Source organism: Streptomyces sp. NPDC046887 (genome assembly GCF_040644755.1).
GTDB lineage: Bacteria > Actinomycetota > Actinomycetes > Streptomycetales > Streptomycetaceae > Streptomyces > Streptomyces lichenis.
Genome location: NZ_JBEYXH010000001.1, coordinates 1 through 112464, shown reverse-complemented (window position 1 = coordinate 112464; position 112464 = coordinate 1). Strand labels below are relative to the sequence as shown.

101 protein-coding genes, 1 tRNA gene, 3 pseudogenes and 1 riboswitch (1 of these 106 only partly in view) are annotated in these 112464 nt (G+C 73.1%); of the genes and pseudogenes, 51 read left to right on the top strand and 54 right to left on the bottom strand.

Going from position 1 to position 112464, the window contains the following annotated elements; translation table 11 throughout:
- Positions 1–1850, top strand: partial view of a UvrD-helicase domain-containing protein gene (locus ABZ945_RS00525; RefSeq protein ID WP_361262844.1) — the 3' portion only. 121 nt of this gene lie to the left of the window's left edge; only the last 1850 of its 1971 coding nucleotides appear in the window; its start codon lies beyond the left edge, outside the window; its stop codon occupies positions 1848–1850.
- Between the two features lie 2 nt (positions 1851–1852).
- Here the strand turns inward: ABZ945_RS00525 and ABZ945_RS00520 are convergent, their stop codons facing one another.
- The gene (locus ABZ945_RS00520; protein ID WP_361261589.1) at positions 1853–4174 is read right to left on the bottom strand and encodes a heavy metal translocating P-type ATPase; all 2322 of its coding nucleotides are present in this window, start codon (positions 4172–4174) and stop codon (positions 1853–1855) included.
- Positions 4175–4566: 392 nt separating this feature from the next.
- Here ABZ945_RS00520 and ABZ945_RS00515 point away from each other — a divergent pair, with 392 nt between their 5' ends.
- From ABZ945_RS00515 to ABZ945_RS00505, 3 genes are all read left to right on the top strand, one after another.
- A complete protein-coding gene (locus ABZ945_RS00515; protein ID WP_361261586.1) occupies positions 4567–5271 on the top strand; it encodes a copper homeostasis protein CutC in 705 nt (234 codons plus the stop codon).
- A gap of 162 nt (positions 5272–5433) precedes the next feature.
- Positions 5434–6105 carry a hypothetical protein gene (locus ABZ945_RS00510; protein ID WP_361261583.1) on the top strand — a complete coding sequence of 224 codons (672 nt, stop codon included), beginning with the start codon at positions 5434–5436 and terminating at the stop codon, positions 6103–6105.
- 55 nt (positions 6106–6160) lie between these two features.
- Positions 6161–6739 carry an isochorismatase family protein gene (locus ABZ945_RS00505; protein WP_361261581.1) on the top strand — a complete coding sequence of 193 codons (579 nt, stop codon included), beginning with the start codon at positions 6161–6163 and terminating at the stop codon, positions 6737–6739.
- Between the two features lie 20 nt (positions 6740–6759).
- On the opposite strand, the gene ABZ945_RS00500 is transcribed toward ABZ945_RS00505, so the two are convergent.
- Positions 6760–7194, bottom strand: a complete 435-nt coding sequence (locus tag ABZ945_RS00500; protein WP_361261578.1) for an ATP-binding protein — start codon at positions 7192–7194, stop codon at positions 6760–6762.
- Positions 7195–7405: 211 nt separating this feature from the next.
- Between ABZ945_RS00500 and ABZ945_RS00495 the strand changes: the two are divergent.
- Positions 7406–7528 (top strand): annotated as a pseudogene (locus ABZ945_RS00495) (LysR family transcriptional regulator); the annotation flags it as partial.
- A 7-nt stretch (positions 7529–7535) separates the two neighbouring features.
- Here ABZ945_RS00495 and ABZ945_RS00490 read toward each other — a convergent pair.
- Both ABZ945_RS00490 and ABZ945_RS00485 read right to left on the bottom strand, forming a co-directional pair.
- A complete protein-coding gene (locus ABZ945_RS00490) occupies positions 7536–7814 on the bottom strand; it encodes a DUF4031 domain-containing protein (protein WP_361261575.1) in 279 nt (92 codons plus the stop codon).
- Positions 7815–7851: 37 nt separating this feature from the next.
- Positions 7852–8226 (bottom strand): hypothetical protein, encoded by a 375-nt coding sequence (locus tag ABZ945_RS00485; protein WP_248637474.1) that lies wholly within the window; start codon positions 8224–8226, stop codon positions 7852–7854.
- A gap of 68 nt (positions 8227–8294) precedes the next feature.
- On the opposite strand from ABZ945_RS00485, the gene ABZ945_RS00480 reads away from it, so the two are divergent.
- The 3 genes from ABZ945_RS00480 (at position 8295) to ABZ945_RS00470 (ending at position 11788) form a co-directional block, all read left to right on the top strand.
- Entirely contained in the window at positions 8295–9260 is a 966-nt protein-coding gene (locus ABZ945_RS00480; protein ID WP_361261572.1) for a MurR/RpiR family transcriptional regulator, read from the top strand.
- A 69-nt stretch (positions 9261–9329) separates the two neighbouring features.
- On the top strand, positions 9330–10232 hold the full coding sequence (murQ, locus tag ABZ945_RS00475) for an N-acetylmuramic acid 6-phosphate etherase (protein ID WP_361261569.1): 903 nt from the start codon (positions 9330–9332) through the stop codon (positions 10230–10232).
- A gap of 89 nt (positions 10233–10321) precedes the next feature.
- Entirely contained in the window at positions 10322–11788 is a 1467-nt protein-coding gene (locus ABZ945_RS00470; protein ID WP_361261566.1) for a PTS transporter subunit EIIC, read from the top strand.
- On the opposite strand, the gene ABZ945_RS00465 is transcribed toward ABZ945_RS00470, so the two are convergent.
- The 7 genes from ABZ945_RS00465 to ABZ945_RS00435 all read right to left on the bottom strand — a co-directional run bounded on the left by ABZ945_RS00465 (position 11757) and on the right by ABZ945_RS00435 (position 20828).
- A complete protein-coding gene (locus ABZ945_RS00465) occupies positions 11757–12443 on the bottom strand; it encodes an ABC transporter ATP-binding protein (RefSeq protein ID WP_361261564.1) in 687 nt (228 codons plus the stop codon). The genes ABZ945_RS00470 and ABZ945_RS00465 overlap by 32 nt on opposite strands.
- Before the next feature lie 40 nt (positions 12444–12483).
- A complete protein-coding gene (locus tag ABZ945_RS00460; RefSeq protein ID WP_361261561.1) occupies positions 12484–13947 on the bottom strand; it encodes an ABC transporter permease in 1464 nt (487 codons plus the stop codon).
- A 158-nt stretch (positions 13948–14105) separates the two neighbouring features.
- Complete coding sequence (locus ABZ945_RS00455) at positions 14106–15863, bottom strand: IclR family transcriptional regulator C-terminal domain-containing protein (RefSeq protein ID WP_361261558.1); 1758 nt, start codon at positions 15861–15863, stop codon at positions 14106–14108.
- A 5-nt stretch (positions 15864–15868) separates the two neighbouring features.
- Entirely contained in the window at positions 15869–16522 is a 654-nt protein-coding gene (locus ABZ945_RS00450; RefSeq protein WP_361261556.1) for a sigma-70 family RNA polymerase sigma factor, read from the bottom strand.
- A complete protein-coding gene (locus tag ABZ945_RS00445; protein WP_361261553.1) occupies positions 16516–16746 on the bottom strand; it encodes a hypothetical protein in 231 nt (76 codons plus the stop codon). The genes ABZ945_RS00450 and ABZ945_RS00445 overlap by 7 nt, the downstream gene beginning before the upstream one ends.
- A gap of 329 nt (positions 16747–17075) precedes the next feature.
- Complete coding sequence (locus tag ABZ945_RS00440) at positions 17076–17606, bottom strand: hypothetical protein (protein WP_361261550.1); 531 nt, start codon at positions 17604–17606, stop codon at positions 17076–17078.
- Between the two features lie 180 nt (positions 17607–17786).
- A complete protein-coding gene (locus ABZ945_RS00435) occupies positions 17787–20828 on the bottom strand; it encodes a LuxR C-terminal-related transcriptional regulator (RefSeq protein WP_361261547.1) in 3042 nt (1013 codons plus the stop codon).
- 685 nt (positions 20829–21513) lie between these two features.
- Between ABZ945_RS00435 and ABZ945_RS00430 the strand changes: the two genes are divergently transcribed.
- Complete coding sequence (locus ABZ945_RS00430) at positions 21514–23118, top strand: S8 family peptidase (RefSeq protein WP_361261544.1); 1605 nt, start codon at positions 21514–21516, stop codon at positions 23116–23118.
- A gap of 67 nt (positions 23119–23185) precedes the next feature.
- Here the strand turns inward: ABZ945_RS00430 and ABZ945_RS00425 are convergent, their stop codons facing one another.
- The 4 genes from ABZ945_RS00425 to ABZ945_RS00410 all read right to left on the bottom strand — a co-directional run bounded on the left by ABZ945_RS00425 (position 23186) and on the right by ABZ945_RS00410 (position 24929).
- Positions 23186–23602: a PIN domain-containing protein gene (locus ABZ945_RS00425; RefSeq protein ID WP_361261541.1), complete on the bottom strand. Its 417-nt coding sequence runs from the start codon at positions 23600–23602 to the stop codon at positions 23186–23188.
- Positions 23599–23823: a type II toxin-antitoxin system VapB family antitoxin gene (locus ABZ945_RS00420; protein ID WP_361262841.1), complete on the bottom strand. Its 225-nt coding sequence runs from the start codon at positions 23821–23823 to the stop codon at positions 23599–23601. The genes ABZ945_RS00425 and ABZ945_RS00420 overlap by 4 nt, the downstream gene beginning before the upstream one ends.
- Before the next feature lie 286 nt (positions 23824–24109).
- Positions 24110–24328 carry a hypothetical protein gene (locus ABZ945_RS00415; RefSeq protein ID WP_361262838.1) on the bottom strand — a complete coding sequence of 73 codons (219 nt, stop codon included), beginning with the start codon at positions 24326–24328 and terminating at the stop codon, positions 24110–24112.
- A gap of 139 nt (positions 24329–24467) precedes the next feature.
- Entirely contained in the window at positions 24468–24929 is a 462-nt protein-coding gene (locus tag ABZ945_RS00410) for an ATP-binding protein (RefSeq protein ID WP_361261538.1), read from the bottom strand.
- A gap of 249 nt (positions 24930–25178) precedes the next feature.
- Here ABZ945_RS00410 and ABZ945_RS00405 point away from each other — a divergent pair, with 249 nt between their 5' ends.
- The 7 genes from ABZ945_RS00405 (at position 25179) to ABZ945_RS00375 (ending at position 29261) form a co-directional block, all read left to right on the top strand.
- Positions 25179–26036, top strand: coding sequence for a Scr1 family TA system antitoxin-like transcriptional regulator (locus ABZ945_RS00405; RefSeq protein WP_361261535.1), 858 nt, complete (start codon positions 25179–25181; stop codon positions 26034–26036).
- Positions 26037–26040: 4 nt separating this feature from the next.
- Complete coding sequence (locus tag ABZ945_RS00400; RefSeq protein ID WP_361261532.1) at positions 26041–26238, top strand: DUF397 domain-containing protein; 198 nt, start codon at positions 26041–26043, stop codon at positions 26236–26238.
- 423 nt (positions 26239–26661) lie between these two features.
- Positions 26662–27150 (top strand): DUF6879 family protein, encoded by a 489-nt coding sequence (locus ABZ945_RS00395; protein WP_361261529.1) that lies wholly within the window; start codon positions 26662–26664, stop codon positions 27148–27150.
- A gap of 55 nt (positions 27151–27205) precedes the next feature.
- Positions 27206–28051, top strand: a complete 846-nt coding sequence (locus ABZ945_RS00390) for a helix-turn-helix transcriptional regulator (RefSeq protein WP_361261526.1) — start codon at positions 27206–27208, stop codon at positions 28049–28051.
- Between the two features lie 94 nt (positions 28052–28145).
- Positions 28146–28346 carry a hypothetical protein gene (locus tag ABZ945_RS00385; protein ID WP_361261523.1) on the top strand — a complete coding sequence of 67 codons (201 nt, stop codon included), beginning with the start codon at positions 28146–28148 and terminating at the stop codon, positions 28344–28346.
- A gap of 117 nt (positions 28347–28463) precedes the next feature.
- Positions 28464–28697, top strand: coding sequence for a DUF397 domain-containing protein (locus ABZ945_RS00380; protein ID WP_361261520.1), 234 nt, complete (start codon positions 28464–28466; stop codon positions 28695–28697).
- An 84-nt stretch (positions 28698–28781) separates the two neighbouring features.
- Positions 28782–29261: a hypothetical protein gene (locus tag ABZ945_RS00375; protein WP_361261517.1), complete on the top strand. Its 480-nt coding sequence runs from the start codon at positions 28782–28784 to the stop codon at positions 29259–29261.
- A 37-nt stretch (positions 29262–29298) separates the two neighbouring features.
- On the opposite strand, the gene ABZ945_RS00370 is transcribed toward ABZ945_RS00375, so the two are convergent.
- Positions 29299–29679: a hypothetical protein gene (locus tag ABZ945_RS00370; protein WP_361261515.1), complete on the bottom strand. Its 381-nt coding sequence runs from the start codon at positions 29677–29679 to the stop codon at positions 29299–29301.
- A 70-nt stretch (positions 29680–29749) separates the two neighbouring features.
- On the opposite strand from ABZ945_RS00370, the gene ABZ945_RS00365 reads away from it, so the two are divergent.
- Positions 29750–29968 carry a DUF397 domain-containing protein gene (locus tag ABZ945_RS00365; protein ID WP_361261512.1) on the top strand — a complete coding sequence of 73 codons (219 nt, stop codon included), beginning with the start codon at positions 29750–29752 and terminating at the stop codon, positions 29966–29968.
- Between the two features lie 4 nt (positions 29969–29972).
- On the opposite strand, the gene ABZ945_RS00360 is transcribed toward ABZ945_RS00365, so the two are convergent.
- Positions 29973–31151: a methyltransferase domain-containing protein gene (locus ABZ945_RS00360; protein ID WP_361261509.1), complete on the bottom strand. Its 1179-nt coding sequence runs from the start codon at positions 31149–31151 to the stop codon at positions 29973–29975.
- A gap of 656 nt (positions 31152–31807) precedes the next feature.
- On the opposite strand from ABZ945_RS00360, the gene ABZ945_RS00355 reads away from it, so the two are divergent.
- Positions 31808–32668 carry a hypothetical protein gene (locus tag ABZ945_RS00355; protein WP_361261506.1) on the top strand — a complete coding sequence of 287 codons (861 nt, stop codon included), beginning with the start codon at positions 31808–31810 and terminating at the stop codon, positions 32666–32668.
- Positions 32669–32715: 47 nt separating this feature from the next.
- Positions 32716–33294 carry a Uma2 family endonuclease gene (locus tag ABZ945_RS00350; RefSeq protein ID WP_361262835.1) on the top strand — a complete coding sequence of 193 codons (579 nt, stop codon included), beginning with the start codon at positions 32716–32718 and terminating at the stop codon, positions 33292–33294.
- Positions 33295–33324: 30 nt separating this feature from the next.
- On the opposite strand, the gene ABZ945_RS00345 is transcribed toward ABZ945_RS00350, so the two are convergent.
- The 6 genes from ABZ945_RS00345 to thrC all read right to left on the bottom strand — a co-directional run bounded on the left by ABZ945_RS00345 (position 33325) and on the right by thrC (position 39939).
- On the bottom strand, positions 33325–34641 hold the full coding sequence (locus ABZ945_RS00345) for a hypothetical protein (RefSeq protein WP_361261503.1): 1317 nt from the start codon (positions 34639–34641) through the stop codon (positions 33325–33327).
- A gap of 5 nt (positions 34642–34646) precedes the next feature.
- Positions 34647–35315, bottom strand: coding sequence for a hypothetical protein (locus ABZ945_RS00340; RefSeq protein ID WP_361261501.1), 669 nt, complete (start codon positions 35313–35315; stop codon positions 34647–34649).
- Positions 35316–35621: 306 nt separating this feature from the next.
- The gene (gene groL, locus ABZ945_RS00335; RefSeq protein WP_248636415.1) at positions 35622–37244 is read right to left on the bottom strand and encodes a chaperonin GroEL; all 1623 of its coding nucleotides are present in this window, start codon (positions 37242–37244) and stop codon (positions 35622–35624) included.
- 365 nt (positions 37245–37609) lie between these two features.
- Positions 37610–37816 (bottom strand): cold-shock protein, encoded by a 207-nt coding sequence (locus tag ABZ945_RS00330; protein WP_008743607.1) that lies wholly within the window; start codon positions 37814–37816, stop codon positions 37610–37612.
- 476 nt (positions 37817–38292) lie between these two features.
- Positions 38293–38568 carry a ubiquitin-like small modifier protein 1 gene (locus tag ABZ945_RS00325; protein ID WP_248636414.1) on the bottom strand — a complete coding sequence of 92 codons (276 nt, stop codon included), beginning with the start codon at positions 38566–38568 and terminating at the stop codon, positions 38293–38295.
- A 54-nt stretch (positions 38569–38622) separates the two neighbouring features.
- Positions 38623–39939, bottom strand: coding sequence for a threonine synthase (thrC, locus tag ABZ945_RS00320; protein ID WP_361261495.1), 1317 nt, complete (start codon positions 39937–39939; stop codon positions 38623–38625).
- 18 nt (positions 39940–39957) lie between these two features.
- A riboswitch (SAM riboswitch) is annotated at positions 39958–40102 on the bottom strand.
- Between the two features lie 146 nt (positions 40103–40248).
- Between thrC and ABZ945_RS00315 the strand changes: the two genes are divergently transcribed.
- Positions 40249–41193 (top strand): glucosyl-3-phosphoglycerate synthase, encoded by a 945-nt coding sequence (locus ABZ945_RS00315; RefSeq protein ID WP_361261492.1) that lies wholly within the window; start codon positions 40249–40251, stop codon positions 41191–41193.
- 166 nt (positions 41194–41359) lie between these two features.
- Positions 41360–42796, top strand: a complete 1437-nt coding sequence (locus tag ABZ945_RS00310; RefSeq protein ID WP_361261489.1) for a trehalose-6-phosphate synthase — start codon at positions 41360–41362, stop codon at positions 42794–42796.
- 82 nt (positions 42797–42878) lie between these two features.
- Here ABZ945_RS00310 and otsB read toward each other — a convergent pair whose 3' ends face one another.
- From otsB to ABZ945_RS00295, 3 genes are all read right to left on the bottom strand, one after another.
- Positions 42879–43745 (bottom strand): trehalose-phosphatase, encoded by an 867-nt coding sequence (gene otsB, locus ABZ945_RS00305; RefSeq protein WP_361261485.1) that lies wholly within the window; start codon positions 43743–43745, stop codon positions 42879–42881.
- Positions 43746–44060: 315 nt separating this feature from the next.
- Positions 44061–44321: a DUF3263 domain-containing protein gene (locus ABZ945_RS00300; protein WP_361261482.1), complete on the bottom strand. Its 261-nt coding sequence runs from the start codon at positions 44319–44321 to the stop codon at positions 44061–44063.
- A gap of 55 nt (positions 44322–44376) precedes the next feature.
- Entirely contained in the window at positions 44377–45645 is a 1269-nt protein-coding gene (locus ABZ945_RS00295) for an extracellular solute-binding protein (RefSeq protein ID WP_361261479.1), read from the bottom strand.
- A gap of 258 nt (positions 45646–45903) precedes the next feature.
- Here ABZ945_RS00295 and ABZ945_RS00290 point away from each other — a divergent pair, with 258 nt between their 5' ends.
- From ABZ945_RS00290 to ABZ945_RS00280, 3 genes are all read left to right on the top strand, one after another.
- A complete protein-coding gene (locus ABZ945_RS00290) occupies positions 45904–46863 on the top strand; it encodes an ROK family protein (protein ID WP_361261476.1) in 960 nt (319 codons plus the stop codon).
- Positions 46863–48050 (top strand): N-acetylglucosamine-6-phosphate deacetylase, encoded by a 1188-nt coding sequence (gene nagA, locus ABZ945_RS00285; RefSeq protein ID WP_361261474.1) that lies wholly within the window; start codon positions 46863–46865, stop codon positions 48048–48050. The genes ABZ945_RS00290 and nagA overlap by 1 nt, the downstream gene beginning before the upstream one ends.
- Before the next feature lie 189 nt (positions 48051–48239).
- Positions 48240–49166: a 1-phosphofructokinase family hexose kinase gene (locus tag ABZ945_RS00280; RefSeq protein WP_361261471.1), complete on the top strand. Its 927-nt coding sequence runs from the start codon at positions 48240–48242 to the stop codon at positions 49164–49166.
- A 25-nt stretch (positions 49167–49191) separates the two neighbouring features.
- Here the strand turns inward: ABZ945_RS00280 and ABZ945_RS00275 are convergent, their stop codons facing one another.
- The 7 genes and pseudogenes from ABZ945_RS00275 to ABZ945_RS00245 form a co-directional block, all read right to left on the bottom strand.
- Positions 49192–50289 carry a carbohydrate-binding protein gene (locus ABZ945_RS00275; RefSeq protein ID WP_361261468.1) on the bottom strand — a complete coding sequence of 366 codons (1098 nt, stop codon included), beginning with the start codon at positions 50287–50289 and terminating at the stop codon, positions 49192–49194.
- 97 nt (positions 50290–50386) lie between these two features.
- Entirely contained in the window at positions 50387–52159 is a 1773-nt protein-coding gene (cdgB, locus tag ABZ945_RS00270) for a diguanylate cyclase CdgB (protein WP_361261465.1), read from the bottom strand.
- Between the two features lie 297 nt (positions 52160–52456).
- Positions 52457–53950 carry a nitrate/nitrite transporter gene (locus tag ABZ945_RS00265; protein ID WP_361261463.1) on the bottom strand — a complete coding sequence of 498 codons (1494 nt, stop codon included), beginning with the start codon at positions 53948–53950 and terminating at the stop codon, positions 52457–52459.
- A gap of 207 nt (positions 53951–54157) precedes the next feature.
- A pseudogene (locus ABZ945_RS00260) lies at positions 54158–54505 on the bottom strand (nitrite reductase (NAD(P)H) small subunit); the annotation flags it as partial.
- A complete protein-coding gene (nirB, locus tag ABZ945_RS00255) occupies positions 54502–57108 on the bottom strand; it encodes a nitrite reductase large subunit NirB (protein ID WP_361261460.1) in 2607 nt (868 codons plus the stop codon). The gene nirB and the pseudogene ABZ945_RS00260, both read right to left, overlap by 4 nt.
- On the bottom strand, positions 57105–58433 hold the full coding sequence (locus tag ABZ945_RS00250; RefSeq protein WP_361261457.1) for an FAD-dependent oxidoreductase: 1329 nt from the start codon (positions 58431–58433) through the stop codon (positions 57105–57107). Before ABZ945_RS00250 ends, nirB begins: the two co-directional genes overlap by 4 nt.
- On the bottom strand, positions 58430–60790 hold the full coding sequence (locus ABZ945_RS00245; RefSeq protein WP_361261454.1) for a molybdopterin oxidoreductase family protein: 2361 nt from the start codon (positions 60788–60790) through the stop codon (positions 58430–58432). The genes ABZ945_RS00250 and ABZ945_RS00245 overlap by 4 nt, the downstream gene beginning before the upstream one ends.
- Before the next feature lie 192 nt (positions 60791–60982).
- On the opposite strand from ABZ945_RS00245, the gene ABZ945_RS00240 reads away from it, so the two are divergent.
- Genes ABZ945_RS00240 through ABZ945_RS00230 form a run of 3 tightly spaced genes read left to right on the top strand, consistent with a single transcriptional unit; the run spans position 60983 to position 63749 of the window.
- Positions 60983–62116: a uroporphyrinogen-III synthase gene (locus ABZ945_RS00240; protein ID WP_361261451.1), complete on the top strand. Its 1134-nt coding sequence runs from the start codon at positions 60983–60985 to the stop codon at positions 62114–62116.
- A gap of 2 nt (positions 62117–62118) precedes the next feature.
- Positions 62119–62856, top strand: a complete 738-nt coding sequence (locus ABZ945_RS00235) for a sirohydrochlorin chelatase (protein ID WP_361261449.1) — start codon at positions 62119–62121, stop codon at positions 62854–62856.
- 44 nt (positions 62857–62900) lie between these two features.
- A complete protein-coding gene (locus tag ABZ945_RS00230) occupies positions 62901–63749 on the top strand; it encodes a hypothetical protein (RefSeq protein WP_361261446.1) in 849 nt (282 codons plus the stop codon).
- A 70-nt stretch (positions 63750–63819) separates the two neighbouring features.
- On the opposite strand, the gene ABZ945_RS00225 is transcribed toward ABZ945_RS00230, so the two are convergent.
- On the bottom strand, positions 63820–64374 hold the full coding sequence (locus tag ABZ945_RS00225; RefSeq protein WP_361261442.1) for a GNAT family N-acetyltransferase: 555 nt from the start codon (positions 64372–64374) through the stop codon (positions 63820–63822).
- A gap of 292 nt (positions 64375–64666) precedes the next feature.
- Between ABZ945_RS00225 and ABZ945_RS00220 the strand changes: the two genes are divergently transcribed.
- The gene (locus ABZ945_RS00220; protein ID WP_361261439.1) at positions 64667–65245 is read left to right on the top strand and encodes a flavin reductase family protein; all 579 of its coding nucleotides are present in this window, start codon (positions 64667–64669) and stop codon (positions 65243–65245) included.
- A gap of 34 nt (positions 65246–65279) precedes the next feature.
- On the opposite strand, the gene arfB is transcribed toward ABZ945_RS00220, so the two are convergent.
- Positions 65280–65717: an alternative ribosome rescue aminoacyl-tRNA hydrolase ArfB gene (arfB, locus tag ABZ945_RS00215; protein WP_248636400.1), complete on the bottom strand. Its 438-nt coding sequence runs from the start codon at positions 65715–65717 to the stop codon at positions 65280–65282.
- 157 nt (positions 65718–65874) lie between these two features.
- On the opposite strand from arfB, the gene ABZ945_RS00210 reads away from it, so the two are divergent.
- Positions 65875–66450 (top strand): TerD family protein, encoded by a 576-nt coding sequence (locus ABZ945_RS00210; protein ID WP_248636399.1) that lies wholly within the window; start codon positions 65875–65877, stop codon positions 66448–66450.
- A 46-nt stretch (positions 66451–66496) separates the two neighbouring features.
- Here the strand turns inward: ABZ945_RS00210 and ABZ945_RS00205 are convergent, their stop codons facing one another.
- Together ABZ945_RS00205 and ABZ945_RS00200 are read right to left on the bottom strand one after the other, a co-directional pair.
- Entirely contained in the window at positions 66497–67960 is a 1464-nt protein-coding gene (locus ABZ945_RS00205; protein ID WP_361261435.1) for a M1 family metallopeptidase, read from the bottom strand.
- A gap of 84 nt (positions 67961–68044) precedes the next feature.
- The gene (locus ABZ945_RS00200) at positions 68045–68635 is read right to left on the bottom strand and encodes a heme-binding protein (protein ID WP_361261432.1); all 591 of its coding nucleotides are present in this window, start codon (positions 68633–68635) and stop codon (positions 68045–68047) included.
- Between the two features lie 236 nt (positions 68636–68871).
- Between ABZ945_RS00200 and ABZ945_RS00195 the strand changes: the two genes are divergently transcribed.
- Positions 68872–70011 carry a histidine kinase gene (locus tag ABZ945_RS00195; RefSeq protein WP_361262830.1) on the top strand — a complete coding sequence of 380 codons (1140 nt, stop codon included), beginning with the start codon at positions 68872–68874 and terminating at the stop codon, positions 70009–70011.
- Positions 70008–70637, top strand: coding sequence for a response regulator transcription factor (locus ABZ945_RS00190; protein WP_361261429.1), 630 nt, complete (start codon positions 70008–70010; stop codon positions 70635–70637). Before ABZ945_RS00195 ends, ABZ945_RS00190 begins: the two co-directional genes overlap by 4 nt.
- An 18-nt stretch (positions 70638–70655) precedes the next feature.
- On the opposite strand, the gene ABZ945_RS00185 is transcribed toward ABZ945_RS00190, so the two are convergent.
- Positions 70656–71366, bottom strand: coding sequence for a Uma2 family endonuclease (locus tag ABZ945_RS00185; protein ID WP_361261426.1), 711 nt, complete (start codon positions 71364–71366; stop codon positions 70656–70658).
- A gap of 119 nt (positions 71367–71485) precedes the next feature.
- On the opposite strand from ABZ945_RS00185, the gene ABZ945_RS00180 reads away from it, so the two are divergent.
- A complete protein-coding gene (locus tag ABZ945_RS00180; RefSeq protein WP_361262827.1) occupies positions 71486–71986 on the top strand; it encodes a hypothetical protein in 501 nt (166 codons plus the stop codon).
- A gap of 35 nt (positions 71987–72021) precedes the next feature.
- Here ABZ945_RS00180 and ABZ945_RS00175 read toward each other — a convergent pair whose 3' ends face one another.
- The 3 genes from ABZ945_RS00175 to ABZ945_RS00165 all read right to left on the bottom strand — a co-directional run bounded on the left by ABZ945_RS00175 (position 72022) and on the right by ABZ945_RS00165 (position 73072).
- On the bottom strand, positions 72022–72390 hold the full coding sequence (locus ABZ945_RS00175) for a hypothetical protein (RefSeq protein WP_361262824.1): 369 nt from the start codon (positions 72388–72390) through the stop codon (positions 72022–72024).
- Between the two features lie 8 nt (positions 72391–72398).
- Positions 72399–72656, bottom strand: a complete 258-nt coding sequence (locus ABZ945_RS00170; protein WP_361261423.1) for a hypothetical protein — start codon at positions 72654–72656, stop codon at positions 72399–72401.
- A 68-nt stretch (positions 72657–72724) separates the two neighbouring features.
- Entirely contained in the window at positions 72725–73072 is a 348-nt protein-coding gene (locus ABZ945_RS00165) for a VOC family protein (protein ID WP_361261420.1), read from the bottom strand.
- A gap of 206 nt (positions 73073–73278) precedes the next feature.
- Here ABZ945_RS00165 and ABZ945_RS00160 point away from each other — a divergent pair, with 206 nt between their 5' ends.
- From ABZ945_RS00160 to ABZ945_RS00150, 3 genes are all read left to right on the top strand, one after another.
- Positions 73279–74475, top strand: a complete 1197-nt coding sequence (locus ABZ945_RS00160) for an NAD(P)-binding protein (RefSeq protein WP_361261417.1) — start codon at positions 73279–73281, stop codon at positions 74473–74475.
- Between the two features lie 98 nt (positions 74476–74573).
- The gene (locus ABZ945_RS00155) at positions 74574–75572 is read left to right on the top strand and encodes a zinc-binding dehydrogenase (protein WP_361261414.1); all 999 of its coding nucleotides are present in this window, start codon (positions 74574–74576) and stop codon (positions 75570–75572) included.
- 252 nt (positions 75573–75824) lie between these two features.
- Positions 75825–76793 (top strand): hypothetical protein, encoded by a 969-nt coding sequence (locus ABZ945_RS00150; RefSeq protein WP_361261411.1) that lies wholly within the window; start codon positions 75825–75827, stop codon positions 76791–76793.
- 148 nt (positions 76794–76941) lie between these two features.
- Here the strand turns inward: ABZ945_RS00150 and ABZ945_RS00145 are convergent, their stop codons facing one another.
- The gene (locus tag ABZ945_RS00145; protein WP_361261408.1) at positions 76942–77421 is read right to left on the bottom strand and encodes a GNAT family N-acetyltransferase; all 480 of its coding nucleotides are present in this window, start codon (positions 77419–77421) and stop codon (positions 76942–76944) included.
- A 246-nt stretch (positions 77422–77667) separates the two neighbouring features.
- Positions 77668–78255, bottom strand: a complete 588-nt coding sequence (locus ABZ945_RS00140; RefSeq protein WP_361261405.1) for an aminoglycoside phosphotransferase family protein — start codon at positions 78253–78255, stop codon at positions 77668–77670.
- Positions 78256–78353: 98 nt separating this feature from the next.
- Here ABZ945_RS00140 and ABZ945_RS00135 point away from each other — a divergent pair, with 98 nt between their 5' ends.
- A complete protein-coding gene (locus tag ABZ945_RS00135) occupies positions 78354–79742 on the top strand; it encodes an FAD-dependent oxidoreductase (RefSeq protein WP_361261402.1) in 1389 nt (462 codons plus the stop codon).
- A gap of 40 nt (positions 79743–79782) precedes the next feature.
- Here the strand turns inward: ABZ945_RS00135 and ABZ945_RS00130 are convergent, their stop codons facing one another.
- Positions 79783–81897, bottom strand: a complete 2115-nt coding sequence (locus ABZ945_RS00130) for a restriction endonuclease (protein WP_361261399.1) — start codon at positions 81895–81897, stop codon at positions 79783–79785.
- A gap of 179 nt (positions 81898–82076) precedes the next feature.
- Between ABZ945_RS00130 and ABZ945_RS00125 the strand changes: the two genes are divergently transcribed.
- Positions 82077–83465 carry a tetratricopeptide repeat protein gene (locus ABZ945_RS00125; RefSeq protein ID WP_361261395.1) on the top strand — a complete coding sequence of 463 codons (1389 nt, stop codon included), beginning with the start codon at positions 82077–82079 and terminating at the stop codon, positions 83463–83465.
- Positions 83466–83658: 193 nt separating this feature from the next.
- On the opposite strand, the gene ABZ945_RS00120 is transcribed toward ABZ945_RS00125, so the two are convergent.
- The 3 genes from ABZ945_RS00120 to ABZ945_RS00110 all read right to left on the bottom strand — a co-directional run bounded on the left by ABZ945_RS00120 (position 83659) and on the right by ABZ945_RS00110 (position 87350).
- A complete protein-coding gene (locus ABZ945_RS00120; protein ID WP_361261392.1) occupies positions 83659–84993 on the bottom strand; it encodes a M64 family metallopeptidase in 1335 nt (444 codons plus the stop codon).
- A 193-nt stretch (positions 84994–85186) separates the two neighbouring features.
- The gene (locus ABZ945_RS00115) at positions 85187–86062 is read right to left on the bottom strand and encodes an MBL fold metallo-hydrolase (RefSeq protein WP_361261389.1); all 876 of its coding nucleotides are present in this window, start codon (positions 86060–86062) and stop codon (positions 85187–85189) included.
- Between the two features lie 79 nt (positions 86063–86141).
- Positions 86142–87350, bottom strand: a complete 1209-nt coding sequence (locus ABZ945_RS00110) for an MFS transporter (protein WP_361261386.1) — start codon at positions 87348–87350, stop codon at positions 86142–86144.
- A gap of 100 nt (positions 87351–87450) precedes the next feature.
- On the opposite strand from ABZ945_RS00110, the gene ABZ945_RS00105 reads away from it, so the two are divergent.
- The 3 genes from ABZ945_RS00105 to ABZ945_RS00095 are packed head-to-tail and all read left to right on the top strand — an operon-like array spanning position 87451 to position 89630.
- Positions 87451–87687 carry a hypothetical protein gene (locus ABZ945_RS00105; protein WP_361261383.1) on the top strand — a complete coding sequence of 79 codons (237 nt, stop codon included), beginning with the start codon at positions 87451–87453 and terminating at the stop codon, positions 87685–87687.
- Positions 87674–89032, top strand: coding sequence for an amidase (locus ABZ945_RS00100; protein ID WP_361261380.1), 1359 nt, complete (start codon positions 87674–87676; stop codon positions 89030–89032). Before ABZ945_RS00105 ends, ABZ945_RS00100 begins: the two co-directional genes overlap by 14 nt.
- A gap of 28 nt (positions 89033–89060) precedes the next feature.
- Positions 89061–89630 carry a TetR/AcrR family transcriptional regulator gene (locus ABZ945_RS00095; RefSeq protein ID WP_361261377.1) on the top strand — a complete coding sequence of 190 codons (570 nt, stop codon included), beginning with the start codon at positions 89061–89063 and terminating at the stop codon, positions 89628–89630.
- Here the strand turns inward: ABZ945_RS00095 and ABZ945_RS00090 are convergent.
- A complete protein-coding gene (locus ABZ945_RS00090) occupies positions 89627–90328 on the bottom strand; it encodes a 3'-5' exonuclease (RefSeq protein WP_361261374.1) in 702 nt (233 codons plus the stop codon). The two genes, ABZ945_RS00095 and ABZ945_RS00090, sit on opposite strands and share 4 nt — an antisense overlap.
- Before the next feature lie 592 nt (positions 90329–90920).
- Entirely contained in the window at positions 90921–91286 is a 366-nt protein-coding gene (locus ABZ945_RS00085) for a hypothetical protein (RefSeq protein ID WP_361261371.1), read from the bottom strand.
- A 187-nt stretch (positions 91287–91473) separates the two neighbouring features.
- Here ABZ945_RS00085 and ABZ945_RS00080 point away from each other — a divergent pair, with 187 nt between their 5' ends.
- Positions 91474–92007 carry an NUDIX hydrolase gene (locus tag ABZ945_RS00080; protein ID WP_361261368.1) on the top strand — a complete coding sequence of 178 codons (534 nt, stop codon included), beginning with the start codon at positions 91474–91476 and terminating at the stop codon, positions 92005–92007.
- On the opposite strand, the pseudogene ABZ945_RS00075 reads toward ABZ945_RS00080, so the two are convergent.
- Positions 91985–93164 (bottom strand): annotated as a pseudogene (locus tag ABZ945_RS00075) (hypothetical protein); the annotation flags it as partial. The gene ABZ945_RS00080 and the pseudogene ABZ945_RS00075 overlap by 23 nt on opposite strands.
- A gap of 84 nt (positions 93165–93248) precedes the next feature.
- Here ABZ945_RS00075 and ABZ945_RS00070 point away from each other — a divergent pair.
- Both ABZ945_RS00070 and ABZ945_RS00065 read left to right on the top strand, forming a co-directional pair.
- Positions 93249–93452, top strand: a complete 204-nt coding sequence (locus ABZ945_RS00070) for a hypothetical protein (protein ID WP_361261365.1) — start codon at positions 93249–93251, stop codon at positions 93450–93452.
- Positions 93449–93766, top strand: coding sequence for a hypothetical protein (locus ABZ945_RS00065; RefSeq protein WP_361261362.1), 318 nt, complete (start codon positions 93449–93451; stop codon positions 93764–93766). The genes ABZ945_RS00070 and ABZ945_RS00065 overlap by 4 nt, the downstream gene beginning before the upstream one ends.
- A gap of 507 nt (positions 93767–94273) precedes the next feature.
- Here ABZ945_RS00065 and ABZ945_RS00060 read toward each other — a convergent pair.
- The 3 genes from ABZ945_RS00060 to ABZ945_RS00050 all read right to left on the bottom strand — a co-directional run bounded on the left by ABZ945_RS00060 (position 94274) and on the right by ABZ945_RS00050 (position 100431).
- Complete coding sequence (locus tag ABZ945_RS00060) at positions 94274–96472, bottom strand: RICIN domain-containing protein (RefSeq protein ID WP_361261359.1); 2199 nt, start codon at positions 96470–96472, stop codon at positions 94274–94276.
- Between the two features lie 282 nt (positions 96473–96754).
- Positions 96755–99052: an RICIN domain-containing protein gene (locus ABZ945_RS00055; protein WP_361261356.1), complete on the bottom strand. Its 2298-nt coding sequence runs from the start codon at positions 99050–99052 to the stop codon at positions 96755–96757.
- A gap of 806 nt (positions 99053–99858) precedes the next feature.
- Complete coding sequence (locus tag ABZ945_RS00050) at positions 99859–100431, bottom strand: helix-turn-helix domain-containing protein (protein ID WP_361262821.1); 573 nt, start codon at positions 100429–100431, stop codon at positions 99859–99861.
- A gap of 332 nt (positions 100432–100763) precedes the next feature.
- Between ABZ945_RS00050 and ABZ945_RS00045 the strand changes: the two genes are divergently transcribed.
- From ABZ945_RS00045 to ABZ945_RS00025, 5 genes are all read left to right on the top strand, one after another.
- Complete coding sequence (locus ABZ945_RS00045) at positions 100764–103298, top strand: glycoside hydrolase family 3 C-terminal domain-containing protein (RefSeq protein ID WP_361261352.1); 2535 nt, start codon at positions 100764–100766, stop codon at positions 103296–103298.
- Between the two features lie 93 nt (positions 103299–103391).
- Positions 103392–104675 carry an extracellular solute-binding protein gene (locus tag ABZ945_RS00040; RefSeq protein WP_361261349.1) on the top strand — a complete coding sequence of 428 codons (1284 nt, stop codon included), beginning with the start codon at positions 103392–103394 and terminating at the stop codon, positions 104673–104675.
- A 30-nt stretch (positions 104676–104705) separates the two neighbouring features.
- Positions 104706–105683 (top strand): sugar ABC transporter permease, encoded by a 978-nt coding sequence (locus ABZ945_RS00035; protein ID WP_361261346.1) that lies wholly within the window; start codon positions 104706–104708, stop codon positions 105681–105683.
- A gap of 2 nt (positions 105684–105685) precedes the next feature.
- On the top strand, positions 105686–106564 hold the full coding sequence (locus ABZ945_RS00030) for a carbohydrate ABC transporter permease (RefSeq protein ID WP_361261343.1): 879 nt from the start codon (positions 105686–105688) through the stop codon (positions 106562–106564).
- 175 nt (positions 106565–106739) lie between these two features.
- The gene (locus ABZ945_RS00025; RefSeq protein ID WP_361261340.1) at positions 106740–108911 is read left to right on the top strand and encodes an RICIN domain-containing protein; all 2172 of its coding nucleotides are present in this window, start codon (positions 106740–106742) and stop codon (positions 108909–108911) included.
- A gap of 283 nt (positions 108912–109194) precedes the next feature.
- On the opposite strand, the gene ABZ945_RS00020 is transcribed toward ABZ945_RS00025, so the two are convergent.
- Positions 109195–109268, bottom strand: a tRNA-Thr gene (locus ABZ945_RS00020).
- 222 nt (positions 109269–109490) lie between these two features.
- Between ABZ945_RS00020 and ugpC the strand changes: the two genes are divergently transcribed.
- From ugpC to ABZ945_RS00005, 3 genes are all read left to right on the top strand, one after another.
- Positions 109491–110636 (top strand): sn-glycerol-3-phosphate ABC transporter ATP-binding protein UgpC, encoded by a 1146-nt coding sequence (ugpC, locus tag ABZ945_RS00015; RefSeq protein ID WP_361261337.1) that lies wholly within the window; start codon positions 109491–109493, stop codon positions 110634–110636.
- Between the two features lie 277 nt (positions 110637–110913).
- The gene (locus ABZ945_RS00010) at positions 110914–111330 is read left to right on the top strand and encodes a hypothetical protein (RefSeq protein ID WP_361261334.1); all 417 of its coding nucleotides are present in this window, start codon (positions 110914–110916) and stop codon (positions 111328–111330) included.
- Between the two features lie 225 nt (positions 111331–111555).
- Entirely contained in the window at positions 111556–112320 is a 765-nt protein-coding gene (locus ABZ945_RS00005; protein ID WP_361261331.1) for a nucleotidyltransferase family protein, read from the top strand.
- Positions 112321–112464: the final 144 nt, after the last annotated feature.

Genomic DNA, 112464 nt, shown 5'->3' with positions numbered 1-112464 from the left:
CCCTGTTCTTCGGGCGGCTGGACTACGGGGCGGGGGTGCAGGAGGGGCAGCGGTTCCATATCGGGCGCCGGCATGTGCACGACGGGGACGGCGATCCGATGGTGGTCGACTGGCGGGCTCCGGTCTCGCAGCCGTTCTACCGGGCGTCCCGGAAGGATCCGCAGGGGGTCGAGCTGCGGCGGCGGTTCGGGTACACGGGCGGGGAGCTCACGGCGTACGAGGATGAGCGGTTGGGGGAGGGAGGGGAAGAGGTAGGGGACGGGGTTTCGCGGCTGATTCAGGCGGAGATCGAGCGGCCGCGTGTCGGGCCGATGCGGGACATCGTGGCCACCATCCAGCCGGAGCAGGACGAGATCGTGCGCTCGGGGCTCGGCGGGACGGTGTGTGTGCAAGGGGGGCCGGGGACCGGGAAGACGGCGGTGGGGCTGCACCGGGTGGCGTATCTGCTGTACGCGCACCGGGAGCGGCTGGCCCGTACCGGGACCCTGGTGGTGGGGCCGAACCGCTCGTTCCTGCACTACATCGAGCAGGTGCTGCCCGCGCTGGGCGAGCTGGAGGTGGGGCAGGCGACGGTGGAGGAGCTGGTCGCGGGGTCGGGGAAGGTGGAGGTGCGGGGGGCCGACGGGGCGGCGGCCGCGGTGGTCAAGGGCGACGCGCGGATGGCGGAGGTGCTGCGGCGGGCGCTGCGGTCGCATGTGGCGATGCCGGTGGAGCCGCTGATGGTGGTGCGCGGTTCGCGGCGCTGGCGCGTACCGGCGTACGAGGTGGAGGAGATCGTCCGCGAGCTGCTGGACCGGGACATCCGGTACGGGGCGGCGCGGGAGGCCCTGCCGCAGCGGGTGGCGCACGCGGTGCTGGTGCGGATGGAGCAGGCCGGGGAGGCGCCGGACGACCGGGTGCAGGACCAGGTGGCGCGGAACGCGGCGGTGAAGGCCCTGGTGAAGGCGGTCTGGCCGGTGGTGGAGCCGGCGCGGCTGGTGTGGCGGCTGCTGTCGGACGCGGAGTTCCTGGCCGAGCACGCGGAGGGACTGCTGGACGCCGAGGAGCAGAAGGCGGTGCTGTGGGAGAAGCCGCCCCGGTCGGCGCGTGCGGCGAAGTGGTCGGCGGCGGACGCGGTGCTGGTGGACGAGGTGGCGGACCTGGTGGAGCGTACGCACTCGCTGGGCCATGTGGTGCTGGACGAGGCGCAGGACCTCTCCCCGATGCAGTACCGGGCGGTGGGGCGGCGCTGTTCGACGGGGTCGGCGACGGTGCTGGGGGACCTGGCGCAGGGGACGACGCCGTGGGCGACCGGGAGCTGGCCGGAGGCGCTGGCGCATCTGGGCAAGCCGGAGGCGGTGGTGGAGGAGCTGACGGCCGGCTTCCGCGTACCGCGTGAGGTGATCGCGTACGCCTCCCGGCTGCTGCCGCATATGTCGCCGGGGCTGGCGGCGGTGCGGTCGGTGCGTGCGGCGCCGGGGTCGTTGAGTGTGCGGGTGACCGACGGCGAAGGGCGGGACGCGGGGGTGGTGGCGGCATGCCGGGAGTCGCTGGGGCGGGAGGGGTCGATCGGGCTGATCGCGGCGGACGCCCGTGTCCCGGCGCTGGCCGCCGCGCTGGAGGCGGCGGGGCTGGCGTGTCTCGCGCCGGGTGAGCAGACCACCCCGGACGTACGGCTGACGCTGGTGCCGGCCTCGCTGGCGAAGGGCCTGGAGTACGACCATGTGGTGCTGGACGAGCCGGCGGCCGTGGTGGACGGCGAACCGGACGAGCGCACGGGCCTGCGCCGGCTGTATGTGGCGCTGACCCGTGCGGTGTCCGGTCTGGTGGTGGTGCACTCGGCTCCGTTGCCGCCGCAGCTGGCAGCGTAGGACTACTGGCTCGTCGGCTGGAAGGTGCGCAGGCGGAGGCTGTTGCCGACGACGAAGACCGAGGAGAAGGCCATGGCCGCTCCGGCGATCATGGGGTTGAGCAGCCCGGTGGCGGCCAGCGGCAGGGCGGCGACGTTGTAGGCGAAGGCCCAGAAGAGGTTGGCCTTGATGGTTGCCAGGGTGCGGCGGGCGAGCCGGATGGCGTCGGGAGCGGCCCGCAGGTCGCCGCGGACCAGGGTGAGGTCGCCGGCCTCGATGGCCGCGTCGGTGCCGGTGCCCATGGCCAGGCCCAGGTCGGCCTGGGCGAGCGCGGCGGCGTCGTTGACCCCGTCGCCGACCATCGCCACCGAGCGGCCCTCGGCCTGGAGACGCTTGACGACGTCCACCTTGTCCTCGGGCATCACCTCGGCGATGACCTCCTCGATGCCGACCTCGGCGGCCACCGACCGGGCCACCGTCTCGTTGTCGCCGGTGAGGAGGATGGGGGTGAGGCCGAGGGCCTTGAGGCGGACGATCGCCTCGGCGCTGGTCTCCTTGACGGCGTCGGCGACTTCCAGCACGGCCCGGGCCCGGCCGTCCACGGCGACGGTGATCGCGGTCCGGCCGGCGGCCTCGGCGGCCTCCTTGGCTTTGGCGAGGGTGTCGGGAAGGGTGATGGACCACTCGGCCAGCAGCTTCTCCCGGCCCACGAGGACGGCGCGGCCCTCGACGACACCCTGGACGCCGAGTCCGGGGACGTTGGCGAAGTCCTCGGGGGCGGGCAGCTCGCCGGTCCGCTCGGCGGCGGCGCGGGCGACGGCCCGGGCCACGGGGTGCTCGGAGGCGTGCTCCAGCGCCCCGGCCAGCCGGAGCACCTCGTCCTCGTCCCCTTCCTCGGTGGTCTCGGTGGTGTGGACGGACTGGAGGGTCATGGTGCCGGTGGTGACGGTGCCGGTCTTGTCGAGGACGACGGTGTCCACGCTCCGGGTCGTCTCCAGGACCTCGGGGCCCTTGATGAGGATGCCGAGCTGGGCGCCGCGGCCGGTGCCGACGAGGAGGGCGGTGGGGGTGGCCAGGCCCAGGGCGCAGGGGCAGGCGATGATCAGCACCGCGACCGCGGCGGTGAAGGCGGCGGTGGCCCCGGCCCCGCTGCCGAGCCAGAAGCCCAGGGTGGCGACGGCCAGGGCGATGACGACGGGGACGAAGACGGCGGAGATCCGGTCGGCCAGGCGCTGGGCGGCGGCCTTGCCGCTCTGGGCGTCCTCCACCAGCTTGGCCATCCTGGCCAGTTGGGTGTCGGCGCCGACCCGGGTGGCTTCCACGACGAGCCGGCCGCCCGCGTTGACGGTGGCGCCGGTGACGCTGTCCCCGGGCCCCACCTCCACCGGGACGGACTCGCCGGTGAGCATGGAGGCGTCGACGGCGGAGGTGCCCTCCAGCACGGTGCCGTCGGTGGCGATCTTCTCCCCGGGGCGGACGGTGAACCGGTCCCCCACCGCCAGCCGCGCGGCCGGGACGGTGGTCTCCCGGCCGTCCTCGCCGAGCAGGGTGACCTGCTGGGCGCCGAGGTGGAGCAGGGCGCGCAGGGCGGCGCCGGCCTTCCGCTTGGAGCGGGCCTCGAAGTAGCGGCCGGCCAGGATGAACGCGGTCACCCCGGCGGCGGTCTCCAGATAGATGTTCCCGGCCCCGTCGCCGCGGGCGATGGTGAGGGAGAACGGGTGGGTCATACCGGGCATGCCGGCGGTGCCGAGGAAGAGCGCCCACACCGACCAGAGGAAGGCCGCCGAGACGCCGATGGAGATCAGGGTGTCCATGGTGGCCGCGCCGTGCCGGGCGTTGACGGCGGCGGCCTGGTGGAAGGGCCAGGCCGCGTAGGTGACCACCGGGGCGGCCAGCGTCAGCGAGAGCCACTGCCAGTTGGTGAACTGCCAGGCCGGGACCATGGCGAGGACGATGACGGGGACGGAGAGCAGTACGGCGGTCAGCAGGCGCTCGCGCAGGACGCGCAGCTCGCCCTCGGCCTCCGCGTCCTCCGCGTCCGCGTGCGGTACGGGGTCGGGGCCGAGGTCGTCCTCGGTGCCGGTCACGGGGGCGGGCGGGGCGGGCGGGGCCGGCTGGCGGGCGGTGTAGCCGGTGGCCTCCACCGTGGCGATCAGGTCCGCCACCGAGACCTCGCCGGCGAACTCCACCCGCGCCTTCTCGGTGGCGTAGTTCACCGAGGCCTCGACGCCCTCCATCCGGTTCAGCTTCTTCTCGATCCGCGCCGCGCACGAGGCACAGGTCATCCCACCGATCAGCAGCTCCACCCGGTCGCTGCCCGGTGGCGTGGTCGTGGTGGTGCTCATGAGGGCCGCTCCTCGTCCGCCGGCTGGCTTTGCATACCCTAGGGGGGTACCACTGATGCACTTCCATCTATACCCCTCCACCGTATCGCCGTGCAAGCCCGTCCGATGATCGGGGCAGCGGATCGGGAGCGGGGTAGGGGACGACCGGGGCCGGGGGTGCGGGGTGACCGAAAACGCCGTCGGCGGGTACCCGGACCGCCGATAACCGGACTTCCACCGGCTCGAAGCGGTCCGATGGCGGTCCGGAGGCGGTCCGGAGCTGCTTTCGCTCCGTCCGCCCACTAGGCTGACCATTGGACTAGACCTGTCCTGTGGACCCGTAGACCCGTGGACCCGTGGACCCGTGGTCCCGTCATCCGTAGTCGCGTCACCCGCCGAGGAATGGAGTCCCCGTGAGCAACCGTGCGGTCCTGGAAGTGATCGCCCTTGACGCCGAGGACGCGATCGCGGCCCAGGCGGGAGGAGCGGACCGGCTCGAAGTGGTCACCGACATGGCGGCGGACGGGCTCACCCCGTCCAGGGAGGCGTATGCCCGGATCCGGGCCGCCGTGGACATCCCGTCGCGGGTGATGCTGCGCCTGGCCGACGGGTTCGCGGCCGGCGGCCCCGAGGACATGGAGGCGCTGGTACGGGCCACCCGTGAGCTGCGCGAGGAGGGCGCGGACGAGTTCGTGCTCGGCTTCCTCGACCCGCAGGGGCATGTGGACCTGGTCGCCGTGGAGCGTCTGGTCGCCGAGCTGGACGGGTGCCGGTGGACCTTCCACCGCGCCATCGACCGGACCGCCGACCGGGACGCCGCCCGCAAGCAGCTCGCCGACCTGCCCGGTCTCGACACCTTTCTGACGGCCGGCTCCGCGGCGGGCGTGGACGAGGGCATGGAGCTGCTGCTCGCCGAGGCCGCCCGCTCCGGCGAGCCCGGCTACGAGGCCCGGCTCCTGGTGGGCGGCGGGCTGCGGCTGGAGCATGTGCCCCGGCTGCGCGCCGCCGGGGTGAACGGCTTCCACATCGGCGGCGCCGCCCGACCCGCCGGCTGGTCCGCCCCGGTGTCCCCGACGGCGGTCCGCACCTGGCGGGCGGCGGTGGACGACCGGATCTGAGCCGGGACTCCTCCGGGGAGGGGACCGGATCTGAGCCGGGACTCCTCTGGGGAGGGCGGGGCGCCCGCAGACCAGGCGCCCCTCCGCCCCGCTCCGATACCGACGCCCCTCCCGGCCGGGCCCCGTCCCGCCGGCCCCGGGAACGGGGCCACAATGAGGCGCATGGCAGCCACCATCCCGGAGCACCCCGCCCATGACGACCTGCGCCGGCGCTGGGCCGCGGCCGTACGGGACGCCGCCCACGCGGACCGGGCGGACCGCTACGCCGACGCCCTGCTGGCCCGCTGGGCGGAACCGCGGCGCCGGTACCACACCACCGACCATCTGCTCGCCGTCCTCGACCGGGTGGACGAGCTGGCGGAGGACGCCGAGGACGCCGACGCGGTCCGGCTGGCCGCCTGGTTCCATGACGCGGTGTATCTGCCGGAGCGCTCCACCAACGAGGACCGCAGCGCCCGCCTCGCCGAGCGCGCCCTGCCCGAACTGGGCGTCTCCCCCGCCCGTACCGCCGAGGTGGCCCGGCTGGTGCGGCTCACGGTGAGCCATGACCCGGCCGACGGCGACCGCAACGGCGAGGTGCTGTGCGACGCCGACCTCGCCGTACTGGCCGCCGCCCCGGACGCGTACGCCGCCTACGCGGCCGCGGTACGGGAGGAGTACGCCTTCGTCCCCGCCGACGCCTTCCGGGCCGGCCGCGCCGCCGTGCTGCGGCACCTCCTGGAGCTGCCCCGGCTGTTCCGCACCCCGCACGGGGCAAGCACCTGGGAGGACCGGGCCCGGCAGAACCTGGGCACCGAGCTGGAGCTGCTGACCAGTGGCAGCGGCGAGGTGTGAGCCGATCGGCGACCCGGTGCCCGGCCTGCGTGGGCCGGCGGGCATGCTGGGCGGTATGACCGCACCCGTCGCGCCCGTGGAGGCGCTCATCGTCGTGGATGTCCAGTCGGCCTTCGTCTCCGGTGACGGGGCCGTGCCCGGGGCGGCGCGGCTGCTGGACCGGGTGGAGGGGCTGCTCGCCCGGGCGCGGGCGGCCGGGGCGCTGGTGGTGCACCTCCAGAACGACGGCGCCGAGGGTGAGCCGGACGAGCCGCACACGTCCGGGTGGGAGCTCCATCTTCCCGTACGAAAGGGAGAGTTGGAGGTGGTGGTGCGGAAGGCGGAGGACGACGGTTTTGAGGAGACGCCGCTGGAGGAGCTGCTGGACGGGGTGGGGGTGGAGGCCCTGGCCGTCTGCGGGGTGATGTCCGAGATGTGCGTACTGGCCACCGCGCGCCGGGCGTTGCGGCTGGACTACCGGGTCGTGCTGCCGCATGACGCCCATGCGACATACGACATCCCGGCCGCCGAGGGCATCAGCGAGGCGGTGCCGGCGGCGGTCGCCTCCCGGGTCGCCGAATGGGCTCTGGGGGATGAGGTGGAGCTGGTCCCGTACGCGGCGGAGGTCGCGTTCGCCGCCCCGAGCCCCGGCTGAGCGAGGCCGAGGGCGTCGACTCAGCCCTCCGCCGGTTCCGACTCCAGGGCCTCGGCGGGGGGTTGGAAGCAGGCCATCACCAGCTTGCCGTCGGCGCAGGGCCGAACCTGCCAGGTGTCGGCGAGCGCGTCCACCAGGAACATCCCCCGCCCGCCCAGGCGTTCGTTGTCCGGCGGGCGGGCCACCGGGAGCTGGGTCGAGCCGTCATGGACGGCGACATGCAGGCAGCTGGTGTCCCAGGTCAGCACCAGCTGGGCCGAACTGTGGGCGTGCACATGGGCGTTGGTAACCAGCTCGGAGACGGAGAGCAGCACGGCGTCCACCGTCTCGGAGGCCTCCTGCCCCCAGCCGAGCGAGTCCAGGTGCGCCCGCGCCCAGTCTCTGGCCTCCTTGGCCGTGCTGGTCATCGGCAGGGAACGCGCCCAGCCCACCGCCCTTACCGACGATCCGCCCATGCTGGTCCTCCCTGCTCGGCCGTCCGGCGCCCGGCGCCCGGTGCGCGGTAGATCGGTCGATCGGTTGCGTCCTGACTCCGTCTACCCGGGGGGAGTCGAAGCATCCCGGGGGACTGTGCCCGGACCCGCGTTCGAGTGCGGGCCCGCGCCGGCCGGCCGCGGCCTGGTCGCGGACCCCCGTCCCGTACGGACACCGACACCCCGCCGCCGGGCCCTGGCCTTCGGCCCGGTGGAGGGGCTGCCGGAGTCGGCGCTCGGGCTGGTCTGGCGGGCCGACCGGGAGACGGAGCGGATACGGGCCTTCGCCCGGGCGGTGGCCGACGCGGAGGGCTGAGCCGTGATCAGGACGGTGGGATTCCGCCGCGGCGCTTGGGGCGGCGCAGTCCGGCGTCCGTCAGCCGCCGCAGCAGCTCCTTGGAGCCGACCTCCACCGCGCCCGCCGCGACCGCGTCCGCGTACCGCTCGCTCGGCACGTCGTAGTGGTCCCGGTCGAAGGCGCGGGCGGGGGCGCCGATCGCGGCAGCAAAGGTGTGCAGCTCGTCGTAGGAGGCATCGCTGACCAGATGCGACCACATCCGGCCATGGCCCGGCCAGGTGGGCGGGTCGATATACAGGGTCATCCGCAGGCCCCCGGGTACGTGGTCGTGCCGTACCCGGTCACGACAGCCCGCCGACCGGGGCGACCACCACGCCCGCCTTGCCGCACACCCAGTGCGGGTCCTCGCCGAGCTCCGGTTCCACGTCCAGGGCGTGCGGGTCGCCGGAGGCGCAGACCGGGCAGAGCGGCCAGCGGCCGTACCTTTCCAGCAGGGCGTCCTGCACGTCCTGGGCGACCAGCCCGGCGACGAAGGCGGCCCCGTCCGGCCACTGCTCGACCCACCAGCGGCGGTGCGTCACCGCGTCCTCGACCAGCGAGACGACCTCCGCCTCGGCGACATTGCGCGCCATCAGATCGGCGAGCACCCGGGCCCGGGCGGCGTGCAGGGCCTGCTCCAGGGGGTCGAGCGGGCGGGAGGGGTCGGTGGGGGCCATAGGGCCATTGTCTCCCCAGGTGGGGAGGGGTTGACGGCCCCCACGGCCGGAAATATTTTTCAGAGGTGATGAACGAGGTGAAGGAAAGTTTCAGGGAGGGGGGCGGCGATGGCGACGGTGCCGCCCCGCGCCGGAGGACAGAGGCGGCCGCCGCTCCCGCCCCCGCCGCCCTGACCGCCAAGGTGCGCACCCTGGCGCCCTCCATGACCCGCTCGATGCAGCGGGTCGCCGAGGCCGTCGCCGCCGACCCGGCCGGGTGCGCCGCGCTCACCGTCACCGGGCTCGCCGAGCTGACCGGCACCAGCGAGGCGACCGTGGTGCGCACCGCGCGGCTGCTCGGCTATCCGGGCTACCGCGATCTGCGGCTGGCCCTCGCCGGGCTCGCCGCCCAGCAGCAGTCCGGCCGCTCCCCCGCCGTCACCGCCGACATCGCGGTGGACGACCCGATCGCCGAGGTCGTCGCCAAGCTGGCCCACGACGAGCAGCAGACCCTGGCCGACACCGCCGCCGGGCTGGACACCGTCCAGCTCGGAGCGGCCGTCACCGCGCTCACCGCCGCCCGCCGCACCGACATCTACGGCATAGGCGCCTCCGGGCTGGTCGCCCAGGACCTCGCCCAGAAGCTGCTGCGGATCGGCCTGGTGGCACACGCCCACCACGACCCGCACCTCGCCGTCACCGGCGCCGTCCAGCTCCGGGCCGGGGACGTGGCCATCGCCATCACCCACTCGGGCTCCACCTCCGACGTCATCGAACCGCTGCGGGTCGCGTTCGACCACGGAGCGACCACCATCGCGATCACCGGCCGCCCGGACGGCCCGGTCACCCAGTACGCGGACCATGTGCTGACCACCTCCACCGCCCGGGAGAGCGAGCTGCGCCCGGCCGCCATGTCCTCCCGTACCAGTCAACTCCTCGTCATCGACTGCCTGTTCACCGGTGTCACCCAGCGGACCTATGAGACCGCCGCACCCGCGCTCGCCGCCTCCTACGAGGCCCTGGTCCACCGCCGCGTGCCGCGCGGCCTGCGCTAGTCCCCGGCCCTCGGGCCCCGGCCCCGTACCGCCCGTACGCCCCCGTACGACCGAAAGCAGCGCCCGCACATGAACCCTGACGAGCTCGCCTCCCTCGCCACCGAGGCCTTCCGCCCCGAGCTGGCGGAGATCGACACCCTGCCCACCGCCGAGATCGCCCGGCTGATGAACGCCGGGGACCAGTCCGTACCCGCCGCCGTCGCCGACCAGCTCCCCCGGATCGCCGCCGCCATCGACGCCATCGCCGAGCGGATGGCCCGCGGCGGGCGGCTGGTCTACGCGGGCGCCGGCACCGCGGGCCGGCTCGGCGTCCTGGACGCCAGCGAGTGCCCGCCCACCTTCAACACCGCGTCCGGCCAGGTGGTGGGCCTGATCGCGGGCGGCCCGATCGCCATGGTGGAGGCCGTCGAGGGCGCCGAGGACTCCGCCGCGCTCGCCGAGGCGGACCTGGCCGCGCTCGGCATCGGCCCGGACGACACCGTGGTCGGGGTCTCCGCCTCCGGCCGCACCCCCTACGCCATCGGCGCCGTCGAGCACGCCCGCGCCCGGGGCGCGCTCACCGTGGGGCTGTCCTGCAACCCGGGCAGCGCGCTGGCGGCCGCCGCCGAACACGGCATCGAGGTGGTGACCGGCCCCGAGCTGATCACCGGGTCCACCCGGCTGAAGGCGGGCACCGCCCAGAAGCTGGTGCTCAACATGGTCTCCACCATCACGATGATCCGGCTCGGCAAGACATACGGGAACCTGATGGTGGACGTGCGCGCCTCCAACGAGAAGCTGCGCGCCCGCTCGCACCGGATCGTCGCCCTGGCCACCGGCGCCCCGGACGCCGAGATCGAAGCGGCGCTCGACGCCACCGACGGCGAGGTCAAGCAGGCCATCCTCACCCTGCTCGCCGGGGTGGACGCGGACACCGCGGCCGGGCTGCTCACCAAGTCCGGCGGCCATCTGCGCGCCGCGCTGGACGGCTGACCGCTTCGGATAGCGCAACCGAGTGGGCGCGGGCGGCCTCCGGCGTGCGCGCCGCCTCCCCGTACCGCCGCGCTGGCACCATCCGCGCCATGACGACGACCGACCCCCGGGCCACCGCCGCCGCCCTGCTGCCGCTGGTCGGCGGCGCGGCGAACGTCAGCTCCGTCGCCCACTGCATGACTCGCCTCCGCCTCGGCCTGCGGGACCGGACGCTGGTGCGGGACGCGGAGGTCCGGGCGCTGCCGGCCGTGCTGGGCGTGGTGGAGGACGAGGCGACCGGCACGTACCAGATCGTGCTCGGCCCGGGCACGGTCGCCCGGGTCACCCCCGCGTTCGAGACCCTGGTGGACGCCGAGGGCCTCGCGACCCGGGGCGAGGCCATCCGGGCCGGGCAGCGGGCCCGCAACGCCACCCCCGGCAAGCTGCTGCTGCGCCGGATCGCGGCCGTCTTCGTCCCGCTCATCCCGGCCCTGATCGGCTGCGGGATCGTCGCCGGGCTCACCGGACTGCTGGTGAACCTGGGCTGGCTGCCGGGGCTGACCCCGGCGCTCACCGCCACCGCCTCCGGCTTCATGGCGCTGATCGCCGTCTTCGTCGGGGTCAACACCGCCAAGGAGTTCGGCGGCACACCCGTCCTGGGCGGGGCGGTCGCCGCCATCGTGGTCTTCCCCGGCGTGGCCAAGGTGGAGGTGTTCGGGCAGCAGCTCTCCCCCGGCCAGGGCGGGGTGCTGGGCGCGCTGGCCGCCGCCGCGCTCGCCGCGTACATCGAGAAGTGGTGCCGCCGCCATGTCCCCGAGGCGCTGGACGTGCTGCTCACCCCCACGCTCACCGTCCTCGTCGCCGGACTGGCCACCCTCTACGGGCTGATGTACGCGGCGGGGGCGGTCTCCACGGCCATCGGCACCGCCGCCGACCGGTTGCTGGCGGGCGGCGGCGCGGTCGCCGGGGCGGTGCTCGGCGGGCTGTTCCTGCCGCTGGTGATGCTCGGGCTGCACCAGGCGCTCATCCCGATCCACGCCACCCTGATCGAGCAGCAGGGGTACACCGTGCTGCTGCCGATCCTCGCCATGGCGGGCGCGGGCCAGGTCGGGGCGGCCGCCGCGGTGTACGTACGGCTGCGCCAGGACACCGCGCTGCGCCGCACCATCCGCTCCGCGCTGCCGGCCGGGCTGCTGGGGGTCGGCGAACCGCTGATCTACGGGGTGTCGCTGCCGCTCGGCCGGCCGTTCGCCACGGCCTGTGTGGGCGGGGCGTTCGGCGGGGCCTTCGTGGGGCTGTTCGGGATGCTCGGCGGGACGGTCGGCGCCACCGCGATCGGCCCGTCCGGCTGGGCGCTGTTCCCGCTGCTGGACGGCGGGGACGGGCTGACCGGGACGACGGTGGCGGTGTACGCGGGCGGGCTGCTGACCGGGTACGTGACGGGGTTCGCCGCCACGTACCTCTTCGGTCTGAAGGGGATCACCGGGAGCGGGGGAGCCGGGGCGGCTGGGGGAGCCGGGGCGGCCGCCGAGGAGCCGCCGTCCCTCACGTCCGCGCCGCCTGCTCCCGGATCGTGACCCGCCCCTTCCTGATGGTCGCCAGCCGGGGCGCCCGGCGGGCCAGCGCGGTGTCATGGGTGACCATCACGAAGGTCAGCCCGCTGTCCTCCCACAGCTTCTCCAGCAGGTCCATGATCTCGTCGCGGGTGGACTCGTCGAGGTTGCCGGTCGGCTCGTCGGCGAGCAGCACCGCGGGCGACTTCACCAGCGCGCGGGCGATGGCCACGCGCTGCTGCTGGCCGCCGGACAGCTCGCCCGGCAGATGCCCGCGCCGCTCGCCGAGCCCCACCGAGGCCAGTACCTCCCCGGCCCGCTCCCGCCGCTCGCGCGGGCGCAGGCCGAGTGGGACGAGCGCGGTCTCTACGTTCTCCTGGGCGGTGAGCGTGGGCACCAGGTTGAAGCCCTGGAAGACGAACCCGATCTTCTCGGCCCGTACCCGGGTGAGCCGCGCCTCGGGGAGGGTGGCCAGGTCCACCCCGTCCAGGACCACGCTTCCGGCGCTCGGCCGGTCGAGCCCGCCGAGCATCTGGAGCAGGGTGGACTTCCCGCCGCCGGTCGGGCCCTGGATGACCAGGCGCCCGCCGTCCTCGATGGCCAGGTCCACGCCGTCCAGCGCCTGCACGGTGGCCTTGCCTCGCTGGTAGCGCTTGGTCACGCCACTGAGCTGGTACATCTCTCGACTCCTGTCGTACGAAGGGGGGTTCGGGGCTCGGTCAGGCGACCCGGCGCAGGGCGTCCGCCGGGCGCAACCGGGAGGCGCGCCAGCCGCCGAACGCGCCCGCGACCAGTCCCCCGGCCACCGCGAGGCCCACGGCCAGGCCGATCGCGCCGAGCGACACCGGCGCGGTGAGCGCGATGTCCACCGCACGGCCCGCCGTCTCGCGCGCCGGACCGCCGCCGCCCCCGAACCCGCGGGGGCCACCCATCTGCCGTGATCCGCCGCCCAGTTCGGCGGTGAGGGTGGGCCCGAAGGCGGTGACCGCCCAGGCCCCGGCCAGGCCCAGGGCGATGCCGAGTGCGCCGCCGATCAGCCCGTTCACCAGCGCCTCGCCGACCACTTGGCGGGTGACCCGGCCGCTGCGCCAGCCCAGCGCCTTGAGGGTGCCGAACTCCCGTACCCGGCGGCTGACCGCCGAGGAGGTCAGCAGCCCGGCCACCAGGAAGGCGGCGGCCAGCACGATGACCGAGAGCCACTTGCCGACGCCGGAGGCGAGGTCGGCGGCGGTGGACAGCGAACCGGAGACGGTGTCGGCCAGGTCGGCGGAGGTGGTGACCGTGGTGTCCGGGACGTTCTTCCGCACGGCCGCCTTCACGGCGTCGATCCGCTGGGAGTCGGTGGCCCGGACGTAGACCGTGGTCACCTTCCCCTTGGCGTCCGCCAGCGTCTGCGCCTGCTTCAGCGGCACGTACACATGGGCCGCGGCGTCCCCGCTGTCCGCGGTGGCGATGCCGATGACCGCGTACGCGGTGCCGGAGACGGTCAGCTTCCCGCCGACCTCCAGCTTCTGCTCCTTGGCGTACGCGCTGTCCACGACGGCGACCTTCGCGTCGGTCTCCGCGGCCGTGAAGGTCCGGCCGGAGGTGATCCGCGAGGAGGTCAGCGGGCCGAGGTCCTGCCGCGCCACATCGGTGCCGAAGAGGGTGTACGCGTTGACGTCGAACGCCGCGCCACCGCCCCGTACCCGGTCGCCGCCACCTCCTCCCCCGCCCTCGCGGCTACCGCCGGGCGGGGTCTGCCCCGGCTCGATCTCCCCCCGGGTGAACTGCCCGTTCACCTTCATCACCCGGGCGCTGAGCCCGCCCACCGCGTCGGCGACCCCGTCCTGGCCGGCGACCTTCGCCACGGTGGAGTCGGCGAGGGCTTCAAAGCCCTGCACCATGACCAGGTCCCGGCTCTGGTCGCCGCCCTCCTCCCCGCTGTCCTCGGCGTCGAACTCGAACCGGGGCCGCCGTACCGACTGCTGCCCCTCGCCGGGCGGCTCGGCGGCCTTGGTGACGGTCATGTCGGTACCCAGCCCGTAGAGCGACTGGAGCACCTTCGCCTGGGCCTGGCTCATCCCCTCGGAGACCGCGCCCACGACGATGACGAGCGCGATTCCCAGCGCCAGTCCGGAGGCGACGACCAGCGCCGCCTTCCTGCGACGGCGCAGCTCGCGCCGGAGGTAGGTGAAGAACATGGCGTGACGGTATGGACGCGCCGTGATGGGCGGTTAAGGCGCGACTGAGAGCCGGATGAGAAGCGTCCCGGGCGGCACACCGGCGGCCCGGGCACCATCGACTTCACGAACGCCTGACCGCGGTGACCGGGCGCCGGCCGGCCGGCGCCCGGTGCGGATCAGCGTGCGGCGGTGGCCCCGAGGCGGTCTGCCGGGTCGGCGGGCGTCGGCCCCGGCGCCTCCGTCGCCGATGTGGTCGCCGTGTGCAGCAGCCGGATGACCAGCAGCCCGGTGGACGCCTCGCTCAGGACGGCGGTGGCTTGCACCAGCCGGTTGTGGTCGTCGGCGGGCAGGGACAGGGCGACGCAGGCCGTGTCATGGCCGGGCAGGGTCAGCGAGAGCGCCGCGCAGACGTTGTGCGGCGAGTATTCGAGCAGGTCGAACTGGACGGCGCGCGGCCCGTGCCGGTCGAGGGTGTCGAACAGGGCCCTTGGGTCGGTGATGGTGCGGGAGGTCAGGGAGACCGGGCGGTGGCGGGCCAGATGCTCCAGCCGCGCCCCGGTGTTCAGATCGGCCAGCAGCGCCTTGCCGTTGGCACTGGCGTGCCCGGCGTTGGGGAAGGGGACGCCGACACGCACGGGTGGCGCGCTGCCGCTGTGCGAGGACTGCGCCAGGGCGATCTCCCCGTTGGTGTAGGTGCTGAGGTAGACGGCGGCGCCGAGACGGTCCCGCAGCGCGTCCATGGTCTGCTGCATCAGCCGGTTCCGGGTGTCGCCGCCGGTGGCCATCTCCAGTACGGCACCGGGGTGGTGCGCCCCGTCGACGGTCTCCACGAGGAACTGCCGGGTCAGCCATTCCACCAGCCCGGAGGCCGTGCTCAGGCTCATCCGGGTGCGGCGGGCCAGATCGCGGGTGGAGATCCCACCGGCCCCCTGGATGAGCAGGAGCAGGTCCCGGGCCAGTAGGGCGTTGGTCTGCCAGCGGGGTGGTGCGGCGGGCGGGACAGGGCTCCGGCTCAGGTCGGTGAGGTGCGCGGACCGCAGCACGTTCGGCGACCAGCGCGACTCGCCCTCATGAGTGACGGTGTCCGCGCGGGCCGCGGCGACGGCTCCGGCCGCCACCATGTCGAGGTACGGGAGGGAGGCGGGCGACACCGGAACCGGGCCGTCCCTCCGATCGCCCTCGACGGCCCGCAGCCGCGGCCGGAGGGCCGCCGTCGGCGCGGACGTCCGGTTGGCGGCGAGCGGAGGCTCCTGGGGGGCGGGGACCAGTGCCAGCCGGCGCCCGGGCCCCGGTGCGGGCGCCGGGTCCCGCGCCACCGGCGGCCGGAGGCGGATCCCGAGGCGGACCTCGTCGTAGAACTCCGGGTCCTCGATGCGCTCTCCGCCCTCTTCGGACCCGTCTCCCCGGTCATCCCCCCGCACATCCGCCCGGCCGTCCGCGCGTGCCCGCGCATACCCTCGGCCGTCCGCGCGTGCCCGCGCATCCGCCCGTCCGGGTGCGCCCCCGGCGGCCAGCAGCCGGCGGGCGTCACCGTGCCCGCGCCGGGCCGCCTCGGCGACCAGGAACACCACCTCGGCGGCCCAGTCGCCCCCGCCGCCCTCGTCGCCCCCGTCGCCCCCGGCCCGCAGGGCCACCACGGCCAGCCGGAACAGCGCGCCCGGGTGCCCGGCCTGGGCCGCCTCGCCCAACCAGTCCCCAGCCGTCGCCAGTTCGCCCCGCCGCAGCGCCCTGGTACCGAGCCGGTACCGCGAGTTGGCCTCCCGCTGGTCCACGGCCGACGGCCCGCCGGACGGGCCCGGGTCGTCGGCCGGTACGGCGTAGCCCTCCGGACGGTCCCAGAAGTCTGGCTCCCCGATCAGTTGCTGCCGCAGCACCCACAGCTCGGCCGGGAGCGCCGTCCCCGGGCCGCCGTCGTCCTGGTTGAAGCGGCTCACGCCCGTCACCCGTCCTTCTCCATGTCGTGTGCCTGTCCTCGGTTGCCCTGTCCGTCCCGGATGTGCCCGGCCAGCCGGCGCCGCAGGTCGATCAGCGCCCGGTACCGGTCCCGGTGGACACGGGCCTTGGGTATGTCCAGTCGTTCGGCTATCTGGGGGTCGGTGAGCCCCTGGCTCTGCAGCCGCACCACCTGCCGGCACCGGCTCGGCGGCATGGCCTCGATCGCGGGCCGCACCAGGTCGTCCATCGGATCGACGTCGCGAGCGGTCTCCTCGCCCTGCGCGAGGCCCTCGATCGCCGAGTCCGCCACCGCCGTCTCGACCCTCCTGCGGACCTCGCTCGCCGCGAGGTTGCACGCGGTGGTGTAGAGGTACGCGTCCAGGTCCTCCGCCGCCGTCAGCCTTCCCGCCCGGGCCCTTTCGAGCAGCCGCAGATAGGCCTCATGTGCCAGGTCCTCGCATGCCTGCACGGTCAGTCCGCGGCGGAACCGCCCGTGCAGCTTCGAGATCAGGGAGCGCAGATAGTCCCGCTGGTACAGGTCGTGCAGGCGCTGGAGCAGACGCGTCTGTGACGCGCGCGCCGCCGGCGCCGGGGACGGGCCGCCGGTCGGCGAGGCGTTCGGCGCCACCGCCGCCGCGCGGGCCTCCTCGTTCACCACCGGCGGTCCGCTTCGCTCGACGGCTTGCCCGCGCCGAGGGCCGGAACGGGCGCCACCCGGACGGCCACCGGGGCGGCCCCGCCGACGGCGACCTCGACCCGTACTCCGTCGGCGGCGCCGGGCCGGCACGGGCACGGCGCTTCCGGCTCGCGGCCGCCGCGCCGGGAAGGCAGACCGTCCTGGCTCGCCCGCGCCCAGGCGAACAGCGCGTGCACCGCGCTCACGGCGGCCGGGATACACCCGAGCCACTCCAATGACGGCGTCATGACAGTGCGTCTCCATCCGTTCGGAAGGGGGTCCGAAAGGCGCGGCTCCGCGCCCTGCCCCCTGGACGCCCCAACCACCCCTGATCTCCCACCGGTTTCGGAAAACGCCGAAGATGAACGTTTCCGCTCGGGGGGCGCTCAGAGGAGACCGATGGCGCATACGGAGCGGACCGGGGAGCGTCTACGCGCGACGGCGCCCCCGTACCCACCCCGTAGCGCAAGCACATCCCTCAACCCCTTCGCCTCGCGCCGGGGTGCGCTCCCCCTGGCCCCACCGGATCCCGCTCTCAGCAGACCTCGCGCGCCTGCTCCTCGAACGCCTCCCGGCTCACGGTGCCGTCCAGGGTCAGCACCTCGCCGTCCGGCACCCGGGCGAGCCGCTCGGCGTCGAAGGACACCGTGCCGGTGTACGCGTAGGAGTCGTCGGGGTCGCCGAACGCCAGCCGGTAGGAGTGGCCCGGCCGCAGCTCCCGTATCCCGTGGAACTCGGCATCCCAGTCCGAGGGCGGGGCGAACAACGGGAAGTCCGCGGCCCGATGCTCCCCGCGGGCCTCCCAGCCGACCCAGCCGACCGAGGCCTCCTCCGCCGCCCCGCCCCCCGGGTCACCGGTGGGCGTGCCCTCCAGGATCGGGCCCCGCACCCGGCCGTCCTCGTCGCAGGACCGCAGCAGCACCTGTGCCGTGCCCTCCCGGTCGGCGTACACCGCCACCAGCGGGCGTTCCACCGGCGCACACCCGGCCACCGACACCACCATCACCCCGCCGAGCAGCAGCGCCCCGCGCCTCCGCCGCGCCCGCGCCCCCGTCCGGCTCCCCACCAGTGCCCTCCCCGACCTCCGAGCCCCTCCGCCGGACCAGCCCCCGCCCCTCCGCCGGACCCCGGCCCCGCCCCATCCGCCGGACCCCGGCCCCGCCCCATCGGCCGCCCGGCCGCCGCTCGTCGGCCGCCCACCCGGCGCGCAGTCAAGCACGTGGCCCGGGGAGGCGCCCCCGTGCAGCTACTCCCCCGGCCCCGACCGGGCGTGCGCGGCGGCGATGTCGGTACGTGAGCCGACGCTCAACTTCCGCATGATGCGGGCCACATGGTGCTCGACGGTCCGGGTGGACAGCACCAGGCTCTCGGCGATGTCCCGGTTGGCGCGGCCCTGGGCGACCAGCCGGGCCACCTCCTGCTCGCGCGGCGAGAGCCGGTCGCCGTAGCCGAGGCGCCCGCGGCGGTGGGTGGTGACCACATCATGGCGGCGCAGCAGCCGCTGGCAGCGGGCCACATCCCAGCGTGCCCCCAACTCCCGGTAGGTCTCCACCACTTCCCGTATCACCTCCACCGCGTCCTCTCCGCCGGTCCCTTCCCCGGAGTCCGCGTCCAGCAGACAGCGCCCGCGGGCCTCCGCCGCCCGGGCCGCGTCGAAGGGGCGGGCCAGCCGGCGCCACTCCCGCTCCGCCTCGGTGAGCAGGGCGGCCGCCTCCCCGTACCGGCCCTCCGCCTCGGCCAGCAGCGCCCGGGCCACGGTCAGTGCGGCCTGGTCGGCGGGGGCGTCCCGGTCGGCGGTCCCGGCGGCGAAGTCCGCCACCAGCCGGTGCGCCCGCTCACCCTGGCCGCTGGCGCACAGCGCCTCCACGGCGGTCGGCACCAGTTCGCCGCCCCACACCCAGCCGCCGGTCCGCTCCAGCCGCCGCAGTACCTCCTCCACCGCCTCGCTGGCCTGTCCGGGGCGTCCGGCCTCCAGATGGACCCGGGCGAGCGCGGCGGCCGAGGCGGTGAGGATGACCCCGGTGTCGTAGCGGGTGGTGCGGGCGGCCGTCAGCAGGTCGCGCCGGGCACGGGGCACATCGCCGAGGACGTGCAGCGCGGTCAGCCCGCGCACCAGCATCGCCTCGGAGGTCAGATCGGGTATCTCCTGGTAGAGCCGGGTGGTGCGGTCGGCGTCCTGGTGCAGCCGCTCCCACCGCCCGGCGTGCCAGTCGATGACCAGCCGGGCGGTCTCGGTCAGCCCCTCCAGATACGGGCTGCTGGAGTCGGCGAGCCCGGCGGAGGCCCGGTCCAGATAGCTGCGGGCCCGGTCGGCGTAGCCGAGGGCGACGGCGGCGTGCGCCAGATTGGTCCAGCCCCGGGCGAAGTGCGCGGCCTCCATGGCGGAGCCGGCCGGGGCGCGGAGCGCGTCGGCGGCGGCCCAGGCCCGCCGGTCGCCGAGCAGCATCAGCGCGGTGGCCCGGTTGGCGGCGATCGCGGCCCGGGCCACCGGGTCGGTCACCCGGTCGGCGAAGGCCTCGGCCCGCTCCAGCCAGGCCTGGTGGCGGGTGATCGGCCAGCCCTTGATGGACGGGATGGCGGCCACCACCATGGCCCGGGCGGCGGTCTGCGGGTCGGACAGCTCCAGGTCGGGGATGGCGAGCGCCACCTCGTTGAGGCTGTCCAGCGCGCCCCCGCTCTGGTTGCGCAGCACCACACTGAGGTGGAGCCGGATCTCGCCGCGCAGCCGGGGCGGCGGGTCGTCCTGGTCCAGCACCCGGCGTACGGCTTCGACCACCGGCTCCCCGGCCCGCGCCAGCTGTGCGGTACGGGCCAGCTTGGCGGCGGCCCGGATCCGCCCCTCGGGCCGCGGATCCTCCTCCACGACCTGCGTGTACAGCAGGGTCGCGGTGGCGTAGTCGCCCTCGGCGGCGGCCCGGTCGCCCGCCGCGACCAGGCAGCGCAGGCCCTCCCGTACCCGGCCGCCCGCCCGGTACAGCCGGGCCAACTCGGCCAGCGGCAGCGGCCCGTCACCGGCCCGGTGCAGGGCACGGGCGGCCCGCAGGCTCAGCCAGGCCAGCCGGGGCCCGGGCACCTCCTCATAGGCGGCCTGCCGGTCCAGCGGATGCCGGAAGACCGGGTACGGGCCGTCCGCCCGCAGCACCGAACCCCGTACGGCGAGGTGGGCGGCCTCCTCGGCCCGCTCGGGCCCGATCCCCGCCACCTCCCCCAGTACGGCGACGGGCACCGCCCGGTCCAGCACGGCCGCCGCCTGCACCAGCCGCCGGGCGTCCTCGGTCAGCCGCCCGTACCGCAGCGCCAACTCCCGCCGCAGCCGCAGCGGCACCCCGCCCGCCCGCACCGCCTCCAGCACCGCCCCTGTATCCGTCCCCGACCCCTCGCCCTCCGCCCGGATATCCTCCGCCTCCCTCAGCAAGGCCTCGACCGCCCCCGGCAGCCCACCCGCGCGCCCATGCACCAGCTCGGCAAGCTCCCCCACCTCCCCCTGCCCCTCCCCCTCCCCTATCCCGTCCCCGGACTCCCCCAGCCCCCGCTCCCTCGCCCACCGCCGGACGAACTCCCCCGTCTCCTCCGCCGTCCACGGCCGGACGTCCACCTCCACCAGCTGCGCCTGCCGAGGGACCCGGAGCCCGAGCAGCGGCAGCCCCGGCGCGGCGCACTCGGTGACCACGACCCGCAGCCGGGGCGGCAGCGCCGCGAAGAGGTGGTGCAGCAGATCGAGGGTCGCGGCGTCGGCCCGGTGGACGTCCTCCACCACCAGTACGGTGTCCCCCTGGGCGGCCAGCAGAGCCCGTACCGCGCGCGGCAGCAGCGCCCGCCGCACCTCGGGGTCGGCCGCCGAGGCGGGCGGCTCCGGCAGCCGGCCGGCCAGCTCGGGCACGACCAGCCCCACCACCCCGGTCACCGCCGGCAACCCCTCCCCCGGCTCCCCCTCCCGGTAGGGCAGCGCGGCCAGCGCGTCCGCCACCGGCCCGAACGGGACCGGGTCCACCCCGTCCGGGCACACCGCCCGCAGCTGCGTCCACCCCGCGAACCCGTCAGCCCCTTCGCGCCCCTCCAAGACCTCGTCCACCAGCCGGGACACCCCGCTCCCGGCCTCCCCGCGCACCACCACCACGCACGGCCCCGCCCGCAGCACCTCCCGCAGCCACCGCACCTCCCCCGCCCGCCCGACGAACCCGCCCCCGCCCGCCGAACCCCCGGCGAGCCGCGCGTTCGCCGCACCCCCACCGCGCCGCATCCCGGCCGGCTCCGCACCGCACCCCGCACCGAAGGAACGTCTCTCCACCGGGTCCTCCTCCCGCCGCGCACCACCCCGGCGGTCCGCTGCGGCCCGTTCGCGCACGCCGGAGCCCCGTGGCTCGGGCACCGTGGTCCGGTCCCCTCCTCGGGCCGGACCACGGCACCCGCTGGTCAGGTGGTCTACCCGTCCGATGGCCGAGGTCGCAATAGGGGGCCACCACCTACGGAATGCGCGAGGCCGTCCGGACCGTGCTCGGTCGCCGGTCGGCACCGGACCGAACGGGTCCGGAGACCTGGCCGGATGGACGGCGTCACGGGATCCGGAACAAGGCTCCCTTCTTTGGGTAGCGCTACGCATTGCTGGCCCCCGAGCGCGTGACCGAAGCTCTGGGCGGTCCGGCAACGCCTCCCCGTATCCCGGGGTCCTCCGCCGGGAGGAGCCCGGGGTACGGGGCGACCGCCTCCCCACGCGGACGTCCGGCGCGATCCGGCCCGGGCCGCACGAAGCCCCACTCCGTGCGGCCCGAACACCCACCCCCCACCCCATCGCCTGTGGACACCGTGAGCCGCGGCGTCCACCACCGACTGTCATGACCGCGACAGCGTTGTCCCGGTCGGACGGTCCGCTCCCCGGGCCCGGCACGCACATGCCGGGCCCGGGGGCAGCGGGCGCTGGGGGCCGCCTTCCGGGCCATGAGCCGGCCCGGACAGCCCTCAAGGGAGAGAAACCCATGGAGTTCGACGCTCGCGTGACCCGGCGCCTGCTCGCCGGGGCCGCCAGTGCCGCCCTGCTCATCGGGGCCGCCACCACCGCCGGGGCGGTCGCCGCACCCGTACCGCCCGGCGGCGGCGAGGGCCGCATCGTCGGGGCCGACCGTGCCGGGGCCATCGAGGGCTCGTACCTGGTCACCCTCAAGGACAGCGTCGCCCGCGCCGACATACCCGCCTCGGCGAAGGCCCTGGCCAAGCGGCACCAGGGCAGCCTGCGGTACACGTACACCGCCGCCCTGCGCGGCTTCGCGGTGAACATGTCCGAGGAGCGGGCCAAGCAGCTCGCCGCCGACCCCTCGGTGGCCCGGGTGGAGGCGGACGCCGTCGCCTATGCCGTGGACACCCAGAACAACCCGCCGTCCTGGGGCCTCGACCGTGTCGACCAGCGCAACCTTCCCGTCGACAAGGCGTACAGCTACTCCACCACCGCCTCCAACGTCACCGCCTACATCGTGGACTCGGGCGTCCGGCTGAGCCACCGCGACTTCGGCGGCCGGGCGGTCAGCGGCTACGACTTCATCGACAACGACTCCAACGCCTCCGACTGCCACGGCCACGGCACCCATGTCGCCGGCACCGTCGGCGGCGGCTCCTACGGGGTCGCCAAGGGCGTCAAGCTGGTCGGCGTACGGGTCCTCAACTGCCAGGGCAGCTCGGGCGACTCCTGGGCGCCGGTGCTGGCCGGCATCGACTGGGTGACCAAGAACGCCAAGAAGCCCGCGGTGGCCAACGCCAGCATCGGCGGCGGCAAGACCCAGTCCGTCAACGACGCGGTGGCCGCGTCCATCGCCTCCGGGGTCACCTGGGTGGTCGCGGGCGGCAACAACAACGCCGACGCCTGCTCGTACTCCCCGGCCTCCACCCCGGCCGCCATCACCGCCGGCGCCACCAACAGCCGCGACGCCCGCGCCACCGGCTGGTCCAACGGCCAGGGCTCCAACTACGGCTCCTGCCTGGACATCTTCGCCCCCGGCGACTCCATCGTCTCCACCTCCAACTCCGGTGACACCAACTCCCAGTCGATGAGCGGCACCTCGATGGCCTCCCCGCACGTCGCCGGTGCCGCCGCGCTGATCCTGGCCGCCAACCCGACCTGGTCCCCGGCCCAGGTCCGCGACAAGCTGGTCGCCGACGCCACCCCCGACAAGGTCACCGACGCCCGCACCGGCTCCCCCAACCGCCTCCTCTACACCGGCACCGGCGGCACCACCCCGCCCACCGGCAAGAAGTTCGAGAACACCGACGACTACCCGATCCGCGACAACGCCACCACCGAGTCGCCCATCACCGTCACCGGAGTCACCGGCAACGCCCCCGCCAACCTCTCCGTCGCCGTGGACATCCGCCACACCTTCCGCGGTGACCTGAAGGTCGAGCTGGTCGCCCCCGACGGCAGCGCCTACCTGCTGAAGGACTACAACAGCAACGACAGCGCCGACAACGTCCAGGCCACCTACCCGGTCAACGCCTCCGGCGAGACCGCCAACGGCACCTGGAAGCTCCGCGTCACCGACAACTGGACCAACGACACCGGCACCGTCAACGCCTGGTCCCTCCAGTTCTGACCCCGCCCCTCCACCACCACCCAGCGCCGGCCGCCCTCCCCAAGGGCGGCCGGCGCCTTGCCCCGCCTCAGAACGGGCCGGTGTGCACCTGCCGCTGCTGAAGATCGACGGCGAAACGGGCAGCGGTCAGGAAATCGTTGTCGTCATGGATGACCACAAGGCCGTGCTGTGCCGCCGTGGCGCACACGAGGAGATCGACCGCCGAGAGCGCCCGGTGCGCGCCGGCCTCCGCCAGGCGGCGCTGAAGGGCACCGATCCACTGAGCGGCGCCCTTCGGTACGGCGACGTCGTCATACAGCTGGGCGTACATCTCGCTCATGGAGTCGTACTCACCAAGGTTCCTGGCTGAGCGCAGGAACTCCACCCGCTGCGGGTGGCAGGAGCGGATATCGCCATCCTCGGCCGCCCCGTGCCATAGGTCACGGACATCCTTGTCGCGAAGCATGCGCCAGAGTGCGGACGAATCCAGCAGGTAGCGACTCAAGGCTGGAAAGCCTCCTTGTCCGCACGATGGGCGGCCTCGGCGCCTTCTATGTCCCACCCCTGAGCAGCATCGAAGAACTGCTCGTATGCGGCCGACCGCAGCAGCCGCTTGTTGTACTCCTCCAGCGCCTGGGCCACAGCGGCCGTCTTCGTCCGATGCCCGCCCAGCCGCTTGGCGGTCTCCAGCGCCTCGTCATCGATCTCGATGTGCGTCAGCGACATCACGACCCCACTCTCTGTACATTCGAGACCGCCACTGTGCCCCCTAAATGTACAGCCAGCTTTTAGCGCGAGCGAGGCGTCACGCCCTACAGCACCCTCCACCGCCGGTTCAACTCCCGAACACGCGCACGCAGCACCTCCCATGGATCGGCCGGGGACAGCTTCTCCGGCGGGCACTCCCACTCCCGCCCCCCGCCAGGCGGCCGCAGCCGTACGAGGCCGCCGCCCCACCCCCGTACCTCCCCCAACCGCCCGTCCCGCCCGTCCACGGCCCACTCGCTCGCCCTCACCCGCGCGCCCCGCGCACGCCTTGCAGGCCGCGCAGCGCCTCTACCAGCCGCGTCGCCGTCTCCAGATTGCACCGCCCGAGGTCCACCAATGGGGCCGCCGCGTCCCCCGCCATCGTCACCGGATCAACCCCGAGGGACGGCAGGACCACCCCCATCTCCTCCAACTCCCCCCGCAACCGCGCCACCACGTCTTCCACCGCCGCCAGCCGTTCCATCAGCACCCCTTCCGGTTCAGTCCTCAACAGACCGATTCACACGCTGTGTGTTTATGTTCTGCACACGGAGTTGCCAAACCGCGCCATCCCCCAAGCCTCCAATCAGCCCCGGCGCCCGGCCCAGCCCCTCCCTGGTCCCCTACGCCACCGCCGCCGCCAGCCGGAACCAGACCTCCTTGCCGTCCGCCCCGCCACCGGGCCCCGGCGTACCCCCCAGCGCCGCCCCGACCCGCACACCCCAGGCCTGCGCGTACACGTCCAGCAGCAACAACCCCCGACCTCCCTCCCGTTCGGCCGAGGTCTCCCGGACGTACGGCAGCACCGCGCCACCCCCGTCGTCCCGCACCCCGAAGGTGACGGCGGCGCGCTCCCCGGCGGGCACGTCCACCAGCACCTCCACCTGCGGGCTGCGGGTGTGTGCGTACACGTTCGCCACGGCCTCCGAGACACACAGCCGCGCGGGCTCCAGCAACTCGGCCCGCCCGAGCCCCCGCAGCACCAGGCACACCCAGTCCCGGGCCAGCTTGGCGGTCGTCGGCGCGTTGGGCGCGGTGAGGCGGTAGCCGCCCGAAGGCGGTGGAGTGACCAGGGCCATGAGCATGGCGTTCTCCCATTGGAGGTCAGCGATCCTGGAGTTGGGTGCGCGTCGCGTTGCCACCGTGGCTCGGCCGCCGGGCGCGCCAAGGGCGCGGCGGGGCGGCTGCACTGCGGGGTTACCGGCTCGCGGTGCGCTACTCCACCGACGGTAGCGCACTCGTCACACACGTGAGACGAAAACGTCTAACTCCTTATCCCTGCGCTCTCGATGGCACGTCACCCGTCACACTGGATCGGGAAACGGAGGGGACTCATGCCGTCGAGAAAGACGCCCACGGCACGCCAGCGCCGTCTGGGAACAGAGCTGCGCAGGATGCGAGAGTGCGCAGGGCTCAACCTCGTTCAGGCTGCCACCACGCTGGGCACGGACCGGACGAGTATCAGCAACATCGAATCCGGTCGCTTCGGCGTGAGCGCCGAACGGGTGCGCGCCTGGTCTCAGCTGTACGAGTGCGGGGACGGCGACTACGTCGACGCCCTGGCGCGGATGGCCGGAGAACGCCACAAGGGATGGTGGGAGGAGTACCGGGAACACCTCGGCGCGGGAGCTCTGGACCTGGCCGAGTTGGAACATCACGCTCGCGATCTGCGGAGCGTGCAAATCATGCACATGCCCGGGCTGCTGCAGACGGAGAGCTACACCAGGGCCGTCTTCTCCCACGCGGTGCCCACACTGAACTCCGATGCCCTCCGCCGTCGCCTGTCGCACCGGCTGCGGCGCCGGGACGTACTCGACCGGATGAACCCGCCGTCGTGCACCTTCCTGATCCATGAGGCCGCCCTTCGCCTGGAGTTCGGAGGGCCGGAGGTGTCGCACACGCAACTCCGCCACATCCTGGATGAGTCCGAGCGACCCAACGTCACTGTCCGCGTGATTCCCTTCGCCGCTGGCGGCTTCCCCAACGCGGGCAGCTCCACCATGTACGCCTCCGGCCCTGTGCCCCAGTTGGACACGGTCCAGACCGACACCCCGACCGGTCCAGCCTTCATCGATGCCGAGAGCAGGCTTGTCAACTACCGGGCTATTCTCGACCGGACCGAGGAACGGTCACTCACTCCGCAGCTTTCACGCGACTTCATCCACCAGTTGACTCAGCAAAGGCAGGCGTAGCCCAGTGGAAGCCAGTTGGCGCAAGTCCTCGTTCTCGACGGACGCTGAAGGCAACTGCATCGAGATCGCTCCAGAACCGGAAGGCGATGGTGTCCTCATACGCGAGAGCGATGCCCCTGCCTCGGTCGTCGCCACCAGTCGCGAGAAGCTTCGGGCATTCCTCCTCGGAGCCAAGGCGGGGGAGTTCGACCACCTGGTGTGATGGCGTACACCAGCGTGCCAGGGGGTGCAGACCACCCTGACGAGTGCCACCGTTGCGCTGGTCGCCAACAATCCGGCCAACTTTCGGTGCTGCAACGTTCCTGAACTGGCCGACTCTTTGTAATCGCTTGACGACTGGTGGAGTTGGCCCGGATGGTCGTGCGGCCGGCGCGTCCGCCACCGGCCTCGCCGCATCCAACGGAGGAAGCCATGACGTTGCGCTTCATCGGAAAGGACCCTGAGTCGGGCGATCACGGCTCACCGGCCGTGTGAGTGCACACAGAGACCAAGGGCCTGATATCCCAAGGATGGAAGGCTTCCGGACCGATGCCGGCCGAGAGCCGCACATACGTCGAGTCGCCTGACCACGAGGGCGTCGTCCGCGTGCCGGCCCGCATGATTCCGCTCCTCAAGGAGGCGCTGCGTGTCGCAGAGTCTGACTGACTTCTCCGACTTGCTTCGGCGGACGACCAGGTCAGCAGTCCACCTCGAAATGCGCGACGTCTACGGGGTCGACAACGAAGGCAAGGCATTCGCCGACTGGCAGGCCCGGCACGCGTTGAATCCCACTGATCGAGCCTCGTGGTGGCGGCCTTGGCTTGACCTCGTGCAGGAAGCGACGAGCAGTGGCGTCGTCGTACGACGTGCCCGCATCGTCTCTGAGCCTGCCAGCGGCTACATCCGCTTCGAGCACTCCGGCACCTTCACGAACGTGGCCGCCGGAGAGCAGATCCGCTGGCTGCCGCGCAGGCAGTCATCCGATCTGGCCCTGCCCGGCAACGATTACTGGCTCTTCGACGAACAGGTGGTGCCGTTCGACATCTTCGACGGAGACGGCCGGTGGGTACACACCGACCAGACCGACGATCCCGCTGTCGCAACGCTCTGCGCCCCAGCGTTCGAGGTGGTGTGACACCGTGCCGTCCCACACGAGCAGCGCTCCACCAGGCCGTCCCACCGACCAGCTCATGTCTTCATCGCTCTCCAGCGCCCAGGCCGCCCGGGCCGCGGTGGCCATGCGCCTGCAGTCCCTGATGAAGGACGCGGGGCTGTCCGGACACGAGCTGGCCATCCGCTGCGGCTGGCACAAGTCGAAGTCCTCCCGCATCGCCCGCGGAGTGACCCCGCCGTCGGACGCCGATATCCGCGCCTGGTGCGCGGCCTGCGGAGCCGAGGACCAGGTCCCGGACCTCATCGCGGCGGCGAGGAACGCCGAGGGCATGTACGTCGAGTGGCGACAGCTGCACAAGGACGGCATGCGCCGCGTACACGAGCGGAACGTGCCGCTCTACCAGCGGACCCGCCTCTTCCGGGTATACGCCTCGAACCTCATTCCCGGGATGACGCAGACAGCCGGGTACGCCACAGGCCTGCTCACCTCCATCACCGAATTCCAGGGCACCCCGAATGACGTTCCGGAGGCAGTCCAAGCCAGGCTGTCCCGCTCCCGGGTGCTCTACGAAGGACACCATCGCTTCGCGCTGCTCCTTGAGGAAGACGTCCTCCACCACCGTGTCTGCCGGGACGATGCCATGCGGGCACAACTGCGTCACCTGCTCACCGTCATGGGTCGCCCGAACGTCTCGCTGGGAATCATCCCGCGCCGGGCGCGGCGCACCGTCTGGCCACTCGAAGCCTTCTACGCCTTCGACAGCGCGCAGGTCGCCGTGGAGACACTGACCGCTGAGATCAACGTGACCGCGCCCAGCGAAGTGCACACCTACCTGCGCGCCTTCGCCGAACTCTCGAAGTCGGCGGTGTACGGCGCCGCCGCACGAGCTCTGATCCAGGAGGCCGTCGACGCGCTCGGGTGAACCACTGCAACCCGATGCAACCCGATGGCCGCACCACCTCCCGGCTCCCTAGCTTCCTCTCAGCGATCGAAGGGCGACCGAGAGGGACGCGGTGATGACGGCAGAACCCACACGGTGGCATGAGCCGCCCGTCGAGCTGTCCGAGCAGGCATTGCCGACGCCCCGGCCGGTGGCCGGCTGTCCCGAGTGCGAGCGACTGGCGGCGTTGCGACGTAAGGCGGCCGACCGCCAGGACCACTCGACCGTCGTGGACTGCAACGTCCTGATGCGGATGCATCCGACGGGACACCGGTAGCACGTCCGCCCCGTGGGACACGGCCACCTTCAAAGCCTCCGCCCGAGTACGTACGGGCGGTGCCCAGACGGCCCGCATCGGGTCGTCTGCCCTACTCCCAGCAGGAGGTACACCACCATGCACATGCGTGACGACCTGTACGCGCTCGACGCGAGCGGCGCGGAGTTCCGCAGGGCCTGCGGCGGCAACACCCATCCCGACGGCGAGTCCTGCGTGACGCTCGCCCGGCTCGGGGCCGGTGTCTGGGCGCTGGGTGACAGCAAGCGCCCGGGCGGCGAGCCGCTGAGGTTCACCACCGCCGAGCTGAACGCGGCCGGTATCGACCCGGCACGCTTCGGACTCTCCGCCTGAGACAGCGGACCCCTCGACGGCCTCGTTCCACGCCAGGCGGGGCCGCCGCCTTCTCAGCGAACAGGCCCGAACAGAGAGGCGCTCGTGCACCACCACGGATACAGCTGGCTCGGTGAGAAGAAGGCCTTCGACAACGAAGGGGTACGGCGACCCGCGCCCGAGCACGCACCGCCGAGCGGCGGCGACGAAGGGCTGCGGGAACGACACCGGGCGGCTGTCGCGGACTTCCCGCTCACTCCGGTACCGCCGATCCAGACCGCGCACTGGCTGGTGAAGCCTGCCGCGCTGGTACGCGGCACCTGGGCCGAGCCGGGGGAGGCCGGGCGGTGGCTCGGTACCGAACTCACGGCGTACGCCGCCCGGTTCGCCAGCCCGGCGGAGCGGGCGGACGAGTGGCTGGAGCTACTCGTCCGTGGAGCGGTCGGACGGCTGGCCTGGGGCGGCGATGTGTCACTGGGGCACTATCTGGTCGGCACCGCCTTCCACTCGGTGGCACTGGTGACCTGCTCCCCCAACCGCGCCGATCCGGGGCTGCGGTGCCCGGTCGGCACAGGGGAGCGATGACCCTCGTACGCGCCCCCTATCCCAGCCCCACGCAGTGTCAGCAGAACTCCTCCAGGTAAAGCAGCACGCGCCCGTCCTCGGAGCGGAAGTCGTACGCCCGGTACCCCTCCCCCTCGGCGGTGTCCAGCCTGTCCTTGACCAGGGCCCACGCCTCCTCCCGCCCCTCGGCCGGCACGGGCCGCAGCACCTCCCCGGCGCCCTCTCCGATGAGCATCGCGTCGGCGCCCCTCACCAGCCGTCTGACCAGTCGCACGTCCAGCGGCCCCCGGTGCTTGACCCACAAACGGCCCTGCTCGTCGACGAGTTCGCCCGAACTCGCGGGCGAGAGCAGGTCGGCGGCCGGGGCGGAGCCCTCCGAAGGCTCCAGGGAGGCCACCACCTCGGCGAAGCTCCGCTCGGGTTTCCGCTTCTTCGGCATGGGATCAGTCTGCCCCCCGCCCTCCACCGACCTGTATTCCAGGTGCCTCGGCGCGACGTACGTTGTGCGCATGGACAACGAGAACGGCTCCATCCAGTGGAGGAAGTCCCCGGAAGACGGTGACGGCGACGGCGTCAGCGAGGAGAGCGGCATCGAGATCGCCGGCCATGGAGACGACATCCTGCTCCGCCAGGGCGACGACCCCACCACCGTGGTCACCACCAGCCGGGAGAAGCTGCGAGCCTTCCTGCTGGGGGTCAAGGCCGGGGAGTTCGACGACCTGGTGTGACCGGTCAGACCCGCCAGGAGTCCTCCGGGTCGTCCAGCCAGGCGCGGTGGCCGTCCAAGGTGACGGTGAGGCCGAAGCGGGTCACGTCGGGACGGTCCCGGTCGAGCCACCAGCGGTACGCGCCGCTCACCTCGGCCCACAGCCGGCGTGGGCCGAACTGCCAGACCGTGGCCTCCCGCTCCCCGTCCCGGAACATCACGCAGGCCCAGGACGGGTCCGATGTGCTGTAGAACCAGACGGGGCGGCGGCCGTCGCGCTTGTCCGCCACGGTCTGCACACAGTGCGGGACCCGTAGGCCCAGGACCAGGGGCAGGGCTGGGTAGGTGGCCGTGGTGAACTCGGGCTCCGTGATCTCCGTGCCGGAGATGTCTGCCGCCTCGAAGGCGCCCGCGGCCAGGTAGTCGTCGTGGGACACCCGCGGCGCACGCTGGGTCCGCAGCTTCATGAACTCCACGAGCCGGGTGAACCTGCCGGAGGCGACGCCGTTTCCGACCGTCAGGCACACGATGGCGTCACCGGTGCTGAAGTGCGTGCCCCACGGGGCGAGGATCAGGCCGCCGGGCCGCGACTGGGTGATCCAGGCCCTGGGGATCTCCCGCAGTCCGACGGTCGCCAGGACACGGTCGTACGGTGCACCGTCCGGGTGCCCCTCGAACCCGTCCCCCACCACCGTCTCCGGGAGCAGGCCGAGGCCGCGCAGCCGGTCGCGGGCATGCGCCGACACCCCGGGGTCCACCTCGATGGTGGTGACCCGGTTTCGGCCCAGGCGGTGGGTCAGGGCTCCGGCCGTCTCACCGGTACCCGTGCCGACGTCCAGTACGTTCATGCCCTCTTCCACGGCCAGGTCGTGGAGGAGCGACCATACGACGGACGGCATGGAGGAGGAGCTGGTCGACAGCCTGCCGGGTCGGCGGCCGGTGTGCGCGCCATCGTCCCACTGGGTCACGATCGGGACGTCGGCGTCCGCCGCCTCGGACCAGGCGTCCGGGTCCTCCCGCCGGTCCACCGGAGCGCTCGTCCGCGTCCCCATGTCGAACGGCCACATCAGGTCCGGAAGGAGCGCGGCCCGGTCGACCGCCCCGAAGGCCGGAATCCAGTACGACGACAGGGCGTGCGCCTCGATCAGAAACCGCTCCAGCTCCTGACGGCCGGGGCGGCCCATCGACCCCGAGTCGGCGGTCACTTGCGGTGACCGCCGTCGCCGGGCGGGGTGGAGCCGTCCGGGCTGGGCTCCTGAGTGGGGCCCGGCCACGGCTGGCCGGGGTGGCCGTCACCTCCCTGACCCCCGCCTGAGCCGTGACCGCCGTCGGCGGACGGGACGAACGGTGCCTGGCGCTTCTTCATGGGTGATGCCTCCTGGTCGTCGGGCGGCGGTACTCTCGCCGCGTCCCACTCTCTCCGGCTGTGAGCGCTACGGTGCAGAACGTAGTGGTGGAGGGTCTGGGGACGCAGTCGAGTTGCACGCCGTTGCGCGTGGTTCCGCGATGTACGGGGTGGAGGCGCAGCGCCTCATCGGTGCGGCGCGCCGGGGGCTGTCTGCGGGGTGAGGGGCGTTTCCGCAGGTCGGGTCCGAGGCTTGGGTGCCGGGTGCCGAGTGCTCTTCACAGTGGAAGGGGATATGGGTCTGGTGACAACCCGCCCACCCACCCGTGCGGTTGGCGAGGGGCGGGACGGCGGCTGACCGTTTGATATGACTAAACGTGATTCATTTGCCACACAGTGTGGTCAACCCTTAGCGTGCGGCTCAGACAGGTCCCAGACCCAGAAACTGGACAGCCCCCGGGTGCGCTAACACCGAGGGGGCCTGACCAGACAGATCGAAGACAAAGGATTCGATCCATGGCTGATGCTGATTTTAGTGCCCCCACCCACCCCCTGGCCAACCCCGGATACGGCAAGCGGACCGTTCCCGGCCAGGAGCCGCCGACGACCAGCGACTTCGCGCATCTGCCGCGTCGTGAGGCGAGTATCGCGGGCTATATCGAACGGTTGACGGACGGCTCCGACATCGCGGTGAAGACCCTCGCGGCCGTGCTGCCGGACTATGGGCAGTGCGCCGTGCGGACCGCGCTCAACCGGCTGGTGGCGGCCGGTCATCTGCGGCGCGGGCGGGAGTGCATCATGCGCCCGGACGGCGCGCGGTGGATCACCCGGACCTGGTGGTCGCGCACGCCGAGGGACGGCGCCTGGTGGGCCGCGTACCTGCGCGGGGAGATCACCGAGGACGAGCCCCCGCCGCGCCGACGGCAGACCCGTTCGCGGGCCTTCGTCCTGCTGGCCGCACTCGGCCGGCAGAACCCGATGATGTCGCTGTCGGACGGCGAGTGCGTGGCGCTGGAGCCGCTGGTGAGCGAGTGGTTCGCGCGCGGCGCGGACGAGCGGGTCGTGCTGAACGCCCTGACGGCCGGACTGCCGCGGCAGGTGCACCGCCCGGTGGCCCTGGCCCGCACCCGGCTGACCGGCAAGATGCCGCCGGAGCCGATCGAGGCGGAGCGGCCGGTGCTACGGATGCTGGAGTGTGCCAGGTGCCAGGTGTCGGGACGGCCGGAGGCGCTGGCCGACGGGGTGTGCGGGCCGTGCCGGGGCGAGCCCGCCCCGCCGCCGCCCCCACGGCCGCTCTCCCCGGAGCAAGTGCGTGCCCGTATCGCCGAGGTCAGAAGCGCGGCAGCCGCCCGTACACACGAAGGGAGCGTCACATGACCACGTACGTCGAAAGCAAGGCACGCTGTAGGGGAGGAGGCGACACCATGACCCCAGGCACCGCCAAGCGCCCGCAGCTGACCACCGAGGAGTTCGAGCAGCTCGCCCGCCAGGCCCCCGAAACCGTCACTCTCGAACTCGTCAAGGGAAAGTTGAAGGTCAAGCCCGTGCCTGACGGCGATCACGGAGAGATCATCATGTGGCTGCAGGAACAGTGCATGCAGCACAAGCCGGGATTCGGTCTCTACGGCGACCAGGGCTTGGTGGTGGAGAGCTACCGGGCGGGTCGTGCGCGCCCGGACGGAAGCCTCGCACAGCGCGGCTATTTCGCAGGCCGTGGTGAATGGTCGGACCCTTCGGGGGTCCTGATGGCCGTCGAGGTGACGTCCTACGACTCCGACACCGACCGCCGGGACAGGAAGGAGAAGGCAGCCGGTTACGCGGCGGCCGGCATCCCCGTCTACCTTCTGGTCGACCGAGACGGAGGCGCGCTCCTCGTCCACAGCGAGCCGCACAACGGCGAATACCGCCAGCGCACCACCTACGCCTACGGGGACACCGTCGCCCTCCCCGACCCCGTCGGCATCACTCTCGACACGGAGAAGCTGAAGGAGTTCGCGGGCTGAACCCGGGAAGGACCCCGGCCCGGTGGAAGGTCATCTCCTCGCCCTCACACGCTTGAAGGCCGCCGACCGCCAGGCCGGGACGGCGGCCGCCGCCTCGGGGCCGGACAGCCGCGGGTGGTGCGGGTCCTTCGCGCGGTCGCCGTAGAGCATGGTGACGTTGATGCGCAGGTTCTCGTAGCCGGGGCGGAAGCGGATGGCGTCCGAGGCGTGGAAGAGGTCCGAGTTGAAGATCACCGCGCGGTTCTGCCGGTAGGGGATGGTCACGCTGCGGGCCTGGTGTCGTTGGAGGAAAGGCCGGATGAGGTCCTGGCGGCCGTTGTAGGTGTCGAAGCCCCAGGACAGGGGGGCGTCGACGTTGTGCACCACCAGGCCGCCCGACTGCTCGTCGGTGTTGGCGCTGTCCGGGGTGACCCAGAAGTTGACGTTCACGGCGGCGAAGTCGGCGTGGGTGGTGACGTCGGCGGGGACCTCGGGGCCGCACTTGAAGCCCCACATCTGGCGCAGGGGGTGCCGGTCGCCGATCAGCCGGGGCAGGGCGTCCCGCAGTTCCTCGGCGATCTGCAGGAGCAGGGGGCAGACGAACCCGTCCTGCATCAGCGCGCCAAGCCGACCGTGGCTGTAGCGGTTGCCGAACCACACCGTGGACTCCAGGCAGAACCGGTACAGCCCGTCCAGCGCCTCCTCGGTGAGGAAGTCGTCCACGTACACCACGCCGGGCTCGTCGGCCAGGTACCGCTCCTCCACGGCCACGGGGTCCCAGCGGCCGGACAGGGCACGCGCGACGCGCGGGGTGTCGCGGACGTGCAGCAGGCGGTTGTAGGTGGCCGCGAGGTGCCGGTTGGCCTCGGAGTCCAGGGGCTCGCGGGTCTCGGGGCCCTCGGCCAGCAGGCGTTCGTACACGGCCTGGTAGGCGTCGGCGACCGGGCCGTACTCCGCGCCCAGCACGCCGAGGTGCCGGAGGTGGCGCAGCTGGTCGATGTCGTGCCGCAGCTTGGGAACGCTCAGCGGAAGGGCGGCGCGGTCGGCCGGATCGGAGGAGGCGCCCCAGCGCAGCCGGGCCAGCAGCGAGGCCCACCCCTCGGCGAACCGGAAGTCCCCGCGCTCCAGGGCCGTGTTGATCACGTCCGCCACCCAGGCCAGGTCATCGGCACCCGTGCGTACCTGCTCACTGAGCAGCGGCGGTACCTCGTCCCAGCGGCCCGAGACGGCCAGCAGGAGGGCCAATTCGCGCCGGGGAGCGGGGCCTTCGGCGCCGGAGAGGCGGCGGGCCTCCTGCTCCGTACGGCCGGCGGCGGCGGCCGCCCTCGCGCGGGCGACCGCCGAGCCGGCGTTCCACGGCGCGCCCACGCGGCTCAGCCGATCCGGAAGGCGTCGTACGCCCGGAGCTCCACCGCGTAGCGGGCCAGGCCGTTGAGGGTCACCGCGGCGTACGGGGGCACGAAGTCCGCGCTGAACGCCCGCTCGTCGACCGCCTGGAGGTGGGTGTACGTGGACCAGGTGATGTTGGTGACGAACGGGGTGGAGTCGGCCTTGGCCTTCATGCCGAGCTCCTCGGGATCCCCGGCCGCCGCCGCGCCGTCGCCGCTGAGCTGCGTCTGGGCGATGTGGAGGTTGGCGAAGTAGTCCAGCAGCTCGTCGCCCAGCCCGCTGATCGCGGTCTGGGCCAGGCACCCTTCCAGCAGGACCGCCACCACGTCCCGGCCGCCATGGCTGACGGTCGCCTCGCAGAAGTCGGAGAGGAACCGCGTCCCGCTGGGCACCGGGTCCGTGTTCCGGTGCACATACTCCTGGAACCACTGGAGCAGCCCCTGGTTGGCGAAGACCGCGTAGATGAGCCGGTCGGTGAGGGCCGCCTGCTCGCGCGAGACGGAGGGGCCGTCCAGGTACTCGGCCAGGACCTGGGAGGGACCGGTGATGAACTGCTCGCGCAGCAGGAAGTCGGTCTCCATGGTCTGGAACAGCGCGTCGATACGGCGCACGTTCGCCGTACGGGACATCACGGTGGATCGTGGTGCGTCCAAGGTCTTCCCCTCCGGTCGGACGGTCGGCGGTGGGTGGACACCAGCTCGTGCTGGGCCGCGCGGGACCGCCCCAGCTATAGAGGGAAGCCGCCGGGGGGCGCCATACGGCACGCCGCCGCCCGGGCGCCCCGGGCCGGGTTCACACGATTGGCCCGGTACTCCCGGACGGGGGTTGGGGGCCGGCGGTGCCGGGAACGCCCGAGGGCGGCACCCCGCTCCCGGTTACGGGAGTCAGGGGTGCCGCCCTCGGGGACGGACGGTGATCGGCCGGGGCCCTTCGGAGGGAAGGGCGCCCGAGGAGGCCGATCAGAAGTCCATGTCACCGCCCGGCATGCCGCCCGGGGCGCCCGCGGGGGCCTTCTCCGGCTTGTCGGCGATGACGGCCTCGGTGGTGAGGAACAGGGCCGCGATGGAGGCCGCGTTCTGCAGAGCGGAACGGGTCACCTTGGCCGGGTCGAGGATGCCCTCGGCGATCATGTCCACGTACTCACCGGTCGCGGCGTTGAGGCCGTGGCCGACGGGGAGGTTGCGGACCTTCTCCACGATGACGCCGCCCTCAAGGCCGCCGTTGACGGCGATCTGCTTGAGCGGGGCCTCCAGGGCGAGCTTCACGGCGTTGGCGCCGGTCGCCTCGTCGCCGTCCAGCTCCAGCTTGTCAAAGACGCTGGACGCCTGGAGCAGGGCCACGCCACCACCGGCGACGATGCCCTCCTCGACGGCGGCCTTGGCGTTGCGCACCGCGTCCTCGATGCGGTGCTTGCGCTCCTTGAGCTCGACCTCGGTGGCGGCACCGGCCTTGATGACGGCCACGCCGCCGGCCAGCTTCGCCAGACGCTCCTGGAGCTTCTCGCGGTCGTAGTCCGAGTCGGAGTTCTCGATCTCGGCACGGATCTGGTTGACGCGGCCCGCGACCTGGTCGCTGTCGCCGGCGCCGTCCACGATCGTGGTCTCGTCCTTGGTGATGACGACCTTGCGGGCGCGGCCCAGCAGGTCCAGGCCGGCGTTCTCCAGCTTGAGGCCGACCTCCTCGGAGATGACCGTGCCACCGGTGAGGATGGCGATGTCGTTCAGCATGGCCTTGCGGCGGTCGCCGAAGCCCGGGGCCTTGACGGCGACGGACTTGAAGGTGCCGCGGATCTTGTTGACCACCAGGGTCGACAGGGCCTCACCCTCGACGTCCTCGGCGATGATCAGCAGCGGCTTGCCCGACTGCATGACCTTCTCCAGCAGCGGAAGGAGGTCCTTCACGTTGCCGACCTTGGAGTTGACGATCAGGATGTACGGGTCGTCCAGGGACGCCTCCATACGCTCCATGTCGGTGGCGAAGTACGCCGAGATGTAGCCCTTGTCGAAGCGCATACCCTCGGTGAGCTCCAGCTCCAGACCGAAGGTCTGGGACTCCTCGACGGTGATGACGCCTTCCTTGCCGACCTTGTCCATGGCCTCGGCGATCAGCTCGCCGATCTGGGTGTCGGCGGCGGAGATGGAGGCCGTGGAAGCGATCTGCTCCTTGGTCTCGACATCCTTCGCCTGCTCCAGCAGCGCACCGGAGACGGCCTCGACGGCCTTCTCGATGCCGCGCTTCAGAGCCATCGGGTTGGCGCCGGCGGCGACGTTGCGCAGACCCTCGCGGACGAGCGCCTGGGCGAGGACGGTCGCGGTGGTCGTACCGTCACCGGCGACGTCGTCCGTCTTCTTGGCGACCTCCTTGACCAGCTCGGCGCCGATCTTCTCGTAGGGGTCCTCCAGCTCGATCTCCTTGGCGATGGACACACCATCGTTGGTGATCGTGGGCGCGCCCCACTTCTTCTCCAGGACGACGTTGCGACCCTTGGGGCCGAGGGTCACCTTGACGGCGTCGGCGAGCTGGTTCATCCCGCGCTCAAGGCCGCGCCGTGCCTCCTCGTCGAACGCGATGATCTTGGCCATGTGAAGTGGTCCTCCCGGACGGGGTGGAAGCAAAGCCGGACCTGGCTGGCGCCCGCGACGGACGGCTCGCGACCCTGTGGTTCCTTGCCCCACGGGCCAGCGGGCCTCACCGACCCGGTCCTTGGTTGTCACTCTCACTCGTAGAGTGCTAACGCCAATGATTAGCACTCGACCCCTGTGAGTGCAAGCGACTCAGGGTCCCGCTCCCCGCGCGGGGGGGCCACCATGGCGGGAAACACGAGGAAGGGCCGGAAGCGGCCGGGGCCGGGGCCGGAACACGACGAGGGGCCCGTATCCCTCCTCGGATACGAACCCCTCGGCGCGCTTGAGTCCAAGCGCCTTCAGTCCAAGGTCGGACGCGCGGCTCAGCCGGCGGCGAGCTTGACCATGTCCGCCTGCGGACCCTTCTGGCCCTGCGAGATCTCGAACTCGACCCGCTGACCTTCTTCAAGGGTGCGGTAACCGTCCATCTGGATCGCGCTGTAGTGGACGAATACATCCGCACCACCGTCGACCGCGATGAAGCCGTAGCCCTTCTCCGCGTTGAACCACTTGACGGTGCCCTGAGCCATGCCTAACTCCCCTATTACTGGCCCTTGCACAGGACCGCACTTCGCGGACCCGGGTCAGACCTCGCCCCCTGACAGGTGCCCCCCGCCGGGCGGCGCGGGGGCCGAGGGCGTGCGCCGGAACGCGTCGACCGCCGCTGAATGTATCTGCCCAACTGCCGTCTGCAACAGGTCAATCGGACGAGAATTCCCGGCGCGCGTCATCGGAAACGGCGGGCTCAACACACCGAATCCGGGGCAACTCGGGCCGGACAAACCTTCACATCAAGGGCATCTCGCGGCCGCACATTGCCCGCATCTTGTCGCCGCGGAGCCGGCCCTGAGGGCGGCGCTCCCGTGCGGCGGCGCGGGGTACCCCGACTCTACCGCGCTCAACCATGCGAGATTGCCCCCTCCGTCAAAAGGCACGGAGGGGGCGGAAATGGTACGGACCATTCCGGTGGCCGATAACCGATGGCCGACGGCCGCCGAAGGTGGCGTCAGCCGCCGGCGACGGCGGGGATGATCGAGACGCCGGCGCCTTCCGGGGTCGCCGTGGCGAGGCCGTTCTCGAAGCGGACGTCGTCGTCGTTGACGTACACGTTGACGAAGCGGCGCAGCTTGCCCTGGTCGTCCAGGACGCGGGCGGCGATGCCCGGGTGGGCCTTCTCCAGGGACTCGATGACCTCGGAGAGGGTGGCGCCCTCGGCGGTGACCTCGGCCTGGCCGCCGGTGTAGGTGCGCAGGATGGTGGGGATGCGGACGTTGACGCTCATGGGGGCGGTTCCTCTCACGAACAGGTCATGAACAGGCGTGCAGCGAAGGCTCGGTCAGTGGTCTTCGGTGGCCAGGCCGGCCGCGCGGAAGGCGTCCAGGCTCGGGCGGATGGTGGCGGTGGGCCCGGTAGTGGGGGCGACCGCGTCCAGGGTCTTCAGCCCGTCGCCGGTGTTGAGCACCACGGTGGTGAGGGAGGGGTCCAGGACACCGGCCTCGATGAGCTTCTTCGTCACACCGACGGTGACGCCGCCGGCCGTCTCGGCGAAGATGCCCTCGGTGCGGGCGAGGAGCTTGATGGCCTCGACCACCTGCTCGTCGTTCACGTCCTCCACGGCGCCGCCGGTGCGGCGGGCGATGTCCAGAACGTACGGCCCGTCGGCCGGGTTGCCGATGGCGAGCGACTTGGCGATGGTCTTCGGCTTCTGCGGGCGGACCACGTCGTGGCCGGCCTTGAAGGCGGTGGAGACCGGGGAGCAGCCCTCGGCCTGGGCGCCGAAGATCTTGTACGGCCTGTCCTCGACCAGGCCGAGCTTGATCAGCTCCTGCAGCCCCTTGTCGATCTTGGTGAGCTGGGAGCCGGAGGCGATCGGGACCACGATCTGGTCCGGCAGTTTCCAGCCGAGCTGCTCGCAGATCTCGTACGCCAGGGTCTTGGAGCCCTCGGCGTAGTACGGGCGGAGGTTGACGTTGACGAAGCCCCAGCCCTCGCCGAGCGGGTCGCCGATGAGCTCCGAGCAGAAGCGGTTGACGTCGTCGTAGTTCCCCTCGATGCCGACCAGTTCGCCCCCGTAGACGGCGGCCATGACGACCTTGCCCTGCTCCAGGTCGTGCGGGATGAACACGCAGGAGCGGAAGCCGGCACGGGCGGCGGCGGCGCCCACGGCGCCGGCCAGGTTGCCGGTGGAGGAGCAGGACAGGGTGGTGAAACCGAAGGCGCGGGCGGCCTCCAGGGCCTGGGCGACGACCCGGTCCTTGAAGGAGTGGGTGGGGTTGCCGGAGTCGTCCTTGACGAACAGCCTGCCCGGCTCGACGCCCAGCTCCCGGGCGAGGTTGTCGGCCTGGACGAGCTTGGTCCAGCCCGGGGCCAGGTTGGGGCGCTCGGCGACGTCGGCGGGGACCGGCAGCAGCGGGGCGTACCGCCAGATGCTGGTGGGTCCGGCCTCGATGCGCTTGCGCAGCGCCTCGGGGTCGCCGGTGGGCAGGTCGTAGGCGATCTCCAGGGGGCCGAAGCACAGCTCGCAGGCGAAGATCGGGCCGAGCGCGAACCGCTCGCCGCATTCGCGACAGGAGAGGGCGGCGGCGGGACCGAGATCGACGGAGGCGTCGGTGGTGGTGTCGTTGCCCGTGGTGGCGACGGTCTGTGCAGCCATGAGTGGCGAGGCCCTTTCTCCTCATCTTCCCCACGGCGCGTTTCGCCGTGAGACGGAATTGGCACCTTCCCGAGCCGGGGCCTCGCGGTGCGGTGTGCGAGTGCCGGCTGGAGGGTTGCCGGGGCTTCAACGGGCCGTGTCCCTCTGCCCCTCTGGATGAGCGGTATGCGGTTGTGGACCGGTCGTGGAGACCCGCCGTCCGGCGCGGTGCGCGACCCCGACATGCGGGGCCGGTACGCGTTGTTCAAGACTGTAACCGAACCCCTCGGGGGGCCGAGATGGTCGTCCGATACGCGAGATGGAGATCACGTGCTGGAAGAGGTGGAGCGCTGGCTGGCCCGGCGGTCCTGGTCCGCGGCCGACCGTTCGCTCGACCGGCTGCTGGACGCCAAGCGCGGGACGAGCGTGAGCGTGGTGCTGCCGGCGCTGGACGAGGAGGCCACGGTCGGGGAGATCGTCTCGGTGATCCGGCGCGAGCTGATGGCCCCGGGGGCCGCGCTGGTGGACGAGCTGGTGGTGCTGGACTCCGGTTCCACCGACCGTACGGCCGAGGTGGCCGCGGCGGCGGGCGCGCGGGTGGTGGCGCGGGACGCGGTGCTGCCCCGGATACCCGCGGTGCCGGGCAAGGGCGAGGTGCTGTGGCGGTCGCTGCTGGCCACCGGCGGGGACGTGGTCTGCTTCGTGGACGCGGATCTGCGGGACTTCTCGGCGGACTTCGTGTCGGGGATCGTGGGGCCGCTGCTGACCGAGCCGGACGTGGACTTCGTCAAGGCGGTGTACGACCGGCCGCTGGCGGACGCGCCCGGGCGGGGCGGGCGGGTGACGGAGCTGGTGGCCCGGCCGCTGCTCAACCTGCACTGGCCCTTGCTGGCCGGATTCGTGCAGCCGCTGGGCGGGGAGTACGCGGCCCGGCGCTCACTGCTGGAGCGGCTGCCGTTCCCGGTCGGGTACGGGGTGGAGCTCGGGCTGCTGGTGGACGCGCTGCACACGGTGGGGCTGGACGCGCTGGCGCAGGTGGACGTGGGGGTGCGCAAGCACCGGCACCAGGACGAGCGGGCGCTGGGGCGGATGGCGGCGGCCATCTACCGTACGGCGCAGGTACGGCTCTCCCGGGCCCATCTGGTACGGCCCCGGCTGACCCAGTTCGAGCGGGGCGAGCGCGGCTTCGAGGCGCGGACGTACCAGGTGGACGTGCAGGAGCGGCCGCCGATGATCGAGGTCGAGGAGTACGCGGGCCGGCGCCGGGTGGCCTGAGCGCCCGCGTACGGGATCTGAGGACCCGCGTACGGGATCTGAGGACCCGCGTACGGGAACGGCCGGTGACCGTGGCCGAAACACGCCGCCACCAGCGATCGACCACCGCCCGACCACACGATCGCCGCACGTTTGAGCGTTTCCGGTACGGGCTAGGTTCGTGACCATGGCAGCCCAGATTCTCGTCGCCTCCAACCGCGGTCCGGTCAGCTACGTTCCCCGGGACGACGGCACCCTCGAAGCCCGGCGGGGCGGTGGCGGGCTGGTGTCGGGGCTCTCCGCGATCGGCCCGGACGCGGGGGCGCTGTGGGTCTGCTCGGCGCTGAACGAGGGCGACCGGGAGGCGGTACGGCGCGGGGTGTCCGAGCCGGGCGTGAAGATGCTGGACATCGACGCGGCCGTGCACGGCGACGCGTACAACGGCATCGCCAACTCGGTGCTGTGGTTCGTCCACCACATGCTCTACCAGACGCCGCTGGAGCCGGTGTTCGACGCGGAGTTCCGCCGGCAGTGGACCGCGTACCGCCTCTACAACCGCGCCTTCGCCCAGGCGCTGGCGGAGGAGGCGGCCGACGGGGCGGCGGTGCTGGTGCAGGACTACCACCTGACCCTGGTGCCGGGGATGCTGCGCGAGCTGCGCCCGGACCTGAGGATCGGGCACTTCTCGCACACCCCCTGGGCGCCGCCGCAGTACTTCCGGATGCTCCCCGACGAGATCGCCGAGGAGCTGCTGCTCGGCATGCTGGGCGCGGACCGGCTGGGCTTCCTCACCCGGCGGTGGATGTCCGCGTTCACGGAGTGCTGCGGCACCTCGCTGGGCGTGATGGGCTCGTGGCCCAAGGACTCCTCGCCGTACATCGACCACCCGTCGCAGGTCACCGGGCAGGCCCGGCGCACCCTGCTCGGGGTGCACGGGCTCGGCGCCGACGCCGAGTTCCTGCGGGAGCGCGCGCACCGGGCCGACGTGGACGAGCGGATGGCGGCGCTGCGCGAGCAGATCGGCGACCGGAAGACGATCGTCCGGGTGGACCGCACCGAGCTGTCCAAGAACATCGTGCGCGGGCTGCTGGCGTACCGGGCGCTGCTCGCCGAGCACCCCGAGTGGCGGGGCGAGGTGGTCCACCTGGCCTTCGCGTACCCCTCCCGGCAGGACCTGTCCGTCTACCGCGACTACACGGCCGAGGTCGCCCGGCTCACCGACGAGATCAACGCCGAGTACGGCCGGGACGGCTGGACGCCGGTGGTGCTGCACGTCGAGGACGACTTCGCCCGCTCGCTGGCCGCCTACCGGCTGGCGGACGTGGCCCTGGTCAACCCCATCCGGGACGGGATGAACCTGGTCGCCAAGGAGGTCCCGGTGGTCTCCGACGCGGGCTGCGCCCTGGTCCTCTCCCGCGAGGCCGGCGCCCACGAGGAGCTGGGCGAGCACGCGCTCACCGTCAACCCCTACGACGTCTCCGGCACCGCCGCCGCGCTGCACGAGGCCCTCTCCATGGACCCGACCGAGCGCGCCGAGCGTTCCAAGCACCTCGCCTCCGCCGCGACGGCCCTCCCGCCGGAGCGGTGGTTCCTGGACCAGCTGACGGCGCTGCGGGAGCTGTAGGCGCCCCGGTACGAAGACGAGGCCGCCGCCCCCTTCCGGGAAGGGGGCGGCGGCCTTCGGTGTGTGTGCGGCCGTGTGCTGCTCAGGTGGCCGTGGCCTCGGCGAGGGCGGCGAGGAGGGCGACGACGGCGGGGGGGCCGGGGATGGTGAGGTCGGCGCGGGTGGCGACCTCGGGGACCTCGTCGCTGCCGCTGCACACCAGCAGGCCGGGCAGGCCTTCGGAGCGGAGCTTGTCGACGGCGGCGAAGGCGGGCAGGTCGCCGAGGTCGTCGCCGGCGTAGAGGACGGCGGTGGCGCCGGTGTCGCGGAGGTGCTCGGCGAGGGCGACGCCCTTGTCCATGCCCGGGGGGCGGAGCTCCAGGACCAGGCGGCCGGGTTCGAGGATCAGGCCGTGGCGGGCGGCGAGGCCGGCCAGCGGGGTGTGCAGGGCGTCGAAGGCGGCGTTCGGGTCGTCGGCGCGGCGGGTGTGCACGGCCAGCGCGCGGCCCTTGTCCTCGACCCAGGTGCCGGGGCGGGCGCCGGCCTCGCGGAGGAAGTCGGGGAGTTCGGCGCGGACGGCGGTGACGCCGGGGTGCTCGGGGGCGGCGGTGACCTCGCCGGTGGCGGCGTCCCAGCGCTCGGCGCCGTAGTGGCCGAGGACGACCAGGTGCTCCAGGCCGCTGACCCCGGCGAAGCAGCCGTACTCCACGGCCGTGGCGGCGGGGCGGCCGGTGATGACGGCGACGGAGGCGACCCGCGGGGCGAGCGCGGCGATGGCGGCGACCGCGCCGGGGTGGGCGCGGGACTGCTCGGGGTCGTCGGTGATCTCGGCGAGGGTGCCGTCGAAGTCCAGGGCGACGACCGCCCGGCCGGGGTGGGCCAGCAGCGCCGCGAGGCCCTCCCGGCCGGCGGCGGTGGCGGGCTCGGGCAGGGCGCGGTCGGGGACGGCGGGGGGCGGTGGGGTGGCCATGGTGGGGAACCTATCCCCGGGGTGGGGCGGGCACACCTGGGGCCGAGGGGAGGGTCCTCGGCCGCCGTATGGGGGCAGGCGCACCTGGCCCGTGCGCCGGGGGCACACGGAGGTCGGGCGCCGGGGGACGCGGGCTTTGGCGCCGGGGGGCGCACGTGGGCCGTACGCCGGGGTGGCGCACTCGGCCCGTACGCCCGGCGTGGTCAGCGGCGGGACTCGCGGGTGGCGGTGCCGCGGCAGCCTGCTGGTGCCAGGGGGCGCGGGCCTGGGCCGGTGGGGGTGGGGGTGCCATGGGCCGCCCGTACGCCGGGGTGGTCAGCGGTGGGACTCGCGGGTGGTGCGGAGGCGGCGGAGGCGGTTGACGGTGACGGGGTCGTGGGCGAGCGCGGCGGGGTCGTCCAGGAGGGCGTTGAGGAGCTGGTAGTAGCGGGTGGGCGAGAGGGCGAGCCGCTCGCGGATGGCGCGCTCCTTGGCGCCGGGGCCGGGCCAGGAGAGCCGTTCCATGGCGAGGACGGCGCGGTCCCGGTCGCTGAGCCGCCGGGGCTCCCGGGGCGGCGGGATGGCGGGGGCGGTCATACGGCCAGGGTAGTGACCGCCTCCGACAGTCCGGTCGGTCCCCTCGGTCCCGTCGCTACTCGGCGGCCTCGGCGGCCGCGGCCTCCTTGGCTATGCCGTTGAGGACGGCCTCCGGGTCGCCGTCCGGGGTGACGGCCTTGCCGATGTTGGCCTTGACGCTCTTGCTGACCCGCGCCCAGGAGGTCTTGCCGACCGGGTAGAGCTCGGAGTTGTCCAGCTCCCGCAGGAAGGGGCGGAGCTTCTTGTGCTTGGCGTCGCCCTCCATCGCCGTGCTGGCGGTGACCGTGACCGGCAGGATGTCGTACGCGTCGGAGAAGGCGAGGACGTTCTGGTCCTCGTAGACGAACTTCAGGAACTCGCCGATCTCCTTGCGGTGGCCGTTCTGCTTGAACGCCATCATCCAGTCGGCGACGCCCATGGAGGGGGTGGCCTCGCCGTCGGGGCTGGGCAGCGGGACCATGCCGAACTTCACACCGGCCTTCTCGGCGGCCTCCATCAGGGTGGGGTGGCCGTTGAGCATGCCGACCTCTCCCTTGGTGAACGCGTCGAACGCCGCCTGCCGGTCGAGCTGCCCGGGGTCGATGGGCCCGGTCAGGCCAGGGGTGACCAGCTTGTCCTTGAGCCAGGTGAAGGTCTGGATGTTGGCGGCGGAGTTGATGTCGTAGCCGGTGTTGACGGCGTCCTGGTAGCCGCCGCCCCCGCTGAGCATCCACATCATCGTCTCGGCCTGGGACTCCTCGGTGCCGAGCGGCAGGGCGAAGGGGTACTTCACGCCCTGCGCCTTGAGCTTGGCGGCCGCGGTGACGATGCCCTGCCAGGTCTTCGGCGGCTCCAGGCCGGCCTTCTCGAACAGCTCCTCGTTGAAGAAGAGCAGCCGGGTGCTGGCGGCGAAGGGCATCCCGTACTGGACCCGGTCCACCTCGCCGGCCTGGTTGAGCCGCTGCAGGAAGTTGGCCTGGGTGGGGATGGGCAGCAGCTCGCTGGTCGGGTAGAGCTTGTCCTCGGCGGCGAAGTCCGCGTAGGCGCCGATCTGCGCCAGGTCGGGGGCCTCGTCGTCGGCGACCATCTCGGCGACGTCCCGGTCGACGTCCTTCCAGGACCGCACATCCACCTCGACCGCGATGTCGGGGTGCTTCTTCCGGAACGCCGCGACCAGCTCGTCCCAGTACTTCTGGGAGGTGTTGGACTCGTTGCTGCCGTAGTCCGCCGCCACCAGCTTCAGCGTGACCTCGCCGGAGCCGGTCCCGGCGCCGCACCCGGAGAGGGTCGCGGTCAGGCTGAGCGCGGCGACCGCCGCGAGGGTTCCGTAGTAGCGGCGCTGCACGCTCGTCCCATCGTTGTTGCTGCTGTCACACCGGCGTAACCACCGGTGTGACGGTCGTCCCGGCTCGGCTGGTCTGGCATCGTCTCCCACGCGCGGGTGTGAGGTCTACACCAGTCGGGTATCGCTTCCGCAACTCTAGCCCCGGGCGTTTCCGGCCTCGCGGGCGGGCGAGCTCCGCGCCCCGCCATTTGTATGGGCTGACAACAATCGGCGTAAGTGGACTAGACCTTTCCCGGGTGACCGGGGGACACTGTCCCCGTGAGACACGTCATCGCCCTCGATGTGGGCGGCACCGGGATGAAGGCCGCCCTGGTCGGAGCCGACGGGACCCTGCTGTACGAGGCCCGCCGCGCCACCGGGCGGGAGCGCGGGGCGGACGCCGTCGTGGAGACCATCCTCGGCTTCGCCGCCGAGCTCTACGCGTACGGGCGCCGGGAGTACGGCGCCGGGGCGGTCGCGGCCGGGGTCGCGGTGCCCGGGATCGTGGACCCGGACACCGGCACCGCCGTCTACGCGGCCAACCTGGGCTGGCGCGACGTACCGCTGCGGGCGCTGCTCTCCGAGCGGCTCGGCGGGCTGCCGGTGGCGCTCGGGCACGACGTACGGGCCGGCGGGCTGGCCGAGGGCCGGGTCGGGGCCGGGCGGGGCGCGGACCGCTTCCTGTTCGTCCCGCTGGGCACCGGGATCGCCGGGGCCATCGGCATCGCCGGCACCATCGAGGCCGGTGCGCACGGGTACGCGGGCGAGATCGGGCACATCGTGGTCCGCCCCGGTGGCCCGGAGTGCGGCTGCGGGCAGCGCGGCTGCCTGGAGACGCTGGCCTCGGCCGCCGCGGTCAGCCGGGCCTGGGCGGCCGCGAGCGGCGACCCGGAGGCGGACGCGGCGGACTGCGCCAAGGCCGTGGAGTCCGCAGATCCGGCCGCCGAGCGGGTGTGGCGGGAGGCGGTGGGGGCACTCGCCGACGGACTGGTGACCGCCCTCACCCTGCTGGACCCCCGCACCCTGATCATCGGCGGAGGCCTGGCGGAGGCCGGGGACACGCTGTTCACCCCCCTGCGGGCGGCCGTCGAGGAGCGGGTGACGTTCCAGCGCCTGCCCGCCATCGTGCCGGCGGCCCTCGGGGACACCGCCGGATGCCTGGGCGCGGGCCTCCTCGCCTGGGACCTGCTCTCCCGTCCGCACGCCAGTCCTTCCGCCGCTTCGGAGGTATCCGCCTGATGGCCGATCACAAGGTTCTCGCCGGCGCCCGTGTGGTGCTGCCGGGCGGGACCGTCGAGAACGGGCGGGTGGTCGTCGAGGGCTCCCGGATCGCCGAGCACGCCCCGGCGGACGCGCCCACCTACGACCTGGCCGGGCACTGGATCATCCCCGGCTTCGTGGACCTGCACAACCACGGCGGCGGCGGGGCGTCCTTCTCCTCCGGCTCCCTGGAGGAGGTCCTGAAGGGCGTCGAGACGCACCGCCGGCACGGCACCACCACGCTGGTCGCCTCCACCGTCACCGGGGAGCTGGACTTCCTCGCCCACCGGGCCGGGGAGCTGGCCGAGCTGGCCGAGCAGGGCGATCTGGCGGGGGTGCACTTCGAGGGGCCGTTCATCTCGCCCTGCCGCAAGGGGGCGCACAGCGAGCAGCTGCTGCGGTACCCGGACCCGGCCGAGGTCCGCAAGCTGGTGGACGCGGCCCGCGGCCACGCCCGGATGGTCACCCTCGCCACGGAGCTGCCCGGCGGCCTCGACTCGGTGCGGATGCTGGCCGAGCAGGGCGTGATCGCCGCGGTGGGGCACACCGACGCGACCTACGAGCAGACCCGGGAGGCCATCGACGCGGGCGCGACGGTCGCCACCCACCTCTTCAACGCCATGCCCCCGCTCGGGCACCGCGCGCCCGGGCCGATCGCGGCGCTGCTGGAGGACGAGCGGGTCACCGTCGAGCTGATCAACGACGGGGTGCATCTGCATCCGGCGGCGCTGGAGCTGGCCTTCCACCGGGCGGGCGCGGGGCGCGTCGCCTTCATCACCGACGCGATGGACGCGGCCGGCTTCGGCGACGGGCTCTACCGGCTGGGCCCGCTGGAGGTCGAGGTACGCGACGGGGTCGCCCGGCTCGCCGAGGGCGGCTCGATCGCCGGGTCCACCCTCACCCTGGACACCGCCTTCCGCCGCGCGGTCACCGTGGACGGCCTCCCGGTGGAGGACGTGGTCCGCGCGGTCTCCACCAACCCGGCCCGGCTGCTGGGCCTGGACGATCGGATCGGCTCCCTGGAACCCGGCAAGGACGCCGACCTGGTGGTCCTGGACGCGGACTTCGCCCTGGTGGGCGTGGCGCGCAAGGGCCAGTGGGTCATCGAGCCCCCGCGCGGCGCCACGGCCCCGGAGCCCCGACGGGAAGCGGCCGCGGGGGTCTGAGGCCGAGCCGGGGGGCATGGGGGGGGTGCCCGGCCCAGTGCCCCCCGTAGCCCCCGCTCGGGCGCGGCGGATCGTCACGGGCGGCGGCCGTGGGGTGGGCCAACCGGCTCCGGTTTGGCATGATCAGAACCTGATACGAAAGCCAGCGCGCACGTCTCGGGTCGTCGCGCACGTCTCGGGGGTGCACCGGTGATCCTCACGGTCACGCTCAACACCGCGCTCGATGTCACCTACACCGTGGACGCCCTCGTCCCGCACGGCTCGCACCGGGTGCGGGGTGTCGCCGAGCGGCCCGGTGGCAAGGGCGTCAACGTGGCCAGGGTGCTCGCGGCGCTGGGGCACGAGGCGGTGGTCACCGGTTTCGCGGGCGGGCCCACCGGTGAGGCGCTGCGCGGGCTGCTGGCGCCGCTGCCGGTGCGCGACGCGCTCGTCCCGGTCGAGGGCACCACCCGGCGTACGGTCGCCGTGGTCGACTCGGCGAGCGGGGACACCACGCAGTTCAACGAGCCCGGGCCGCAGGTCTCCGCGGGCGAGTGGGCGGCGCTGCTCACCGCGTACGAGGAGCTGCTGACCGGCGCCGAGGCGGTGGCGCTGTGCGGCAGCCTGCCGCCGGGCATCCATGTGGGGGCGTACGCGGACCTGGTGCGGCGCGCCCGTGCGGCCGGCGTCCCGGTGCTGCTGGACACCAGCGGCGAACCCCTGCGCCGGGGTCTCGCCGCCCGCCCCGACCTGGTCAAGCCCAACGCCGACGAGCTGGCCGCGCTCACCGGCTCCCGCGAGCCGCTGCGCGCCGCCCGGGACGCCCGCCGCCGGGGCGCCCGCGCGGTGGTCGCCTCACTCGGCCCGGACGGGCTGCTGGCCCTGACCCCGGAGGGCTCCTGGCGGGCCGCCCCGCCCCAGGCGGTGCGCGGCAACCCCACCGGGGCGGGCGACTCCGCGGTGGCCGGGCTGCTGTCCGGGCTCGTGGAGCGGCTTCCCTGGCCGGACCGGCTGGCCCGCGCGGTCGCCCTCTCCGCCGCCACCGTGCTGGCCCCCGCGGCCGGCGAGTTCGACCGGGCCGCCTACGGGGAGCTGCTGGAGCGGGTCACCGTGGCGGAGGACGCCGCGGCGGCGTGAGCCACCGGGACGGCCGGGGCCGCTCCTAGGCGCGGCCCTCCACCAGCCACACCTGGTCCATGTACGCGTCGCAGGTGTCGCCCTGCTCACAGGACATCTTGAGGGTGTTGTCACCCTCCTTGAGGTTCACGTACGAGTAGGTGCGGGTCCAGCCCTTCTCCCAGTCGCCTTCCTTGGCGTGGGCGAAGTTCTTCATGTTGATACCGCGGGGCTGCTCGCCGTTGACGGTCAGCGAGGTCTTGGCGTCCTTGCCGGGCACCGAGTAGGTGATGTACAGCGTGTACTCGCCGTCCTTGGGCACCTTCGCCGACCAGCTGGCCGAGCCGCCGGTGCTGTTGAACATCACATAGGCGCCGTTGACGCCCTTGGCGCCCGGGACGTCGGTGCCCAGCTGGGCCGGGGCGCCGAGTTGGAGGGTGGCGGCGTCCTGCCTGGGGAGTTCGGCGGGTTCCTCGGACTTGGAGGGGGAGGGGGAGGGGCCGGTGGTGGGGGACGTGTCGCCGGGCTTCTCGGGGGCGGTGGAGGGGTTGGCGGCCTGGTCGCCGGACGTCTTCTTGTCCGAGCCGTTGGTCAGCAGGGCGACCGTGATTCCGGCCACCACGACCAGGACGACCGCGATCGCGCCGATCAGCAGGCCCTTGGTGTTGGGGCCGCGCCGGCCGCCGCGCCCGGGCGGGGGGCCCTGGGGGGCGGGGCGGTTCGGGGGGCCGCCCGGGTAGGTCTCGGGGGCCGCGTACTGCGGGTGCGGCTGGCCGTAGGGCTGCTGCGGGGGAAGGGGCTGGGCGGCGGGAGCCTGTCCGTAGCCGGGCTGCTGGCCGTACGCGGCCTGGCCGGCGGCCGGGGGCGGGTAGCCGTAGCCCCCGCGGGCCTGGCCGGACTGCGCCGCGGAGTTCGGGGCGGGGTAGCCGTACTGGCGCTCGCCGACCGCCCTGACCTGGTTGTACGAGGTCCGGGGCCGACCCGGCTGGGCGGCGGGACCGGGGTAGCCGTAGCCGCCCTGGCCCGGTGGCTGCGCGCCCGCGGCCTGCCCGTCGGCGTAGAGGTAGCCGAACGGATCGTCGTCCTCCGGCGTACTCGCGCCCTGGGGCCCGCCGTGGGGTGCGCCGTTGTCACCGGCAGCCATCCCTGGTCACTCCTCACCCTGATCGACAACCCTCACCGAGCGACCGAGCCTACCTCGTATGGGCTAGACCGCTTTCGACCCGAGGGGCCGGCGAGAGCTAGCCGGCGCGGCGGTGGATCTTGGAACGGGAGCGCTTCTCGACGTACATCCGCTGATCAGCGGAGTTCAGCACCTCCTCGACGGTCATCCCGCACTCGGCCCAGCCGATGCCGAAACTGGCACCCACCCGGACCGCCCGGCCGTCCACCCGGATCGGCGGGATGATCGAGTTGCGCAGCCGGACGGCGAGGTCGGAGGCGTCCGCGGCGCCGAGGCCGTCGGCGAGCACCACGAACTCGTCGCCGCCGAGCCGGGCCACCGTGTCGCCGTCCCGGACGCCCGCGACCAGCCGGCGGGCCACCTCCACCAGCACCGCGTCCCCGGTGTGGTGGCCGAACCGGTCGTTGATCGACTTGAAGCCGTCCAGGTCGCAGAAGAGCACCGCGAGCCCCTTGGTCCCGTCGTCCACCTCACCGTCCGGGGCGACGGAGTGCACATGGTGGTCGTACGGGCCGGCGGCCCCGGCGAAGTCGAAGCCGTCGCCGGATCGGTAGGCGTGCTCGGGATAGTCGACCGGGTCCCCGTACTCGCCCCGCTCGGCGCGGTGCTGCGGCTGCTCGCCGTACTCCTGCCCGTAGCCGCCGGCCTCCGCGCTGTCGTAGGCGTCCTGCCCGGTGCCGTCCGGGTAGCCGGGCTGGTAGCCGGCGCCGGCCGGGGGGCCGGGGTAGGCGGCGGTGCGCAGGGCGCCGGGGCGGGCGCAGAGCCGGGCGCTCAGCCGGGAGCGCAGCTCGGCGCTGTTGGGCAGGCCGGTGAGCGCGTCATGGGAGGCCCGGTGGGCGAGCTGGAGCTCGTGCCGCTTGCGCTCCTCGATGTCCTCGACATGGGTGAGCAGGAAGCGGGGGCCGTCGGCGGTGTCGGCGACCACCGAGTTGCGCAGCGACACCCAGACGTAGGAGCCGTCCCGGCGGGCCAGCCGCAGCTCGGCGCGGCCGCCCTCGGCGGAGGTGCGCAGCAGGGTGCCGATGTCCTCGGGGTGGACCAGGTCGGCGAAGGAGTAGCGCCGCATCACCGAGGAGGGCCGGCCCAGCAGCCGGCAGAGCGCGTCGTTGGCCCGCAGCAGCCGCCCGTGCTGGTCGCCACCGAGCTCGGCGATGGCCATGCCGGAGGGCGCGTACTCGAAGGCCTGGCGGAAGGACTCCTCGCTGGCGCGCAGCGCCTGCTGCTCGCGCTCCAGCCGGACCAGGGCGCGCTGCATGTTGGAGCGGAGGCGGGCGTTGCTGATCGCTATGGCCGACTGGGAGGCGTACATCTGGAGCGCCTCCTGCCCCCAGGGCCCGGGGTGGCGGCCGTTGCGGGGGCGGTCGACGGATATCACCCCGAGCAGTTCGCGGCCGCTGCCTGAGGCATACATCGGGGCGTAGAGGCGGTCGTGCGGGTGCCACTCGTCGGCGAAGCGGGGTTCGGGGCCGTCGGTGTGCCACTGCGGCACGTCGTCGTCCATCAGGACCCAGCCCTCGGTGTGCGGTATGAACCGCAGCTCGCCCCAGGACTCGCCCATGCTCAGCCGGCGCTCCCAGGAGAGGCGGGAGCCGACCCGGCCGGTGATCAGCGCCTCGGCGGCGGGGCTGCCGGCGAACGCGGCGACGACCAGGTCACCGTCGGGGCGGACGAGGTTGACGCAGGCGAGTTCGTAGCCGAGTCCGGCGAGAATGCCGTCGGCCACGGTCTGGAGCGTGTCGGCGAGGCTCCGGGCCGTGTTGAGGTTGGCGACGACCTGATGCAGCTGCCGCAGGGTGGCCAGGCGGACGTACGGCTCCGACTCGGTCTCCATTGTTCGCTCTCCCCGAGACCTCGACAGCAACTCCAGTGTTCTCATCGGCGATCGTGTTGCACGGTCTCCGCCACTGAATCACAGCGCGCTTCGCACCCGGTACACAGGGTCAACAAAATGTGCCTTCTGTGACTCAAGTCACAGGATGATCACATGAGATGGGTCACGATGCCATGGGTCGGGGACAACGCGTGGGAGGGGACGACGTACGGGAGGGGGGTGGTGCGGGCCGGGGGCCGAGCCCGCACCACCCCGAGGGCGAGGGCCGTCAGTCGCGCAGGGCGCGGGCGGAGGCCGTCAGAGGCGCAGGGCGCGGGCGGCCCCGGGGCGCAGATAGACCGCCCAGGTGACGGCGGAGCACACCGCGTACGCCGCCAGGAAGGCCACGTAGGCGGCGTCGCCACTGGCCGTGGTCAGGAAGGACTGGCGGAAGGCGAGGTTCACCAGCACCCCGCCGAACGCCCCGATCGCACCGGCCAGTCCGATCAGCGCGGAGGAGCGGCGCCGGGCGTCGCGTTCGGCCTCCACCGGGTCGGTCCCGGCGGCGGTCGCGGCCCGCGCCCTGGCCTGGAAGACCGCCGGGATCATCTTGTACGTGGAGCCGTTGCCGATCCCGCTCAGCACGAACAGCGCGGTGAAGCCGAGCAGGAAGAGGGGGAGGGAGTGGCGGTGCGAGGCGTAGAGCACCGTGCCGGTGCCGGCGGCCATCGCGGCGAAGGTGGCGAGGGTGACCCGGGCGCCGCCCCAGCGGTCCGCCATCCGCCCGCCGACCGGCCGCACCAGGGAGCCCAGCAGGGGCCCGAGGAAGGTGAGGCAGGCGGCCTTGACCGGGGTGTCGAACCGGTCGCCGAACTGCGTCTGGAGCACCTGGCCGAAGGCGAAGCCGAAGCCGATGAACGAGCCGAAGGTGCCGATGTAGAGCAGGGACATCACCCAGCTGTGCGGCTCCCGGGCCACCTCGCGCAGCGCCCCGCGCTCGCCGCGCGCCGAGGGCAGGTTGTCCATCCGCAGCGCGGCGCCCAGGGCGGCCAGCACGATCAGCGGCAGGTAGACGAGCGGGACCAGGCGGGGGTGGGCGGCACCGGCGGTGGCCAGCACCAGCAGGCCGATCAGCTGGACCACCGGGACGCCGAGGTTGCCGCCGCCCGCGTTGACGCCGAGCGCCCAGCCCTTGAGTCGCTGCGGGTAGAAGGCGTTGATGTTGGCCATGGAGGAAGCGAAGTTGCCGCCGCCGACCCCGGCGACGCAGGCCACCGCCAGCAGGGTGCCGTAGGAGACCCCCGGCTCCAGGACGAGGCCGGCCAGCACGGTGGGCACCAGCAGCACCAGGGCGCTGAACACGGTCCAGTTGCGGCCGCCGAAGCGGGCGACGGCGAAGGTGTAGGGCAGCCGGAGGAAGGCGCCGAGCGCGGTGGGCAGCGCGGTGAGGGTGAACTTCCCGGCGGCGTCGATGCCGTACTCCGGGCCGAGGAAGAGCACCAGCACCGACCAGAGGCTCCAGACCGAGAAGCCGATGTGCTCGGAGAGTACGGAGAAGACCAGGTTGCGGCGGGCGATCCGGGCCCCGCCCGCCGCCCAGAACTCCTCGTCCTCCGGGCGCCAGTCGGCCAGCAGACGGGCGTCGGTGGGGTGGGGGGCTTGGGGGCGGTGGATCTCGTGGACGCCGGGCTTGTCGGCGGCCGGGGTGGTCGGGGCGCCGGTGCCCTCGGCGGCCGGGGCGGCGGTCCCGTCGGCGGCCGGGGCGGCGGGCTTGTCGGCGGCCGGGGGCTGGGGGTTGACGACCGTGCTCATGAGCTGTCACCCGCTCGTTCCTGGGTCGGGGGTAGGTGGTCGCCGGTGACGCTAGGAGCGGCGGGTTTCGGCCGGTGCCCCGTCCGCCGCTCAACGGTGCTACGGCTCGCGCACGGCTGCCCTGGCGGGGTGTGAGGGCACCTCCGGCGGCATGGCCGCGCCGCCGCGTACCGGGCCGCCGCCCTCCTCCTCGGACGCCGCGCCGCCGCGTACCGGCCAGACGCGGAGGACCGCCGGGGTGCCGTCGGGAGCGGTGGGCTCGTCCAGGCAGCGGCCGTCGCGGAGGTCGAAGACCTGCTTGTACATGGGCGAGGCCACCGTGGGGACGCCGTCACGGCTGCCGAGGATGCCGCGCGAGATCACATACGCGCCGCTGAACGGGTCGCGGTTGTCCACCGCGTAGAGCGCGCCCGCCCGGTCCCGGAAGACCGCCGCCTGGGCGCCGCCGGGCGCGAGCACCGCCACCCCGCGGCCGGGGGTCAGCTCCTCGTAGGCGCAGGCCCGCAGCCACTGCGTACCGTCGTAGATCTCGACGCACGTGGTCGGGGCGGTCATGCGGTACGCACCTCCAGCCGGGCGCCCGCGACCAGGGGCGCGCCCAGCGGATGGCCCTCCTCGCCGGGGCGGGCGGGGCGGATCTGGCCGCGCTCGGGTACGAAGGTGACCGCCGGGTCGGGGGTGCCGGGCGCGTTGACGAAGGAGGCGAACCGGCGCAGCCGCCCGGGGTCGTCCAGCACGGCCGCCCACTCGTCCCGGTAGCCGCCGACATGGCGTTCCATCAGGGCGTCCAGCTCGGCGCAGAGGCCCAGCGAGTCGTCGATCACCACCTCCCGTACGTGGTCCAGGCCGCCCTCGATCCGGTCCAGCCAGACGGAGGTCCGCTCCAGCCGGTCGGCGGTGCGGATGTAGAACATCAGGAAGCGGTCGATGGTCCGGATCAGCGTCTCGCGGTCCAGGTCGGCGGCGAGCAGATCGGCGTGGCGCGGGGTCATCCCGCCGTTGCCGCCGATGTGCAGGTTCCACCCGGTGGAGGTGGCGATCACCCCGAAGTCCTTGCCCTGGGCCTCCGCGCACTCCCGGGCACAGCCCGAGACCGCCGACTTGAGCTTGTGCGGGGAGCGCAACCCCCGGTAGCGCAGCTCCAGTTCGATGGCGAGGCCGACGGAGTCCTGCACCCCGTAGCGGCACCAGGTCTCGCCCACGCAGGATTTCACGGTGCGCAGCGACTTGCCGTAGGCGTGCCCGGACTCGAAGCCGGCGTCCACCAGCCGCCGCCAGACGGCGGGCAGTTGCTCCACGCTCGCGCCGAACAGGTCGATCCGCTGCCCACCGGTGATCTTGGTGTAGAGGCCGAAGTCGCGGGCCACCTCGCCGATCACGATCAGCCCCTCCGGGGTGATCTCACCGCCGGGGATGCGCGGGACGACCGAGTAGGAGCCGTTGCGCTGGATGTTGGCGAGGAAGTGGTCATTGGTGTCCTGGAGCCCGGCCCGCTCGCCGTCCAGCACATGGGTGCCGGCCAGGCCGTCGAGGATGGAGGCGACCACCGGTTTGCAGATGTCGCAGCCCTCACCGCTGCCGTGCGCGTCGATCAGCGCGGAGAAGGAGGCGATCCCGGTGACCCGGACGATCTCGTACAGCTCGGCGCGGCCGTGGGCGAAGTGCTCGCACAGCCCGGTGTCCACACTGACCCCGCTCGCCGCCAGCTCCTCATCGACCAGGGTGGACAGCAGCCGGACGCAACTGCCGCAACCCGTACCGGCCTTGGTGCACTTCTTGACCTCGGGGACGGAGCCGCAGCCCCGCTGGTGGACGGCGGCCCGGATGTCCGCCCGGGTCACGTGGTGGCAGGAGCAGACCACCGCCTCGTCCGGCAGCGCGACCGGTCCGGCCGGGGCGGCGCCGGCCGGCAGCACCAGCCGCTCGGGGGCGGTGTCCAGCGGCTTGCCGCCGATGGCCAGCGGCCGCAGGATCCCGTACGCCTCGGTGTCGCCGACCAGGACGCCGCCGAGCAGCCGCCCGTCCCGCCCGATGACCAGCTTCTTGTACACGCCCGAGCGGCTGTCGCTGTAGAGCACGTCCAGGGCGCCCTCGGTGGTGCCGTGCGCGTCGCCGAAGCTGGCCACGTCCACGCCCAGCAGCTTCAGCTTGGTGGAGGTGTCGGCGCCGGTGAAGCCGGAGTCGGTACTCGAATGGCCGACGAGTACGCGGGCGGCCGTCTCGGCCATCGCGTAACCGGGGGCGACCAGCCCGTACACCCGGCCGTCGGCGGCCAGCGCGCACTCGCCGACGGCCAGGACGTGCGGATCGGCGGTACGGCAGTGCTCGTCCACCACGATGCCGCCGCGCTCGCCGACCGGCAGCCCGCACTCCCGGGCCAGCTGGTCCCGGGGGCGCACCCCGGCCGAGAAGACCACCAGGTCGGCGGGGAGTTCGCGGCCGTCGGACAGGCCCATGGCCCGTACCCAGCCGTCCTCGCCGGTCAGGATCGCCTGGGTGCCGGCCCCGGTGTGCACCCGCACCCCCAGCTCCTCGATCTTGCGGCGCAGCAGCCGTCCGCCGCCCTCGTCCACCTGGAGCGCCATCAACCGGGGCGCGAACTCCACCACATGGGTGTCCAGGCCGAGGGCGGTGAGCGCGCCGGCCGCCTCCAGGCCGAGCAGCCCGCCGCCGACCACCACCCCGGTACGGGTCCCGGTCCGCTCGGCGTCCGCCCGGATCGCCTCCAGGTCCTCGATGGTCCGGTAGACATGGCAGCCCGGCGCCTGGTGCCCGGGGACGGGCGGGACGAACGGGTACGAGCCGGTGGCCAGCACCAGGGCGTCGTAGCGCAGCACCCGCCCGGAGGCGGTGGTCACCGTGCGCTCGGCCCGGTCGATCGCGGCGGCCGGGTCGGCGAGCAGCAGTTCGATGCCGTGCTCGGCGAGGAAGCCGTCCGGGGTGAGCGAGAGCTCCTCGGCGCTGGTCCCGGAGAACCACGAGGTCAGCTGGACCCGGTCATAGGCGGGGCGCGGCTCCTCGGCGAGCACGGTGACACGCCAGCCGGCGGCCCCGGGCTGCTCGGTCAGCGCCTCCAGGAAGCGCTGACCGACCATGCCGTGCCCGACCAGCACCAGGTCCTTGGGCGGCTGCGGGGGCGGTGGGGTCGGAGGGGTCATCGAAGGGCTCCCTGGGATACGGAGACGGATACAGACACGGATGCGGATACAGATGCGGATGCGGATGCGGGCGGGGCGTGGGACGCGTACGGGCTGAGCAGGTGCAGGGGCGGGTCGGGCTGGCGGTCGTCGCGCTCATAGGCGCGGGTCAGCTCGCCCACGGTGGCCAGATCGCCGACGAGGATCGCGCCGACCAGGCGCTCGCCGCGTAGCACGAGCTTCTTGTAGCTGCCTCGGGTGGCGTCGGTCAGCCGGACGATGTCCAGACCGGGGTGCGCGCCCGGATCGTCCTCGGCGTGCGCCTCGCCGAAGGCCGCGTACTCCAGCGGTCCGGCGGTGAGCCGGGCGAGTGGGCGCGAGCCCCGGTAGCGGGCCTCCGGGTCGGCGCCGGAGAGCCGGGCGGCGAGCACGTCGGCCTGCTCCCAGGCGGGCCCGGCCAGTCCGTGGACCGTGCCGCGGTGCTCGGCGCAGTCGCCGATCGCGTAGGTGCCCGGGGCGGAGGCCGCCAGGGTGTCGTCCACGGTGATCCCGGTGCGGACGGCCAGCCCGGCGGCGTGGGCGAGCCCGGTACGCGGCCGGACCCCGCAGGCCAGCACGGTCAGATCGGTGGTGAGGCGGTAGCCGTCGGCCAGCTCCACCGCCATGGGGTGGGCCGACCCGGGGACGCCCTCCCGCACCGCCCGGGCGCGGTTGCCGAGGTAGCTCTCCACGCCCAGGCCGCGCAGCCCGGTCCGCAGAGCGGCCGCGGCCCACTCGTCGAGCTGGCGCTCCACCAGGTGCGGCCCCTGGTGGACGATCTCCACGGCGAGCCCGAGCGCGGCGAGCGCCCGGGCGGTGCTGACGCCCAGCACCCCGCCGCCCACCACGACCGCCCGCCGGGCCGCGGCCGCCTCCTCCGTGAGACGGGCGCAGTCGGCGAGGGTGCGCAGCGCGTGGACACCGTCCCGCAGCCCGGTGCCGTCCGGGCGGCGCACCCCGCGGATGGGCGGGAGCACCGGGTTGGCGCCGGTGGCCAGGACCAGTGCGTCCCAGGGCTCCGTCCGGCCGCCGGCCAGGGTGAGGGTGCGGGCGGCCGGGTCCACGGCCACCACCTCGCAGCCGGGGCGCAGTCGGGCGCCGCCGAGCGGCAGGGCGATCGCCTCGGCGTCGTAGCGCCCGGTCAGCACGTCGGCGAGCAGCACCCGGTTGTACGGGGCCCGGGGCTCGGCCCCGTAGAGCGTGACATCGGCGGTGCCGCCGAGGGCCCGGTACCGCTCGGCGAACCGGGCGGCTGCCATCCCGGCGCCGACGACGGCGATACGGGTACGGGGCGGGCGGCCCGTCATGACCGGTCCGCCCGGGCGGCGGCCTGCGACGGGGCCGCCTTGGTGCGCAACGGCCCCGGCTCTCGTACCGGCTCCGGCGTCCGTACCGCCCCCGCCCGGGCAGCCGGACCCGCAGACCCGGGCGCCCGGTGACCGTCCGGTGCGGTCGGCCCCGGAGACCCGGGCGCCCGGTGACCGCCCGGCTCAACCGCCCCCGCCCTCGCCTGAGCGGCCGCCCCCGGGAAGCTGCCCCGGGAGGCCGCCCCCGCCCCCCGCACCGCCTCGGTGCGCACCGCCTCCACCCGCACCGCGCAGACCTTGAACTCGGGCATCCGGGAGGTCGGGTCCAGCGCCGGGTTGGTGAGGGTGTTGGCCCGGCCGGCGCCCGGCCAGTGGAAGGGCATGAACACCGTGTCGGGGCGGATGGTGTCGGTGATCCGGGCCGGGGCGACCGCACGGCCGCGCCGCGAGGTCACCGCCAGCAACTCCCCCTCGGTCACCGCGAGCCGTCGCGCCAGCAGCGGGTGCAACTCCACGAAGGGGCCGGGCGCGGCCGCGTTGAGGGCGTCGACCCGCCGGGTCTGGGCGCCGCTCTGGTACTGGGCCAGCACCCGGCCGGTGGTGAGGTAGAGCGGGTAGTCGGCGTCGGGCTCCTCCGCCGCCGGGCGGTGGCCGGCGGCGGTGAACCGGGCCCGGCCGTCCGGAGTGGCGAAGGCGTCCAGGAAGAGCCGGGGGGTGCCGGGGTGGTCCTCGGCCGGACAGGGCCAGAACACCCCGTCCTCGGCCCGGATCCGCTCGTAGCCGATGCCCGCGTAGTCCGCCTGACCGCCGGCCGAGGCGCGGCGCAGCTCCTCGAAGACCGTCTCCGGGTCGTCCGGGAAGCCGTCCGGCACCCCCAGCCGCCGGGCCAGTTCCCGCAGCAGCCACAGATCGCCGCGTACCCCCTTGGGCGGGTCCACCGCCCGCTCCCGCAGGATCACCCTGCCCTCCAGATTGGTCATGGTGCCCCGCTCCTCGGCCCACTGGAGGCTGGGCAGCACCACATCGGCGAGCGCGGCCGTCTCGGAGAGCACCAGATCGCTGACGACCAGCAGATCGAGCGAGCGCAGCCGGGCCGTCACATGGGCGGCGCGCGGGGCGGAGACCACCGGGTTGGAACCCATCAGCAGCAGCCCGCGCACCCCGTCCGGGCCCGGGGCGCCGAGGCTGTCCAGCAGCTCATACGCCGAACGGCCGGAGCGCGGAAGGGAGTCGGGGTGGACGCCCCAGACGGCGGCGACATGGGCGCGGGCCGCCGGGTCTTCGATGGAGCGGTAGCCGGGGAGCTGGTCGGCCTTCTGGCCGTGCTCCCGGCCGCCCTGCCCGTTGCCCTGCCCGGTCAGGCAGCCGTAACCCGAGTATCTCCGGCCCGCCTTGCCGGCCGCCAGGCAGAGGTTGATCCAGGCGCCCACGGTGTCGGTGCCCTTGCTCTGCTGCTCCGGGCCGCGCGCGGTGAGCACCATCCCGGTGGCGGCCCGGCCGAACAGCTCGGCGGCCCGGCGCAGTTGCGGCACCGGGACGCCGGTGAGCCGCTCCACCCGCTCCGGCCAGTGCGCCATGGCGGCCGCCCGGGCCCGCTCCCAGCCGCTGGTGCGGGCCTGGACGAAGCCGGTGTCCACCATCCCCTCGGCGACCAGCAGATGCAGCAGGCCCAGCGCCAGCGCCAGATCACCGCCGGGCTGCGGCGCCAGGTGCAGATCGGCCAGCTCGGCGGTACGGGTGCGGCGCGGGTCGACCACGATCAACGTGCCGCCGTTATCCCGCAGTTCGCGGAAGTTGCGGAGGGCGGGCGGCATGGTCTCGGCCGGGTTGCCGCCGACCAGGATCAGGCAGCCGGTGTGCGGGATGTCGGCGAGCGGGAAGGGCAGGCCCCGGTCCAGGCCGAAGGCGAGCCGGTTGGCGGCGGCGGCCGAGGACATGCAGAAGCGGCCGTTGTAGTCGATGTTGGCGGTGCCCAGCACCACCCGGGCGAACTTGCCCAGTTGGTATGCCTTCTCGTTGGTCAGCCCGCCCCCGCCGAACACCCCGACCGCATCCGCCCCGTGCTCGGCGCGGATCGCCGCGAAACCCTCGGCGACCCGGTCCAGCGCCTCCTCCCAGCCTGCCTCCCGCAGCTCCCCGCGCTTCCCGCGCTCCCGCACCAGCGGCACCGTCAGCCGGTTCGCCGACCCGAGCAGGGCGGCCGCGGACTGGCCCTTTCCGCACAGCGCACCCCGGTTGACCGGGAACTCCGGCCGCGCCACCACCTGCGTCCCGACCCCCTCGTCGTCCGGGGTGAGACGCATCCCGCACTGCAACGAGCAGTACGGGCAGTGGGTGTCGGTGGCGGTCGTCGTCATGGCGACCACGGTGGCCGCGGGGCGTTACGCCGCCTTGTCGCCCGCGTTGCGGCGGCGGTACACGTCCCTCACGGCGCGGGCCCGGCCCGGTGCGGGGCAGGACATCAGCCGTAACACGGTGGAGCGGTTGTCTCACCGGTATGTGACACCGGGGCAACGCACCGGTAACGCCGCGGGCCCAGCCTCTGGTCCATGGGCACCTCCGCTGACCTCACCCCGACCGACGGCCCGCTGACCGGCTTCACCGTCGGCGTGACCGCCGCGCGCCGGCGCGAGGAGCTGGTGGCGCTGCTGACCCGGCGCGGGGCCCGGGTGGTCAAGGCCCCGGCGCTGCGCATCCTGCCGCTGGAGGACGATGTGGCGCTGCACCGGGCGACCGAGCGGTGCCTGAGTACGCCGCTCGACTATGTGGTGGCGACCACCGGGGTGGGCTGGCGCGGCTGGATGAGCGCGGCCGACGGCTGGGGCCACGGCGCCGCGCTGGCCGCCGCCTGCCGGGGCGCCGCCGTGCTCTCCCGCGGCCCCAAGGCGACCGGCGCGGTGCGGGCGAGTGGGCTGGACGAGACCTACTCCCCCGAGAGCGAGGCCACCGACGAGCTGCTGACCTGGCTGCTGGCCCGCCCGCTGGCCGGGCGGCGGATCGCGGTGCAGGAGCACGGCCTGCCGCTCACCGCGTTCACCGCGGCGCTACGGGAACGGGGTGCCGAGGTCGTCCCGGTGCCGGTCTACCGGTGGGCCCCGCCGGAGGACCCGGGCCCGGTGCGCCGGCTGGTCGAGCAGACCGTACGCCGCGAGGTGCACGCGCTCACCTTCACCAGCGCGCCCGCCATCACCGCCCTGCTGGAGACCGCGGCCGCCGACGGGCTGCGGGAGCGGCTGCTGGAGGCGATGGCCGCCGACGTCCTGCCGGTCTGCGTCGGCCCGGTCTGCGCCCGGCCGCTGCTGGACGCCGGGCTGCCGGCGATCTGGCCCGGCCGCGGCCGCCTCGGCGCCCTCGTCCGCACCCTCACCGAGACCCTGCCCGCCCGCGGCCGCCGCACCCTGGAACTGGGCGACCGCACCCTGATCCTCCAGGGCAACGCCCTGCTCGCCGACGGCACCAGCCACTGGCTCTCCCCGAAGGGCGCGGCCCTGCTGCGGGCGCTGGCCGAGAAGCCCGGCTGGGTGCTCAGCCGCGCCGAACTGCTCCGCCGCGCCTGGCCCGACACCCCGGCGGACGAGCACGCCGTGGAGACCGCGATCGCCCGCCTCCGCTCCTCCCTGGGCCCGCACGGCAAGCTCATCCGCACCGTCCCCAAACGCGGCTACCGGCTGGCGGTGTCCTGACCATGAACCCGCCGCCCTCCCCCCGTACCACCCGCGTCTCCCCACCCCCACTCCTCGCCGTGGCCCACGGCACCCGGGACCCGGCCGGAGTCGCGGTGACCGAGGCCCTGGTCGACCGGGTCCGGGCAACCCGCCCCGGCCTCCAGGTCGAGCTGTGCTTTCTCGACCTGGTCGCCCCCTCCCTCCCCCAGGCACTGGCCCGGCTCCGCGGCGAAGTGGTCCTGGTGCCGCTGCTGCTCGGCGCGGGCTACCACGTCCGCACCGACATCCCCGAGGCCCTGGCCGCCGCCCCCTGGCTGCGCGCCCGCACCGCCCGCGCGCTCGGCCCCGACCCACTCCTCGCCGGGGCCCTCCGCGACCGCCTCACCGACGCCGGGTGGCGGCCCGGGGACGGACCCGTCGTCCTCGCGGCGGCCGGCTCCACCGACCCGGGCGCCAACGCCGACGCCGCCGCGATGGCCGCCCTGCTGCACGACCGCCTCCCCGGCACCGACGAGGTCGTCCCCGCCTACCTCTGCGCCGCCGGCCCCACCCCCGCCGAGGCGGTCGCCGCCCTGCGCGCCCAGGGCCACCCCAAGGTCGCCATCTCCGGGTATCTCCTCACCCCCGGCTTCTTCACCCGCCGCGCCGCCCACTCCGGAGCCCCCCTCACCTCCGCCCCCCTCGGCAACCACCAGGCGGTGGCCCGGCTGGTGCTCCACCGCTACGACGAGGCCCGTGCCTGCCCCGTGCCGTCTTGACCGCGTACAGTCGGCGAGGTTGGTCAGGGGAGGGAAACCCGCACGTGAAGCACCACATCACCCACCGCGTCGTGACCGCGATGCTCTGTGCCGCCGCCGTGGTCACGGCCGGCTGCGGCCCGGACGGCACCGGCGCCGACCCGAAGGGCACCGCGCCGGCGGCCGGGTCGAAGCACCCCTTCGACACCATGACGCCCGAGCAGATCAACGACGAGGCCGGGAAGGCTTTCAGGAGCGCGGCCAGCGTGCGCCTGACCGGCAAGGCATCGGAGGGCGGCCGGCAGGTGGAGGTCGACCTGGCGGTGGACGTCCGCGGCTCCTGCAACGGCACGGTCGGCACCTCCGCGGGGAGCCTGCGCCTCATCAAGAAGGGCTCGCTCGTCCACGTCAAGGCCAAGGAGGATTTCTGGCGGGCCACCTTCAGCCGCGGGATGACGGCCGAGCAGGCGGCGAAGATGGTCGCCCTCTTCAAGGGCCGCTGGATCAAACCTCCGAGAACGCTGTCGGAGACCCTGGGTGGCCTCTGCGACGGTCTCGGCGCCCGGATCGAGGCGCTGAGCTCCGAATCCGGCACGAACCTCGTCCGGGAGGCCGACTCCACCGTGGGCGGCCGGCCGTCAGCCGTGCTCACGGAGAGGACCGGGTCCCAGACCACGACCATCCACATCGCCAAGAAGGGCAAGCCCTACCTCCTGAGGGGCACGGTCACCGGCGACGCCCCCGTGGACCTGGTCTTCTCCGACCACGGCAAGCCCGTCGACACCACCCCTCCGCCGCCCGACCAGGTCCTCGACCCCACCACCATCCGGCCGATCCCGCGCAGGCCGAGCCCGTCGGGCGCGCACCCGGGCGCGGCGCCCAGCGCCGACGGCCAGGGCACCCGTTCCGGTTGACGGACGAGGCCGTCCCGGCGGCCCCTCACCCCTCGGAGCTGACCTCACGACCGATCGTGCGGCCGGCCGTTCACCGCAGGTCGAGCATCATCATCTCGTGCGGATCAGCCCCGGGCCACGGGCGCGCCTCGCCGACCCTGCGATACCCCCACGCCCGGTACGCGGCCGCGGCCGCCCTGCTGTCCGGGTGGACGTTGAGCAGGATCCGCTCGGCTTCCGCACCTTCGAGCAGGGCGTCGTGCAACCGACGGGCGATGCCCTGCCCGCGCCAGGCGGCGCGCACGGCGAGTTCCATCAGGCCGAACGTCCGCCGGCCGTCCTCGTAGCGCATCTCGTCGGATACGGGCTCGGTCAGCTGCTCCCACCAGCCCGTCCGCGGCCCGAGGGGATGGCCGTACGCCATTCCGGCGGCCTCGCCGTCCGAAGCGCGTGCCAGGGCACCGCGAAAGCCGGCCTTGCGGGTCTGCGACCGGAATCGACGGAACGCGGCCGCGACCTCCGTCCCGGTCTCCTCGTAGGGAGGCTCGGCGAACGTCTCCGCGTAGACCAGCCGGAACGCCTCCTCGGCTCCGGCGGCGGCCGGGCCGTCGAGCCGCTGCACGGCGATCTGTTCCGGTGGACTCATCGGGCGCCCCCTCTCATACGGTTTCGCTGATGCGCGCCACGCACGCGCGGGCGATTCGGCTGTCGACTTCCCCGGCCGCCCGCCGGAAACCGTGCATCCTGCCCAGCAGTCGGGGCGACGCGATGCCGCCCCAGGTGTCCAGGGCATTCCAGCGTCGGCGCACGCACGCTTGCAGCGGCCCGCGCGACGACCCAGTCGGCCGCCTCCCGTACCCCCTCACCCCTTGGACCTAGGTCCCGGCTGGTTCTCCGGTCCGATGCGGGCGCTCGGGGCCGCGGTTAGCGTTCCCGGTGTGCTGCCCTCATCGACCACCACCGCGTCCCAGTCCCCCACCGCCGCCGGTGACCCGCGCGGCGGGCATCCTGTGGGGGTGAGCGACGAGGAGTTCCGTGCCGCGATGTCCCGGCTGACCGGCGGAGTGGTGCTGGTGACGGCCCATGACCCGGACGAGGGCCCGAGGGGCGAGGACATCGGGATGACGGCGACGGCCTTCCTGTCGGTGTCCCTGGACCCGCCGCTGGTGCTGGTGAGCCTGCGCAACGGCTCCCGGATGGACGATCTGCTGGCCGAGCAGCCGCTGTGGGGTGTCTCGGTGCTCTCCGAGGCCCAGCGGCAGGTGGCCGGCCGGTTCAGCATGAAGGGCCGGGTCAGCGACCGGCTGCTGTTCGCGGACGTCCCGCACGGGCGCGGCCCGGCGAGCGGGGCGCCGCTGCTGGCGGGCTCGCTGGCCACGCTGGAGTGCCGTACCCATGAGCGCGTGGCGGCGGGCGACCACACCCTGGTCATCGGCCGGGTGCTCGCCACCGAGCTGCCCGCCCCGGAGGCCCGGCCGCTGACCTACTTCCGCGGCCGCTACCACCACCTGGGGTAGGGGTAGGGACCCGCCAGTCCGCGGACTACGCCGGTCAGCCCCAGTCCTTGGGCGAGCGGCCGCGCTTGGTCTGGGAGCGCTGCTTCTTCTCCCGCAGCCGCCGCTCGTTGATCCCCCGCGGCACCTTGGTGGGCCGGCGCGGCCGGGGCGGGGGCGCGGTCGCCTCGGCGAGCAGCGCGGCCAGCCGGACGGCGGCGGTCTCGCGGTTGCGCCACTGCGAACGGTGCTCGGAGGCGCGTACGGAGACCACCCCGCCCACCAGCCGCCCCTCCAGCCGTCGCAGGGCGCGCTCCTTCCACACCGGCGGCAGCGCCTCGGTGCGCGCCAGGTCGAAGCGCAGCTCCACCTGGGAGTCGCTGGTGTTGACGTGCTGGCCGCCCGGCCCGGAGGAACGAGAGAAGCGCCACTGGAGCTCGGCCTCGGGCAGGCAGACCGAACCGCGGATGACATGGGGACCGGACATGTCCTCCATGGTTCCCGCCGCACCGGCTCCCGTCACCCGTTTTTCCTCCTGGGAGTCCGCGCGGGCCTGGAACCAGCCGGGGCCGCCGCGCGTTCCTGGCTGTGACGCCCCTCAACGGCGCACCCGCAGGAACCGAGAACACCGAGGAACCGAGGAAAGGGATCCCATGGCTGTAAGCCTGTCCAAGGGCGGCAACGTCTCGCTGACCAAGGAGGCACCCGGCCTGACCGCCGTCACCGTGGGCCTCGGCTGGGACGTCCGCACCACCACCGGCACCGACTTCGACCTCGACGCCTCCGCGATCGGCGTGGACGGCTCCGGCCGGGTCGCCTCGGACGCGCACTTCGTCTTCTTCAACAACAAGTCCACGCCGGACCAGACGATCGTGCACACCGGCGACAACCGCACCGGTGAGGGCGGCGGCGACGACGAGCAGATCAACGTCAACCTGGCCGGGCTCCCCGCCAACGTCGACAAGATCGTCTTCCCGGTCTCCATCTACGACGCGGTCAGCCGCTCGCAGAACTTCGGCCAGGTCCGCAACGCCTACATCCGCGTCGTCAACCAGGCCGGCGGCGGCGAGATCGCCCGCTACGACCTGAGCGAGGACGCCGCCACCGAGACCGCGATGGTCTTCGGCGAGCTGTACCGCAACGGCGCCGAGTGGAAGTTCCGCGCGGTGGGCCAGGGTTACGCCTCCGGCCTGGAGGGCATCGCCCGCGACTTCGGCGTCAACATCTGAGTCGAGCCGGGCAAATCGCAGGTCACGGGGCGCCCGGCGGGCACGGTCATCGGCCGGCCTCCGGGCGCCCCTCCCCGTACAGCCAGGCCTGCCACAGCGCGGACAGGTCCCGCCCGCCGGCGCGCCGCTCGACGAAGGCGGTGAAGTCGGCGGTGGAGGCGTTGCCGTGCCGGTGCGCGGCGGCCCAGTCCCGCAGGATGCCGAAGAAGACCCGGTCGCCCACCGCCCGGCGCACCTGGTGCAGCACCATCGCGCCCCGCTCGTAGACCGGCGCGCCCGAGATGTCCGCGGCGCCGGGCGGGGCGGCCGGCGGGAACGCCCAGTTGCGGTCGTCGGCGTACGCGGTGGCGAACCGCCGTGACACCGGGGTGCCCTCGGTGTCCTCCCCGTAGAGCCACTCCGCGTAGGTGGCGAACCCCTCGTTGAGCCACATGTCCCGCCAGGACTCGGGCGACACCGAGTTGCCGTACCACTGGTGGGCCAGCTCATGGACCAGGGTGGCCAGGTCCAGGGTGCCGCTGCCGAAGAAGGGGCGGTTCTGGGTCTCCAGGGCGTACCCGGCGTCCACCGCGGGGTCCACGATCACCCCGGTGGAGGAGAAGGGGTACGGGCCGAAGCGGCGCTCGGCCCAGGCCAGTACCTCGGGGAGGCGGTCGGTGGGCCCGTCCGCCGTGCCCCGCACCGCGCTGTGCACGGGCAGGCCGTCCGGGGTGCGGGCCGCGGTGGTCCGGTAGCGGCCGATGGCGAGGGTGGCGAGGTAGCTGGCCATGGGCTGGGTGGTTCGCCACTCGTATGTGGTCTTACCGGGGACGGGGGCGGGTGCGGGCTTCGGAGCGGCGGCCGGTTCGCCGTTGGAGACGGCCGCCAGGCCCCGTGGCACGGTCACCGCGAGGCGGTAGGTGGCCTTGTCGGAGGGGTGGTGGTTGCCGGGGAACCAGGTGGCCGAGCCGGCCGGCTGCCCGAGCGCCACCGCCCCGTCGGGGGTCCGCAGCCAGCCCTCCCGCGACCCGTCGGCGTCGGTGAGGGTGCGCGGGCGCCCGGTGTAGCGGACGACGGTACGGAAGTCGGCGCCCTTGCGCAGGGCGGTGCCCGGCCGCACGGTCAGCTCGCCGCCGACTCGGGTGACGGGGGCGCGGCGGCCGTCCACGGTGACGGAGGTGACGGTGAGCCCGGTCAGGTCCAGGTTGAAGGCGCTGAGGTCCTGAGTGGCCCGGGCGGCGATTCCGGCGGTGCCGGTCAGCCGGGCGGTCGCCGGGTCGTAGGCGAGGTCCAGGTCGTAGTGGCGGACGTCGTAACCGCCGTTGCCCAGCCGGGGGAAGTACGGGTCCCCCACCCCGGCCGCGCCCGGAGTGGCCCGTGCGGCCTCCTTCGCCGCTCCGCCGCCTTGTGCCGCGCCCCCGCAACCCGTGGCCACCCCCGCGGTGAGCACCCCCGCGAGCAGGAGCCCGGCGGCGCGGGACGGGCCGCGGCCGCGGGCGGGGAAGGCGGGGGTACGGGGGCGGGGGCGCACTCCTCCGATCGTACGAACCCCGCCGGTGATCGCACCCGGGGGCGACCGCTGCTCCGAACCTCGGTCCGGGCGGGGCCCGTCCGCTCAGCGGCCGAGCGCGGCCACGCCCGCCTTCGCGTACTGCTCGTCCTGTGCCCCGCTGGGCGCGCCGGCCACGCCGACCGCGGCGATCGGACCGCCCTCGGCGGTGACCGGGGCGCCGCCCGCCAGGAACAGGGTCCCGGGGATGTCCTTCAGCTGGGGCGCCGAGGCGAGCCGGCCGGCCAGCTCGGAGGTGGGGGCGTTCCAGGAGACCGCGGTGAACGCCTTGCGCTCGGCCGACTCGTAGGACTGCGGGCCGGCGCCGTCCCCGCGCAGGGTCACGATGGTGTTGCCGTTGCGGTCGACCACGGCGACGGTGACCCGCTGGCGGTCCTTCTCGGCGGCGTCCAGCGCGGCCTGGGCGGCGCGGGTGGCGGCGTCCACGGTGAGGTGGGTGGTGCGGGTGGTCAGGCCGCGGGGCACGGAGGGCGATGTGGCGGCCTCGGGGGCGGTGGGCGCGGCGGCGTTGGCGGAGAGCGCGCCGAAGGTGCCGGCACCGAGCGCGGCGGCCGCGGCGACGGCCCCGGTCAGCAGCCCGGCCCGGACCCGCCGGGAGGGGCGCCGACGGGTGCGGGGGGTGGGGGTGGTGTCCATGAAGGGCTCTCCTCGTGTCGGGTGGTACGGGGTGGTGGCTGGTGCCTCCGGATGCCTCTGGATCGATGCTCGGGGCGTCCGGGGCGGGTCCGGGTCAGCCGATCGGTTGATACCGGGCCGAGGGCCCGGGGGGAGGATGAACGGACGACCGGGACGTGTGAGAGGAGGCGCCGGTGGAGCATCCTGAGCGACTGCGGACGGCCGCCGACCCGGACGGGCGGTGGCTGGCGCGGGTCATGCGGGCCGCGTTCTTCCTGCTGCTCGGCGCCTCGCTGGCCCGCTTCCTGCTGCGCCACCCGTGGGCGGACCGGGGCGGCTGGGTGGTCGCCCTGTCGGCGGTGCTGGCGCTGCTGTACGTGGTCGGGGAGGCCGCCGACCGGTCCGCCGCGCGGCGGCTGGGGTGGCTGGGCGCGGTGGCCGCGGTGTGGGTGGTGCTGGTGGTGCTCGCGCCCAGCTTCGCCTGGTGCGCGGTGCCGCTGCTCTACACCGGGCTGCGCACCCTGCCCACCCGCGCCTCGCTCGCCCTGGTCGTGCTGCTCACCGCGTTTGTGATGGCGGCGCAGCTGCGGCTGGCCGACGGTGCCGGGTTCGACCCGAACCTGCTGGTGGCGCCGCCCGCGGTGGCCGCCGTGGCGACCGCGGTGTTCGTGCACGCCCAGCGTCAGTCGGCCCGCCAGAACGCGCTCATCGACGATCTGGTGCGCACCCGGCGGGCGCTGGCGGAGACCGAGCGGCGGGCGGGCGCGCTGGCCGAGCGGCAGCGGCTGTCGATGGAGATCCACGACACCCTGGCGCAGGGCCTGTCCAGCCAGCGGATGCTGCTCCAGGCGGCCGAGCGGGTCTGGGACGAGGACCCGGCGACCGCCCGCCGCCATACGCGTACCGCCGCGGCCGGTGCCGAGCACGGCCTCGCCGAGGCCCGCCGCTTCGTCCACGATCTGGCCCCCGCCGACCTGGCCCGCGGCGGCGGTCTGGAGGAGGCGCTGGCGGCGGTGGCCGCCCGGGAGTCGGCGGTGGTCCGGGTGGACGGGGCGCCGGGCGTGGCGGTGCCCGAGCGGGTGCGGGCGGCGCTGGTACGGATCGCCCAGGGCGCCCTGGCCAACGTACGCGAGCACGCGGCGGCCGGGGCGGCGGCGGTGACCCTGACCTATCTGGACGACCAGGTGGTGCTGGACGTCACCGACGACGGCCGCGGCTTCGACCCCGGGGCGGTGGCGGCCGGGCCGGGGACCGGGGCGGGGCGCGGGCACGGGCTGCCCGCGATGCGCGCCCGGGTCGGGCAGCTCGGCGGCACCCTGACCGTGGAGTCCGCGCCCGGCGAGGGCACCGTGCTGTCCGCCGCGATCCCGCTGCACCGCCCGGAGGTGACCGGATGACCGGGCCCGTACGGGTGCTGATCTGCGACGACCACGCGGTGGTACGCGCCGGGCTGCGCGCCCTGCTGGACAGCGCCGAGGGCATCGCGGTGGCCGGGGAGGCGGCCGGTGGGGAGGAGGCGGTCGCCATGGCGGCCAAGCTGCGGCCGGACGTGGTGCTGATGGACCTCCAGCTGGGCCCGGGTATCGACGGGGTGGCGGCCACCCGCCGGATCACCGCCGCGACGGGTCGGGAGGCGCCCCGGGTGCTGGTGCTCACCACCTATGACACGGACGCCGACGTCAGCCGGGCGATCGGCGCCGGGGCGACCGGCTATCTGCTGAAGGCGGAGCGCCCCGAGGAGCTGTTCGCCGCGGTGCACGCCGCCGCGCGGGGCCGTACCACCCTGTCCGCCCCGGTCGCCCGCCGCGCCACCACCGCGCCCGCCGCCCCCGCGCTCACCCCGCGCGAACGGGACATCCTGGCCCAGCTGGCCCACGGCCTCGGCAACCGGGAGATCGCCCGCGCCCTGTTCATCAGCGAGGCCACGGTCAAGACCCACCTGGGCCGGATCTACGCCAAGCTCGGCGTGGACACCCGGGCGGGCGCGGTGGCGGTGGCGAAGGAGCGGCGGTTGCTGGGGTGAGCGGCCCGGGCCCCGGAATCAGGGGAACTCGGCGGTGTCGAGGTCGAAGCCGAGCGGCTCGGGGAGGGGGATGGTCGCGCCGAACTTGTAGGTGGCCTTGCGGCGGTAGTCGTCATCACCGCCGGTGGGCCCGGAGGGTTCGGTGCAGAGCACGACGTGCCGCGCCTCCCGGTCGACGCACAGGTAGACCGGAATACCGGCCCGGGCGTAGCACCGGGACTTTCTGACCCGGTCGTTGAAGGCGGTGGCGGCCGAGGTGACCTCCCCGACGAGCAGCACCGCGGCAGGGTCCTGGTACAGGTCCTCGTTGCAGAAGCTGCGCCTCCGCGCCACCACGATGTCGGGCTCGGCCCGGCCGGCCGCCGGTTCGGGCTCGCCCGGTACCGGCCCGGCGGGCAGCAGCAGGCCGAGCCTGCGGTAGCAGTTCAGCCCTCGGCGCTGGTCCGCGACCTGGTCGGCGATCCGCGCCAGGATCACCGCGTGGTTGCCGTCCATGAGGGGCCAGAGGTGGATGACCCCCTCCAGCAGCTCCACCCGCCAGCCCTCGGGGGCGACCGCCGTGAAGACCTCGAAGGCCTCTCCGGTGAGGAGGCACGGGACGCGTTCCCGCAGCCGATCGAGCAGCGCCCGGTAGTCCTCGTCCTCGTCGGACTCGTCACCGTCCCAGGCGTACGGCTCCCCCGCCGTACCGACGGCGTGCGCCTCCGCCATCTCCCCCACCTCCGTCACCTCGTCGTTCCCCGACGGCTCACAGCCTCCGCCGGCGATCCGCCCCCCGCCGCCGGATCCGCCCCCGTTCGCTCGAACGTGTGAGCAGCGCCCCGCCCCGCCGTGGCACCATCGCCTACGTGCTCGACATCGGCTACTCGCTCTCCCGCCGCTTCCCCGACCCGCCGCAGACGGACTACCGGCGGGCGGAGGTGCACGCCCTGCGGCACGACCTGTTCTGCGGGGACGTCTACCTCGCCGACACCAAGGCGGACCGCGAGGTGTCCACCGCCTGGGGATGGGTGCCGGTGCTGGACTTCGCCTGGGCGCTCTGCGACATCGTCGAACGGCTCGACACCGACCCACTCGGCAACCGCGCCGCCCGCCCGCAGTACGCCGAGCTGGACTTCACCGAGTCCGCCGACCGGATGCTGTTCGAACGCCGCTTCGGCTGGGTGGACGTCGAGGCGGACTGGATGCCGGGCGACGAACCACCGCTCACCTTCGGCCACGCCGAGCTGCGCCGGGAGGCCCGCGACTTCCTGCACGACCTGCTCGCCGACCTCACCGACCTGCACGAGGGCCTGGCCGACAACCCGGCCGTCTGGGACCTCCAGGCCCGCTTCCCCCGGCTGCCGTAAGGCCCTGCTGCGGCGCGGGTCCCGGCCTCAGGGGGTCAGGGCGTCAGGTCGAGGACGCGGACCGGCTCACCGATCCACCGGTCGGGCGCGGTGGTGGCGATGATCGCCCCGTCAGGGCGGTCCGGAGTCGGCTGGGCCGCGTACTGGCAGTGCGCCGCCGCCCAGGTGTCATGCCGGGCCACGGCCAAGGCTGCCGGGAGGTCCAAGTCGAGCACGGTGATCCCCGATAGTGCGGCCAGGTGTTCCGTCGTACCGGGACGGACGCGGTCGGCTTCGACGAGCGCGCACGCCGGGGCGTACAGGTACCAGCCGGTCTGGGCATGGGCGCGGTGGATGAGCCGGGAGGCGAGGACGTTGCCCTGGCCGACCGCGGCCATCGCGGTGTCGTCCAGGACGATGTGCATGGCGTCGCTCACCGGGCAGCCGCCCGGGCCAGGCGGCGGTCCAGCTCGCTGTCGAGCTCCTGCTCCTCGACCGGGGTCGGCGCGTAACCGTTCCATGTGCGCAGCGCGGCCCTGGCCTGCTCGGCCCGCGCGGCACGCTCGTCCGGGGTGAGCAGGGTCTCGGCGAGCCGCGCCAGATAGGCACGCAGCGACATGCCCTCCTCCGCCGCTATGGCCGCAAGTCGGTCACGGGCCTCTTCGGGAATGCGGACGTTGGCGTCAGGCATCATGGGGCTCCGTCCATGCGAAGGATACGGGTACGTACCCGTATCCTAGCGGGAACGAAGCTGGCCGCCTACGTGGCCGGGCTCTCGATCAGCGCGATCCGGTTGCCGTCCGGGTCGTGTACGGCGGCGAACCGCACCCGCCCCGTGCCCGGCTCGACCGGGCCCGCCGTGATGCCCCGGTCCGCCAGCTCCGCGAGCGCCCGGTCCAGGTCGTCCACGACCAGGTTGAACAGGCCCGCACCGGCCTGCTCCGGCGCCCGGTAGACCTGCACCCAGCCGGAGGACGCCACATGCCAGTCGGCGAGGCCGTCCATCGGCGTGGCGTCGGCCGGGCGCCCGAACAGCCGCTCGTACCACTCGGTCGCGGTGGCCATGTCGCGTACGGCCGCGACGGCGAGAACATGGGTGAAGGACATGGGGCGGTTCCCTTCCGGTCGTCTCCGGTCACCGGTCACCGGTCACCCGGTCGCTGGCGTATCGGCGTATCGGCGTATCGGCGTATCGGCGTATCGGTTCTCCCAGGATCGCCCGGGATCACCCGCCCCGCACCGGTGTCACATCCGGGCGACGGCCGGAGTCCTGGTGACGTACCGACTCGCACCCACACCTCAGGGAGCACCCCATGCCGAGCACCCCGTCGTCCGCCGCCGCCCGCCGCCCCGCCGTCACCGTGATCGGGGCCGGGCTGGCCGGGCTGACCGCCGCCATCAGCGCCGCCGAGGCCGGGGCCGCCGTCACCGTGTACGAGGCGCACACCCGGCCCGGCGGCCGGGCCCGTACCGCCGACGGCCCCTACCGCACCAACGAGGGCCCGCACGCCCTCTACAGCGGCGGCGCCGCATGGGCGTGGCTCAAGCCGCGGGGACTGCTCCGCCCGCTCGCCGCGCTGCCGCTGCGCGAGGCCGCCCGCTTCCGGTTCCTCCGGGACGGGCGGCTGCGCCGCACCCCGCCGCCCGGTCTGCTCCGGCTGACCCGGGTGCGTACCGACGCCGCCCCCGTCGACCTCTCCTTCACCGACTGGGCGACCGGGCTGGCCGGCCCCGCCGCCGCCCGGGCCGCGGCGCACTTCGCGGCGGTGGGCACCTTCCACCACGACCCCGGCTCCCTCTCCGCCCGCTTCGTCCAGGAGCGGCTGCGCCGGTCCGCCGCCCTGCCGCCGCAGGCCCACTTCGTACGCGGCGGCTGGGGCCGGCTGGTGGACCGGATGGCCGCCCGCGCCCGGGACCTCGGCGTGGTGATCGAGACCTCCGCCCGGCTGGACGCGCCACCCTCCGGGGGCGGCCCGGTCATCGTGGCGACCTCGCTCGACGCGGCCCGAGCCCTGCTGGGCGACCCCTCGCTGAGCTGGACCGGTGGGCGCACGGTGCTGCTGGACCTGGCGCTGCGGCAGCGGACCGGCGACCCGTTCGTGGTCTCCGACCTGGACGCGCCGGGCTGGCTGGAGCGGTACACCGCCCAGGACCCGGGGTTGGCCCCTGCCGGAGAGCAGCTGTTCCAGGGGCAGTTCCCGATCGCGCCCGAGCAGACCAAGGCCGACGGGCTGGCCCACGCCGAGCGGGTGCTCGACACCGCCTGCCCCGGCTGGCGCGACCGCGAGCGGTACCGCACCGCCAGTGTGGCGAGCGGGCGCACCGGCGCGGTGGACCACCCCGGCACCACCTGGCGGGACCGCCCGGCGATCGACCGCGGCGACGGGTTGCTGCTCGCCGGTGACCAGGTCGCGGCGCCGGGCCTGCTGGCCGAGGTGGCCTTCGCCAGCGGCGCGCGAGCCGCCTCCCTCGCACTGAGGGCGCTCCGGCTGGAGCCCGGCCGCGTCTGACGGCCGGTTCGGCCCGCCAGGCCCTTGACCTCAAGCAAACTTGAGGACCGAGGCTCGTCGGCGTACCCACCGCTGGACGCGCCTGAGGAGAGCCCGCCATGCACGCCGTACGTCTGCACGCCTTCGGCCCCGCCGAGAACCTCGTGTACGAGGAGACCGCCGACCCCGTACCCGCCCCCGGACAGGTGCGGATCGCCGTCGCCGCCGCCGGGGTGCATCTGCTCGACACCGTGCTGCGCGAGGGAGAGCAGGGCCCGTTCCCCGCCCCCACCGAACTGCCCACCATCCCGGGGCGGGAGGTCGCCGGGACCGTGGACCGGCTTGGCGAGGGCACCGACCCCGGCTGGCTGGGCAAGCGCGTCGTCGCCCATCTGGGCATGGTGCCCGGGGGCTACGCCGAGCTGGCCGTGACCGACACCGCGCGGCTGCACGAGATCCCGGACCGGCTGGACGCCGCCGAGGCCGTCGCCATGATCGGCACCGGCCGTACCGCCCTCGGCATCCTCCAGTCCTCGGCCCTCCGCCCCGGCGACACCGCCCTGGTCCTGGCCGCCGCCGGCGGCATCGGCACCCTGCTGGTGCAGCACGCCAGGACCGCCGGGGCCACCGTGGTCGGCCTGGCCGGGGGACCCGAGAAGACCGCCCTGGTCCGGGCCAACGGCGCCGACCTGGCGGTGAACTACCTGCGCCCCGACTGGCCCGAGCAGGTCCGGGCGTATCTGGGCGAACGCCGGGCCACCGAGGTGTTCGACGGCGTCGGCGGGGACACCGCACAGGCCGCCGTGGACCTCCTCGGCCCGGGCGGGCGGCACCTGGGGTACGGCTGGGCGGGGAAGGGGCTACGCGACGGCGAGCCGCTCATCCTCACCGAGGAGGAGCAGACCGCCCGCGCCATCACCTCCCTCCAGGTGCTCGGCCCGGAGATGATCCGCAAGGCGGGCGGGGACATCCGCAACCTGGAGCTCCGCTCACTCGCCGAGGCCGCCGCCGGCCGACTGCGCCCCGCCGTCCAGCGCTTCCCGCTCGCCGAGGCGGCCGCCGCCCATCTCGCCCTGGAGACCCGGGCGACGGTCGGCAAGGTGGTCCTCGTCCCCTGAGCAGCCCCCCCCAGGGACTCGCCCGGGCCGCCCCCGACGGGTGAAAGCCTTCACGCGACCGCCGCAGCGCCGGGTGTGGCGGCGCGGCCCGCCCCGCCCCGCTCACGCACCATCCATGCCGACCGCGGACCCGGGACCGGAGGGCAGGGCATGGCAAGCACGGGCAGGGCAGACAGGGGGACGGACGGGCGGGTTACGAGGGGGCGGGTGCGGCGGAGGCGGTACGCGGCCGTCGCCGGGCTCGCAGGAACGTTGCTGCTCTGGCCCGTCGGACCGTCCCCCGCCACCGCCACTCCCTCGGCGACCGCCTCCGGCTTCGTCCCCACGCCCCCCTCCCCCGGGACGCTGGCCGAGGGCCCCGTCACCCAGTGCGCGGCCGCCGGGACGGTACGGGGGCGGCTCGGACAGTACGCGCAGGTCACCCTGTGCGTCACCGCCGGCGGCGGCAGCATGACCGTCACGGCCGCCGCCGACTGCCGGGCCACTGCGGCCGGTGCCCGTGCGCGGGTGTGCCGTACCGCCGGCGGCTGGGCCATGCACCGCGAACCCGGCGGCGGCCCGGCCGTCACCCCGGTCCCGGCCGACGAAGCCCCCGCCACCGGTACCCTCGCCGGCCGCACCGACTACCCGGGCCCCGGCACCTACCGGGTGGCGGCCGACGTACGGATCACCGCGGCCCCTCCGGCAGACGCCGCTGCGCACCCTCTGGCAGATACCGAGGCCGACGCCTCCGCCGAGACCCCCGCCGAGACCCTGCGCGGCCGGGTCGGGGCCGTCTTCACCCTGACCGAGCCGAAGCCGCAGCCGGCCTACCGCACCGAGGTCGCCGGCCCGGACGGACGGGCCGCCGCCCTCGCCCCGGGGACGGCGACCCACCTCACGTACACCGTGACCGCCACCGGCGAGCACGGTGACGGCAGCGCCCGGCTGGGCCTGATCGGCGAGGCGGGCAGCGGGATGGAGGTCATTTCCGCCGACGCCCGCTGCGTCAACCCGCTGCCCGGGCGCTACCCGTCCACCACACGCACCCGGCACGCCCTGGACTGCACCCTCACCGACATCCAGCCGGGGCGCCCCGCCACCGTCACCGTGCGGGCGACCGTGCGGGACACCTGCTCCACGCTGGTGGCCAAGCTCGGGCACTGGACGCCAAGGGGCCAGAGCCCCACCGGCGGCATGCTCGACGGCCCGACCGTCCCCTGCGAACCGGCCGAAGACTGACCGCCTCCGGCAAACCGGCCGAGGACTGACCATCCCCCGCGAGGCGTCCGAGGACTGACCGCCCGCCCCCGGCCGGAGGGGGGCGCACCCGGCGGCGAGAAGACGGCTCCCGGTCGGCCCCCGGTCGGCCCCCGCCGAAAGGTGCCGGCTACCCGTCCACCGCCGCCAGCTTCACCAGCGCCTCGTCCGACACCCGGTTCACCGTCCACTCCGACATCGGCTCGGCGCCGATCGAGCGGTAGAACTCGATGGCCGGGGCGTTCCAGTCCAGTACGGACCACTCCAGCCGCCCGTAGCCGCGCTCCACGCAGATCCGGGCCAGCTCCCTCAGCAGCGCCCGGCCGTGCCCACCGCGCCGGGCCTCCGGCCGTACGTACAGGTCCTCCAGATAGATCCCGTGCGTCCCGCGCCAGGTGGAGAAGTTGCGGAACCACAGGGCGAAGCCGACCGGCTCCCCGTCCCCGTCCTGCGCGATATGGGCGAAGGCGGCCGGGTGCTCCCCGAACAGCGCCTCGCGCAGCTGCTCCTCGGTGGCCAGCACCTCGTGCGAGGCCCGCTCATAGGCGGCCAGTTCATGGACCAGGGCGAGGATGACGGGCACGTCTTCGGGTATGGCGGTACGAATCATGGCCCGCAGCCTGCCGAACCTCCCCGCCCCACCGCCACCGACTTCCACCCATTGGACGGCCGTTCCGACAGGTGTCCCTACCGTCCCAGCCCTGGACACGCATCCTTACCGTCCCAGTCCCGCACACGCGTCCCTACCGTCCCAGCAACATCCGCCCCACCTCCACCACCTCCCCCTCCAGCAACGCCTCCCCGCCCTCCTCCACCTCCACTCGCCAGAGCGCGTCCTGGAGCGCCCGGGCCAGGGTCAGTGGAGCAGCCGGTCCCCGGGCTCGCCGGCCACCTCGGCCAGCGCCGCCGCGCATCCCCGTACCAGCCGCCGGTCCTCCGGCCGCCCCAGCGCGGTCAGAACGGCGGGCGCCCGGTCCAGCATCCGCCGGGCGATGGCGTCCAGCCGCCGCAGCCCGTCCGGCGCCTTCACCGACGACAGCCGCGCCGCCACCCCTGCCAGCACCCGCACCGCCGCCCGGCTGTCCGGGACCGCCGACAGGGGCCGGTGCTCGTCCAGCCGCTCCAGCAGCAGGGTGCCGGTCTCCGGGTCGTCGCGGAGCAGCCGTACCGCGCCCTCGCCCCGCCAGGCCCGCAGCGCGTCCGCCTCGCCCGCGCTCTCCTCGTCCGGCGACGGGAGCTTCAGCGCGGCCGGAGTGCCGTCCGCCGCCACCTCCACCGGCAGCACCAGCGACCCGACCCCGTGCATCGCGGGCCCGGTACGCCGCAGCCCCCACCCGGTCAGAAACCGCTCGGCCTGCCCCGGCAGCGCGGCGAGGAAGGCCCGCCCACGCTCCCCGCCCCACCGCAGCTGCGCCCTGACCAGCCCCTCGGGGATCTCGACCACCGGACCCCACCTCCGTCTCCCGCTCAGGCCACCATGAAGTAACGTCCCGCCTCACGCACATCCCACGTCACGCTTTCCGAGGATCGCGAGGCCCTCATATGAACACCGTCAACGGCGGCATATCGTTCTGGTACGCGCAGCAGGGCGCGCCCGTGCCCCGGGAGCCGCTGCCCGGCGACGCCACGGCCGACGTCTGCATCGTCGGCGGCGGGTACACCGGGCTGTGGACCGCGTACTACCTGAAGAAGGCCGTCCCGTTCCTCAACATCACCGTCCTGGAGGCGGCGTTCTGCGGGTACGGGGCCTCCGGCCGCAACGGCGGCTGGCTCTACAACGGCATCGCCGGCCGCGACCGGTACGCCAGGGCGCACGGGCACGAGGCGGCGCAGCGGCTCCAGCGGGCGATGAACGACACCGTCGGCGAGGTGATCACGGTCGCCGCCGAGGAGGGCATCGACGCCGACATCCACCAGGGCGGCGTCCTCGAAGTGGCGTACACCCCGGCCCAGCTCGCCCGGCTGCGCGACTTCCACTCCGTGGAGCTGGCCTTCGGCGAGACCGACCGGCTGCTGTTCGGGGCCCGGGAGACCGCCGAGCGGATCCGGGTGGCGGGCGCCGTCGGGTCGAGCTGGACGCCGCACGGGGCGCGTATCCATCCGGTGAAGCTGGTGCAGGGGCTGTCGGCCGCCGTGGAGGCCCTCGGTGTCACCATCCACGAGTCGACCCCGGTCACCGAGATCAAGCCCAAGCACGCCGTCACCCCTTACGGCACGGTCCGCGCCCCGTACGTGCTGCGCTGCACCGAGGGGTTCACCCCCACCCTCAAGGGGCTCAAGCGGACCTGGCTCCCGATGAACTCCTCCATGATCGTCACCGAGCCGCTGTCCCCCGCCCTCTGGGACGCGATCGGCTGGGACGGCCGGGAGACCCTCGGGGACATGGCGCACGCCTATATGTACGCGCAGCGCACCGCCGACGACCGGATCGCGATCGGCGGCCGGGGCGTGCCGTACCGCTACGGCTCGCGCACCGACAACGACGGCCGTACGCAGCCGGCGACCGTGCTCGCCCTGCGCGAGATCCTGATCCGCCTCTTCCCCCGCCTGGCGGGCGCCGGTATCGAACACGCGTGGTCAGGCGTCCTCGGCGTGCCCCGCGACTGGTGCGCCACGGTCACCCTGGACCGCTCGACCGGGCTGGGCTGGGCGGGCGGCTATGTCGGCTCCGGCGTCGCCACCGCCAACCTCGCCGCCCGTACCCTGCGCGACCTCATCCAGCAGGACTCCGGCCAGGCCGGCCCCACCGAGCTGACCACCCTGCCCTGGGTCGACCACCAGGTGCGCACCTGGGAGCCGGAGCCGCTGCGCTGGCTCGGCGTGCACACCCTGTACGCCGCCTACCGGGCCGCCGACCGCCGCGAGTCCGCCGCCCGCTCCACGGCCACCGACCGCATCGCCACCCTCGCCGACCGCATCTCCGGCCGATGAGCCGCACCATGTCGGAGTCCATCAACGGGCACACGGGGGCTCACGCCACCTCGATCCCGAAGTCCCCCACCAGCTCCGCCAGTCCGCCCCGGTAGCCGCGCCCGCCCAGGACGAAGGACCAGTCCCCGCCCCGGCGGCGGAACGACCCGAGCACCAGGGCCGTCTCGCCGGGGCGGCCGTCCGACACCGCCAGCCGTTCCAGTTCCTCCCCGCCCGCGCCCCGCAGCAGGATCGCCGCCTCGGCGAACCCGCCCAGGTCGGCGCCCGGGTCCGCCTCCAGGTCCACGGCGGCCGCCAGCACCAGCCGGTCGGCGCCGGCCGGCAGCGCGTCGAACTCCACCCGTACCGCCGCCCGGTCACCACCCCCCGCACTCCCCCGATCCGCCCGCCGGGGCAGCATCCGCACCGCCCCCTCCGGGGTGGCCGGGTTGTTGTAGAAGACGAAGTGCTCCTCGCTCAGCACCCGCGAGCCGGCGCAGACCAGCGCGCACACATCCACCGCCACCGCCCCGGTCCACGCCATCCCCAGCACAGTGAAGTCCCCGTCCCTGTCCCTGTCCCTATCCTCATCCCCGTCCCCGGAGGCCTCCGGCGGCCGGACCGGCTCCGGAGTGTCAGTCCCCAACCGCCCCCGCAGCCCGTGCCGGTGCAGCAGGTCCACCAGCTCCGCGCCCGAGAGCAGGGTGAGCGGCTTGCCCTCGGCGAAGGCGTACGAGCCGGGGCCGAAGCCCGAGGTCGTCACCAGCACGCCCTTGTTGGCGCCCGCCCCCTGCACGGTGCCGTACAGGTCCCGTACCGCGCTCGGCGGCACGGTGTTCCGGTACCGCTTGACCTGCACCAGGATCGAGCCGCCGCTCAGCGGGTCGGGGTCGAGCGCCTCCACGTCCACCCCGCCGTCGTTGGACCGCCGGGTGGTCACCGCCTGGAGGCCCCGCGCCCGGAACAGCTCGGCCACCAGGTGCTCGAACTCCACCGGGTCCATCGCCAGCAGGTCCGGTTCCTCGCCGCCGCCGTGCGAGACGACCCCGGTGCCGACCTGGTCCGGGGTGCGCACCGCCCGCACCGGGGTCCGCGCGTCCGGCTTGGCCGACAGCCGCCCGCCCAGCGCGCCGGTCAGGCACTCCACCGCGCTGACCAGCTCCATCCGTATCCCGGCGAAGGCGGCCCGCTCCACCGCCGCCGTCGCCAGCACCACCCGCGCCGGGCGCCCGGTCGCCGGATCGGGCCCCTCGGTGAAGCCGTTGAGCACCACCGAGTCGAGCACCCCCGCCTCGTCGGCCGCGAACAGTTCCCGCAGCGCCAGCAGCACGCTCTGCGCCAGCACGTCCCGGTACAGCGCCCGCCGCTGGGTGACCGGGCGGGGCACCTCCCTGTGCTGGTCCGCGTTGATCAGATAGCGCACCATCCGGTGCTCGGGCACCACCTCGAAGCCGGGCAGCTCCCACTCCACCACCAGCTGCCGGGCGCCCCGGTCGTACGCCGCCGCCAGCCGGCGCGGGAACCCCTCCGGCCAGCACTCCGAGGCGTACAGCGCCGCCGAGAAGTACTCGACCACGGTGTCCGGCTCCCCCGCCCGCAGGGCCCGGTCCATCTCCGCGATGGACGCATTGTGCTCCCGTATCTCCGCCAGCCGACCGGTCGCCCAGCTGTCGTACTGGGCACGGTACGAGGCCAGTTGGCGGCGCCGCTGCTCCTCGGCCGCACTGGCCGCCGCCCAGTCCCGCTCGAAGCGCGCCCGCGCCTCGGTCTGCTGGTGCGGCCAGCGTCCCGCGCCCGCCAGATACGCCCCGAGGTCCGGCTCCGGCACCGGCCGGGCCAGCGCCCCGGGCGCGAACGGCTCGACCGCCTCCGGCCGCCGCAGCGCCGCCACCCCGAACGCCGTTCCGGCGCAGCCGGCGGTCAGCAGGCCCTCCAGCTCCCGTACCCGGTCCTCCAACTCCCCGGTCGCCCGCAGTGCTTCCGCCTCCCGCTGCCTGCGGTACGCGTCCCGCTGCTCCCGCTGCATCCGGTTCACGTCCCGCTCGTACGCCCGCTGCCGCCGCTCGGCCTCCCGGTACAGCCGCGCGGTCTCCCGCTGCTCGGCCTCCCGCTGGCGCTGCGTCTGCCGCTGCGCCTCCGCCCAGGTCGCGATCAGCCCACTGGCACGACGCCCCATCGACGCACCCCTCCCCTGCTCCCGCCGTACTCCCCGCGCACATCCGCCCGTTGAAGTATCAAGTGTCCCGGACGATCCGCCCCCGAGGGAGACTTCCGGCCGAAACTCCCCGTCTTCCTGTGCAGAAGCGACCGGTCCGACGGGCTGCCATCAGGTCGCCCCTGAGCGATCATGACCCCATGACCGACCGAGCGGCCCCCGACCCCGACCCCGCCCCCGGGCATGCCCCCTCCCCCTCCCCCGACGCCGAGTTGGGCGAGCGGGTACGGCGGTTGCGGCGGGAGCGCGGCCTCACCCAGCGGCAGGTGGCCGAGCCCAACTACACGGCCGGCTACATCTCCACCCTGGAGGCGGGAAAGGTACGCCCCTCCGAGGCGGCCCTGCGGCACATCGCCACCAAGCTCGGTGTCGGCCTGGACGAACTGGCCACCGGGCGCTCCGCCCGGCTGGTCGGCGAGGTGCGGCTGCGCGCCACCGACGCCCGCCGCGAACTGGCCACCGGGGACGCCCACCAGGCCCGGGCGCTCTTCGAGGCGGTCCGCGCCGACGCCGTACGGCTGGACCTGCCCGGCGAGGAGGCGGCGGCCCTGCTGGGGCTCGGCGACTGCGCCCTGGAGACCGGCGACCTCCAGCGCGCCATCGAGCTCTTCCGCTCCTGCGAGGAGGTCCTCGCCGAGGCGCCGCTGCACCACCGGGTGCCGGCCCTGCGCGGCCGGGCCACCGCACACCTCCTGGCGGGTGACCTGCGGTACGCCTGCTATCTGCTGGAGACGGCCATCGACCGGCTGAACGCCTCGGGCCTGCCCGACCCCGAGGCGCTGGTCCTGCTCTACACGGCGGTGATCGCCCCGTATATGGACATGGGCGCGCACACCCGCGCCGCCCAGGCCGCGAACCTCGCCCTCTCCCTCGAACCCCGGATCGAGGACCCGGCGCTGGTGGCCCGGATGCACCGGGGGGTGGCCCGCACCCTGATCGCCGAGGGCCGCACCGAGGAGGCCGCCGACCATCTGGTCCGGGCCCAGGAGATGTACCGCCGGCTCCAGATCCGCACCGAGCTGGCCCACTGCCACTGGATGCGCGGCTACGTCCACGCCCAGGTCGGCGAACTGGACCGCGCGGAGACCGAGTTGCGTACCGCGCACACCATCCTGGTCGAGCGCCGCGCCGAGCTGTTCGCTGCCCAGGTGGGCGTGGAGCTGGGCGATGTACTGCGCCGCCGGGGCCGGGCCGAGGAGGCCGCCGAACTGCTCACCGGGCTGCTGGAGCGGCTCGGCCCCGAGCACGGAGCCGTCCACGCGGGCGGCGCACACCGGCTGCTGGGGCTGCTGGCCGAGGACCGGGGCGACGACACCGGCGCCGAACGGTCCTACCGGCACGCCCTGGACCTGCTGCGCCCGGCCGGGGCCGCCGGCGACATGGCCGACCTCTGCCGGCTGCTGGGCGACCTGCTGCACCGCACCGGCCGTACGGAGGAGGCGATCACCGTCTACCGCAGCGGCCTCACCCGCTACGCCGCCACCGGCACCACCACCCTGGGCCCCGCCCCGGAGGAACCCCCGGTCTGAGCCACCCACCTGCCCCGCGCGTACGCGAACGGGCCGCAGGCACACGGGGGACGGCCGCAGACATACGGGGGCGGGCCACCGACGTACGCGGGCGGGCCGCAGACATACAGGGGGCCGGCCGCAGACATACGGGGGGGGCGGGCCGCCGACCCTCCTCAGCCGGCGGCCCGCCCCCTACTCCCTCCCCCGTCCCCTACCGGCGCACGGTCCAGGTGAGGGTGCGGGTGAGGTCGGCCTTCAGCGCCGGGTCGCGCACCCACGGGGTCCGGTCGACGACCGTCGCCGTGACCTTGTGGGTGCCCTTCCCCTTCAGCAGCCCCTTGGGCAGGCGCGAGGTGTCCAGCCAGGCGCCCTTATGGGCGTACGACTTGCCGTCGATCGCCCACTTCACCGTCAGCGCCGCACCCTCGGGCCGCTGCGCCACCACGCCCAGCCGCTGCCCACCGGACGAGCCCTTGGTGGTGGCCGCCTTCTGCGCGACCCCCGCCTTCCGGTAGAACGCCGCGATCATGGTCTCCCGCCCCGGGGCGTTGAACTCCCTGCCCAGCGTCCTCATGATCGAGTTCTGGCTGGGCCGGTAGATGCCCTGGGTGGCGTACTTGGCACCCTCGAAGGTGCCGATCGTCCCGCCGTCCGGGGTGGACTGGCCGAGCCAGCGGTACCACTTCAGCTTGTACTGCTTCATGCTGGCCTGCGGGTAGATCGAGACGTTGGGCTCGGACGGCTCGCCACCCTGGTAGCGGCCCGGGCTGTCGTACTCGTCGGCCAACCCGCCCAGCGAGTGACCCAGTTCATGGACCATGATCTGCCCGGCCTGGGCGTTGCCGCCGGCCGCGGTGGCCGCCGTGCCGCCCGCGCCGCCGTAGGTGGTGCTGTTGGCGAGGGCGACGACCTGGTCGACCTGCGGCGCGGCCGCCGCGTACTGCGCGGCCTTGGCCTCGTTGACGCACAGCAGCCGGGCCATGCCGCCGCAGTAGTAGTTCATGTCCAGCGCGGTGTCCCGGCGGACGCCCTGGGTCGGGTCGTCGTCCACGCCGGACTCCCGGGAGACCACGTTGACCTGCCAGACGTTGAACATCGAGCGGTAGCTCTTGAACGGCTCGACCGCGAACAGCTCGTTCACCTTGGACTTCACATGCCCGCGGTAGGTGGCGATCTGCGCCGAGGTGTAGCCGTCGCCGACGAAGACCAGGTCCACCTTGCTGCTGCTCGGCCCGTTCACCTCCACCGGCTCCACGGTGGCCGCCGCCGCGGCCTTCAGCGACCGTGCGTCCGGGGTCACTTCGCGCTGCACGGGTATCTCGACCGTCCGTATGGACCCGTCCGGCGAGAACACCTCCCGATGCTCCGTCCGTACCGCCGCCGCCGGGCTCTCCGCCCCGGCGGGCACCGCCTCCACCCGCGAGGCCGCGAGGCCCAGCGCGCCGACGGTCAGCGCCCCGGCCACCGCGGCCGTCACCAGCCTCCGGCTGCGGGACATCGGACGGGCGGGCGCCACCAGGGCGCCCCGATCTGGAAATCTGCTCATGGAAACGGACTCCTTGGCGTGGGGGAGCCGCCGGCCGGCGCACCGGGGGAGCGGTGCGCCGGGGGGATCCGGCGGCGCGGGGATGGAGTGGCGGCCCGCGACTCAACTACCGACTTAAGTCGATTGACACAGTCGCTTAACTGGGCGCTCAACCTAGGGCAACCCGTCCCCCACCGCAAGGAGTTGGACGCCCCTACCTCTCACCCGCCACCAGCCGGTAGCCCTCCCCCTCCCGTACCACCAGCCCACCCGTGGGCGGCGCGAAATGGGTCCCCAGCAGCAGCGTCCCGGTCCCGGCCAGCTCCCCGAGCAGCGCCCGCCGCGTCTGCTCCGCCGCCTCCGGATCGACATCCACACACGACCCGATCCCCGGCCGGGCGAGCTGCACCGGATGGTGCACACAGTCCCCCGTGATCACCGCCCCCGCGCCGTCCCCACCCTCTCCACCACCGTCGACCCGCACCGCCACATGCCCCGGCGTATGTCCGGGCGTCGGCACCAACCGCACCCCCGGCACCAGCTCACGCCCCTCCGCCCCCACCTCCACCGCGTCCAGCAACCCCGCCCGCTCCACCGGCTCCACCGAGTCCCGGAACATCTGCCGCCGCGCCTCGTCCATCGCGTACCCGGCCCAGAAATCCCGCTCCACCCGCGACACCACATACCGCGCGTTCGGAAACGTAGGCACCCACTCCCCGCCCTCGCTCCGGGTGTTCCACCCCACATGATCAGCATGCAGATGAGTCAGCACCACCACATCAACCGACTCCGGCGCGAACCCCACCGCCGACAACCGCTCCAGGTAATCCGTCCGCAGCCCGTGCCACGCCGGATTGGCCCGCTCCTTCCCGTTCCCGATCCCGGTGTCCACCACCACCTTCACCCCGCCCACCTCGAACGCGAAGCTATGGCTGGCCAGCCGCAACACCCCGTCCTCCTCCGCGAAGTCCGGCCGCAACCACTCCTCCCGCCCCACCACCTCCGGCGTGGCCCCCGGCAGCAACCAGGCCCCCGTCCCCTCCGCCAACAACAGCTCATCCACCCGGTGGACCACCACATCCCCCACCATCCAAGCTGCCCCACTCCCGCTTACCGCCTGGTCACCCATCTCCGCCACTCCCTCTCCTCGCTTCACCACGTCTGATCGTTCATGCCCGCGCAAGGTTCACCGCCCCATCCGACCCACCCCCTCCCTTCCTCCCGCTCGCCCGCAACCCCGCCACCGCCCCCAACGCCAGCAGGGCCGCCACCCCCGCATACACCTGCGCCGTCCTCCCCAGCCCCCAGACCTCACTTGCGGCCCCCGCCGCGATGACCGGCACGCTCATCGCCCCGTACGCCAGCACCTGGTACGCGGCGAGGCCGGCCGCCCGCTCCCGTACTGCCAGCCCCGTCACCATCCGCAGCACCCCCTGCGAGGCGGCCCCGAAGGCCACCCCGGCCAGTACGGCACCCCCGAACAGCGCGGCCGCCCCGCCCCCGTACAACGCGGCCAGCGTCAACGCCACCGACGGCAGCACCCCCACCGCTCCGATCATCGCCGCCACCTCCGGGCGCATCCTCCGCACCACCCACACCGTCACCGCGGCGGCCGCCGTCAGCGCGAAGAACGCCATCCCGCCCAGCACTTCGGGCAGCCCGGGCGCCACCACCCGTACGAGGGCGGGTCCGAGCGACGGGTAGAACCCACCCAGCGCCCACACCGCCGCCACCGCCCCGCCCGCCCGCACCAGCACACCCCGCCCGGTCCCCGCGGCCGTCACCCGCTCACCCTGCTCCCCAACCGGGATGACCTCCCCGGCCCCCCACACCACGACCGCCAGCACCGCGAACACCACCCCCGGCACCGCGTACACCACCACCTCCGGCGCGGGCCCGAACCGCACCAGCAGTACGGCGAGCAGCACCCCGCCCCCCATCCCCAGCACCGGCGCCAAGGCGTTCACCAGCGCCGCCCTCCGCTTCCCCTCCCTCCCCCGGCGAGCCACCAGCACCGCCCCCGCGGTGCTCACCCCCACCCCCGTGGCCAGGCCCTGCACCACCCGCCCGACCACCAGCCACCCCAACCCGTCCGCCATCGCCAACAGCCCCATCGCACCGGCCGCGACCACCAGCGCCCCCACCAGAATCCCCCGCCGCCCCCACCGCCCGGACCACCGCCCGACCGCCAGCAGCGCCCCCAGCAACGCCAGCGCGTACACCCCGAACACCACGGTGACATCGAGCCCCGACAGCCCGAACTCCCGCCGGTAGTACCCCCACAGCGGGGTCGGCCCACTGGACGCCGCCATCAACGCGACCAGCACCGCCCCCGCCGGCACCTTCCACCCCGTACGCACCCGCCCCCACGCCACCATGCCCCACGCCTCCCTAAACGCAACTCGTTTGCCTTAATGCACCGTAGCCCCTACCCTCCACTAACGCAATCCCTTAGCTTTACGCCCTCAAGGAGCCCCCATGCCTTTCTCCCCCATCCCCCAACAGCCCCTCACCCCCGAGGAATCAGCCCACTGGGCAGCACGCGCCGGCCTCCCCCTCCCTCCCCACCGCCACACCGACGTGGCGGCGGCCGCCGCCCACATCCACTCCGTCGTCTCCGTCCTCCGCGAACTGGACTTCGCCGACACCCCACCCGCCGCCACCTACCCCACGACACCGGCGACCGCCGAGGAGGCCCCCGATGCGACCCTCTGACCTCACCCTCACCGCCGCCGCTGAGGCGATCCGGCAACGCCGCCTCTCCCCCGTCGAGTTGGTGGACTCCGTCCTCGCCCGCATCGCCGAGACCGAGCCCCACCTCAACGCCTACGCCACCGTCACCGCCGAACAGGCCCGCCACACGGCCCGCCACCTCGAACGCGAGCTCATGGCCGGCCACCTCCGCGGCCCCCTCCACGGCATCCCCATGGCCCTGAAGGACCTGATAGACGTGGCCGGCCTCCCCACCACCGCCAGTTCCCAGGTCCGCGCCGGCCACTTGGCCGCCACCGACAGCACCGTGACCGCCCGCCTCACCGCCGCCGGCGCGATCCTCGTCGGCAAGACCCACACCCATGAGTTCGCCTACGGCCTGACCACCCCCCAGACCCGCAACGCCCACGACCCGGGCCGCATCGCCGGCGGCTCCAGCGGCGGTTCAGCCGTCGCGGTGGCCGCGAACGCCGCCACCTTCGCCCTCGGCACCGACACCGGCGGCTCCATCCGCGTCCCCGCGGCCCTCAACGGAGTCGTCGGCCTGAAGCCCACCTACGACCTGGTCCCCCGAGACGGCGTCGTCCCCCTCTCCTGGTCCCTGGACCACATCGGCCCCCTCACCCGCACCGCCGCCGACGCCGCCCTGGTCCTCACCGCCCTCACCTCCCAACAGCCCCCCGAGAAATCCCCCTCCCCGTCCCCCCTCCTCCCCTCCCCCCTCCGCATCGGAATCCCCCGCAACCATTACTTCGACCACATCACCCCCGAAGTCGAAACGACAGTCCGCCAAGCCATCGCCCACCTCTCCTCCCTGGGCGCCACCCTCACCGAGATCGACCTCCCCCTCACCCGCTACCTCCAGGCCACCCACTGGGGCCTGATGGTCCCCGAGGCCACCGCCTACCACGAGCAGACCCTGCGCACCGTGCCCGACCTCTACGGCGCCGACGTCCGCGTCCTCCTGGAAGCCGGTGCGCTCCTCTCCGCGGCCGACTACCTCCGCGCCCAGCGCGCCCGCACCCTCATCCGCGACTCCTGGGCGGCCCTCTTCGACCACGTCGACCTCATCGCCGCCCCCGCCACCCCCCTCACCGCCGCCCTCACGTCCCAGCACTCCACCACCTGGCCCGACGGCACCACCGAGACCGTGTCCGACGCCTACGTCCGTCTCTCCGCCCCCGCCAACATCACCGGCTTCCCCGCCCTCACCCTCCCGGTCGGCCACGACCAGGCCGGCCTCCCCATCGGCATGCAGCTCATCGCCCGCCCCCACGCCGATTCCCTCCTCCTCCACACCGCCCAGGCCTTCGAGCGCAGCTCCCCAGAAGCAAACCCTTCGCTTTAACAGCCCCCACCCCTCGTATCCTGACCCCATGAGCCCCCGACCCATGGCCCGGCCCGGCGGCCGCAGCGCCCGTGTCCAGGCCGCCGTCCACACCGCCGTCCGCGAGCTCCAGGACGAGGTCGGCCGCGACGCCCTCACCGTCCCCCTGATCGCCAAGCGCGCAGGCGTCACCCCCTCCACCGTCTACCGCCGCTGGGGCGACCTCCAGGAACTCCTCTCCGACGTCGCCGTGGAACACCTCCGCCCCGACACCGACCCCGACGACCTCGGCTCCCTCTCCGCCGACCTCACCACCTGGGCCGAGCAGTTCCTCGACGAGATGTCCTCCCCCGCCGGCCGCGCCTACCTCCGCGACGCCCTCCTCGGCGACCCCGACGGCACCAACGCCGGCCGCTGCTCCACCTACGCCGCCGACCAGATCACCGCCATCCTCACCCGCGCCACCACCCGCGAGACACCCGAGCCCGTCCCCACCACCGAACACGTCCTCGACCACCTCGTGGCCCCCCTCATCTACCGCATCCTCTTCCGCCCCACCCCCACCCCCCTCACCCCCACCTACGCCCACGCCCTGGTGGCGGACCTGCTCGGCTCCTAGCCCCTCGACTCCTGCCCCGGGTGCTCCTCCCACTCCAGCACCCGAACCACCTCCACCGGCCACCGGCCATCCCCCTCCCAGTCCGGCCGACGCGCCGCGACCTCCCGCACATACCGCTCGTGCCAACGCACCTGCTCACGGTGGAGCGCGGGGCGGGACAAACGGCCGACGGCCGGATGGCAGGCCCCGATCACCCGCGCGAGCACCAGCGCGGTCGCGGCGTCGCAGGAGGGATCACCAGGTCGTTCGTGCGGAATGCCGTACCACTCGGCGACCCTCTCCAAGGCACGCCCCCCGGACCGGACGGGCTCCGCATGACGGTCCAGCACCAGCGGATCGCAGACCGGCGACAGCCCACCGGCCAGACGATCGGACAACGGCGTCAGCCCATGCCGGAGCAGCTCGGTCTCCACCATGGTGAGCACGAACGGAGCGTGCCAGACCACCAGCGGCTCCTTGGTCGCCAGGTGCCCGAGGAGCACGGCCGCCAACTCCTCCATGGCCTCCCCCGCGGGCCGCCCGTCCGCACGCGCCCGCTCCACCGAGATCCCGTGCCCCTTCCCCGGCGCGACCGACATCGGCCCGGGCCCGGGATCAATGAGCCAGGACCGACGCATCCCGTCACTACCCTGCACCGCCGCACCGAGAACCTGGTCGACCCCGTAGCGGTTGCCGGTGGTCGCGATGTCCAGCGCCATGAGTCGGCGCCGATGCCACCCCGCGTGACCTCCGCGAGGCGGCGGCGCAGGCTCACGGACATGCCCACGGTGGTACACCTCCCACCCGCCCACGGGCGTACGGACAACCACCCCGCCCCCGGCCGCCACGCCCTCCCCACACACCCCGCACTCCCCGTCCCATTCATTGGCACGCAGCGCGGAGACGTCCGACGTGGTGCCGTCCGGATCGGTACTCGGTGCGTGCTCCGGGTGGTAGACCACCCACCTCCCCCAAGCACTCCGAAGCAGCACCCCGCCCCCGGCCGCCACCTCCAGGCCGCACCGGGCACAGGGGCCCACATAGGAGTTCGTCCGTACCGGGTTGCTCACCACGTCACCTCGACCCTCGCCGGACCACTGAGCGGTCCGGCTCTCCGGCAATGAGGCCGCCCAGGCTATTCGCCGCAGATCACCAGCGCCGTGGAGCCGCCCGCCCCAGCCACAGAGCAGGTCGCCATCCAACAACCCAAGCTGCCAGGCGTGCGGACGGCAGCCAGCTGCAGAGCGCAGAGCAGGGGCGCAGGCCCGGACGACGAGCCGCACGCCTCGCACGTGGACGCTCACCGTCTCTTCAGACGGCCGCCTTCTCGATCGCCTCGAAGATGTCCGCGTCCGTCTCCCGCTGCCACCCCGGCAGTTCCGCCCAGTCGGCCACATACCCCGGCTTCGGGTCGCCGAAGTGCTTGTACATCTGGGCGATCCAGCAGGTGGCGACGAAGCGGCCCTTCTGCTCGCGGGTGAGTCGGGCCGTGGTGCCGCCGCTCACGGCGACGAACTGGCGGACCTGCTCGTAGACCGCGCCCGCGGCCTCGCGCTCCCACTGCGGGGTGTCGTCCCAGGGGGTGACGTAGCCGGGCTTGGGGGTGCCGGGGAAGTGGCGGTGGACTCCGGCGATCCAGGTCTCGCGGAACAGTCGTGCACCCTCGGTCTGCGACATGGCCATCCCTCTCGTCACGGCGCACTCGGCGCGACGGCTTCGGCTTGGCTGCCCGAACCGCGCGGCAGCGCTCGGAGTCTATGAGGTTGCTCGGACCGATTTCGTCTTTCTGACGTAAATGGCTCCAACGGGTCCATCGTCGGCGGTCGTTCTGCGATCCTGAGAACGATCGAGAGGGGCTGTGGCGATGCGGTGGAAGATCCACGGGGAACGACCGATCTACGAGAACCCCTGGGTGAACGTCTGGCTGACGGAGGTCGAGCAGCCGGACGGGCGCCGGTGGGAGCACCATGTGCTCAAGCTGCGGCACCTGGCCGTGGCCGCCGTCGTCAACGACCGTCACGAGGTGCTGATGATGTGGCGGCACCGCTTCATCACGGATGCCTGGGCATGGGAGCTGCCCATGGGTCTGGTCGAGGTGGGCGAGACGCCCGGGGAGGCCGCCGCCCGCGAGGTGCTGGAGGAGACCGGCTGGCGACCCGGCCCGATGAAGCCGCTCATCTACGCCGAGCCGGCCAACGGCATCACCGACTCCCAGCACCATGTCTTCCGCGCCGATGGCGCGACGTACGTCGGACCGCCGACCGAGAAGAACGAGTCCGACCGGATCGAGTGGGTCCCGCTGTCGGAGGTGCGCGGGATGATCGACCGGCGGGAGGTCGTCAGCAGTGGCTCGCTCGTCGGCCTGCTCTACGTGCTCATGGACGAGGCGATCCGCTGAACCGGTGCGGCAGTATCCGCCGCAGTCCGGCGCCGAAGTCGGTGGCGGCAGGCTCGCTGTGGAAGGGCCGCAGCTCCTCGTACAGCTCCAGCAGATGGCCCGTCAGGCGTGGTGAGGCCACCGCTCCGGCTGGTACGAGGGCTGCGGTCGCCGTATGACATGCCTGGTCGAGGCTTCCGCGTCGGAGCTGTACGCGGGCCAGCCAGAAGGTGTGGAAGGCCCGGCTACGGTGGTGTGCCGGTGACTCGCGGCGCAGGGCGTCCGCGATCAGCGGCTCGGCCAGGACCACCTCACCGAGCTGGCCGTGCACGATGCCGGTGTCCGCGATCAGCTTCGGCTCGTCGAAGTACGCCACCCAGGCCGGATCGGGGTCGTGGACGGTGATCCGCTCGAAGGAGGCGTGGGCCGCTGAGATCGCCGAGTGAGCGGCACTGCGGTTGCCGAGACTCGCATGGGCGAAGGCCTCGCGCATGGCGAGCATGGCTGTGAGGCGCGGAGTCGCCATCGAGGTCATCTCCGCTTGGTCCTGTGCCGCGCGGACGAGTGCCAGTGCGTCGGCAGGCTTGTCCTGGTAGGTGGCCTGAAGGCTCATGCACGCGAGCACATTGGCGACGAACAGGCTGTCATCGATGGCCTTCGCCAGTCCGAGGGCTTCGGTGAAGTAGCCCCGCGCCTGGCGATGATGGCGGGCGTCGAAGTAGGTCCAACCGGTGAGCCGGGCCAACTCGGCCGCCACACCGTGCAGGCCATTGCGGATGGCCGGGGAGGGTTGTTGGCGCAGGAGGGCCATGACGTACCGCAGATGACCTACGAGGGCCGGGCGTAAGGTCTCGCCGCCGTGTTCGTCGTCGCGGCGCCAGTAGTCCGCGATGGCTGAGTGCAGGGCGGTCAGAGTGGAAGCGGTGAGGTCGCTCCGCTACCAGGGTGAGGACGTCGTCCAGCCCGACGCTCGGAAACGCAGCACTGGACGAGCGGGGCCGGTGTTGCTCGCCGAGGGACCCGCTCGGAGTCGGCGGGGCCTCCCAAGCGCGCCGTGCCAGCCCGAGCATGTGCCCGGGGATGCGCAGGCCGTCCGCGATCCGCTCGACCACGTCCATATGGAGGAGCTGACGACGCCCGGCCATCACTTCCCCGACGCGGCTCGGGGTGAGGTCACAGCACCAACCGTCCATGATGTTACCCAGGTTGGGTAACCGACTGGGCCTTCTTCACCGTCCCTGGGGATCGCGACGCTTCCGTCCATGAGCAACGAATCGGGCGGCGTACGCATGACGCTGCGGATCTCGCGCGACTCCGGACGCACCTGGGGCGCGCCCACCGAAGTACGAGTGGACGAGGACACCCCGGTCCCTGTCAGCCCCACCGTCTTCCCGCCCTGCGGGTGCGCGCGGTGCGTCGAGCGGCGACGGCTCCACTCCCCCGTCTCCGTGCGGAGGCTGCCGTGACGAGGTGCGCGCAGACGCGACGGGTGCCGCTCGACCTGATGCGGGAGGCGGCGGAGCGGGACATGGACCGCAGTGTCCAGTGCCAGCTGGGGGCGCATGGCGACGGCGAGCACTTCGGGCTGCTGGACGATGAGCAGGAGTATGGGACGGCGCTCTGGCTCCGGTGGCGGGGCGAGCAGTCAAGCCTGGCGGTGTTGGCGGACTGTCCGGCGGTCGGGTCGGGGCCGGGCAAGGAAGGGTGCGGTCTGTTCGCGGGGCACGGCGGGCCGCATACGTGGGAGAGCGGGGCCGCCACGGTGCCCTCGGTGGTATGAGCGGCGAAGGGCCGGTGCCCAGGGAGTGTCCCCTGGGCACCGGGCCATCGGAGCCGGGCTGACGGGCGCGCCGCAGGGTCCGAAGCGCCCCGAGCACTGACGGCGTCGGACCCGGCCCCGGGGGGCCCGTACCGAAGGGCGCCAGGCTTGCCGCCCGCGGCCGAGTGGGCGGCAAGCCTCTTGGATGAGGCGGCGGTCCACCTCGCGAATGGCTCCGAGCGGCAACCTCGGCCGCGAGGGAAGCCGGCGGGCTGTCCTCCTTCCTCTTCGACGACTCCGGTGCGTACGGGCAAGGTCTGCGTCGGGGGCCGGGGCGCACGCGGCGAGGGAGGAGGAGGTCCCGTGCCGGTACCGCGATGGGCACGGGACCGGTCAGCACCCCGGCCGGGCGGACGTGTGGGTGGGTGGGGGCCGGGGTGTAACGCCCCTGTCGTCGTCGGCCTGCTGCGCGGCCGCACCTGCGGGCCGGTGTTCGTCACCCCCGCCGCCCCGGCCCGGAGAGGGTCCTCAGTTGAGGGTGAAGGCTTGGGCGGGGCCGCCGGTGCAGGTCCACTGCTGGAGGCGGGCGCCGTCGTTGGTGGAGACGTCGGTGACGTCCAGGCACTGGCCGATGTTGTTGCGGGGGTGGAAGGACCAGGTGCCATCGGGGTGCTGGACGGGTTTGAACTGCTCGTTCGTGCCGCCTCCGTAGGCCCACAGCTGGATCTTGGCTCCGTTTCCGGTGGCCGAGGCTCCTCCGGTGACGTCCCATGCCTGGGTGGTGGCGTTGCGGCTGACGACCTTGTAGAAGCCACTGTCGGTGGGCTGGAACTGCCACTGCTGGTTGCTGTTGCCCGCCGCACAGGTCCACTGCTGCACCGCGGTGCCGTTGCCGGTGCCGCCACCTGCGGCGTCGACGCACTTGCGGCTGTGGGCGTTGATCACCGAGTACCACTTACTGCTGTCGATGCCTCCGCCGCCACCACCGGACTGCGTGGTCACGCTGACCGGTGCGGAGGCCGCGGAGAGGTTGCCGGCCGCGTCGAACGCCTTGACGGTGTACGAATACGTCGTCGACGCGCTCAGGCCGGTGTCGGTGAACGAGGTGTCGCCGGTGGTGCCGACCTGGGTGCCGTCGCGGAAGATGCCGTAGCCGGACACCCCGGTGTCGTCGGTCGACGCCGACCACGAGAGCGATACCGACGACGACGAACTGCCCGAGACCGACAGGTCGCCCGGCACGCTCGGTGCGGTCGTGTCCTCGCCGCCGGTGCCGGGAGCAGGCCACACGTAGGTGCCGACGGTCTTGGCCGGGAGGGTGCTGGTGATCTGCTGGGTCCCGGCGCGCAGGGTGAAGGGCTGGTCGGAGCCGGTCTGGTTGACGACGACGGTGACGAGGGTGCCGTCGGGGTTGAGGAAGGCGACGTCCGTGACCGTTCCGGTGCTGCCGTAGTTGGTGGCGATGCGCTGGGCTCCGCGGGCGACGAACTTGGAGAACTGGGCGAAGATGTAGTACTCGGGCGTCGTCCAGTAGGTGTCCGGGTTGCTCGCGGACTGGATGAGCATGCTGGGGTCGGGGGATCCGGACCACTGCTCGGGTCCGCGGTTCTGGTCGAGCATGGTGACCCAGTCCTGGTACATGATCGACTGGTTGCGGAAGTACTGGACGATGCGGTCGGCGCCGGAGGTGCCCCACACCGCGCGTTCGGTCATGGCGACGTCCTTGCCGGGGTAGTTGGCCTTGACCTGTGCCATGGAGGGCGGGTCGCCGCCGTAGTCGTGGAAGGCGACGCCGTCGACGGCGTTGAAGGCGTCGCTGGGTGAGCCGGGGTTGCCGAGGACGCCGGCGGCGTAGTTGACGCCGTCGGAGAAGTTGTGGTCGAACGCCCAGATCTTGGTGGCGCCGGCACCGTTGGCGTTGAGTTCACGGCGCAGGGCGATGGCCACACGGCGTTCCTGGTCGGCACTGAGGTACATGCCGGGGTAGTCCGATGGCGTGAACAGGGGCTCGTTCTGCATCGTGACCGCGGTCAGCGGCAGGCCCTGGCCGGCGTAGGCGGTCACGGCCTTGCGCAGGTAGGTGGCCAGCACCGGGATGTTGCTGTCGGGCAGGGACCCGCCGATCAGGCTGTTGCTGGTCTTCATCCAGGCCGGCGGGCTCCAGACGCTGCCGAACAGCAGCAGGTTCGGGTTGATCGCCTTGGCTTCCTTCAGGACGGAGATGATGTGGTAGTCGATGTCCTTCTGGATGGAGAACCGGGACAGGCTCGGGTCGGCCGGCCCGTCGTCGTAGGTGTAGAACTGCCGGGCGGTGAAGTCGCTGGAGCCCAGCGCGACGCGGGCGACGTTGAAGCCGGCGCCGCTGACCGGATCGACGAGCTTGCGGAGGGCCGCGGTCCGCACGGCGGGACTCATCCGCGACAGGTTGTAGATGGTCGACTCCTCCAGGGAGGAGCCGACGCCCAGGACGGACTGGTAGCGGGTCGCGGTGTCCGCGGTGATGGTGGCGTTACCGCCGGCGGGGCCGGGCAGCAGGTCGGGTTGCCTGGACAGCTGGTAGGGGGTGCCGGCCAGGCCCGCGGCGGGGTTGGTGAACCAGTTGCCGTCCTTGGGCCCGAACCCCGACGCACGGGACTCGGAGCTGAAGTAGACCTGCACCGAGGGGGCGGCGGTGGCGGCGGAAACCGTCGGCGGGGTGGCGGCCAGGGCGCCGGTGCCGACCAGCACACCGGCCAGGGCTGCCCCGGCAGCCGACAGCAGTCGACGGGTACGGCGGCGCGGGTTTGCGGGACCCGGCCGCGTGGCCGGGCGAGATGGACGCATCGTTCCTCCAGGGTCATGAAGGGGAGTGGCCAGAGGTGCGGGGCCGCGGGGTGTCCGGCGGTGCGCCGGGGCCGACCCGTCCTCATGGCCGGACCGTCCCCGGTGGGACCCGGGTCGTTGTGCGCAGGGCCCGGCCGGGGTGGCCGGGCCCTGTGTGTCGGGGTCGGGGGTGGGAGGTGTGGTCGGTCAGCCGGTCAGGGTGAAGGTCTGGGCCGGGGAGCCGCTGCAGGGCTGCTGGGAGAGGCGGGCGCCGTTGGCGGTGGAGGCGTTGTCGACGGTGAGGCACTTGCCGCTGTGCCGGGCGGTGAAGCGGTACTGGTTGCCGGTGCCCACGGGTTCGGGGCGCCACTGCTGGTTGGTGCCGCCCTCGTAGGACCACAGGTGGACCTTGGTGCCGGTACCGGTGGCGCCGGGGCCGCCGTCGACGTCCCAGACCTTGGTGTTGTGGCGGCTGACGACCTGGTAGTTGCCGTCGCTGGTGGGCTTGAACTGCCAGCTCTGGTTGGCTCCGGTGCCGCAGGCCCACTGCTGGAGGGCGGTGCCGTTGCCGGTGCCCCAGTCGGCGGCGTCGAGGCAGGCGCCGCTGTTGTTGTTCTTCACCTGGTACCAGGTGGTGGGGTCGATGCCGCCGCCGCCGGTGCCGGGTGCGGTGGTGGCGGTGGCGGTGTTGGAGGCGGGTGAGGTGTTGCCGGCGGCGTCGATGGCGCGGACGGTGTAGGAGTAGGTGGTGGAGGGGTTCAGGCCGGTGTCGGTGTGGGTGGTGGCGTTGCCGGGGAGGGTGGCGGTCAGGGTGGTGCCGCGGTAGACGCGGTAGCCGGTGACGCCGGTGTTGTCGGTGGAGGCGTTCCAGCGCAGGTCGATCGCGGAGGAGCCGGCCGCGGACGCGGTCAGGCTGCCCGGGGCGGTCGGCGCCTGGGTGTCACCCGGGTTCGACCCGCCACCCGACCATGTGAACGTCGCGAGCGCGTTCGGAGGCAGCGTGTAGGAGGCCTGCTGGCCGTTGAGGGAGATGTTGAAGTTCTGGGTGCCGCCGCCGATGTTGGTGACGACCAGCGCGTAGCTGCCGTCCGGGTTGCGGAAGGCGGCGTTCTCCAGGTCGCCGGCGTTGTTGGAGCCGACGCGCACGGCGCCGGGCTTGACGAAGCGGCTCATATGGCCGATCGCGTAGTACTCGGCGTTGCGGGTGACGGTGGTGCCGTCGATGGCGACGACGCCGGTGCACATGCCCTGGGGGTTGGCACCGCAGCCGCCGTTCACCGGGCCGCCGCGGGAGTCGAGGGCGAGGTTCCAGTTGACGACGGCCTTGGCCCAGTTGCGGCTCGCCCCGATGTGGACGTTGCGGGAGTGCCACTTGAGGGTGTCGGAGAAGTACTGCGGGAACGAGTCGTTGACGCCGTGCCAGCCGGACCCCTCGGTGAACCAGATGCCCTTGTCGGGGAAGGCGTCGTGCAGACGGGACTGGGCGGATGCGTCACCGGCGTAGTGGTGGAAGCCGGTGCCGTCGATCCAGCGTGCGGCCGAGCCGCGCAGCGCGTCGTAGGGGTAGTTGGGCTCGGGGTCCACGCCCATGCGTTGGGCGTCGGCCAGGTCGTCGGGGTGCAGAGACCAGTTGTGATCGTACGAGATGATCTTCACGTCGCCGAGGCCCGCGCTCTCCAGCATCGGTCCGAGCTCGTTGATCACGGCGTTCTGGTCCGCGACGGGCAGATCGGTGCCGGGGTAGGCGTCCGGGGTGCGGTTCTGCGGCTCGTTCTGCACGCTCAGGGCATAGATCGGCACGCCGGCCGCCTCGTACGCCTGGACGAACTTCACCAGGTACAGCGCGTACGAGCGGAAGTACGCGGGGTCGCTCTTGACCCGGCCGCCGTCGAGCCGGCCGTTGTTCTTCATCCACGCCGGGACGCTCCAGGGACTGGCCATGACCTTCAGCCCGGGATTGAGCTGGAGGGCCTGGCGCAGCAGCGGAAGGATCTGGGCCTCGTCGTGGCGGATGCTGAAGCGGGTCTGGTTCAGGTCGGTCTGCCCGGCGGGCAGGTCGTTGTACGTGTAGTGGGCTCCGTCGACGAAGTCGGAGGCGCCGATGGGCTGACGCAGGAAGCTCATCCCTATGCCCTCGGTCGGGCTGAACAGGGACTTCATGACCTCGTTGCGCTGCGCCTGGGGGAGGTCGTACAGGAGCGACGCGGACGAGTCGGTCAGTGAGGCACCGAATCCGTCCATGGTCTGGAACGTCTGGCCCGGGTTGATGCTGATCGTCTGCCCGCTCCCGTTGCCGTCCTGGAACTGGGTCCCCGCGGCGGCCTTGAGCAACTGGGACCGGTCGGGCGTGGTGATCCAGGCGGAGACGGCCGGGCCGGGGGCGGCCTGCGCCGTGCCGGTGCCGACGGCGCCGGCGGCGAGCAGGCCGAGCATGGTGGCGCCGGCTGCCAGCAGCGCGGTTCGGCGCCGGCCACGGGGACGTGGTCGGGCAAGAGATGGCGACATGAAGCCTCCTGAGACGAGAGTGCGGCTCGTGCTGCGTAAGAGGGCTGCCGGGCATGCTTCACGTGGGGTGGGACACGCCGTCCCACATCGATGGACGGCTCCACGGACGGCGGCGCCCTCGGCAAGGAAGAAGTAGACGCCGACGGCAGGTACCCGTCAAGACATGAAGTCAAGTGGATCTCACAACCCACCGCTCTGGTAAGCCCCTTGAGCCCTTCGCGCCCGAGCGGGCCTGCCGGCCCAGCGTGCCGCAACCTGTGCCTTCTATGCAGGTCAAGCGAGTTCACGTAGGCAGGGATGGCGAGCTTCCGCCGCGGGGCCACCACACTCGGCCAGAGGGAAAATCCTCTCCTCCCGCATGGAAGGACGGGGCGCTACCGCGCACCGTGTCTTCATTGCCTGGGATCACGGTGAGGCGATGGGGTGGGCGGCGGGGCTGAAGCCTGCGCGTCTGATGGGTAAGCGTGCACCGCACTTACCAAGTGGGTGGTAAGTGTGCTTCCCTGGGGTGGAGCAGGGGCTCCGCAGGGATAGTCCACAGCCCGAACCGCCCCTGGATGAACACGTTTTCGCTGTTCACAGCATCTGCGGCTGCCGCTCTCCATCCGCGCCGGCATAGTCGGCAGGTCGGCAGCGTGCCGCTTCACCGGGTCCCTCGGGCGCGCCCTTGCGGACCGGTGCTCCAGCCCCGCTCGGTGCCGTCGCAAAGGTACGGCCCTTCGGGAGGGAGACGGGAACGCTCATTGACTTCAAGTAATGGAGAGAGCGCTCTCGCGACCGCCGTCCGGATGACGCCTGAGGCGCCGTCAGTGGTGGGTGCCGGAGCCGAACTTCTGTGGCGCGAGGGTGGACAGCAGGGAGGTGACGACCAGGTCGGTGGAAGCGGCCATGTCCACGGCTTCGGGGTCCAGCAGCCACTGCACTTGCAGGCCGTCCATGACCGCGATGATGGCATTGGCCGCCGTGGCGGCCTCCGCTGCTCGGTCGTCAGGCAGATCGCAGGCCATGCGCAGGGCGTCGGCGACGAAACCGCGCAGGCCGGTGTAGCGGTCGCGAAAGTAGTCCTGGGCGGGGTGGTTGTCGGTGACGGACTCCGCCGACAGCACCGCGTAGAGCCGGACGATGCCCTCCCGCTCGGCGTTTCGCAGGGCGGTGTCCACCAGGTGGCGCAGGAACTCAAGACCCTGGGGGCGGTCGGGACCCAGCTGCTCGATGTCCCTCTGATCGCGCAGCTCCAGGACGCTGGTGAGCAGCAGGGCTTTGGAGCGGAAGTAGTGCAGGACGCCGGCCTGGGTCAGCCCTGCCTGCTTGGCGATCTCGGCGAGCGAGGCGTTGTTGTAGCCGCGGGCGGCGAAGGCGTCCGAAGCGATGTGCAGGATGTCGCGCTGCCGCTGCTTGGCCTCGGGGCTGCGCGGCGTGCGAGGGCGCTGGGCGCCGGGAGGTCTGCGCACGGGTGGATTGCTCACCCGGGACACCCTAAGCCCCCTGCCTGCGGTCATCGCCGGCGCTGGAGAATCCGGGCACATATGTGACCCGCACCACTTACTAACCACTCAGTGGGTGTGTTTTCATGTCGCCGTCACCCCGAGGCAACACCGTCGTCATGGCTGGAAGGACGCTCATGGTCTCGCCCCCCTCCGTTATCGCCGCCGCCGCGTCAGGAGCCGCACCGGCGTCTTCCGGCGCGGTCGAGGAGAGCAGGTGGGCCGCGATGATCCGCGGCTTGGACCTGGAGTCGAAGGTGCGGCTGCTGACCGGTGCCTCGCTCTGGTCGCTTCCCCCCGAGCCCCGACTGGGTCTGCTTTCGGTGGTCACCTCGGACGGGCCACAGGGTGTGCGGGGCACGGGCGAGACGCCGCACGAGACGGGGCTGCTCGCCCCGGCCCCCAGCGCGATGGCTGCCAGCTGGGACATCACGCTGGCCGAGCGGCTGGGGGGCCTCTTCGCCAAGGAGGCCCGGCGCAAGCAGGTCGACGTGGTGCTGGCTCCGCTGGTGAACCTCCAGCGCACGCCGGTCGCGGGCCGGCACTTCGAGTGCCTGTCCGAGGATCCGCTGCTGACCGGCGTTCTCGGTGCGGCCCTGGTACGGGGGCTGCAGGGCAACGGGGTCGCCGCGTGCGTCAAGCACTTCGTGGCCAACGACTCGGAGACCGACCGCACCCGCTATCGGTCGCGGATCGATGCCCGCACGCTGCGCGAGGTGTACCTGGCGCCGTTCGAACGCGTCCTGGCGGACGCCGGGCCGTGGAGCGTGATGGGGGCGTACTCCGGAGTCGACGACGGCGTGGAATCCGCGCCGATGCTGGAGCACCAGCGTCTCCTGACCGGTGTCCTGAAGGGCGAGTGGTCGTACGACGGGGCGGTGATCAGCGATTGGGCAGCCACCCGCACCGCGGCCCCGTCGGCGAACGCCGGCCTCGACCTCGTCATGCCCGGCCCGGACGGGCCCTGGGGCGAAGCCCTGCTCGCAGCGGTCCGCCGCGGCACGGTGGACGAAGCCGTCATCGACGACAAGGTCAGGCGCCTGATGCGGCTGGCCGCCCGGGTGGGCAAGCTCACCGCGCCCTGGAAGCACGGCGAACAGCCGCCGCGGCCGCCCCACACCGCCTCACCGGGTGAGGCCGACTTCGCGATACTTCGGCAGGTCGCCACACGCGGCACGGTGCTGCTGCGCAACGAGGCGGGACTGCTGCCCCTCGACGCCGGCCGACTCACCCGGGTCGCCCTGATCGGGCCGAACGCCGTCCTGCCCTACCTCCAGGGCGGAGGCAGCGCCTACGTCCCCGCCGTGCGCACCGTCACCTTCGAAGAGGGCCTGCGTGCGGCGCTCCCGGAGCAGGTGGAGTTGACCGTGCACCGGGGCGGATCGTCGCGCCGGCACGCACCGTTCATCGATCCCTCGCGCACCGCGGCCCCGGACGGCATCGCGCAGGGCGTCAGGGCCGACTTCATCGACCGCGACGGCAACGTGATCACCAGTGAAGTCCGCTGCACGGGCGACTGGGGCGGCTTCGGCTGGGTCCCCGAACGCGCCGAACGTGTCGTGCTCACCAGCCGGATCACGCTGGTGGAGCCCGGCACGCATGTGCTGGAGTTCGGCTGCGCCGGGCGGTTCACCGTCGAGCTGGACGGCGAGACGATCCACACCGGCGACGACGGCCGAGGCGTCGAACTGGTGCTGGAGTCCAGCCACAGCCACCCCGCCACCCACCGCCACAGCGTCCAGGTCTCCGGCACCCCGCTGGATCTGGACCTGGCGATCGACCTGCACGTCGTCGACGGGGACGGATACGGCCGGTTCGTCACGGCCCATCTGCGCCACCAGCCGCCGGGACCCACCATCGAGCAGGAGATCGCCGACGCGGTCGACGCCGCGCGCCACGCGGACGCCGCGGTCGTGGTCATCGGCACGAACGAAGAGGTGGAGTCGGAGGGCTGGGACCGCCCCGACCTGACACTGACCGACCAGCAGCACCGCCTGGTGCGCGCGGTCAGCGCCGTCAACCCGCGCACCGTGGTCGTCGTCAACGCCGGAGCCCCGGTCCTGCTGCCCTGGGCTCAGCAGGTACCCGCCCTGCTGTGGGTGTGGCTGCCGGGGCAGGAGGCCGGACACGCGCTGGCCGACGTCCTGTTCGGCCACGCGGAGCCTGCCGGGCGCCTTCCATGGACCCTGCCGGCCCGCGCGCAGGACGTGCCGGTGCCCGACGCCATCCCCGTGGGCGGTGTGGTCGCGTACACCGAAGGCATCCACGTCGGCTACCGCGCCTATGACCGCGCCGGCATCGAACCCGCCTTCGCCTTCGGACACGGCCTGGGGTGGACCACCTGGTCCTACGACAGTGCCCGGGCGCAGGAACTGTCCGTCCCCGCCCACCTCCCCAGCCCCGCGGGCGGGGACGGACTGCACATCTCGGTGAGCCTCACCAACACCGGCACCCGGCAAGGCCGCGAAGTGGTCCAGGCCTACCTCGAAACCCCCGACGACGGCATCGACAGCGCCGTCCGGCCGCTCGCGGCCTTCACCACCCTCACCGTCGCCGCCGGTGAAAGCGCGACCGCGACGCTGACCGTCCCCCTGCGCGCCTTCCAGGCCTGGAACGACCAGGCCGGCCGCTGGGCGACCCGCAGCGGGCGGCACCGCCTGCGCATCGGGCGCTCCAGCCGGGACCTGCGCCTCGCCTTGGACATCGAGGTGGAAGCGGACGGCACCACGACCACCCTCCGCCCCGCGCGACCCTCCACCTGACCGCACACCCCGCCGGCACCGCAGATCCAGGCCCGGGCACCGGTATACAGCCGTCAACGAACAGCACCACCCCGAACCACAGGAGTGACGAACATGTCCCGTACCACCCGCACCGCCGCAAGAGCCACCTCCGTCGCACTCGCCGCGATGCTGCTGGCCACCGCCTGCGGACGCTCCGGCGACTTCGGCCCGGACAAGGAGGCCGCCGCCCTCGGCCAGGGGCCGGCCAAGGGATCGATCACCATGTGGTCGATGGGCGACGCGGACCCGACACTGCAGGCTCTGGCCAGGGAGTTCGAGCAGCAGAACCCGGACGCCGACGTGAAGATCACGCCGATTCCGTGGGAAGCCGCCCACGACAAGCTGACGACCGCGATCGCCGGTGGCAACGGCCCGGACGTGTCGCTGATCGGTTCCACGTGGATGGCGGAGATGGCCGCCATGAACGGCTTCCAGGCCACCCCGGACGAGATCGAGCCCAGTGCGTTCTTCCCCGGACAGTGGGACACCACCAAGTACCAGGACACCGCCTACGGCGTCCCGTTCGTCGCCGACACCTCGGTGATCTACTACCGCACCGACATCGCGGCCAACGCCAAGATCACCAAGCCCGCCACCACCTGGGACGGCTTCTACCAGGACCTCGAAGCGATCCAGAAGACCGCCGGCAAGCAGAACCCGAAGCTGCGCTACGCCTCCGGCCTGCAGACCGGATTCAACGCATGGCTCTTCTGGCTGCCGATGGTCTGGCAGAGCGGCGGCGACATCTACGACCCGCAGGCGAAGAAGTTCACCTTCGACACCCCTGAGGTGGCCCAGGCCCTGGAGTACTACGGCAAGATCTTCAAGAACAAGATGGCGCCCACCGACAAGACCGACGGACAGCAGGGCTTCCACGACGGCCTGATCGCCACACTCCAGCAGGGCGCCAGCGTCGGCGGCAACCTCCACAAGGACAGCCCCGAGCTGGACTCGAAGTGGCAGACCGTCGTCCTGCCGGCGAACAATCAGGCCGCCGGCCTTGCGGGCGGCAGCGACCTCGCTGTCTTCAAGAGCAGCGACAACAAGGACGCCGCCTGGAAGTTCGTCCGCTTCCTCACCGAGGCGAAGAACCTCGCCACCTACGGCGCCGGAACCGGCCAGCTGCCCGCCGCCCCGGCCGCCTGGGACGACAAGCGCATGGCATCCAACACCAAGCTCACCCCCTTCCGGGACCAGCTGCAGGTCACCAAGGCCCCGCCGGCCATCACCACCTGGCAGCAGATCGCCTCCACCATCGACTCCGAACTGGAGAAGCTCGCCCTCGGCAAGGCCACCCCCGCCGATGTGCGGAAGGCACTGCAGTCCAAGGCCACGTCCATCGGCATCGGCCGCTGAACGGCACCCGCACGGACGAAAGACACCGCCATGCCTCCCACCAAGACCCCCGGGCCCGGTGAAACGGCGGCACGGACCTCCCGGGCGCACCCGCCCACGGGACCCGGCCGGCGTCGCACCACCCCCTCGACCACCGCCCGGCGGCAGGGCCGCGCCGCCTGGACACTGGCGACGCCCTTCCTGCTCCTGTTCGCGGTGTTCATGCTCCTCCCGGTCGCCTGGTCGCTGCTGATGAGCATCACCGACACCAAGAGCGCGGACCTGCAGACCCCCTTCGCGGTCGGCTTCGTCGGCCTGGACAACTACACCAAGCTGTTCCAGGACCCGGTGTTCTTCACCGCCCTGCGCAACACCGGCGTCTTCGTCCTGTTCGGTCTGCCGCTCACGCTGGCCGCCGGCCTCGCGGCGGCAGTCGTCCTCGACCGCGGCATCCGCCGCTTCCGGGCCGTCTTCCGCGTCGGCTTCTACCTCCCGGTCGTCACCAGCATCGTCGCCATCGCGGTGGTCTGGAAGACACTCCTCGAACCCCGCTCCGGACTGGTCAACACCGCCCTCGCGTGGTTCGGTGTCGACGGACCGGCCTGGCTCGCCGACACCCGCTTCGCCCTCCCCGTGATGATCGTCATGGCGGTGTGGCGCAATCTCGGCACCGTCATGATCATCATGCTCGCCGGCCTCCAGAGCGTCCCGCGGTCCCTGCTGGAGGCCGCCGAGATCGACGGGGCCAACGCCTGGCAGCGGTTCTGGCGCATCACCTTCCCCCTGCTGCGCCCGGCGCTGCTGCTCACCTCGGTCACCACGGGCATCGGCTACCTGCAGTTCTTCGACGAGCCGTTCGTCATGACCCAGGGCGGCCCGCTCGACTCCACCCTGTCAGCCACCATGTTCTCCTACCGCCAGTTCGGCTACGGCAACTACGACTACTCCTCCGCGGCCAGCTACGTCATCTTCGTGCTCATCGCCGGGCTGACCGTCCTCCAGTTCCGCGTGCTGAGGGAGAGGGACTGACCATGGCCACCCCCACCGCCCTCGCACCCCCCGACGACAGGCGCCGGCGCCGGCGCGCGGCCCGGCAGCGCTGGGGCAACCCCTGGCTCTACCTCCCCCTGACCGGCGCCCTCTTCCTGATGGTCGTGCCGTTCCTCTGGATGCTCTCCGGCTCCTTCAAACCCGAAGCCGACATCCGCAAGGTCCCGCCGGTCATGCTCCCCACCGAACCCACCACCGCCAACTACGCCGAGCTCTTCGACAACCTCGACTTCGTCGGCATGTTCGCCAACTCCCTCGTCGTCGCCCTCGTCGTCACCGCGGGCAACCTGCTGTTCTGCTCGATGCTCGGCTACGCGCTCGCCAAGCTGCGATTCCGCGGCCGCAAAGCCGTCTTCGCCCTCGTCCTCGGCACCCTCATGGTCCCGGGCCTGGTCACCTTCGTCCCCCTGTACGTGCTGACCACCAACCTGGGACTGACCGACTCCCTGCTCGGACTGATCCTGCCGTTCCTCGCCGCCCCGTTCGGCGTGTTCCTCATGCGGCAGTTCATCGGCTCACTGCCCGACGAGCTCATCGACGCCGCCCGCATGGACGGATGCGGCGAGCTCGCGATCTTCTGGCGCATCATCCTTCCGATGACCAAGCCGGCCCTGGCCACCCTCGGCATCATCAGCTTCCTCGGCTCATGGAACAACTTCCTCTGGCCGCTGGTCGTCGCCCAGAACGAAGAGCAGTACACCCTGCCCGTCGGCCTCGCCCTCGTCAGCAGCGGCCAGGACTTCACCCGCTACGGGATCCTCCTCGCCGGCGCCGCCGTCGTCCTGGTCCCCGTCCTGGTCGTCTTCCTCCTCTTCCAGCGCCACTTCATCGCCGGAATCGCCACCACCGGCCTCAAGTAGCCACCGGACACCGTCAACGTCGCCTCACCCGGCCGCGCGACTCGGCCGAGCGACCCCTCCAGGGCCCCCACGCCCCATCCCTTCGAAGCCTCGGCCCAGCAGGGCTCCCCACGCGCGCCCCGGGCCGGAGTACCCCCCCCCCACTGTCAGGAACACACCGAAGGAGAGCCGCAGCATGTCCTACCCCAGCCCCCGAGCCCGCGCCGCAGGCGTCGCGCTCGCCCTGGCCGTCGCCGGCCTCGGCCTCACCGGAACCGGCACCGTCCAGGCCGCCGACCCTGTCGCCCAGGTCTGGGTCACCACCGCCGACGGCGCCAAGAGGCTCGCCTCCGAAGGCACCATCACCTTCACCGCGACCCCGCAGTCCGTCGACATACGCATCGACGCGAACAGCAAGGCACAGAAGTTCACCGGCGCCGGCGCCTCCGTCACCGAAGCCTCCGCCCACCTCATCCAGAGCCTGCCCGCCGACAAGCGGGCCGACCTGATGAAGTCGCTCTTCTCCTCCAGCGAGGGCATCGGGCTGAACTACCTGCGCCAGCCGCTGGGCAGCACCGACTTCAACGCCGGCGGCTTCTACACCTACGAGGACACCCGCGGCCAGTTCTCCATCGGCCGCGACCAGCAGGAGATCATCCCCGTCCTCAAGCAGGCCACCGCCATCAACTCCGCCATCCGCTTCATGGGCTCCCCCTGGTCCCCGCCCGCCTGGATGAAGACCGGCAACTCGCTCAACGGCGGCAGCCTGAAGACCGACCAGTACCAGGCGTACGCCGACTACCTGGTCAAGGCGATCAAGGCATACGGGCAGCAGGGCATCTCCCTCAGCGACCTCACGGTCCAGAACGAGCCCGAGTTCGCCACCAGCTACCCCTCCATGAGCATGACGTCCTCCCAGCAGGCCGAGTTCTTCAAGGTCCTCGACCGCACCCTCACGGCCAACAACCTGCCCACCAACCTGCTGGCCTACGACCACAACTGGGACCACCCGAACTACCCCGTCGAGGTCTTCAACTCCACCCAGGGCATCGGCCGCGTCATCGGCGCCGCCTTCCACTGCTACGGCGGTGACCCCTCCGCACAGCAGAGGATCGTCAACGCCGGCAAGCGCGTCTTCTTCACCGAATGCTCCGGCACCGACAGCTCCAACCCGGCCACCACCTTCGGCGACACCCTCTCGTGGCACGCCGAGAACCTCGTCGTGCAGAACATGCGCAACGGCGGCGAGACCGTCGTCAACTGGAACCTCGCCCTCGACCAGAACGGCGGCCCCCACCAGGGCCACTGCGCCAACCGCTGCAACGGCATCGTGGAAATCGCGAACGGCAACGTCACCCGCAACGCCGAGTACTACGTGCTGGGCCACGTCGCCAAGTTCATCAAGCCCGGCGCCACCCGCATCGGCTCCACCAGCCAGGGCGCCCAAGGCGTTCAGAACGTCGCCTTCCAGAACCCCGACGGAAGCCGCGCCGCGTTCGTCGTCAACACCGCCGGCAGCGCCCAGCGCATCTCCCTCACCGACAACAACCGGTCCGCCGCCTACACCATCCCGGCCGGCGCCGTCGCGACGCTGACGTGGTCGGGTGGCGGGTCGAACCCCGGTGACACCCAGGCGCCGACCGCTCCGGGCAGCCTGACCGCGTCCGCGGCCGGCTCCTCCGCGATCGACCTGCGCTGGAACGCCTCCACCGACAACACCGGCGTCACCGGCTACCGCGTCTACCGCGGCACCACCCTGACCGCCACCCTCCCCGGCAACGCCACCACCCACACCGACACCGGCCTCAACCCCTCCACCACCTACTCCTACACCGTCCGCGCCATCGACGCCGCCGGGAACACCTCACCCGCCTCCAACACCGCCACCGCCACCACCGCACCCGGCACCGGCGGAGGCGGCATCGACCCCACCACCTGGTACCAGGTCGTCAACACCGCCAGCGGCAAGTGCCTGGACGCCGACGGCGGCTCGACCGCCAACGGCACCAAGCTCCAGCAGTGGGCCTGCCAGACCGGCAACACCAACCAGCAGTGGCAGTTCCAGCCCACCACCAGCGGCAACTACAAGGTCGTCAGCCGCAACTCCGCCACCCTCGCCTGGGACGTCGACGGCGGACCCACCGCGACCGGCAACGGCGCCAAGGTGAGCCTGTGGACCTACGGCAACGGCACCAACCAGCAGTTCAAGCCCACCGGCCTCGGCAACGACACCTTCACCTTCACCGCACGCCACAGCGCCAAGTGCCTCGACCTCACCGACAGCTCCACCGCCGACGGCGCCCGTCTCCAGCAGTGGACCTGCCACAACGGCCCCGCCCAGACCTTCCGCCTCGCCCCCCGGTCCTGACACCACCCCTCCCCACCCGCACCCCGTGCTCCAGCAGCCCCCACGGCTGCTGGAGCCCTTCGGGGCCTTCACCTCCAGGGTCATCTGGAGGCACGTCGTGCCCATGCCGCGGAGAAGCCGCACGCTCTCGCCCTGGACTTCGAGGACGGAGCCCCGACTCCCGCCTCGAAGCGCATCACGATCGGCGATCACAGGGCTCGACATGGTGCCGCCCAGCACCCCGAATCGATCTTGGAAAGCGTTAAGGCCCAGGTCAGGGGCTACCCGACCTGGGCCTCGGCGGAGCCCCCTGTCGGGTTCGAACCGACGACCCCCGCTTTACAAGAGCGGTGCTCTGGCCAGCTGAGCTAAGGAGGCGCTGGGGTGAGTGTAGCCGGACACGGAGGGGTCACGGTCGGGATTACGGGGGTGGAGGAGGGCTGACAGGAGGGGGCGGGCGGGGTACCGTCACGGCAGTCCGCGACGTGGACTAGACCCCTGGACGAGGGAGGAGGGCACTCCTCACCCTCGAAGCAGGGGGCTTCCTTCCTTTACTCGGATCGTCCGGCACGTTCCTGCCGGTGAAGGGACCGCATCACCATGGCTTCTGTCACGTTCGACAAGGCGACCCGGCTCTACCCGGGCGGCACCAAGCCCGCCGTCGACCAGCTGGAGATCGAGATCGCGGACGGGGAGTTCCTCGTCCTGGTCGGTCCGTCCGGCTGCGGCAAGTCCACCTCGCTGCGCATGCTCGCCGGGCTGGAGGACGTCAACGGCGGCGCCATCCGCATCGGTGACCGCGATGTCACCCACCTGCCGCCGAAGGACCGGGACATCGCGATGGTGTTCCAGAACTACGCGCTCTACCCGCATATGACCGTCGCCGACAACATGGGCTTCGCGCTCAAGATCGCCGGCGTCAACAAGACGGAGATCCGGGCGAAGGTCGAGGAGGCGGCGAAGATCCTCGACCTCACCGAGTACCTGGACCGCAAGCCGAAGGCGCTCTCCGGTGGTCAGCGCCAGCGGGTGGCGATGGGCCGCGCCATCGTGCGTGAGCCGCAGGTGTTCCTGATGGACGAGCCGCTGTCGAACCTCGATGCCAAGCTGCGCGTGTCGACGCGTACGCAGATCGCCTCGTTGCAGCGCCGGCTCGGCATCACCACCGTGTACGTGACCCACGACCAGGTCGAGGCGCTGACCATGGGCGACCGGGTCGCCGTCCTCAAGGACGGGCTGCTCCAGCAGGTGGACACCCCGCGCAACATGTACGACCGCCCGGCGAACCTGTTCGTCGCCGGCTTCATCGGCTCCCCCGCGATGAACCTGGTCGAGGTGCCGATCACCGATGGTGGGGTGAAGTTCGGCAACAGTGTGGTGCGGGTGTCGCGGGACGCGTTGGCGGCGGCCGCGGACCGGGGCGACAAGACGGTGACCGTGGGCGTCCGCCCCGAGCACTTCGACGTGGTCGAGCACGGCGGTGCCGCCGTCGGCGCCTCGCTGCGCAAGGACGACGCGGCCGACCCGGCCGGTGTGGCCCTCACGGTGAATGTGGTCGAGGAGCTGGGCGCCGACGGGTACGTCTACGGCTCCGCGCGGGTCGGTGGCGAGGACCACAAGGACCTGGTGGTCCGCGTCGGCGGCCGCGCCATCCCGGAGAAGGGCTCCGTGCTCCATGTGGTGCCCCGCTCGGACGAGATGCACGTCTTCTCGACCTCCACCGGTGAGCGGCTCTCGGACGTCTGATCTGGCCGAGTGATCGACGCTGGGATCAACGCTTCTGGGCGGCCTCGCACTTCGGTGCGGGGCCGTCCGCGTAACCGGGAGGGACGCTGTCAGGAGACCCCGGCCCCGGCCAGCCGCAGGGCGCGGTTCACATGATCATCTTTGGGGACAAATACCCCGGCACAGTGGTCAATTCGGGCAGCCGCGTCAACTCTCCATTCGAAAAGGAGCATCGAACCGTCCCTCGTGGGGGTGACTAAATGTCTCCAAATCACTACCGGCCGCTACGCTCACGTCCGTGACCCACAGCGCACGCCGTATCGGCCGTTCCCTCGCCTTCGTCCTGCCCGTCGTCCTGGTGCTCTCCGGGACCCTCGCGGTCGCCAGTGTCCCGTGGGCCGGCAACTCCGCCGGGACACAGATGCTCACCGCCTCCTCGGAGAACGTCTCCGTCCCGGCCGCCAAGAGCCGCGCGCCGCAGGACGTCCTCCGGGACAAGCTCCTCGCCGAGCTCCAGCAGAAGGACCCGGGCTTCGCCCTCACCAGCCTCCAGCGCGAGGTCGAGGAGCGCCCGTCGCTCGCCAAGCACTGCATGTCGATCGCCAAGGCCCTCGGCCGCGCCGCCGTCGAGCACTACGGCCCGGTGCGCGCCCAGACCTACTCCCGCCCGGTCTGCGACACCTCCTTCGCCTCCGGCGTCGCCCACGTCCGCTGAGGACGCGAAGAACATGAAGGACATGAAGGGCTTGAGGGTACGAGGGGCCTGAGGGCCGCCGCGGCCGCAGTCGGGCCTCGGGCGGGCCATGGTCGCCGCGCCCGCCCCGCCGCGCCCCCGTGGCACCTCATCCGCGCCCGCCCCGCCCCGCGGCACCCCCACCGCGCCCGCGCCGCGCGGCCGTTGGCACGCCGCCTGGCCGCCACCGCGCCTAGGGTGCGCCGTATGGACACCTCTCGGCGTAGGGAAGCCGCTCCCCCGCCCCGTACCGCCTCCGGGGCGGCGCAGGGCCCGACGCAGGCCGTTGTGCTGGCGGGCGGGCAGGGCTCGCGGCTCCGCCCCTACACCGACGACCGACCCAAGCCGATGGTCGAGATCCCGGGCACCGGGACCCCGATCATCGGCTTTCAGCTTGCCTGGCTGGCCGCGGAGGGGGTGACGGATGCCGTGGTCTCCTGCGGGCATCTGGCCGAGGTGCTGCAGGCGTGGCTGGAGACGGCGGAACTGCCGCTGCGGGTCAGCACCGTGGTGGAGGAGGAGCCGCTGGGGCGGGGCGGCGGGCTGAAGTACGCGGCGGCCCGGCTGCCGCACCCCGAGGAGCCCTGGTACGCCACCAACGGCGACATCTGGACCCGCTTCCCGCTGCGCGAGATGGCCGCGTTCCACGCCGAGCGGGACGCCCTCGCGACACTGGCCCTGGCCCGGCCCCGTATCCCGTGGGGGGCCGTGGAGACGGACGCCTTCGGGCACATCACCGACTTCGTCGAGGCGCCCCCGTCCCCGTATCTGATCAACGCCGGGGTGTACGTCTTCGCCGCGGAGTTCACCGCGCTGCTGCCCGACATCGGGGACCACGAGCGCACCACCTTCCCCCGGCTGGCCCGCGAACGCCGGCTGGCGGGCTTCCCGTTGCCGCAGGGCGCCTACTGGCGCGCCATCGACACGGCGAAGGATCTGAGGGAGGCGGGGAAGGAGCTGGACGGCCGATGAAACCTTGAAGAGCGGCGATGGCCTCTTGAGGAGCGGCCGATGACTCCTTGAGGGACGACAGGGGCGCCGCCCGTGCACCACCAGCTGGCAGCCGTCCGGATCGAGGTCGCGGTCGTCCATCCGGGTGGCGAGCAGCAGCGGGGC

Bases quoted from the DNA above. Each gene is read 5' to 3' on its own strand.
- ABZ945_RS00520 (WP_361261589.1), bottom strand. From the start codon at position 4,174: ATGAGCACCACCACGACCACGCCACCGGGCAGCGACCGGGTGGAGCTG.
- ABZ945_RS00510 (WP_361261583.1), top strand. From the start codon at position 5,434: ATGGCAGCCACCATCCCGGAGCACCCCGCCCATGACGACCTGCGCCGG.
- ABZ945_RS00505 (WP_361261581.1), top strand. From the start codon at position 6,161: ATGACCGCACCCGTCGCGCCCGTGGAGGCGCTCATCGTCGTGGATGTC.
- ABZ945_RS00500 (WP_361261578.1), bottom strand. From the start codon at position 7,194: ATGGGCGGATCGTCGGTAAGGGCGGTGGGCTGGGCGCGTTCCCTGCCG.
- ABZ945_RS00490 (WP_361261575.1), bottom strand. From the start codon at position 7,814: ATGACCCTGTATATCGACCCGCCCACCTGGCCGGGCCATGGCCGGATG.
- ABZ945_RS00485 (WP_248637474.1), bottom strand. From the start codon at position 8,226: ATGGCCCCCACCGACCCCTCCCGCCCGCTCGACCCCCTGGAGCAGGCC.
- ABZ945_RS00480 (WP_361261572.1), top strand. From the start codon at position 8,295: ATGAACGAGGTGAAGGAAAGTTTCAGGGAGGGGGGCGGCGATGGCGAC.
- murQ (WP_361261569.1), top strand. From the start codon at position 9,330: ATGAACCCTGACGAGCTCGCCTCCCTCGCCACCGAGGCCTTCCGCCCC.
- ABZ945_RS00470 (WP_361261566.1), top strand. From the start codon at position 10,322: ATGACGACGACCGACCCCCGGGCCACCGCCGCCGCCCTGCTGCCGCTG.
- ABZ945_RS00465 (WP_361261564.1), bottom strand. From the start codon at position 12,443: ATGTACCAGCTCAGTGGCGTGACCAAGCGCTACCAGCGAGGCAAGGCC.
- ABZ945_RS00460 (WP_361261561.1), bottom strand. From the start codon at position 13,947: ATGTTCTTCACCTACCTCCGGCGCGAGCTGCGCCGTCGCAGGAAGGCG.
- ABZ945_RS00430 (WP_361261544.1), top strand. From the start codon at position 21,514: ATGGAGTTCGACGCTCGCGTGACCCGGCGCCTGCTCGCCGGGGCCGCC.
- ABZ945_RS00420 (WP_361262841.1), bottom strand. From the start codon at position 23,823: ATGTCGCTGACGCACATCGAGATCGATGACGAGGCGCTGGAGACCGCC.
- ABZ945_RS00415 (WP_361262838.1), bottom strand. From the start codon at position 24,328: ATGGAACGGCTGGCGGCGGTGGAAGACGTGGTGGCGCGGTTGCGGGGG.
- ABZ945_RS00410 (WP_361261538.1), bottom strand. From the start codon at position 24,929: ATGCTCATGGCCCTGGTCACTCCACCGCCTTCGGGCGGCTACCGCCTC.
- ABZ945_RS00405 (WP_361261535.1), top strand. From the start codon at position 25,179: ATGCCGTCGAGAAAGACGCCCACGGCACGCCAGCGCCGTCTGGGAACA.
- ABZ945_RS00390 (WP_361261526.1), top strand. From the start codon at position 27,206: ATGTCTTCATCGCTCTCCAGCGCCCAGGCCGCCCGGGCCGCGGTGGCC.
- ABZ945_RS00385 (WP_361261523.1), top strand. From the start codon at position 28,146: ATGACGGCAGAACCCACACGGTGGCATGAGCCGCCCGTCGAGCTGTCC.
- ABZ945_RS00380 (WP_361261520.1), top strand. From the start codon at position 28,464: ATGCACATGCGTGACGACCTGTACGCGCTCGACGCGAGCGGCGCGGAG.
- ABZ945_RS00370 (WP_361261515.1), bottom strand. From the start codon at position 29,679: ATGCCGAAGAAGCGGAAACCCGAGCGGAGCTTCGCCGAGGTGGTGGCC.
- ABZ945_RS00365 (WP_361261512.1), top strand. From the start codon at position 29,750: ATGGACAACGAGAACGGCTCCATCCAGTGGAGGAAGTCCCCGGAAGAC.
- ABZ945_RS00355 (WP_361261506.1), top strand. From the start codon at position 31,808: ATGGCTGATGCTGATTTTAGTGCCCCCACCCACCCCCTGGCCAACCCC.
- ABZ945_RS00350 (WP_361262835.1), top strand. From the start codon at position 32,716: ATGACCCCAGGCACCGCCAAGCGCCCGCAGCTGACCACCGAGGAGTTC.
- groL (WP_248636415.1), bottom strand. From the start codon at position 37,244: ATGGCCAAGATCATCGCGTTCGACGAGGAGGCACGGCGCGGCCTTGAG.
- ABZ945_RS00330 (WP_008743607.1), bottom strand. From the start codon at position 37,816: ATGGCTCAGGGCACCGTCAAGTGGTTCAACGCGGAGAAGGGCTACGGC.
- ABZ945_RS00325 (WP_248636414.1), bottom strand. From the start codon at position 38,568: ATGAGCGTCAACGTCCGCATCCCCACCATCCTGCGCACCTACACCGGC.
- thrC (WP_361261495.1), bottom strand. From the start codon at position 39,939: ATGGCTGCACAGACCGTCGCCACCACGGGCAACGACACCACCACCGAC.
- ABZ945_RS00310 (WP_361261489.1), top strand. From the start codon at position 41,360: ATGGCAGCCCAGATTCTCGTCGCCTCCAACCGCGGTCCGGTCAGCTAC.
- otsB (WP_361261485.1), bottom strand. From the start codon at position 43,745: ATGGCCACCCCACCGCCCCCCGCCGTCCCCGACCGCGCCCTGCCCGAG.
- ABZ945_RS00300 (WP_361261482.1), bottom strand. From the start codon at position 44,321: ATGACCGCCCCCGCCATCCCGCCGCCCCGGGAGCCCCGGCGGCTCAGC.
- nagA (WP_361261474.1), top strand. From the start codon at position 46,863: ATGGCCGATCACAAGGTTCTCGCCGGCGCCCGTGTGGTGCTGCCGGGC.
- ABZ945_RS00275 (WP_361261468.1), bottom strand. From the start codon at position 50,289: ATGGCTGCCGGTGACAACGGCGCACCCCACGGCGGGCCCCAGGGCGCG.
- cdgB (WP_361261465.1), bottom strand. From the start codon at position 52,159: ATGGAGACCGAGTCGGAGCCGTACGTCCGCCTGGCCACCCTGCGGCAG.
- ABZ945_RS00265 (WP_361261463.1), bottom strand. From the start codon at position 53,950: ATGAGCACGGTCGTCAACCCCCAGCCCCCGGCCGCCGACAAGCCCGCC.
- nirB (WP_361261460.1), bottom strand. From the start codon at position 57,108: ATGACCCCTCCGACCCCACCGCCCCCGCAGCCGCCCAAGGACCTGGTG.
- ABZ945_RS00250 (WP_361261457.1), bottom strand. From the start codon at position 58,433: ATGACGGGCCGCCCGCCCCGTACCCGTATCGCCGTCGTCGGCGCCGGG.
- ABZ945_RS00245 (WP_361261454.1), bottom strand. From the start codon at position 60,790: ATGACGACGACCGCCACCGACACCCACTGCCCGTACTGCTCGTTGCAG.
- ABZ945_RS00240 (WP_361261451.1), top strand. From the start codon at position 60,983: ATGGGCACCTCCGCTGACCTCACCCCGACCGACGGCCCGCTGACCGGC.
- ABZ945_RS00235 (WP_361261449.1), top strand. From the start codon at position 62,119: ATGAACCCGCCGCCCTCCCCCCGTACCACCCGCGTCTCCCCACCCCCA.
- ABZ945_RS00225 (WP_361261442.1), bottom strand. From the start codon at position 64,374: ATGAGTCCACCGGAACAGATCGCCGTGCAGCGGCTCGACGGCCCGGCC.
- arfB (WP_248636400.1), bottom strand. From the start codon at position 65,717: ATGGAGGACATGTCCGGTCCCCATGTCATCCGCGGTTCGGTCTGCCTG.
- ABZ945_RS00210 (WP_248636399.1), top strand. From the start codon at position 65,875: ATGGCTGTAAGCCTGTCCAAGGGCGGCAACGTCTCGCTGACCAAGGAG.
- ABZ945_RS00200 (WP_361261432.1), bottom strand. From the start codon at position 68,635: ATGGACACCACCCCCACCCCCCGCACCCGTCGGCGCCCCTCCCGGCGG.
- ABZ945_RS00195 (WP_361262830.1), top strand. From the start codon at position 68,872: ATGCGGGCCGCGTTCTTCCTGCTGCTCGGCGCCTCGCTGGCCCGCTTC.
- ABZ945_RS00190 (WP_361261429.1), top strand. From the start codon at position 70,008: ATGACCGGGCCCGTACGGGTGCTGATCTGCGACGACCACGCGGTGGTA.
- ABZ945_RS00175 (WP_361262824.1), bottom strand. From the start codon at position 72,390: ATGCACATCGTCCTGGACGACACCGCGATGGCCGCGGTCGGCCAGGGC.
- ABZ945_RS00170 (WP_361261423.1), bottom strand. From the start codon at position 72,656: ATGCCTGACGCCAACGTCCGCATTCCCGAAGAGGCCCGTGACCGACTT.
- ABZ945_RS00165 (WP_361261420.1), bottom strand. From the start codon at position 73,072: ATGTCCTTCACCCATGTTCTCGCCGTCGCGGCCGTACGCGACATGGCC.
- ABZ945_RS00160 (WP_361261417.1), top strand. From the start codon at position 73,279: ATGCCGAGCACCCCGTCGTCCGCCGCCGCCCGCCGCCCCGCCGTCACC.
- ABZ945_RS00155 (WP_361261414.1), top strand. From the start codon at position 74,574: ATGCACGCCGTACGTCTGCACGCCTTCGGCCCCGCCGAGAACCTCGTG.
- ABZ945_RS00145 (WP_361261408.1), bottom strand. From the start codon at position 77,421: ATGATTCGTACCGCCATACCCGAAGACGTGCCCGTCATCCTCGCCCTG.
- ABZ945_RS00135 (WP_361261402.1), top strand. From the start codon at position 78,354: ATGAACACCGTCAACGGCGGCATATCGTTCTGGTACGCGCAGCAGGGC.
- ABZ945_RS00130 (WP_361261399.1), bottom strand. From the start codon at position 81,897: ATGGGGCGTCGTGCCAGTGGGCTGATCGCGACCTGGGCGGAGGCGCAG.
- ABZ945_RS00125 (WP_361261395.1), top strand. From the start codon at position 82,077: ATGACCGACCGAGCGGCCCCCGACCCCGACCCCGCCCCCGGGCATGCC.
- ABZ945_RS00120 (WP_361261392.1), bottom strand. From the start codon at position 84,993: ATGAGCAGATTTCCAGATCGGGGCGCCCTGGTGGCGCCCGCCCGTCCG.
- ABZ945_RS00115 (WP_361261389.1), bottom strand. From the start codon at position 86,062: ATGGTGGGGGATGTGGTGGTCCACCGGGTGGATGAGCTGTTGTTGGCG.
- ABZ945_RS00110 (WP_361261386.1), bottom strand. From the start codon at position 87,350: ATGGTGGCGTGGGGGCGGGTGCGTACGGGGTGGAAGGTGCCGGCGGGG.
- ABZ945_RS00105 (WP_361261383.1), top strand. From the start codon at position 87,451: ATGCCTTTCTCCCCCATCCCCCAACAGCCCCTCACCCCCGAGGAATCA.
- ABZ945_RS00100 (WP_361261380.1), top strand. From the start codon at position 87,674: ATGCGACCCTCTGACCTCACCCTCACCGCCGCCGCTGAGGCGATCCGG.
- ABZ945_RS00095 (WP_361261377.1), top strand. From the start codon at position 89,061: ATGAGCCCCCGACCCATGGCCCGGCCCGGCGGCCGCAGCGCCCGTGTC.
- ABZ945_RS00090 (WP_361261374.1), bottom strand. From the start codon at position 90,328: ATGGCGCTGGACATCGCGACCACCGGCAACCGCTACGGGGTCGACCAG.
- ABZ945_RS00085 (WP_361261371.1), bottom strand. From the start codon at position 91,286: ATGTCGCAGACCGAGGGTGCACGACTGTTCCGCGAGACCTGGATCGCC.
- ABZ945_RS00080 (WP_361261368.1), top strand. From the start codon at position 91,474: ATGCGGTGGAAGATCCACGGGGAACGACCGATCTACGAGAACCCCTGG.
- ABZ945_RS00070 (WP_361261365.1), top strand. From the start codon at position 93,249: ATGAGCAACGAATCGGGCGGCGTACGCATGACGCTGCGGATCTCGCGC.
- ABZ945_RS00055 (WP_361261356.1), bottom strand. From the start codon at position 99,052: ATGTCGCCATCTCTTGCCCGACCACGTCCCCGTGGCCGGCGCCGAACC.
- ABZ945_RS00045 (WP_361261352.1), top strand. From the start codon at position 100,764: ATGATCCGCGGCTTGGACCTGGAGTCGAAGGTGCGGCTGCTGACCGGT.
- ABZ945_RS00040 (WP_361261349.1), top strand. From the start codon at position 103,392: ATGTCCCGTACCACCCGCACCGCCGCAAGAGCCACCTCCGTCGCACTC.
- ABZ945_RS00035 (WP_361261346.1), top strand. From the start codon at position 104,706: ATGCCTCCCACCAAGACCCCCGGGCCCGGTGAAACGGCGGCACGGACC.
- ABZ945_RS00030 (WP_361261343.1), top strand. From the start codon at position 105,686: ATGGCCACCCCCACCGCCCTCGCACCCCCCGACGACAGGCGCCGGCGC.
- ABZ945_RS00025 (WP_361261340.1), top strand. From the start codon at position 106,740: ATGTCCTACCCCAGCCCCCGAGCCCGCGCCGCAGGCGTCGCGCTCGCC.
- ugpC (WP_361261337.1), top strand. From the start codon at position 109,491: ATGGCTTCTGTCACGTTCGACAAGGCGACCCGGCTCTACCCGGGCGGC.
- ABZ945_RS00005 (WP_361261331.1), top strand. From the start codon at position 111,556: ATGGACACCTCTCGGCGTAGGGAAGCCGCTCCCCCGCCCCGTACCGCC.